111 protein-coding genes, 4 tRNA genes and 3 pseudogenes (2 of these 118 cut by a window edge) are annotated in these 113,506 nt (G+C 71.4%); 77 read left to right on the forward strand and 41 right to left on the reverse strand.

Annotated elements, in window-relative coordinates:
• The 5 genes from AC07D6_RS06335 to AC07D6_RS06355 form a co-directional block, all read right to left on the reverse strand.
• Positions 1-474: the 5' portion of an SDR family oxidoreductase gene (locus AC07D6_RS06335; RefSeq protein WP_479042511.1), read on the reverse strand. The gene continues 390 nt to the left of window position 1, outside the view; only the first 474 of its 864 coding nucleotides appear in the window; it begins with the start codon at positions 472-474; its stop codon lies beyond the left edge, outside the window.
• Positions 475-817: 343 nt separating this feature from the next.
• A complete protein-coding gene (locus AC07D6_RS06340) occupies positions 818-1,870 on the reverse strand; it encodes a 2-oxoacid:ferredoxin oxidoreductase subunit beta (RefSeq protein WP_479042514.1) in 1,053 nt (350 codons plus the stop codon).
• Positions 1,860-3,851 carry a 2-oxoacid:acceptor oxidoreductase subunit alpha gene (locus tag AC07D6_RS06345; RefSeq protein WP_391652944.1) on the reverse strand — a complete coding sequence of 664 codons (1,992 nt, stop codon included), beginning with the start codon at positions 3,849-3,851 and terminating at the stop codon, positions 1,860-1,862. The genes AC07D6_RS06340 and AC07D6_RS06345 overlap by 11 nt, the downstream gene beginning before the upstream one ends.
• A gap of 298 nt (positions 3,852-4,149) precedes the next feature.
• The gene (locus AC07D6_RS06350) at positions 4,150-4,809 is read right to left on the reverse strand and encodes a LuxR C-terminal-related transcriptional regulator (RefSeq protein ID WP_315876879.1); all 660 of its coding nucleotides are present in this window, start codon (positions 4,807-4,809) and stop codon (positions 4,150-4,152) included.
• A 118-nt stretch (positions 4,810-4,927) separates the two neighbouring features.
• Entirely contained in the window at positions 4,928-6,019 is a 1,092-nt protein-coding gene (locus AC07D6_RS06355; RefSeq protein WP_479042962.1) for a sensor histidine kinase, read from the reverse strand.
• 261 nt (positions 6,020-6,280) lie between these two features.
• Here AC07D6_RS06355 and AC07D6_RS06360 point away from each other — a divergent pair, with 261 nt between their 5' ends.
• The 12 genes from AC07D6_RS06360 (at position 6,281) to AC07D6_RS06415 (ending at position 17,948) form a co-directional block, all read left to right on the forward strand.
• Entirely contained in the window at positions 6,281-6,697 is a 417-nt protein-coding gene (locus AC07D6_RS06360) for an NADH-quinone oxidoreductase subunit A (protein ID WP_479042518.1), read from the forward strand.
• Positions 6,688-7,317: an NADH-quinone oxidoreductase subunit B gene (locus tag AC07D6_RS06365; protein WP_315876755.1), complete on the forward strand. Its 630-nt coding sequence runs from the start codon at positions 6,688-6,690 to the stop codon at positions 7,315-7,317. The genes AC07D6_RS06360 and AC07D6_RS06365 overlap by 10 nt, the downstream gene beginning before the upstream one ends.
• A complete protein-coding gene (locus tag AC07D6_RS06370) occupies positions 7,314-8,891 on the forward strand; it encodes an NADH-quinone oxidoreductase subunit C (protein WP_479042521.1) in 1,578 nt (525 codons plus the stop codon). The genes AC07D6_RS06365 and AC07D6_RS06370 overlap by 4 nt, the downstream gene beginning before the upstream one ends.
• Positions 8,888-9,856: a complex I subunit 1/NuoH family protein gene (locus AC07D6_RS06375; RefSeq protein ID WP_479042524.1), complete on the forward strand. Its 969-nt coding sequence runs from the start codon at positions 8,888-8,890 to the stop codon at positions 9,854-9,856. The genes AC07D6_RS06370 and AC07D6_RS06375 overlap by 4 nt, the downstream gene beginning before the upstream one ends.
• Positions 9,856-10,494 (forward strand): NuoI/complex I 23 kDa subunit family protein, encoded by a 639-nt coding sequence (locus tag AC07D6_RS06380; RefSeq protein WP_315876758.1) that lies wholly within the window; start codon positions 9,856-9,858, stop codon positions 10,492-10,494. Before AC07D6_RS06375 ends, AC07D6_RS06380 begins: the two co-directional genes overlap by 1 nt.
• Positions 10,491-11,054 (forward strand): NADH-quinone oxidoreductase subunit J family protein, encoded by a 564-nt coding sequence (locus AC07D6_RS06385; RefSeq protein ID WP_479042526.1) that lies wholly within the window; start codon positions 10,491-10,493, stop codon positions 11,052-11,054. The genes AC07D6_RS06380 and AC07D6_RS06385 overlap by 4 nt, the downstream gene beginning before the upstream one ends.
• Positions 11,054-11,419, forward strand: coding sequence for an NADH-quinone oxidoreductase subunit NuoK (nuoK, locus tag AC07D6_RS06390; protein ID WP_479042528.1), 366 nt, complete (start codon positions 11,054-11,056; stop codon positions 11,417-11,419). The genes AC07D6_RS06385 and nuoK overlap by 1 nt, the downstream gene beginning before the upstream one ends.
• Positions 11,416-13,407: an NADH-quinone oxidoreductase subunit 5 family protein gene (locus AC07D6_RS06395; RefSeq protein WP_479042531.1), complete on the forward strand. Its 1,992-nt coding sequence runs from the start codon at positions 11,416-11,418 to the stop codon at positions 13,405-13,407. Before nuoK ends, AC07D6_RS06395 begins: the two co-directional genes overlap by 4 nt.
• Before the next feature lie 27 nt (positions 13,408-13,434).
• Positions 13,435-14,988, forward strand: a complete 1,554-nt coding sequence (locus tag AC07D6_RS06400) for an NADH-quinone oxidoreductase subunit M (protein WP_479042963.1) — start codon at positions 13,435-13,437, stop codon at positions 14,986-14,988.
• On the forward strand, positions 14,985-16,535 hold the full coding sequence (locus AC07D6_RS06405; RefSeq protein ID WP_479042533.1) for an NADH-quinone oxidoreductase subunit N: 1,551 nt from the start codon (positions 14,985-14,987) through the stop codon (positions 16,533-16,535). Before AC07D6_RS06400 ends, AC07D6_RS06405 begins: the two co-directional genes overlap by 4 nt.
• A gap of 157 nt (positions 16,536-16,692) precedes the next feature.
• Complete coding sequence (gene htpX / locus AC07D6_RS06410) at positions 16,693-17,556, forward strand: zinc metalloprotease HtpX (RefSeq protein ID WP_479042535.1); 864 nt, start codon at positions 16,693-16,695, stop codon at positions 17,554-17,556.
• On the forward strand, positions 17,553-17,948 hold the full coding sequence (locus AC07D6_RS06415; protein ID WP_479042537.1) for a YccF domain-containing protein: 396 nt from the start codon (positions 17,553-17,555) through the stop codon (positions 17,946-17,948). The genes htpX and AC07D6_RS06415 overlap by 4 nt, the downstream gene beginning before the upstream one ends.
• Before the next feature lie 216 nt (positions 17,949-18,164).
• On the opposite strand, the gene AC07D6_RS06420 is transcribed toward AC07D6_RS06415, so the two are convergent.
• From AC07D6_RS06420 to AC07D6_RS06445, 6 genes and pseudogenes are all read right to left on the reverse strand, one after another.
• Positions 18,165-19,424, reverse strand: a complete 1,260-nt coding sequence (locus tag AC07D6_RS06420) for an APC family permease (protein WP_479042538.1) — start codon at positions 19,422-19,424, stop codon at positions 18,165-18,167.
• 95 nt (positions 19,425-19,519) lie between these two features.
• On the reverse strand, positions 19,520-20,185 hold the full coding sequence (locus AC07D6_RS06425) for an alpha-ketoglutarate-dependent dioxygenase AlkB family protein (protein WP_315876766.1): 666 nt from the start codon (positions 20,183-20,185) through the stop codon (positions 19,520-19,522).
• Positions 20,182-20,685, reverse strand: coding sequence for a methylated-DNA--[protein]-cysteine S-methyltransferase (locus tag AC07D6_RS06430; protein WP_479042541.1), 504 nt, complete (start codon positions 20,683-20,685; stop codon positions 20,182-20,184). The genes AC07D6_RS06425 and AC07D6_RS06430 overlap by 4 nt, the downstream gene beginning before the upstream one ends.
• A gap of 623 nt (positions 20,686-21,308) precedes the next feature.
• On the reverse strand, positions 21,309-22,064 hold the full coding sequence (locus AC07D6_RS06435; protein WP_479042544.1) for an HNH endonuclease: 756 nt from the start codon (positions 22,062-22,064) through the stop codon (positions 21,309-21,311).
• A 146-nt stretch (positions 22,065-22,210) separates the two neighbouring features.
• A pseudogene (locus AC07D6_RS06440) lies at positions 22,211-23,024 on the reverse strand (IS5 family transposase).
• 113 nt (positions 23,025-23,137) lie between these two features.
• Positions 23,138-23,626 (reverse strand): YajQ family cyclic di-GMP-binding protein, encoded by a 489-nt coding sequence (locus AC07D6_RS06445; protein ID WP_315876769.1) that lies wholly within the window; start codon positions 23,624-23,626, stop codon positions 23,138-23,140.
• A gap of 191 nt (positions 23,627-23,817) precedes the next feature.
• Between AC07D6_RS06445 and AC07D6_RS06450 the strand changes: the two genes are divergently transcribed.
• A tRNA-Tyr gene (locus AC07D6_RS06450) sits at positions 23,818-23,899 on the forward strand.
• Positions 23,900-24,080: 181 nt separating this feature from the next.
• On the opposite strand, the gene AC07D6_RS06455 is transcribed toward AC07D6_RS06450, so the two are convergent.
• The 4 genes from AC07D6_RS06455 to AC07D6_RS06470 all read right to left on the reverse strand — a co-directional run bounded on the left by AC07D6_RS06455 (position 24,081) and on the right by AC07D6_RS06470 (position 28,315).
• Positions 24,081-24,206 carry a hypothetical protein gene (locus tag AC07D6_RS06455; RefSeq protein ID WP_479042546.1) on the reverse strand — a complete coding sequence of 42 codons (126 nt, stop codon included), beginning with the start codon at positions 24,204-24,206 and terminating at the stop codon, positions 24,081-24,083.
• A 754-nt stretch (positions 24,207-24,960) separates the two neighbouring features.
• Positions 24,961-25,911: a phosphotransferase gene (locus tag AC07D6_RS06460; RefSeq protein ID WP_479042548.1), complete on the reverse strand. Its 951-nt coding sequence runs from the start codon at positions 25,909-25,911 to the stop codon at positions 24,961-24,963.
• Between the two features lie 355 nt (positions 25,912-26,266).
• Positions 26,267-26,923, reverse strand: coding sequence for an SDR family oxidoreductase (locus AC07D6_RS06465; protein WP_479042551.1), 657 nt, complete (start codon positions 26,921-26,923; stop codon positions 26,267-26,269).
• A gap of 162 nt (positions 26,924-27,085) precedes the next feature.
• Complete coding sequence (locus tag AC07D6_RS06470) at positions 27,086-28,315, reverse strand: amidohydrolase family protein (RefSeq protein WP_315876776.1); 1,230 nt, start codon at positions 28,313-28,315, stop codon at positions 27,086-27,088.
• 293 nt (positions 28,316-28,608) lie between these two features.
• On the opposite strand from AC07D6_RS06470, the gene AC07D6_RS06475 reads away from it, so the two are divergent.
• From AC07D6_RS06475 to AC07D6_RS06510, 8 genes are all read left to right on the forward strand, one after another.
• Positions 28,609-28,681 (forward strand) — tRNA-Thr (locus AC07D6_RS06475).
• 48 nt (positions 28,682-28,729) lie between these two features.
• Positions 28,730-28,802 (forward strand) — tRNA-Met (locus AC07D6_RS06480).
• An 89-nt stretch (positions 28,803-28,891) separates the two neighbouring features.
• Positions 28,892-29,056, forward strand: coding sequence for a 50S ribosomal protein L33 (gene rpmG / locus AC07D6_RS06485; RefSeq protein ID WP_003948671.1), 165 nt, complete (start codon positions 28,892-28,894; stop codon positions 29,054-29,056).
• A gap of 100 nt (positions 29,057-29,156) precedes the next feature.
• A complete protein-coding gene (locus AC07D6_RS06490; RefSeq protein WP_479042554.1) occupies positions 29,157-29,609 on the forward strand; it encodes an FAS1-like dehydratase domain-containing protein in 453 nt (150 codons plus the stop codon).
• Positions 29,610-29,617: 8 nt separating this feature from the next.
• On the forward strand, positions 29,618-30,046 hold the full coding sequence (locus AC07D6_RS06495; RefSeq protein ID WP_315876783.1) for a MaoC family dehydratase: 429 nt from the start codon (positions 29,618-29,620) through the stop codon (positions 30,044-30,046).
• Positions 30,047-30,133: 87 nt separating this feature from the next.
• Positions 30,134-31,189, forward strand: coding sequence for a UDP-N-acetylmuramate dehydrogenase (locus tag AC07D6_RS06500; protein WP_479042557.1), 1,056 nt, complete (start codon positions 30,134-30,136; stop codon positions 31,187-31,189).
• A gap of 112 nt (positions 31,190-31,301) precedes the next feature.
• Complete coding sequence (locus AC07D6_RS06505) at positions 31,302-31,835, forward strand: SigE family RNA polymerase sigma factor (RefSeq protein ID WP_479042559.1); 534 nt, start codon at positions 31,302-31,304, stop codon at positions 31,833-31,835.
• On the forward strand, positions 31,832-32,836 hold the full coding sequence (locus tag AC07D6_RS06510) for a hypothetical protein (protein WP_479042561.1): 1,005 nt from the start codon (positions 31,832-31,834) through the stop codon (positions 32,834-32,836). The genes AC07D6_RS06505 and AC07D6_RS06510 overlap by 4 nt, the downstream gene beginning before the upstream one ends.
• Before the next feature lie 45 nt (positions 32,837-32,881).
• Here AC07D6_RS06510 and AC07D6_RS06515 read toward each other — a convergent pair.
• From AC07D6_RS06515 to AC07D6_RS06525, 3 genes and pseudogenes are all read right to left on the reverse strand, one after another.
• Positions 32,882-33,067, reverse strand: a pseudogene (locus tag AC07D6_RS06515) (NAD(P)H-binding protein); the annotation flags it as partial.
• A 40-nt stretch (positions 33,068-33,107) separates the two neighbouring features.
• Positions 33,108-34,130 (reverse strand): adenosine deaminase, encoded by a 1,023-nt coding sequence (locus AC07D6_RS06520; RefSeq protein ID WP_479042563.1) that lies wholly within the window; start codon positions 34,128-34,130, stop codon positions 33,108-33,110.
• A gap of 128 nt (positions 34,131-34,258) precedes the next feature.
• The gene (locus AC07D6_RS06525) at positions 34,259-35,485 is read right to left on the reverse strand and encodes a pyridoxal phosphate-dependent aminotransferase (RefSeq protein WP_479042566.1); all 1,227 of its coding nucleotides are present in this window, start codon (positions 35,483-35,485) and stop codon (positions 34,259-34,261) included.
• 262 nt (positions 35,486-35,747) lie between these two features.
• Between AC07D6_RS06525 and AC07D6_RS06530 the strand changes: the two genes are divergently transcribed.
• From AC07D6_RS06530 to AC07D6_RS06575, 10 genes are all read left to right on the forward strand, one after another.
• A tRNA-Trp gene (locus tag AC07D6_RS06530) sits at positions 35,748-35,820 on the forward strand.
• A gap of 102 nt (positions 35,821-35,922) precedes the next feature.
• The gene (gene secE, locus AC07D6_RS06535; protein ID WP_315876790.1) at positions 35,923-36,210 is read left to right on the forward strand and encodes a preprotein translocase subunit SecE; all 288 of its coding nucleotides are present in this window, start codon (positions 35,923-35,925) and stop codon (positions 36,208-36,210) included.
• 77 nt (positions 36,211-36,287) lie between these two features.
• Entirely contained in the window at positions 36,288-37,175 is an 888-nt protein-coding gene (gene nusG, locus AC07D6_RS06540; RefSeq protein ID WP_391652957.1) for a transcription termination/antitermination protein NusG, read from the forward strand.
• Positions 37,176-37,355: 180 nt separating this feature from the next.
• Positions 37,356-37,790 carry a 50S ribosomal protein L11 gene (gene rplK, locus AC07D6_RS06545; RefSeq protein ID WP_315876792.1) on the forward strand — a complete coding sequence of 145 codons (435 nt, stop codon included), beginning with the start codon at positions 37,356-37,358 and terminating at the stop codon, positions 37,788-37,790.
• 79 nt (positions 37,791-37,869) lie between these two features.
• Positions 37,870-38,592, forward strand: a complete 723-nt coding sequence (rplA, locus tag AC07D6_RS06550; protein WP_315876793.1) for a 50S ribosomal protein L1 — start codon at positions 37,870-37,872, stop codon at positions 38,590-38,592.
• Positions 38,593-38,733: 141 nt separating this feature from the next.
• Positions 38,734-39,696, forward strand: coding sequence for an SCO4651 family lipoprotein (locus tag AC07D6_RS06555; RefSeq protein ID WP_479042964.1), 963 nt, complete (start codon positions 38,734-38,736; stop codon positions 39,694-39,696).
• Between the two features lie 273 nt (positions 39,697-39,969).
• Positions 39,970-40,500 (forward strand): 50S ribosomal protein L10, encoded by a 531-nt coding sequence (rplJ, locus tag AC07D6_RS06560; RefSeq protein WP_315876794.1) that lies wholly within the window; start codon positions 39,970-39,972, stop codon positions 40,498-40,500.
• Between the two features lie 112 nt (positions 40,501-40,612).
• The gene (gene rplL / locus AC07D6_RS06565) at positions 40,613-40,996 is read left to right on the forward strand and encodes a 50S ribosomal protein L7/L12 (RefSeq protein WP_315876795.1); all 384 of its coding nucleotides are present in this window, start codon (positions 40,613-40,615) and stop codon (positions 40,994-40,996) included.
• A gap of 511 nt (positions 40,997-41,507) precedes the next feature.
• Positions 41,508-44,993 carry a DNA-directed RNA polymerase subunit beta gene (rpoB, locus tag AC07D6_RS06570; protein ID WP_315876796.1) on the forward strand — a complete coding sequence of 1,162 codons (3,486 nt, stop codon included), beginning with the start codon at positions 41,508-41,510 and terminating at the stop codon, positions 44,991-44,993.
• A 95-nt stretch (positions 44,994-45,088) separates the two neighbouring features.
• Positions 45,089-48,988 carry a DNA-directed RNA polymerase subunit beta' gene (locus tag AC07D6_RS06575; RefSeq protein WP_315876797.1) on the forward strand — a complete coding sequence of 1,300 codons (3,900 nt, stop codon included), beginning with the start codon at positions 45,089-45,091 and terminating at the stop codon, positions 48,986-48,988.
• A 69-nt stretch (positions 48,989-49,057) separates the two neighbouring features.
• On the opposite strand, the gene AC07D6_RS06580 is transcribed toward AC07D6_RS06575, so the two are convergent.
• The 9 genes and pseudogenes from AC07D6_RS06580 to AC07D6_RS06620 all read right to left on the reverse strand — a co-directional run bounded on the left by AC07D6_RS06580 (position 49,058) and on the right by AC07D6_RS06620 (position 56,864).
• Positions 49,058-49,324 carry a hypothetical protein gene (locus tag AC07D6_RS06580; RefSeq protein ID WP_315876798.1) on the reverse strand — a complete coding sequence of 89 codons (267 nt, stop codon included), beginning with the start codon at positions 49,322-49,324 and terminating at the stop codon, positions 49,058-49,060.
• Positions 49,311-49,544 (reverse strand): hypothetical protein, encoded by a 234-nt coding sequence (locus tag AC07D6_RS06585; RefSeq protein ID WP_479042571.1) that lies wholly within the window; start codon positions 49,542-49,544, stop codon positions 49,311-49,313. The genes AC07D6_RS06580 and AC07D6_RS06585 overlap by 14 nt, the downstream gene beginning before the upstream one ends.
• Positions 49,545-49,555: 11 nt before the next feature.
• Positions 49,556-50,467 (reverse strand): annotated as a pseudogene (locus AC07D6_RS06590) (peptidoglycan-binding protein).
• A 117-nt stretch (positions 50,468-50,584) separates the two neighbouring features.
• Positions 50,585-51,235 carry a hypothetical protein gene (locus AC07D6_RS06595; protein WP_479042573.1) on the reverse strand — a complete coding sequence of 217 codons (651 nt, stop codon included), beginning with the start codon at positions 51,233-51,235 and terminating at the stop codon, positions 50,585-50,587.
• Positions 51,232-51,444: a hypothetical protein gene (locus AC07D6_RS06600; RefSeq protein ID WP_315876802.1), complete on the reverse strand. Its 213-nt coding sequence runs from the start codon at positions 51,442-51,444 to the stop codon at positions 51,232-51,234. The genes AC07D6_RS06595 and AC07D6_RS06600 overlap by 4 nt, the downstream gene beginning before the upstream one ends.
• Positions 51,441-53,816, reverse strand: a complete 2,376-nt coding sequence (locus AC07D6_RS06605; protein ID WP_479042575.1) for a hypothetical protein — start codon at positions 53,814-53,816, stop codon at positions 51,441-51,443. The genes AC07D6_RS06600 and AC07D6_RS06605 overlap by 4 nt, the downstream gene beginning before the upstream one ends.
• Positions 53,803-55,062 carry a hypothetical protein gene (locus AC07D6_RS06610; RefSeq protein WP_315876804.1) on the reverse strand — a complete coding sequence of 420 codons (1,260 nt, stop codon included), beginning with the start codon at positions 55,060-55,062 and terminating at the stop codon, positions 53,803-53,805. The genes AC07D6_RS06605 and AC07D6_RS06610 overlap by 14 nt, the downstream gene beginning before the upstream one ends.
• Positions 55,063-55,087: 25 nt before the next feature.
• Positions 55,088-56,158: a hypothetical protein gene (locus AC07D6_RS06615; RefSeq protein ID WP_479042578.1), complete on the reverse strand. Its 1,071-nt coding sequence runs from the start codon at positions 56,156-56,158 to the stop codon at positions 55,088-55,090.
• Positions 56,159-56,177: 19 nt separating this feature from the next.
• A complete protein-coding gene (locus tag AC07D6_RS06620; protein WP_479042580.1) occupies positions 56,178-56,864 on the reverse strand; it encodes a hypothetical protein in 687 nt (228 codons plus the stop codon).
• Positions 56,865-56,922: 58 nt separating this feature from the next.
• Between AC07D6_RS06620 and AC07D6_RS06625 the strand changes: the two genes are divergently transcribed.
• Positions 56,923-57,348 (forward strand): hypothetical protein, encoded by a 426-nt coding sequence (locus tag AC07D6_RS06625; RefSeq protein ID WP_479042581.1) that lies wholly within the window; start codon positions 56,923-56,925, stop codon positions 57,346-57,348.
• Positions 57,349-57,388: 40 nt separating this feature from the next.
• On the opposite strand, the gene AC07D6_RS06630 is transcribed toward AC07D6_RS06625, so the two are convergent.
• The 4 genes from AC07D6_RS06630 to AC07D6_RS06645 all read right to left on the reverse strand — a co-directional run bounded on the left by AC07D6_RS06630 (position 57,389) and on the right by AC07D6_RS06645 (position 59,342).
• On the reverse strand, positions 57,389-57,727 hold the full coding sequence (locus tag AC07D6_RS06630; RefSeq protein ID WP_479042965.1) for a hypothetical protein: 339 nt from the start codon (positions 57,725-57,727) through the stop codon (positions 57,389-57,391).
• Between the two features lie 65 nt (positions 57,728-57,792).
• Positions 57,793-58,083: a hypothetical protein gene (locus AC07D6_RS06635; RefSeq protein WP_315876808.1), complete on the reverse strand. Its 291-nt coding sequence runs from the start codon at positions 58,081-58,083 to the stop codon at positions 57,793-57,795.
• A gap of 145 nt (positions 58,084-58,228) precedes the next feature.
• Positions 58,229-58,813: a phage tail tube protein gene (locus AC07D6_RS06640; RefSeq protein ID WP_315876809.1), complete on the reverse strand. Its 585-nt coding sequence runs from the start codon at positions 58,811-58,813 to the stop codon at positions 58,229-58,231.
• A 127-nt stretch (positions 58,814-58,940) separates the two neighbouring features.
• Positions 58,941-59,342: a hypothetical protein gene (locus AC07D6_RS06645; RefSeq protein WP_315876810.1), complete on the reverse strand. Its 402-nt coding sequence runs from the start codon at positions 59,340-59,342 to the stop codon at positions 58,941-58,943.
• A gap of 332 nt (positions 59,343-59,674) precedes the next feature.
• Here AC07D6_RS06645 and AC07D6_RS06650 point away from each other — a divergent pair, with 332 nt between their 5' ends.
• Entirely contained in the window at positions 59,675-59,956 is a 282-nt protein-coding gene (locus AC07D6_RS06650) for a hypothetical protein (protein WP_315876811.1), read from the forward strand.
• 336 nt (positions 59,957-60,292) lie between these two features.
• On the opposite strand, the gene AC07D6_RS06655 is transcribed toward AC07D6_RS06650, so the two are convergent.
• From AC07D6_RS06655 to AC07D6_RS06665, 3 genes are read right to left on the reverse strand one after another with little or no spacing between them, the layout of a single operon-like run.
• Entirely contained in the window at positions 60,293-60,493 is a 201-nt protein-coding gene (locus AC07D6_RS06655) for a MerR family transcriptional regulator (RefSeq protein ID WP_315876812.1), read from the reverse strand.
• Positions 60,490-61,314 carry a hypothetical protein gene (locus AC07D6_RS06660; RefSeq protein WP_479042585.1) on the reverse strand — a complete coding sequence of 275 codons (825 nt, stop codon included), beginning with the start codon at positions 61,312-61,314 and terminating at the stop codon, positions 60,490-60,492. The genes AC07D6_RS06655 and AC07D6_RS06660 overlap by 4 nt, the downstream gene beginning before the upstream one ends.
• A 35-nt stretch (positions 61,315-61,349) precedes the next feature.
• The gene (locus AC07D6_RS06665; protein WP_315876813.1) at positions 61,350-61,667 is read right to left on the reverse strand and encodes a WhiB family transcriptional regulator; all 318 of its coding nucleotides are present in this window, start codon (positions 61,665-61,667) and stop codon (positions 61,350-61,352) included.
• A 212-nt stretch (positions 61,668-61,879) separates the two neighbouring features.
• Here AC07D6_RS06665 and AC07D6_RS06670 point away from each other — a divergent pair, with 212 nt between their 5' ends.
• The 6 genes from AC07D6_RS06670 to tuf all read left to right on the forward strand — a co-directional run bounded on the left by AC07D6_RS06670 (position 61,880) and on the right by tuf (position 68,152).
• Complete coding sequence (locus AC07D6_RS06670) at positions 61,880-62,356, forward strand: helix-turn-helix transcriptional regulator (RefSeq protein ID WP_479042589.1); 477 nt, start codon at positions 61,880-61,882, stop codon at positions 62,354-62,356.
• Between the two features lie 115 nt (positions 62,357-62,471).
• Positions 62,472-63,488: a hypothetical protein gene (locus AC07D6_RS06675; RefSeq protein ID WP_479042594.1), complete on the forward strand. Its 1,017-nt coding sequence runs from the start codon at positions 62,472-62,474 to the stop codon at positions 63,486-63,488.
• 299 nt (positions 63,489-63,787) lie between these two features.
• On the forward strand, positions 63,788-64,159 hold the full coding sequence (gene rpsL, locus AC07D6_RS06680; protein ID WP_003948652.1) for a 30S ribosomal protein S12: 372 nt from the start codon (positions 63,788-63,790) through the stop codon (positions 64,157-64,159).
• A gap of 2 nt (positions 64,160-64,161) precedes the next feature.
• Positions 64,162-64,632, forward strand: a complete 471-nt coding sequence (rpsG, locus tag AC07D6_RS06685) for a 30S ribosomal protein S7 (protein ID WP_023587042.1) — start codon at positions 64,162-64,164, stop codon at positions 64,630-64,632.
• Positions 64,633-64,670: 38 nt separating this feature from the next.
• Positions 64,671-66,797, forward strand: a complete 2,127-nt coding sequence (gene fusA / locus AC07D6_RS06690; RefSeq protein WP_315876816.1) for an elongation factor G — start codon at positions 64,671-64,673, stop codon at positions 66,795-66,797.
• Positions 66,798-66,958: 161 nt separating this feature from the next.
• Complete coding sequence (gene tuf, locus AC07D6_RS06695) at positions 66,959-68,152, forward strand: elongation factor Tu (protein WP_010474158.1); 1,194 nt, start codon at positions 66,959-66,961, stop codon at positions 68,150-68,152.
• Positions 68,153-68,374: 222 nt separating this feature from the next.
• On the opposite strand, the gene AC07D6_RS06700 is transcribed toward tuf, so the two are convergent.
• Entirely contained in the window at positions 68,375-70,522 is a 2,148-nt protein-coding gene (locus AC07D6_RS06700) for a PIG-L family deacetylase (RefSeq protein ID WP_479042597.1), read from the reverse strand.
• A 182-nt stretch (positions 70,523-70,704) separates the two neighbouring features.
• Between AC07D6_RS06700 and AC07D6_RS06705 the strand changes: the two genes are divergently transcribed.
• A complete protein-coding gene (locus AC07D6_RS06705) occupies positions 70,705-71,193 on the forward strand; it encodes a MarR family transcriptional regulator (RefSeq protein WP_315876818.1) in 489 nt (162 codons plus the stop codon).
• 3 nt (positions 71,194-71,196) lie between these two features.
• Here AC07D6_RS06705 and AC07D6_RS06710 read toward each other — a convergent pair whose 3' ends face one another.
• The 3 genes from AC07D6_RS06710 to AC07D6_RS06720 all read right to left on the reverse strand — a co-directional run bounded on the left by AC07D6_RS06710 (position 71,197) and on the right by AC07D6_RS06720 (position 77,419).
• Entirely contained in the window at positions 71,197-74,340 is a 3,144-nt protein-coding gene (locus AC07D6_RS06710; RefSeq protein WP_479042600.1) for a poly(A) polymerase, read from the reverse strand.
• A complete protein-coding gene (locus AC07D6_RS06715) occupies positions 74,341-76,011 on the reverse strand; it encodes an RNA ligase family protein (RefSeq protein WP_479042601.1) in 1,671 nt (556 codons plus the stop codon).
• A gap of 490 nt (positions 76,012-76,501) precedes the next feature.
• Positions 76,502-77,419 carry a YncE family protein gene (locus AC07D6_RS06720; RefSeq protein ID WP_479042603.1) on the reverse strand — a complete coding sequence of 306 codons (918 nt, stop codon included), beginning with the start codon at positions 77,417-77,419 and terminating at the stop codon, positions 76,502-76,504.
• A 513-nt stretch (positions 77,420-77,932) separates the two neighbouring features.
• Between AC07D6_RS06720 and AC07D6_RS06725 the strand changes: the two genes are divergently transcribed.
• The 32 genes from AC07D6_RS06725 (at position 77,933) to truA (ending at position 96,088) form a co-directional block, all read left to right on the forward strand.
• A complete protein-coding gene (locus AC07D6_RS06725) occupies positions 77,933-78,088 on the forward strand; it encodes a hypothetical protein (protein WP_479042604.1) in 156 nt (51 codons plus the stop codon).
• Positions 78,089-78,630: 542 nt separating this feature from the next.
• Positions 78,631-78,939: a 30S ribosomal protein S10 gene (rpsJ, locus tag AC07D6_RS06730; RefSeq protein ID WP_003948644.1), complete on the forward strand. Its 309-nt coding sequence runs from the start codon at positions 78,631-78,633 to the stop codon at positions 78,937-78,939.
• A gap of 13 nt (positions 78,940-78,952) precedes the next feature.
• Entirely contained in the window at positions 78,953-79,597 is a 645-nt protein-coding gene (gene rplC, locus AC07D6_RS06735) for a 50S ribosomal protein L3 (protein ID WP_315876824.1), read from the forward strand.
• 8 nt (positions 79,598-79,605) lie between these two features.
• Positions 79,606-80,256: a 50S ribosomal protein L4 gene (gene rplD / locus AC07D6_RS06740; protein ID WP_351963320.1), complete on the forward strand. Its 651-nt coding sequence runs from the start codon at positions 79,606-79,608 to the stop codon at positions 80,254-80,256.
• The gene (rplW, locus tag AC07D6_RS06745) at positions 80,256-80,579 is read left to right on the forward strand and encodes a 50S ribosomal protein L23 (RefSeq protein WP_023587028.1); all 324 of its coding nucleotides are present in this window, start codon (positions 80,256-80,258) and stop codon (positions 80,577-80,579) included. The genes rplD and rplW overlap by 1 nt, the downstream gene beginning before the upstream one ends.
• A gap of 41 nt (positions 80,580-80,620) precedes the next feature.
• A complete protein-coding gene (gene rplB, locus AC07D6_RS06750; protein WP_010473951.1) occupies positions 80,621-81,457 on the forward strand; it encodes a 50S ribosomal protein L2 in 837 nt (278 codons plus the stop codon).
• A 12-nt stretch (positions 81,458-81,469) separates the two neighbouring features.
• Complete coding sequence (rpsS, locus tag AC07D6_RS06755; RefSeq protein WP_004984529.1) at positions 81,470-81,751, forward strand: 30S ribosomal protein S19; 282 nt, start codon at positions 81,470-81,472, stop codon at positions 81,749-81,751.
• Between the two features lie 51 nt (positions 81,752-81,802).
• Positions 81,803-82,150 (forward strand): 50S ribosomal protein L22, encoded by a 348-nt coding sequence (gene rplV, locus AC07D6_RS06760; protein WP_028963907.1) that lies wholly within the window; start codon positions 81,803-81,805, stop codon positions 82,148-82,150.
• Entirely contained in the window at positions 82,150-82,977 is an 828-nt protein-coding gene (rpsC, locus tag AC07D6_RS06765) for a 30S ribosomal protein S3 (RefSeq protein WP_023587025.1), read from the forward strand. Before rplV ends, rpsC begins: the two co-directional genes overlap by 1 nt.
• A 5-nt stretch (positions 82,978-82,982) precedes the next feature.
• Positions 82,983-83,402 carry a 50S ribosomal protein L16 gene (gene rplP / locus AC07D6_RS06770; protein ID WP_017949658.1) on the forward strand — a complete coding sequence of 140 codons (420 nt, stop codon included), beginning with the start codon at positions 82,983-82,985 and terminating at the stop codon, positions 83,400-83,402.
• Positions 83,402-83,626: a 50S ribosomal protein L29 gene (rpmC, locus tag AC07D6_RS06775; RefSeq protein ID WP_010473947.1), complete on the forward strand. Its 225-nt coding sequence runs from the start codon at positions 83,402-83,404 to the stop codon at positions 83,624-83,626. Before rplP ends, rpmC begins: the two co-directional genes overlap by 1 nt.
• Positions 83,626-83,910: a 30S ribosomal protein S17 gene (gene rpsQ, locus AC07D6_RS06780; RefSeq protein WP_031129706.1), complete on the forward strand. Its 285-nt coding sequence runs from the start codon at positions 83,626-83,628 to the stop codon at positions 83,908-83,910. Before rpmC ends, rpsQ begins: the two co-directional genes overlap by 1 nt.
• Positions 83,911-84,010: 100 nt before the next feature.
• Positions 84,011-84,379 carry a 50S ribosomal protein L14 gene (gene rplN / locus AC07D6_RS06785; RefSeq protein WP_003956455.1) on the forward strand — a complete coding sequence of 123 codons (369 nt, stop codon included), beginning with the start codon at positions 84,011-84,013 and terminating at the stop codon, positions 84,377-84,379.
• A 2-nt stretch (positions 84,380-84,381) separates the two neighbouring features.
• Positions 84,382-84,705, forward strand: coding sequence for a 50S ribosomal protein L24 (gene rplX / locus AC07D6_RS06790; protein WP_023587023.1), 324 nt, complete (start codon positions 84,382-84,384; stop codon positions 84,703-84,705).
• Positions 84,705-85,262 (forward strand): 50S ribosomal protein L5, encoded by a 558-nt coding sequence (gene rplE / locus AC07D6_RS06795; RefSeq protein WP_010473944.1) that lies wholly within the window; start codon positions 84,705-84,707, stop codon positions 85,260-85,262. The genes rplX and rplE overlap by 1 nt, the downstream gene beginning before the upstream one ends.
• 2 nt (positions 85,263-85,264) lie before the next feature.
• Entirely contained in the window at positions 85,265-85,450 is a 186-nt protein-coding gene (locus AC07D6_RS06800) for a type Z 30S ribosomal protein S14 (RefSeq protein ID WP_003956452.1), read from the forward strand.
• 209 nt (positions 85,451-85,659) lie between these two features.
• On the forward strand, positions 85,660-86,058 hold the full coding sequence (gene rpsH, locus AC07D6_RS06805; RefSeq protein WP_010473942.1) for a 30S ribosomal protein S8: 399 nt from the start codon (positions 85,660-85,662) through the stop codon (positions 86,056-86,058).
• Between the two features lie 21 nt (positions 86,059-86,079).
• Positions 86,080-86,619, forward strand: a complete 540-nt coding sequence (gene rplF, locus AC07D6_RS06810) for a 50S ribosomal protein L6 (protein WP_315876829.1) — start codon at positions 86,080-86,082, stop codon at positions 86,617-86,619.
• A 3-nt stretch (positions 86,620-86,622) separates the two neighbouring features.
• Positions 86,623-87,006, forward strand: a complete 384-nt coding sequence (gene rplR / locus AC07D6_RS06815) for a 50S ribosomal protein L18 (protein WP_010473938.1) — start codon at positions 86,623-86,625, stop codon at positions 87,004-87,006.
• A 43-nt stretch (positions 87,007-87,049) separates the two neighbouring features.
• Positions 87,050-87,655 (forward strand): 30S ribosomal protein S5, encoded by a 606-nt coding sequence (gene rpsE / locus AC07D6_RS06820; protein ID WP_023587021.1) that lies wholly within the window; start codon positions 87,050-87,052, stop codon positions 87,653-87,655.
• Entirely contained in the window at positions 87,655-87,837 is a 183-nt protein-coding gene (rpmD, locus tag AC07D6_RS06825) for a 50S ribosomal protein L30 (RefSeq protein WP_010473936.1), read from the forward strand. The genes rpsE and rpmD overlap by 1 nt, the downstream gene beginning before the upstream one ends.
• 2 nt (positions 87,838-87,839) lie before the next feature.
• Positions 87,840-88,295, forward strand: a complete 456-nt coding sequence (gene rplO, locus AC07D6_RS06830) for a 50S ribosomal protein L15 (RefSeq protein ID WP_315876830.1) — start codon at positions 87,840-87,842, stop codon at positions 88,293-88,295.
• 456 nt (positions 88,296-88,751) lie between these two features.
• A complete protein-coding gene (gene secY, locus AC07D6_RS06835; protein WP_315876831.1) occupies positions 88,752-90,071 on the forward strand; it encodes a preprotein translocase subunit SecY in 1,320 nt (439 codons plus the stop codon).
• Complete coding sequence (locus tag AC07D6_RS06840; protein WP_315876832.1) at positions 90,071-90,730, forward strand: adenylate kinase; 660 nt, start codon at positions 90,071-90,073, stop codon at positions 90,728-90,730. Before secY ends, AC07D6_RS06840 begins: the two co-directional genes overlap by 1 nt.
• Positions 90,731-90,923: 193 nt before the next feature.
• Entirely contained in the window at positions 90,924-91,760 is an 837-nt protein-coding gene (gene map / locus AC07D6_RS06845) for a type I methionyl aminopeptidase (RefSeq protein WP_315876833.1), read from the forward strand.
• Positions 91,761-91,969: 209 nt separating this feature from the next.
• Entirely contained in the window at positions 91,970-92,191 is a 222-nt protein-coding gene (gene infA, locus AC07D6_RS06850) for a translation initiation factor IF-1 (RefSeq protein ID WP_003956442.1), read from the forward strand.
• A 58-nt stretch (positions 92,192-92,249) separates the two neighbouring features.
• A complete protein-coding gene (gene rpmJ / locus AC07D6_RS06855) occupies positions 92,250-92,363 on the forward strand; it encodes a 50S ribosomal protein L36 (protein ID WP_003956441.1) in 114 nt (37 codons plus the stop codon).
• Positions 92,364-92,553: 190 nt separating this feature from the next.
• Complete coding sequence (gene rpsM / locus AC07D6_RS06860; protein WP_315876834.1) at positions 92,554-92,934, forward strand: 30S ribosomal protein S13; 381 nt, start codon at positions 92,554-92,556, stop codon at positions 92,932-92,934.
• 65 nt (positions 92,935-92,999) lie between these two features.
• Positions 93,000-93,404 carry a 30S ribosomal protein S11 gene (gene rpsK, locus AC07D6_RS06865; protein ID WP_003956432.1) on the forward strand — a complete coding sequence of 135 codons (405 nt, stop codon included), beginning with the start codon at positions 93,000-93,002 and terminating at the stop codon, positions 93,402-93,404.
• 131 nt (positions 93,405-93,535) lie between these two features.
• Positions 93,536-94,558: a DNA-directed RNA polymerase subunit alpha gene (locus AC07D6_RS06870; RefSeq protein WP_003956430.1), complete on the forward strand. Its 1,023-nt coding sequence runs from the start codon at positions 93,536-93,538 to the stop codon at positions 94,556-94,558.
• An 80-nt stretch (positions 94,559-94,638) separates the two neighbouring features.
• Positions 94,639-95,133, forward strand: coding sequence for a 50S ribosomal protein L17 (gene rplQ / locus AC07D6_RS06875; RefSeq protein WP_315876836.1), 495 nt, complete (start codon positions 94,639-94,641; stop codon positions 95,131-95,133).
• A 91-nt stretch (positions 95,134-95,224) separates the two neighbouring features.
• Positions 95,225-96,088, forward strand: coding sequence for a tRNA pseudouridine(38-40) synthase TruA (gene truA / locus AC07D6_RS06880; RefSeq protein WP_315876837.1), 864 nt, complete (start codon positions 95,225-95,227; stop codon positions 96,086-96,088).
• Here truA and AC07D6_RS06885 read toward each other — a convergent pair.
• Positions 96,053-97,090 (reverse strand): proline-rich domain-containing protein, encoded by a 1,038-nt coding sequence (locus AC07D6_RS06885; protein WP_315876838.1) that lies wholly within the window; start codon positions 97,088-97,090, stop codon positions 96,053-96,055. The two genes, truA and AC07D6_RS06885, sit on opposite strands and share 36 nt — an antisense overlap.
• Before the next feature lie 56 nt (positions 97,091-97,146).
• On the opposite strand from AC07D6_RS06885, the gene AC07D6_RS06890 reads away from it, so the two are divergent.
• From AC07D6_RS06890 to glmM, 4 genes are all read left to right on the forward strand, one after another.
• Positions 97,147-98,769, forward strand: a complete 1,623-nt coding sequence (locus AC07D6_RS06890) for an ABC-F family ATP-binding cassette domain-containing protein (protein WP_315876839.1) — start codon at positions 97,147-97,149, stop codon at positions 98,767-98,769.
• 266 nt (positions 98,770-99,035) lie between these two features.
• Complete coding sequence (rplM, locus tag AC07D6_RS06895) at positions 99,036-99,479, forward strand: 50S ribosomal protein L13 (RefSeq protein WP_315876841.1); 444 nt, start codon at positions 99,036-99,038, stop codon at positions 99,477-99,479.
• Positions 99,480-99,520: 41 nt separating this feature from the next.
• Entirely contained in the window at positions 99,521-100,039 is a 519-nt protein-coding gene (gene rpsI / locus AC07D6_RS06900) for a 30S ribosomal protein S9 (protein WP_175407566.1), read from the forward strand.
• Positions 100,040-100,146: 107 nt separating this feature from the next.
• A complete protein-coding gene (glmM, locus tag AC07D6_RS06905; RefSeq protein WP_479042618.1) occupies positions 100,147-101,505 on the forward strand; it encodes a phosphoglucosamine mutase in 1,359 nt (452 codons plus the stop codon).
• A 67-nt stretch (positions 101,506-101,572) separates the two neighbouring features.
• Here glmM and coaA read toward each other — a convergent pair whose 3' ends face one another.
• On the reverse strand, positions 101,573-102,580 hold the full coding sequence (gene coaA, locus AC07D6_RS06910; RefSeq protein WP_391652971.1) for a type I pantothenate kinase: 1,008 nt from the start codon (positions 102,578-102,580) through the stop codon (positions 101,573-101,575).
• Between the two features lie 169 nt (positions 102,581-102,749).
• Positions 102,750-105,773 (reverse strand): FG-GAP repeat domain-containing protein, encoded by a 3,024-nt coding sequence (locus AC07D6_RS06915; RefSeq protein ID WP_479042620.1) that lies wholly within the window; start codon positions 105,771-105,773, stop codon positions 102,750-102,752.
• Between the two features lie 909 nt (positions 105,774-106,682).
• Here AC07D6_RS06915 and AC07D6_RS06920 point away from each other — a divergent pair.
• Positions 106,683-113,506 carry the 5' portion of a ricin-type beta-trefoil lectin domain protein gene (locus tag AC07D6_RS06920; RefSeq protein ID WP_479042622.1) on the forward strand. It continues 868 nt past the right edge of the window, so the window shows 6,824 of its 7,692 coding nt (coding positions 1-6,824); the start codon lies at positions 106,683-106,685; its stop codon lies beyond the right edge, outside the window.

A 113,506-nucleotide genomic window follows, 5' to 3' on the forward strand; every position in this document is an offset into this window, starting at 1 on the left:
GGCGCCGTGCGCGAGGACCGGGGCGAGGTTCTCCGTGTAGTTCTCGGTGTACCAGCCGTTGCGCAGGAGCGTGTACGGCAGTCCCGAGTCGAGGATCAGCCGCTCGGTGGCCCCGTGCTCGGCCGCCAGGTCGAAGTCGGCCTCCGGCCCGCCGAGGACGCCGGTGTACGCGAGCTGGGCGACACGAGCGGCCTTCGCCGCCGCGATCACGGCGGTGTGCTGCGGTACGCGCCGCCCGACCGCGTCGCCGGAGACCAGCAGCACCCGGTCGCCCGCCGCGAACGCGCCGGCGAGGGTCTCGGGCCGGTCGTAGTCGGCGACGCGCACTTCCACGCCGCGCTCCGCCAGGTCGGCGGCCTTCGTCTTGTCGCGGACGGCCGCGGCGATGGACGCGGCCGGTGTGCCGCGCTCCAGCAGGGCATCGATGACGAGACGGCCCAGGCGGCCGGTGGCTCCGGTGATGACGACGCTCATGGTGCTTCTCCGTTTCGAGGGGATCGAGCACCCACGTTATACGCAGCGCTTTCTTTTTGAAAGCGCCTCCCTCGGGGGAGCGTACGGGCAGGTGGGTGGGCGCTGAGCGGCGTGCGGACTCCGGTCCGCCGGACACGCGGTCCCACCGCCCCCTGGTCCCACGGCCTCGCAGTCCCGCGGTCCCACCGCCCCGCGGCCCGTCGAAGTCACCGGGGTCGCGCCGGGGTCGCCGGGGTCGCCGGGGCCTCCGAGGCCGTCGAGCCGGCCCGCCGGGCAGACGACGAGGCCCGGTCCGGGATCCGCGCGGGATCCGGGACCGGGCCTGCGACCGGCCGGGGCGGCGTCAGCCGACGACCGTCCACGTGTCGTTGCCGGCGAGCAGGGCGGACAGGTCGCCCTTGCCGCGCTGCTCGACGGCGGCGTCGAGCTGGTCGGCCATCAGCGCGTCGTAGACGGGCCGCCGGACGCTGCGGAAGACGCCGATCGGCGTGTGGTGCAGGGTGTCCGGGTCGGCCAGCCGCGACAGCGCGAAGGCCGTGGTCGGGGACGCGGCGTGCGCGTCGTGGACCAGCACCCGCGCCTCGTTCTCCGGCGTGACGGCGACGACCTCCAGATCGCCCGTCGCCGGGTCGCGGACGACCCCCTTCGACCCGTCCGGGCCGAAGCGGATCGGCCGGCCGTGCTCCAGGCGGATCACCGCCTCCTCCGCCCGCTCCTTGTCCTTGAGCGCGTCGAAGGCGCCGTCGTTGAAGATGTTGCAGTTCTGGTAGATCTCCACCAGGGCCGTGCCGGGGTGGTCGGCGGCCTGCCGCAGGACCTCGGTGAGGTGCTTGCGGTCGGAGTCGACCGTCCGGGCGACGAAGCTCGCCTCCGCGCCCAGCGCCAGCGACACCGGGTTGAACGGCGCGTCCAGCGAACCCATCGGGGTCGACTTGGTGATCTTGCCGACCTCGGAGGTGGGCGAGTACTGGCCCTTGGTGAGGCCGTAGATCCGGTTGTTGAACAGCAGGATCTTGAGGTTGACGTTCCGCCGCAGCGCGTGGATCAGGTGGTTGCCGCCGATGGACAGCGCGTCGCCGTCACCGGTGACGACCCACACGGACAGGTCGCGGCGCGAGGCGGACAGGCCCGTGGCGATGGCGGGGGCGCGGCCGTGGATGGAGTGCATCCCGTACGTGTTCATGTAGTACGGGAAGCGGGAGGAGCAGCCGATGCCGGAGACGAAGACGATGTTCTCCTTCGCCAGCCCCAGCTCGGGCATGAAGCCCTGCACGGCGGCGAGGATCGCGTAGTCGCCGCACCCCGGGCACCAGCGGACCTCCTGGTCCGACTTGAAGTCCTTCATGGACTGCTTGCCCTCGGCCTTGGGCACCAGGGTCAGGGCTTCACTGGGCATCGATGGCCTCCTTGAGGGCCGCGGCGAGCTGTTCGGCCTTGAACGGCATGCCGTTGACCTGCGTGTGGCTGCGCGCGTCGACCAGGTACTTCGCGCGGACGAGCGTGGCGAGCTGCCCGAGGTTCATCTCGGGGACGACGACGGTCTCGTACCGCTTCAGGACCTCGCCGAGGTTCGCCGGGAAGGGGTTGAGGTGGCGCAGGTGGGCCTGCGCGATCGTTTCGCCGGCCGTGCGCAGCCGGCGTACGGCGGCGGTGATCGGCCCGTACGTCGAGCCCCAGCCGAGGACGAGGGTGCGCGCGGCGCCGCTCGGGTCGTCGACCTCCAGCTCCGGGACCGCGATCCCGTCGACCTTGGCCTGGCGGGTGCGGACCATGAAGTCGTGGTTGGCCGGGTCGTACGAGATGTTGCCCGTGCCGTCCTGCTTCTCGATGCCGCCGATCCGGTGCTCCAGACCGGGCGTGCCGGGCAGCGCCCAGGGCCGCGCCAGGGTCTGCGGGTCGCGCTTGTACGGCCAGAAGACCTCGGTGCCGTCCTCCAGCGTGTGGTTCGGGCCCGTCGCGAAGGTCACGCCCAGGTCCGGGAGGTCCTCCGGGTCCGGGATGCGCCACGGCTCGGAGCCGTTCGCCAGGTACCCGTCCGACAGGAGGAACACCGGCGTCCGGTACGCGAGCGCGATCCGCGCGGCCTCCAGGGCGGCGTCGAAGCAGTCCGCCGGCGTCCTCGGCGCCACCACCGGCACCGGGGCCTCGCCGTTCCGCCCGTACATCGCCTGGAGCAGGTCCGCCTGCTCGGTCTTGGTCGGCAGGCCCGTGGAGGGGCCGCCGCGCTGGATGTCGACGATCAGCAGCGGCAGCTCCAGCGACACCGCCAGGCCGATCGTCTCGGACTTCAGCGCCACACCGGGCCCGGACGTGGTCGTCACCGCCAGCGCGCCGCCGAACGCCGCGCCCAGCGCCGCGCCGATGCCGGCGATCTCGTCCTCCGCCTGGAAGGTCCGCACGCCGAAGTTCTTGTGCTTGCTCAGCTCGTGCAGGATGTCCGAGGCCGGCGTGATCGGGTACGACCCGAGGAACAGCGGCAGGTCCGCCTGGTGCGCGGCCGCGATCAGCCCGTACGACAGGGCCAGGTTCCCGGAGATGTTCCGGTACGTGCCCGCCGGGAACGCCGACGTGGCGGGGGCGACCTCGTACGAGACGGCGAAGTCCTCCGTCGTCTCGCCGAAGTTCCAGCCCGCGCGGAACGCGGCGACGTTCGCCTCCGCGATCTCCGGCTTCTTCGCGAACTTCTTCCGCAGGAACTGCTCGGTGCCCTCCGTCGGCCGGTGGTACATCCACGACAGCAGGCCCAGCGCGAACATGTTCTTCGACCGCTCCGCCTCCTTGCGGGACAGGCCGAAGTCCTTCAGCGCCTCGACCGTGAGGGTCGTCAGCGGCACGGGGTGGACGCGGTAGCCGTCCAGCGACCCGTCCTCCAGCGGCGAGGTCGCGTAGCCGACCTTCGCCATCGCCCGCTTCGCGAACTCGTCCGTGTTGACGATGATCTCGCTGCCGCGCGGCACGTCCCCGATGTTCGCCTTCAGCGCGGCCGGGTTCATCGCGACCAGCACGTTCGGCGCGTCGCCCGGCGTGAGGATGTCGTGGTCCGCGAAGTGAAGCTGGAACGACGACACGCCCGGCAGCGTCCCGGCGGGCGCCCGGATCTCGGCGGGGAAGTTCGGCAGCGTCGACAGGTCGTTGCCGAACGACGCCGTCTCCGACGTGAACCGGTCCCCCGTGAGCTGCATGCCGTCACCCGAGTCGCCCGCGAAGCGGATGATCACCCGGTCCAGACGGCGGATCTCCTTCGCGGGGACGCGCTGCACCGGGGTGCCGCGCTGTTCCCCGGCGCGCTGTTCCCCGGCGGCCGCCTCGTCGGCCGCTCGCGTCTCGCGCGCCGCCTCGCCTGTCTGCTCGGCCGGGCTACTGACCTGGCTGGTCACTGAACTGGACCTCCCTCGAGACAAGGGGTCTCCCCGCCGTCGGCGGGAGAACGCTCGGAAGACGGCCGGACGACCGGCCGTCCCGAGGCCCACCCTACGTCGGTAAGGGTTCCCTTCCCTGGACAGCTCGAATAGTGGACGTTCTGATAAGACGCCTGTTTGTCCTGGAACATCATGCTTCGTATCCCCCTGTGTTCCACCGGAACGGCGCTCCCGGCCCGGTCTTTGGTCCTAGGCCCTCCGGGGGGCCGGGGCCGGATCAGGAGTCGCCGGCGGTTCAGGAGCGGTCACCGGCGGTTCAGGAGTTCAGATAGGTCAGCACCGCGAGCACCCGGCGGTGATCCCCTTCGCTCGGGGAGAGCCCCAGCTTCAGGAAGATGTTGCCGACGTGCTTCTCGACCGCCCCGTCGCTCACCACCAGCTGCCGCGCGATCGCCGAGTTCGTCCGGCCCTCGGCCATCAGACCGAGGACCTCCCGCTCGCGCGGCGTCAGCCCCGCCAGCACGTCCTGCCGGCGGCTCCGCCCCAGTAGCTGCGCCACGACCTCCGGGTCGAGCGCCGTGCCGCCCCGGGCGACCCGCGCCACCGCGTCCACGAACTCGCGGACCTCGGCGACCCGGTCCTTCAGCAGGTAGCCCACCCCCCGGCTGCTGCCGGCCAGCAGCTCCGTCGCGTACCGCTCCTCGACGTACTGCGACAGCACCAGCACCCCGACCCGCGGGTGGTCCCGGCGGAGCCGCACGGCGGCCCTGACCCCCTCGTCGGTGTGGGTCGGCGGCATCCGCACGTCCACGACGACCACGTCGGGCGCCGCCCCGCCGGCGGCCAGCGCGTCCACCGTCCCGATCAGGGCGTCCGCGTCCCCGACCCCCGCGACGACCTCGTGCCCGCGGTCGGTCAGCAGCCGGGTCAGGCCCTCCCTGAGCAGTACGGAATCCTCCGCGATGACCACCCGCACCCTGTCGTCCACGGCCGTGCAGCCCCCCACTCCCGATCGGCTCCGGACGGCGATGTCCACCGTCACCACCAGCATCGCAGCAACTTCGGCCATGTGGGCGAACAGTGTTCAACTGCGTTCAACCGCGCCAGGGCAGCTCGGCGGTGACGGCCGTCGGACCGCCCCGGGGGGAGTGGACGACGAGGACCCCGTCGACGGCGTCGAGGCGTTCGGCGAGGCCGGCGAGGCCGGTGCCGCGGGAGGGGTCGGCGCCGCCGTGCCCGTCGTCGGCGACCTGGAGGAGGAGGCGGTCGCCGGTGCGCCGGACGTCGACGGTGGCGTGGCGGGCGCCGGCGTGCTTGGAGACGTTCTGGAGGAGCTCCGAGACCGTGAAGTACGCGATGCCCTCGACAGCGGCGGCGGGCCGCTCCGGCAGGTCCACGGCGACCGCGACGGGTACGGCGCAGCGTGAGGCGATGGCGGAGAGGGCGGCGTCCAGGCCGCGGTCGGTGAGGATCGCGGGGTGGATGCCGCGGGCGAGGTCGCGCAGTTCCTGGAGGGCGAGCTTCACCTCGCCGTGGGCCTCCTCGACCATCCGGGCGGCGGCCGCGGGGTCCTCGGCGGCCTTCTCCTTCGCCAGCCCCAGGTCCATGGCGAGGGCGACGAGGCGGGCCTGCGCGCCGTCGTGCAGGTCGCGCTCGATGCGGCGCAGGTCCGCCGCCGCCGCGTCCACCACGACCCCCCGGCCCGACTCCAGCTCCGCGACCCGCCGCTCCAGCTCGTCCGACGGCCCCAGCAGCCCCCGCACCATCGCCCGGTCGGCGTTGGCCATCACCCGCGCCAGGTACGGCAGCGCAGGCCACAGCGCCACCAGCGCCACCAGGGTCACCGCGCACGTCAGCACGCCCCACGGCAGCCGCACGAACCCGTACAGCACCGTCCGCCACGCCACCGCGTCCTGCAGCGCCGCCCAGGCCGCGTCCGCCACGCCCCCGCCCGGACGGCGCGGCGGACGGCTCGGCTCCTCGATCCGCACGCCGAGCAGCCCCCGGGCCCGGGCCCGCTCCACCCGCCCGACCAACCGCGCCCCGGCCAGCCCGGCCGCCAGCAGCGGCAGCCCGACGACCGTCACGGACAGCGCCGCCCCCACCGCCACCGTCATCGTCACGTAGACGAACGCGACGAGGGATACTGGGAAGTTCGACAGGAGGTGGGCGATCTCCTTCCACATGGCCGTCCCGAGACCGGCGCGTCCCGCGCGGGAGGGGAGAGCCGGGGCCGGGTGGTCGCTGCGCGTGGTCATGGCGTCCAGCCTGCCGGGCCGCAACCCGGCGGCGCCATGGGGTACATGGGCGGGGTCCGGTGGGGATAACCCCACCCCGGGTGCGGCACGGCTGACCCCCGGACTTCGCCAGGGCCTAGACTCCCGTGCGTACAGATCGCCGGATCGCCGGATCGGCGCCCGCGGGGGCAGGAAGAGGGAGGGACGGACGTGCCGGACCAGACCGGACTCGACGTGCCGGACCAGACCGGACTCGCGGCCGACTACTTCCAGAGCTACTCGGCCGTCGGACTCCTCGCCGTCATCGGAGTCCTCTTCGTGGCCGTCGCGTTCGCGGCCGGGCGGCTGCTCCGCCCCGTCGTGCCGACACCGGAGAAGCTCCTGACGTACGAGTGCGGCGTCGACCCCGTGGGGGAGGGCTGGGCCCACACCCAGGTCCGCTACTACGTCTACGCCTTCCTCTACGTGATCTTCGCGGTCGACTCGATCTTCCTCTTCCCGTGGGCGACCGTCTTCGCCGAGGCGGGGTACGGCGCCACCACGCTCGTCGAGATGTTCATCTTCCTCGGCTTCCTGGCCGTGGGACTGCTCTACGCGTACAAGAAGGGCGTCCTGACATGGACGTGACTCCCGGCGCCACCGGCGCCACCCGCGTGCCGTCCGAGCCGGTGCCGCTGCCCGAGCCGCAGAGGCTGGGCGTGCTGTCGCGGCTGGCGCCCGAGCCGATGAAGGTGGTCCTGAACTGGGGCCGCCGCTACAGCCTGTGGGTCTTCAACTTCGGGCTGGCCTGTTGCGCCATCGAGTTCATCGCGGCGTCGATGGCCCGCCACGACTTCATCCGGCTCGGTGTGATCCCCTTCGCGCCCGGCCCGCGCCAGGCCGACCTGATGGTCGTGTCCGGCACGGTCACCGACAAGATGGCGCCCGCCGTGAGGCGCCTGTACGAGCAGATGCCCGAGCCGAAGTACGTGATCTCCTTCGGCGCCTGCGCCAACTGCGGCGGCCCCTACTGGGACTCGTACTCCGTCACCAAGGGCGTCGACCAGATCATCCCGGTCGACGTGTACGTACCGGGCTGTCCGCCGCGTCCCGAGGCGCTCCTCCAGGGCATCCTGAAGCTCCAGGAGAAGATCGCCCGCGAGTCCCTCCACGAGCGGTACGGCCGGGGGGCGTCCCGCCCCTCCACCGCCGCCCTGCGCAGCGGCCTCGTCACCCCGCCGCCCGCGCCGGGAGGCGGGACGCGGTGAACGCGTACGACACGCTGCCCGACGCCGTCACCGACGTCTTCGGCGCGGAGGCCACCGCCGAGCGGGCGTACGACCTGCTGACGGTCGACGTGCCAGCCGGCGCGTGGATCGCCGCGCTGGAGACCGCCCGCGACAAGCTGGGCTGCACCTACTTCGACTGGCTGAGCGCCGTCGACGAGCCCGGCACGGGCTTCCGCGTCTGCGCCCACGTCGTCGCGCTGGAGGGCGGCCGGGTGCGCCGCCTGCTCCTGCGGACGACGGTCCCGCACGGCGCCCCCGCCCTGCCCACGGCCGTGGACGTGTACGCGGGCGCCGCCTGGCACGAGCGCGAGACGCACGAGATGTTCGGCGTGGTCTTCGAGGGCCACCCGAACCCGGCGCACCTCCTGCTCCCCGACAACTTCGAGGGCCACCCCCTCCGCAAGGACTTCGTCCTGGCCGCCCGCGTCGCCAAGGCGTGGCCGGGCGCCAAGGAGCCGGGCGAGTCCGAGCACGGCGGCCCCAAGCGGCGCCAGATGCTGCCGCCCGGCGTCCCCGACCCCAACGAGTGGGGCCCGCTGAAGGGCCAGCTCCCGCCGGCCCCGGCCCGTCCGGCCCGCGCCCCGCGCGCGGGCGCGGGCGCGGCCGACCGCCCGCCGCGCCGCACCCGTACGGCGGGCGAGGGCTCGGCCAGCCAGACGGCCGGGGCGCCGGCCGCGGGCCCGGGGCCGGAGGCCGCCACTCCAGGCTCTGCCCCGGAGGTCACCGCCCCGGGCTCCGCCCCGGAGGCGGCTGCCCCCCGACCCCGCCGTACCCGCTCGGCGGGCGAGGGCTCGGCCACGCAGCGCCGCAGCCGCTCGGCCACCGAGGGATCGGCGAGCCAGCGCGGGAGCACCACCCCCCAGCCCGAGAGTGCCGCGCCGCAGGGCAAGAGCGCCGTGTCGCAGGGCGGGGACGCCGTGCCCGGGAGCGGGGACGCCGCGCCGGAGCGCGACGGCTCGGCGCCCGAGCGCCCCACGCCCGCCCCGGCGGCGCCCCCGCGCACCCGCAGCGCGGACGCCCCGTGGAACAACCCGCGCCCCGCGTTCGACGACCCGGTGTCCGACCCGGACCGCGCCCCGGCCCCCGCGCCATCCGCCCCGGCCCCGGACCCGTCCGATCCGGAGCCTCGCCCCGTGTCTGACCCGGCCCCGGGCCCGTCCGGGCGGCCTGGGTCGCAGGCGACCCCGGAGTCCCGCCCCGGCACCGGCCCGGATCCGGCTCACGGCTCCGCGTCCGACCCGGAGCCCCGTCCCGACGCCGCTCCTGCGTCCGACCCGGAGCCTCGCCCTGGTGCCGCCTCCGCGTCCGACCCGGAACCCCGTCCCGCGGCCGACCCGGCCCCGGGCCCGTCCGGGCGGCCTGGGCCGCAGGCGACCCCGGAGCCCCGCCCCGGCACCGGCCCGGAGCCCCGCCCCGGCACCGGCCCGGAGTCCCGCCCCGGCACCGGCCCGGAGTCCGACCCGGCCCCCGCTCCGGGCTCCGGCGCCGAGCCCGACTCCGCCCCCGCTCCCGAGCCCGCCCCCGACCGACGACGTTCCGAAGGAGACGCGTGAACGACGTACTCGACGTCGCCCTCCGCCTGGTCGTCGTCTTCGCCGTGTTCCTCGTCCTGCCCCTCGTCGTGGGGCAGACCGAGCACAAGGTGATGGCGCACATGCAGGGCCGCCTCGGCCCCATGTACGCGGGCGGCTTCCACGGTTGGGCACAGCTCGTCGCGGACGGCGTGAAGTTCGCGCAGAAGGAGGACGTGGTCCCGGCCGACGCCGACCGCCGCGTCTTCCAGCTCGCCCCCGCCGTCGCGCTCCTCCCGTACCTCCTCGTCCTCGTCGCCATCCCGATCGGCCCCGGCGAGGGTGCGGTCGGCGTGGCCGTCGACGCGGGCGTCTTCTTCGTCCTCGCCGTCATGGGCGTGGGCGTGCTCGGCTCGCTCATGGCGGGCTGGGCGTCCGCCAACAAGTTCTCCCTCCTCGGCGGCCTCCGCACCGCCGCGCAGCTCCTCGCGTACGAACTGCCGATGCTGCTCGCCGCCGCGTCGGTAGCCATGGCGGCCGGCACGGTGTCGCTGCCGGGCATCCTCGACGCGTTCGAGTGGTGGTGGCTGCCCTGGCAGATCGTCGGCGCCCTGGTCTTCTTCGTCGCCGGCCTCGCCGAACTCCAACGCCCGCCGTTCGACATGCCGGTGGCCGACTCGGAGATCATCTTCGGCGCGTACACCGAGTACACCGGCCTCCGCTTCGCCCTGTTCCTGCTCGCCGAGTACGCGGGCATCGTCGTCCTGTGCGGTCTGACCACCGTCCTCTTCCTCGGCGGCTGGCACGGCCCGTTCGGCGCCGACGGCCTGGGCTGGGTGTGGACGCTCCTGAAGACGGCCGTGCTCGCCTTCGTCGTGATCTGGCTGCGCGTGAGCTACCCGAGGCTGCGCGAGGACCAGTTGCAGAAGCTCGCCTGGACCACGCTCGTGCCGCTCGCCCTCGCCCAGATCGCCCTCACCGGCATCGTCAAGGTGGTGATCCAGTAATGGCTCCGTTCCCCGGATCCGGTCTCGCCAAGGGCCTGGCCGTCACCCTCCGGACGATGACGAGGAAGAGCCACACCGCGCAGTACCCCGACGTCCAGCCCGAACTGCCGCCGCGCTCCCGCGGCGTCATCGGTCTGTTCGAGGAGAACTGCACGGTCTGCATGCTCTGCGCCCGCGAGTGCCCCGACTGGTGCATCTACATCGACTCCCACAAGGAGACGGTGCCGCCCGCCGCGCCCGGTGGACGCGAGCGCAGCCGCAACGTCCTCGACCGCTTCGCGATCGACTTCTCGCTCTGCATGTACTGCGGCATCTGTGTCGAAGTGTGTCCTTTCGACGCGCTGTTCTGGTCGCCGGAGTTCGAGTACGCGGAGGAGGACATCCGCGACCTCACCCACGAGCGGGACAAGCTCCGCGAGTGGATGTGGACGGTCCCGGAGCCGCCCGCCCTGGACCCGGGCGCGGAGGAGCCGAAGGAGCTGGCCGCCGCGCGCAGGACGGCCGACAAGCTCGCCGCCCAGCAGGCCGCCGAGCGGGAAGCCGCCGCCCAGGACGCCTCCCGGGCCCCCGGCGAGGCACCCGGCCGGAACGGCACCGGCGACACCCCCGGCACCACCGCCGAGGGAGGCACCGCGTGACCCCCGCCCTGCCCCTCGCCGCCCCCGGCTTCCTCTCGCCCACCGGCACGGAGATCGCGTTCCTCCTCGTCGGCGTCGTCACCCTCGCCGCCGCGGTCGTCGCGGTCACCACCCGCCAGCTGGTGCACGCCGCCCTGTGGCTGGTCGTCGCCCTCGGCGGGGTCGCCGTCGAGTACCTGCTCCTCACCGCCGAGTTCATCGCCTGGGTCCAGGTCCTCATCTACGTCGGTTCCGTCGTCGTCCTCCTCCTCTTCGGACTCATGCTCACCAAGGCACCCATCGGCCGCTCCCCGGACGCCGACTCGGGCAACCGACCCGCCGCCCTCGTCGTGGCCGCCGCCGCGGCGACCGCCCTCGTCTGGGTCGTCGTCGACGCCTTCCGCACCACCTGGATCGACCTCGACGGCCCCGCCCAGGGCACCACCCGCGTCTCCGGCGAGATGCTGTTCCGGAACTGGGTCCTCCCCTTCGAGGCGCTGTCCGTCCTGCTGCTCGCCGCGCTCGTCGGCGCGATCGTCCTCTCCCGCAAGGGCGACAAGGACACGGAGGGGAAGCGCTGATGCACCTCGCCTACCCGGCCGTCCTCGCCGTGCTCCTCTTCTGCACCGGCCTGTACGGCGTCCTCGCCCGCCGCAACGCGATCCTCGTCCTGATGTCCGTCGAGCTGATGCTCAACGCCGTCAACCTCAACCTCGTCGCCTTCGACGTCTGGCTCCGCGACGCCCTCCACGCCGGTCAGACGCTGACCCTGTTCACCATCGCCATCGCCGCCGCCGAGATCGGCATCGGCCTCGCGATCGTGCTGATGGTCTACCGCAACCGCGGCACCGCCGACATCGACCGGCTCCGCGACAACACCGAGCCCCCGGGCGGCGCCGAGGCCGACCACGAGCAGACCGGCAAGAAGGCCGAGGCCACCGCGTGACCACCACGACCCTCGCCGTCCTCGTCCCCCTCCTCCCGTTCCTGGGCGCCGCCGCCGGCCTCCTCCTGGGCCGCGCCGCGCCCGGCTTCGTGCGCCCCCTGGCCGTCCTGCCGACCGTCGCCGCGCTCGTCCTCGCCGTCCTCGTCGCCGTACGGCAGGGCGGCGGCCGGGCCGTCGACGCGGCCACCCAGCTCACCCCGACCGGCTCCGTCCCGATCGAGCTGGCCCTCCACCTCGACGGGTTCGCCGCCCTCACGGCCGTCCTCGTCGGCGTCGTCGCGTCCTGCGTGCAGATCTACTCCACCGGCTACCTGCGCGACGACCCCCGCTACCCCTCGTACGCGGCGCTCGTCTCCCTCTTCACCTCCGCGATGCTGCTCGTCGTCTACTCCGGCGACCTGATGGTGCTGCTGGTCGGTTGGGAGATCATGGGCATCTGCTCGTACTTCCTCGTCGGCCACTACTGGGAGACCCCCGAGGCGCGGGCCGCCTCCCTCAAGGCGTTCCTCGTCACCAAGCTCGGCGACGTCCCGTTCCTCATCGGCCTGCTCGCCCTGGCCGCCGACGCCGGCACGTTCCGGATCACCGGCGTCCTCGGCTCCGTCACCACGGGCGGCATCGACCACCCCACCCTCGTGGCGCTGCTGCTCCTCGCCGGTGTCGCGGGCAAGTCCGCCCAGTTCCCGCTGCACACCTGGCTCCCCGACGCGATGGCCGGCCCCACACCGGTCTCCGCGCTCATCCACGCCGCGACAATGGTCGCCGCCGGTGTCTACTTCGTCGCGCGCCTCCTCCCCGTCTTCGCGGCCTCCGCCGCGGCCATGACCGTCCTCGCCGTGATGGCCGCGCTCACCATGGTCGGCTCGGCCCTCGCCGCGCTCGCCCAGGACGACATCAAGCGCGTCCTCGCCTACTCCACCATCGGCCAGCTCGGCTACATGTCGGGCGCCCTGGCCGTCGGCGACCGCGGCGCCGCCGTCTTCCACCTCCTGTCGCACGGCGCGTTCAAGGCGCTGCTGTTCCTGGCCGCCGGTGTGGTCATCCACGCGGCGGGCACCAACTCGCTCGCCGCCATGTCCCGCATGAGCGGCCTCGCCCGGCGCGTCCCCGACGCGTACTGGACGATGACGGTCGCCCTCCTGGCGCTCGCCGCCATCCCCCCGTTCGCGGGTTTCTTCTCCAAGGAGGCCGTCCTCGTCGCCGCCGAGCACACCGCCCTCGGCGACCGGAACGTCGCCCCGGCCGGCGCCGGCTGGACCGTCTTCGCCGCCGGACTGCTCACCGCCCTCCTCACCGCCGCCTACGCGGCCCGCCTGTGGCTGCTCGCCTTCCGCGGAAGGGGCACCGAGGCCCCCGACCACGGCCGGCAGCCCATCGCCATGAGCACCGTCCTGTGGGTGCTCGCGGTCCCCTCCCTCGCCTTCGGACTGGCCGTCACCTCCCTCGACGACTGGTTCGACGGCAACGCCCTCACCCCGACCACCACCACCGCGGTCCTGGGCACGGGCCTCGCCCTCGTCGGCGGCCTGGTCACCTACGCCGCCTGGCGCCGCGCCACCGCCCGCGCCGCGCACGTACCGATCGGCGCGGTGGCCGCCCACCCCGAAGCCGACCCCGCCGTCTCCGAGGCCGAGGCCATCGCGACCCACGCCCCGGCCTACGGGTCGATCGCCTCCGCCCCCGACCCGGCCGACCCCGGACGCCTCCTCCTCGGCCCGCTCCACCGGCACGCCGCCACCGGCTTCCACCTCGACGCCGTGTACACCGCCCTGTTCGTACGCCCCGTCCGCGCGGCGGCCTCCCTGGTCCGCTTCCTCGACCGCGAGGTCGTCGACACCTACGTACGCGGAGCGGGCGCCACGACCGGCCTGCTCGGGGCGGCCGTACGCCGCGCCCAGACCGGCAACGTGCAGACCTACCTCAGCGTCCTGCTCGCCGGTTCCGTCGTCCTGGCGGTCGCCGCCGTCCTCGTCGCCGCCGGAGCGTGAGCCGTGATCGATATCAGCGAATCCGTGATGCAGTTCCTCCTCGCGTTTCTCGTCGCCGGCCCGCTCGTCGGCGCCGTCGCGGCCCTCCTGCCCGCCCCGCCCGGACTGAGGGGGAAGTCACCGGACCAGGCCGTGCTCCGCCACGGCGTGACCGTCACCGGCACGATCCTCGCCGCCGCCCTCGTCCTCACGCTCGGCTTCGACCACGACCAGCCCTCGAAGATGCAGGCCACGACGGACATCAGCTGGATCCCCGCGCTCGACGTGCGGATCCACCTCGGTGTCGACGGCATCTCGCTCCCCCTCCTGGTCCTGACCGCGCTGCTGACCTTCCTCTGCGCGCTGTACGGCTACTTCAAGCAGCCCGCCGGCCCCTCCCCGAAGGCGTTCGTCGCGCTGCTCCTGCTCCTCGAGTCCGGCACGCTCGCGACCTTCGCCGTCCTCGACCTGTTGCTGTTCTTCCTCGCCTTCGAGATGGTGCTCATCCCGATGTACTTCCTCATCGCCCGCTGGGGCGGCGAGGGGCGGCAGCCCGCCGCCTGGAAGTTCATCCTCTTCACCCTCCTCGGCTCGGTCGTCATGCTGCTCGGCCTGCTCCTCATCGGGCTGAAGGCCGGCACCTTCGACATGGTGGCACTCGCCACTGACAACGGCCGTGACCTCAGCACGTCGCTGCAGGTCATCGCCGTCCTGGCGATCGGGATCGGGCTCGCGGTGAAGACCCCGATGTGGCCGCTGCACAGTTGGCTCCCCGACGCGCACACCGCCGCGCCCACCGTCGGCTCCGTCCTCCTCGCCGGCGTCCTCCTCAAGATGGGTACGTACGGGTTCGTCCGGATCGTCCTTCCGATCGCCCCCGAGGGCATGCACGTCTTCGCCCCGTACCTCGCCGCCTTCGCCGTCGCCGGGATCATCTACGGGTCGCTGGCCTGCCTCGCCCTCGCCCGGACCGGCGCCCGGGGCGACCTGAAGCGGCTCATCGCCTACTCCTCCGTGGGCCACATGGGCTTCGTCCTCCTCGGCATCGCCACCATGACCCCCACCGGCGTCAACGGCGCGCTGTTCGCCAACATCGCCCACGGCCTGATCACCGGCCTCCTCTTCTTCCTCGTCGGCGCGATCAAGGACCGCTGCGGCACGGCGGACCTCGACACCCTCGCCGGTGCGACCGGCGCCGCCCTGTACGGCCGCGCGCCCCGCCTCGGCGGGCTGCTCGCCTTCGCCGCCGCCGCCTCCCTCGGTCTGCCCGGACTCGCCGGGTTCTGGGGCGAGATGCTCGCCATGTTCGGAGCGTTCCGGCCCGCCGAGGGCCTCAGCCGGCCCGCGTTCCTCACCTACATGGCCGTCGCCGGCTTCGGCACGCTGCTCACCGCCGCGTACCTCCTCGTCGTCGTACGCCGCGTCTGCATGGGCGCCGGACCCGCCGCCGACCGGCCGCCGCTCGCCGACGTCCAGCCGTACGAGTTCGCCGCCTGGACCCCGCTGGCGGCCCTCACCGTCCTCGCCGGACTCTGGCCCGCGGTCCTCCTCGGCCTCACCGACCCGGCCGTGCAGCAGCTTCTCGCAGGAGGCAAGTCGTGACCGCCGCAGCCGTGACCGCCGCCCCCGCCACCCTGGCCGCGGCGCCCGCGAGCGGCGACCTCGTGCAGACCGTCGACTGGGCCGCCATCGCCCCGCCGACCATCGCCGCGGTCGTCGCCCTGGCCGTCCTCGTCGCCGACCTGTTCCTCCCGCAGGCCCGCAAGCAGCTCCTCGCCCAGGTGGCCACGGCCGGCCTCGCCGCCGCGCTCCTCGCGCTCGTACCGCTCCGCTCCGGCGACCGCTCGACGTTCTGCCTGACCGGGAACCCCGGCGCGTGCAGCTACACCGCCGACCACTTCACCCTCGCCATCCAGCTCCTCGTCCTCGGTGGGGCCCTCCTCACCGCCCTGCTGTCCGTCACGAACACCAGGGAGGAGCTCCCCGCCGGCGAGTTCTGGTTCCTGCTGCTGTCCTCCGCGGCCGGCGCCGCCCTGCTGCCCGCCTCCCGCGACCTCGCCACCCTCGTGGTCGCCCTGGAGGTCGCCTCCCTCCCCGCCTTCGCGCTCGTGGGCCTCAAGCGCGGCGACCGCATGTCCGGCGAGGCGGCGCTGAAGTTCTTCCTCTCCTCCGTCACCGCGACCGCCGTCACCCTCCTCGGCGTCAGCTTGGTGTACGCCTCGACGGGCACCCTCCACCTCACGGAGATCGCTCGGCAGCTCGACGACGTCCCCGCGCAGCTCGGCACCCTCGCCGAGGCGGGCGTCGCCCTCACCCTGGTCGGTTTCGCCTTCAAGACGGCCGCCGCGCCCTTCCACTTCTGGGTGCCCGACACGTACGTCGGCGCGCCGCTGCCCGTCGCCGCGTACCTGTCCGTCGTCGGCAAGGCCGTCGGCTTCACCGGCCTCGTCCTCGTGACCGTCGTCGCCTTCCCGTCGTACGCGGACGTGTGGGGTCCGGCCCTCGCCGTGCTCGCCGCGCTCACCATGACCGTGGGCAACGTCGCCGCGCTGCGGCAGGTCCCCACGCGCGCGCGGAGCGCGGTCCGCCTCCTCGCCTGGTCGTCCGTGGGCCAGGCCGGCTACCTCCTGGTGCCGATCGCCGCCGCCGCGTACTCCAGCGACGACCGGATCGGCGCCACCGTCGCGTACGCCCTGATGTACGCCGTCGTGAACCTGGGCGCCTTCGCGGTCGCCGCCCTCGTCGCCCGTACGCACCCGGCGAACCGGATCGCCGACTACCGGGGCCTGTACGCCACCCGGCCGGTCACCGCCCTCGCCATGGGCTTCTTCCTGCTGTGCCTGGCCGGGCTGCCGCCCGGCGTCATCGGCCTGTTCGCCAAGGTCGTCGTCTTCTCCGCCGCCGTCGACGCGGGGCTCGGCTGGCTGGCCGTGGTCATGGGCGTGAACGTGGTGGCCGCCCTGTACTACTACCTGCGCTGGACGGCCGTCCTGTTCCGCGCCCCGGAGGGCGCCGCCGGCGAGGCCCCCGTACGGCACCGCGCGCCCGCCCCCCTGGCCGCGGCGATCGCACTGACCGCCGTCGCCGGCGTGCTGCTGTCCGGCTACCCCCAGGGGGTCCTCCGCTTCGCGGCGACCACCCTCTTCTGACGGCACGCCCGCATCACCCGAACGGCCCAGCGCCCGCCCGGCGCGCGGCAGGGAACCCACCACTCCCGCCTGGCGTTGACCAGTACGGGAGCGTCCACTGGAGAGTGGAGAGACATCAGCGAAGGGTTCCCCTGCCGCACCACTTGGAGGGCGTACCGTGCACCGCCGGCACAACGGGCTCAGGACCGCCGTACTCCTCGGAGGACTGTCCGCGCTGATCATCCTGATCGGCAGTTTCTTCGGGCGCACGGGCCTGGTCGTCGCCGTCCTCGTCGCCCTCGGGACGAACGCCTACGCGTACTGGAACAGCGACAAGCTGGCCCTGCGCGCGATGCGGGCCCGCCCGGTCAGCGAGTTCGAAGCACCGCAGCTCTACCGGATGGTCCGCGAGCTGTCCACGCAGGCCCGACAGCCGATGCCCCGGCTGTACATCTCGCCGACGCAGGCCCCCAACGCCTTCGCGACCGGCCGCAACCCGCGCAACGCCGCGGTGTGCTGCACGGAGGGCATCCTGCGGCTCCTCGACGAGCGTGAGCTGCGCGGCGTCATCGGGCACGAGCTCAGCCACGTCTACAACCGGGACATCCTGATCTCGTCGGTCGCCGGCGCCCTCGCCTCCGTGATCGTGTTCCTGGTGAACTTCGCGTGGCTCATCCCGATCGGCCGCTCCGACGACGACGAGGGCCCCGGCCTCCTCGGCATGCTCCTGATCATGATTCTCGGCCCGGTCGCAGCCTCGGTCATCCAGTTGGCGATCAGCCGCTCCCGGGAGTACGAGGCGGACGACTCCGGAGCCCGGCTCACCGGCGACCCGCTGGCCCTCGCGAGCGCCCTGCGCAAGCTGGAAGCGGGGACGCAGCGGTTGCCGCTGCCGCCCGAGCCGCGCATCGAGACCGCGAGCCACATGATGATCGCCAACCCGTTCCGGCCCGGCCAGGGCATGGCCCGGATGTTCTCCACCCACCCGCCGATGGCGGAACGCATCGCCCGGCTCGAACGGATGGCGGGGCACCGCCCATGAAGACGATCCTCAACATCATCTGGCTGCTCCTCGCCGGCCTGTGGCTGTTCCTCGGCTACGTGCTCGCCGGACTCCTGCTGTGCGTCACCGTCATCGGCATCCCGTTCGGCGTGGCCGCCTTCCGCATCGGCGGGTACGCGCTCTGGCCGTTCGGCCGCACGGTCGTCGACCGCCGGGGCTCGGGAGCCCCGTCCTTCGTCGGCAACGTGCTGTGGCTGCTCCTCGCCGGCTGGTGGCTCGCCCTCGGCCACGTCGTCACGGGCATCGCCCAGTGCGTCACGATCATCGGCATCCCGCTCGGCATCGCCAACTTCAAGCTGATCCCCGTGTCCCTGCTGCCCCTGGGCAAGGAGATCGTCCCCAGCGACCGGCCCTTCACGAGCCGCTGGTAGCCGGTTGTCCACAGGCTGAGCCGAATGTCGGTGGCGTGAGTCACCATGGACGCATGAACGACTACGAAGAGTTACTTTCCTGGGGTGTGGCCGTCGCGGCCGACGACGTGCTCTCCCGGGCCGGCAGGCCCCGGCGCCCACCGGCCCGGCCATCCCCGGCTCCGCCCCTGGTGTCGAGGCCGCCGGCGCCACCCCCGGCCGCCCGCCGCCCGCCCGCTAACGTCCGCGCACCCGTCCCCGCCCCCGCCCCGACCGGGCGCGCACGGCGTAGAGGGCCGCTCCCGCCGCCAGCACCCCCGCGCCCGCCAGGACCGACGACGGCGGCAGGGAGAAGGCCAGCACCAGACACCCGGCCAGGCCGCAGCCCGCCAGGAGCCGGACCGGCGACAGGCGGGTGCCGAGCGTCCACGCGGAGGCGTTGGCGACCGCGTAGTAGACCAGCACGCCGAACGACGAGAACCCGATCGCGCCCCGCAGGTCCGCGGTCGCCGCCACCACCGCGACGACCAGGCCCACCACCGGCTCGGCATGGTGCGGCACCCCGAACCGCGGGTGGACGGCGGCGAGCGTACGGGGCAGGTGGCCGTCCCGCGCCATCGCCAGCGTCGTCCGGGACACCCCGAGGATCAGCGCCAGCAGCGAGCCGAGCGCCGCCACCGCGGCGCCCACCCGCACCACCGGAACCATCCAGTCGACGCCCGCCGCCCGCACCGCGTCCGCGACCGGCGCCGTCGACCCACCCAGCCGGTCCGCGCCCAGCACCGACAGGACGGAGAGCGCCACGCACGCGTACACCACCAGCGCGATACCCAGCGCCAGCGGGATCGCCCGCGGGATCGTCCGCTCCGGGTCCCTGACCTCCTCCCCGAGCGTCGCGATCCGCGCGTACCCGGCGAACGCGAGGAACAGCAGCCCCGCCGCCTGCAGCACGCCGCCCGGCGAGGCGCCGCCGCCCAGTTCCAGCCGTCCCGCGTCCGCCACGCCCGACCCGAGGGAGGAGACCACCACGGCCGCCAGCACCGTCAGGACGACCACCACGATCGACCGCGTCACCAGCGCCGACTTCCGCACACCCCCGTAGTTCACGGCCGTCAGCGCCACCACGGCGGCCACCGCCACCGCGTGCGCCTGCCCCGGCCAGACGTACGCCCCCACCGTCAGCGCCATCGCCGCACACGACACCGTCTTGCCGACGACGAACGCCCAGCCCGCCAGGTACCCCCAGAAAGGACCCAGCCGCTCACGCCCGTACACATACGTGCCGCCCGACGCCGGGTAGCGCGCGGCCAACCGCGCCGACGCCATCGCGTTGCAGTACGCGACGGCCCCCGCCAGCGCCAGACCGACGAGGAGCCACGTCCCGGCGGACGCGGCGGCAGGCCCGAGCGCCGCGAAGACGCCGGCGCCCACCATCGACCCCAATCCGATGACAACCGCGTCGAACACCCCGAGCGACCGCCGCAATGCCTCAGCCATGAGCGGCACCCTACTGAGGCCCGCCCCCCGCCCCACCGGCGGCGGCCGGCCGCACGGCACCGGAAGGGAGGACGGACGCCGGCACCCGAAGGGACCTACCCGCCACCGGCGAGCCCGGTCTCCCGCAGGGTGATGTTCAACCGTCCGGTACGCGGGCCCACCGCGGGGTCGCCCGTGCCCGGATACACCTTCGGCACGCCGTGGTACGCGAACCGCGACGGCCCGCCGAAGACGAACAGGTCCCCCGACTCCAGCCGCACATCGGTGTACGGCCGCCCCCGCCCCTCCGCGTTGCCGAACCGGAAGAGGCAGCCGTCGCCGATGCTCAGTGACACGACGGGAGCCGCCGACCGCTCCTCGCGGTCCTGGTGCATGCCCATGCGCGCGTCCCCGTCATAGAAGTTGATCAGCGCCGCGTCGGGCCGGTACCCGTCGTCCTCCCCGTACGCCGCGGCGACGGCCTCCCGCCCGAGGTCCCCGAGCCAGCCGGGGAAGGCCGCGACGGGCGCCCCGTTCACGTCGTCGGCGGTCCGCGAGTACCGGTACGGCAGCCAGTGCCAGCCCAGGCACACGGTCCGCACCGACATCACCCCGCCGCCCGGCAGCACGGTGTGCCGGATCGGCACCGGCCCGCGCGCCCACGCCCGGCACGCCTCGACCAGTTCCCGCTGCCGCTGCGGGGACAGCCACCCCGGCACGTGCACCGCGCCGGGCGCGACCTCCACCCGCCCGCGCCCCAGCGGGAACAGCGCGCCCGTCACCGTACGAGCGCACCCTCCAGGCCGAGCAGCCGCTCCTTGCGCTCCGGCCCCGCCGCGTACCCCCGCAGCGAACCGTCCGCCCCGATCACCCGGTGACAGGGCCGTACGACCAGCAGCGGATTGCGCCCGATGGCCGTCCCCACGGCCCGCACCCCGGCACCGGAGACGCCCACGCGCGCCGCGATCTCCCCGTACGTGGTGGTCATGCCGTACGGGATGTCGTCCAGCACCCGCCAGACCCGCCGCTGGAACGGCGTCCCCGCACCCTCCGGGGCCAACGGGAGGTCGAACGCCTTGATCCTCCCCGCGAAGTACTCCTCCAACTGCTCGGCGACGCGTGTGAACGCCTCCGGTGCGTGCCGCCACCCCTCCCGCACGGTGACGGCGCCCTTCTGCTCCGGCAGGGACAACGACGCCAGCGCCACGGCCCCGTCCGGGGTCTCCTCGCCCGTCAACAACATGCTGCCCAGAGGCCCGTCGACCCGCGCGTACACAGTCATGTCCCCAGTCTGACCCGGCCGCCCACCCGCCGCTGGCGGAATTCCGACACGAGGTCCCACGAGTCGGGGGCGGACCGGCCACCGGGACGCGTCCGCTCCCGCCCCGCCCACCGACAGGGTCAGCGGTGGTGTACGTACCGCCCGCACTCGTTTCTGGCCCGCACTGAACCCGGAAAGGGAAGGTGACGTGCGGGTACCACGATCAGTGATTGCCGCCGTCTGACGGCGTTGCTCGTGGTCGTGCGCCCGCGTGTACGCCCTCTCGCGTCCGCTCCTCGGAAGTGGTCCACGGCCTGTGACGCGAGCGGCGCCGCCCGGCGAAGTACTCACCGTGTCGCCCGGCGATCTCGGTGAAGGCCCCGGGCGCCAAGGCCCCCCGTCCTCGACCTCGACGGCACCCTCCTGCTCGGCAGGGACAGTGAGCACCGCCCGGCACGGCCCCCTTCGGCGAGCCGCCCGACAAGCAGCGTCTCGCCCGGGGCCGTCGACGTACACCCGGGGCCGTCGACGTACGCGTTCGCGGCGATGTCGTCCATGACTCCAGTGCGTGACCCCCGCCGCCCACCGACCGGAGACTTTCGGACACGGCCCTGAAGGCCCCGGGAGCGACACGCCGCGCGCGGTCACTCATCCGTCTCCCACAAGCCGCGGGTGCCGAGGGAGACCTGGGGGAGCTCCTGGCCGTCTCTCTCGGCCTCGAAGAAGTCCAGCTCCGTGGGGTCCAGGTCCAGAGCCGCGCAGACCTCCTCGTGGAGCACGACGAAGGCCATGAACCTCTCCTGCTTCCACTCCTCGTAGTCGTCCCCGCTCTTGCTGAAGGCGGAAGGCTTGAGGTCGAACACGTCGTCCGCCCAGTGTCGGAACCAGTCGAAGACGCGGTTCGCCGCCTCGGCGACGCCCTCATCCCCCAGCTCGCCCAGCTTGTCGGTGGCCGCGCGGGCGACGGACGCCGCACTGCGGCACCTCCTCAGGTTTTCGATCGGAAAGCCGGTGGAGGAGAGCACCACCGCCGCGACCAGATCGGAGATGGACTGGTGCCACCTGGTCATCTCGTTCTGGAACAACCGGTACGCCCGGATGAGACCCGCTCTCGGGGAAGGATCTTCGGGTGCCACACGATTGGGGTCCGAGAGCCGCAGCAGCTCCTTGTAGCGGAACATGGCCTGGCGGTCGATGTCTCCGCGATCGAAGCGGGTGTGGCAGTTCGGGCACAGGACGATCATGTTGTGGAAATCGTGCCTCTGGACGCGGTGCCAGGGCACGATGTGTGCGATCTCCAGAGGGGTCGCGCGGCACGTCGGTATCGCGCACCGGTGGCCGGCTTCGACCAAGAGCTGTCGGGCTAACGGGCGAGGCACCTTGGTGCGGTTCGTGGCCATGCGGAAAGCGTAGGAGGCACCACCGACAGGGCAGTCGGGCGCGGCGGGATCACCCCTCCGGTCGAAGGGGAGGGATGGTTCGCGGCTCACGCGCACGCGGCTCGGGTGTGCCCGGTGGCGCTCTCCCAGGAGCGGCCGTCAAAGTGTCAGGCCCACATCAGGAGCGATGCGAGGGTGGCGGCTGCCTGGCAGGAGTGGGGCGGTCCTGTCGTACCGGGTGGCGGTGCCGCGCCACTGCTTGGGGCGGTCGAAGCACCGTTCCACGACGTTGCGGTGTTTGTGGACGTCACGGTCGAAGGCCGCCCGCCGAGGCTGCTCTCTCGGACCCGGTTGCGGACCTGGTCCGCCCGCTCGCGGATCGTGTGGGCGATGCCCCGCCGGGCGGGGCCAGGTGCGGATCGCCTTCGAGCCGCAGCCCCTTGTCGCCGATGACGTGATCGGGTCGTCTCCAGGGCCGTCCCGGCCCGGTACGGGGCACGCGGATGGCGCCCATCAGGGTGGTGAACTGGGGGCAGTCGCCTGTGTTCCCGCCGGTCAGGGCGAACGCGAGCGGGCGTCCGAACCCGTCGCAGACCAGATGAATCGTGCAGGTCGGGCCGCCCCTGGACCGGCCGGGCGCCGGGGCGTGGAGCCCCCCTTTTCGGCCCTGGCGGCGTGCTGGTGGGCGCGGACGAAGGTGGAGTCGATCGACACCGGCCAGTCGATGTCGCCCGCGGCGTATGCCGTCGCCTGCGCGGCCCGCAGCATCCGTTCGAACGTGCGGTCCGCCGCCCACCTGCGGAAACGGGTGTGGAGCGTGGTCCACGACCCGTACCGTTCGGGCGCGTCCCGCCGGGCGACCCCGGTGCGGACCTTCCACGGAACCCCGATGCGTACCTTCCACGGGATCCCGTTGAGGACCATCCGGTCGTCCAGCCGTGGCCGCCCCAGCGCGGGCCGGGGCAGCAACGGTCGTATCAGACCTCAACTCTGCGCCGGACGGTTCACGGCGGCGTGTCACCCCGCCACGATCCACACCCCACAAACCCTTCAACGACAGGGTCCAGCAGGGTTTCAGCAGGGCAGAGGCTTGCTCAGCGGTAGTTCACGAACTGCAACGCGAAGTCGAAGTCCTTGCCCTTCAGCAGCGCGATCACGGCCTGCAGGTCGTCCCGGCTCTTGGAGCTGACCCGCAGCTCGTCGCCCTGCACCTGGGCCTTGACGCCCTTGGGCCCCTCATCGCGGATGATCTTGGCGACCTTCTTGGCGTTCTCCTGGGAGATGCCCTCCTGGATCGTCGCGAAGATCTTGTACTCCTTGCCGGACAGCTGCGGCTCGCCGGCCTCCAGCGACTTCAGCGAGATCCCCCGCTTCACCAGCTTGGTCTCGAACACGTCGAGGATCGCCTTGACCCGGTCCTCGGAGTTCGCCTGCATCAGGATCTTGTCGCCGGACCAGGAGATCGACGCCCCGACGTTCTTGAAGTCGTAGCGCTGGGAGATCTCCTTCGCCGCCTGGTTGAGGGCGTTGTCGACCTCCTGCCGCTCGACCTTCGAGACGATGTCGAAACTGGAGTCGGCCATGTCCTGTGGCTCCTTGCATCGGGTGGTGGGAGAGCGGCGGCCCAGCGCCGACCGCCACCCCAAGCCTAGTCACCCCACCCACCCCGGGCGCTGATCAAATCCGGTGGCGGACCACCCCTGGGGATCGGGTATTGTTTACGTCGTTGCCAGGGAGCACCCCCGCGAGGAGGAGCTTCAAGGCGGCATCCCATGGCGGTGTGCCCGAGTGGCCAATGGGAGCGGACTGTAAATCCGTCGGCTTAGCCTACCCAGGTTCGAATCCTGGCGCCGCCACTGGAAGTGATCGGCCCTCGACCAGCAGAAACGTTGGTCGGGGGCCGATCTTTTTGGTTGGGGCGGCCGGTTGGGCGTCCCGGACTGTCTCGCTGCATCCCGCCTCGTACCGGCGTGTCTGGACGGGGTGTGGACGGGTTCAGCCGCCGCCTGCTTTCGGCCTACGGACAGGCCGCCTCGGCTACGCCGTGCCGCCTTCGCGGTGCGGGTTGAGCCGGACGGAGACCTTGGCGTTGGCTGCCTCGTCGCCGCCCTTCAGGAACCCCGCGCACACCCGGAAGGGACGGCCGTGCTGTGGCCGGCGCACTGGGCGACGAGCCGGGGCTCCACGCCGGAGCTGAGCCACGTGGACACGGCGGCGTGACGAAGATCATATGACTGCTCGGTCGGCTTGGTTTTCCGCTCGGACAAGAGGGAGGGCGTCTTCCCGGGCGCGGGCCCGGACCGCCCCGTATCCGCTCTCCTGGACCATGCCGCCGCGCGCCGCGCGTCGTGCGGAAGAGGCGGCCGTCGCCGGCGGGGCCGTACAGGGTGACGTGCCGGCGGAGCAGGGCCACCGGTTCCGGCGGCATCGGAACGTGGCGGACCGTCCTGCGGGCGCGGTCGGTGCTTGAGGCCCGGCGGTCGTGGGACTCGCCGGTGTCCGCCCAGGAACTCCCGGAGCGCGCCCGGCTCTCCCGTAGCCGGATCACGCCCCACCCGCGGCGGGGGAGCTCGCAGCCCTGGAGCCGGAGCCCCGCAGTTCGCCGGGGTGCGCGGCCGAGTAGGAGACGCAGCCGAAGAACGCCTCCGGGCGCCTGCCGCGATCGCCCTGCTTCCGTACGGCGGCGAGGGGCGCGGCGGCCTGGACGGGTTCCGGTACGACCTGCGGGTCCTCCTACGTGCCCCCTCCGTGCCTTCCAGCGCACGGACGGGGAGCGGGTTCTCCACGAGCAGCTCGGCGTCCACGGCGAAGCCGAGGGCCTGGTGGAAGACGGCCCGCTCCCGGGCGGTGACCGAACCGGAGGGGGCCGTGCCGCCCAGCCGCCGGGACGGGGCGGCCGGCGGCTGCCGCGTACTGGTCAGCCGGCCACGCCGCCGGCGAACGGCATCGTCCGCCATCGGTCGATCGACGGCTTCACGTACTCCGCCAACGGGGGAAGCTGCGGCGCGAGCGCGAGGCAGGCGATGACCCGCAACATCCCCACGGCGTTCACGAAGCCGAGAACGTCCTCGTCCAGCGGCCTCATGCCGTTGCGCCGCGCACCGCGGTTGTAGGCCGATTCGGAGTCGGGTCCGAGGGCGGCCAGGTCCCACTCGACGGGACCCAACGTGACCAGCTCGAAGTCGGAGTAGAGGTCCCCGTCCACTCCGGAGAAGATGTTCACGGGCGGACAGTCGCCGTGGACGGGCTGGAGGTCGATCCCCGGGAACGCTTCCTCGAACACGGCGCGTGAGCGCACCAGGGGCTCCAGGACCTGCCACTCGCGACGTGCACGGTCCAGATCGCCCGGGCCGATGAGATCGGGGCGCTCTGCGAGCAGAGCGAGGCTTTCCTCGACGAACCGCGGCTCGGCCGCGGACAGGAACGCCAGCCGGCCCGGGTACGCGCGCATCGCGGCGTGCAGATCGGCGACGCTCTCGGAGTTCGCCGCGTAGTCGGGCTCCTTGTTCCGGTCCTCCTCGACGAACTGCCAGAACGTCATCGAGAATCCGTCGCGCTGAACGGGTTCCCGTGGCACGAGGGGACTGGGCGGGATCACGGGGGTCCCCCGGTCCGCGAGCCACCGTGTCACGTCCAGTTCCGTCTGCTGGCGGCGCGTCAGGGAATTGAGATCCGTGCAGGGCGGCAGGACGGTGGGAACCCGGGCCACGACCGGGGAGGGCGCAAGGTGGACCACGACGGAGAACAGGTCGTGGAGCACCGTGGCATCGGTCACGGTGAGACCGAGTCCGCGCCCCGCTCCGACAGCCGCGTCGACCGCAGCCGAGGTGCGTCGGGTGAGCTGCTGGGATGTCAGGAAGTCGGCCATGGCCCGATCCTTCCACGTCGCGCAGCGGGTGGGGCGACGGTTCACAGCCGGTGCCGTTCGCCGAATTCCCTGCTCCGGAAGTCACGGTGGGTCGGCTTTCACCCCCACGCGTTCCGGAGCCCCACGCGTTCCGGACCCGCCCGGGAGCCGGACCCGCCGGGAGACGGCTGAAGAACAGGCTGGTTCTGGAGGGACGGCTCCCTGAAAACCGCTGCTGCCCAGGGCTCTTGGCGCGTACGTCAACAGTGGCCGGACGTGCGGCGCACACCCGGGGCGGACGAAGGCCCCCGACCCGGAACCGGCGTCGCCGCCCGGCGCTCGGGGCGGTGAGCGCCGGGGGACGAGGGCGGTGGGGTCAGTTGCCGGTCACGGCTCTCACCGCCACCGGGATCGGGGTCCGGCCCGAGACGAGTTCCAGGGTCAGGCCCGCCGTCGCCGGGGTCTCCAGCAGTTCGGCCAGGACCGCCGCCACGTCGTCGCGGGGGACCGGGCCGCGGCCCGTCGTCGCCTCCAGGCGGACCAGGCCCGTGCCCGCGTCGTCCGTCAGCGCGCCCGGGCGCAGGATCGTCCAGTCCAGGGCGTCCTTGGCGCGTACGTGCGCGTCCGCCGCGCCCTTCGCGCGCAGGTACGCGTCGAACACCTCGTCGCCCTCGTGCGCCGGGTCCGCGCCCATCGACGACACCACCACGTGCCGCCGCACCCCCGCCCGCTCCGCCGCGTCGGCGAACAGGATCGCCGCGTCCCGGTCCACCGTCTCCTTGCGGGCCGCTCCGCTGCCCGGCCCCGCGCCCGCCGCGAAGACCGCCGCGTCCGCCCCCTGCAGGACCGCCGCGACCATTTCCAGGGACGCCGACTCCATGTCCAGGAGCACCGGTTCGGCGCCCGCCTCGCGCAGGGCGTCCGTCTGCTCCGGCTTCCGGATGATGCCCGCGACCTCGTGCCCGGCCGCCGCCAGCAGGCGCTCCAGGCGCCGCGCGATCTGGCCGTGTCCTCCAGCGATGACAATGCGCATGCTCACGACCGTACGGCCCACGCGCGCGTAGCGCTCACCATCGGGGGGCCAGGGGTGCCGCAGAGGGACAGATACGGCCCACGCGCGTAGCGCTCATCCAGCAGGATCTCTCCGGCCGGAGCAAGCCGTGGTACGGCCCAACGGCCCACGCGCGCGTAGCGCTCACGGACGCACGTCCGGCCGGGCCTGCCGGGGCAGCTCCGGCGCCGCCGAGTCGCAGTACTCCCGCACCGCGCTCGTGCGCGCCACCACCCGCCCCCGGTGCACCACGATCCGGCTGTACGCCAGCGACAGTACCCCGGCCAGCCGCTCCCCGCGCACCGCCAGCAGCTCCGCCGGGAACCCCGCCTCCACCCGCACGGGCGGCAGCCCCATCGCCTCCCGCGCGGCCTCGCTCACCGCCCCGTACGCCTCCGTCGGCCGCAGCCCGCACTGCGACACCAGCAGGTACGCCGCCTCCAGCGGATCACCGCGCCCCACCGGGTTCGCCAGGTCCCGCAGCGCACCGCTGCCCGCCGCGATCCGCACGCCCGCCGAACGCAGCAGCCGCACCGGCGCCACGCCCCGCACCTCCGTACCCGCGCATCCGCCCTGCGGCAGGCACGTCACCGTCACCCCGGCCGCCGCCAGCCGGTCCGCCACCCGCGTCCGCGCGTCCACCGGCAGCCGCGCCAGCGCCCCGCACGGGCCGATCACCACCCCCGGCCGCAGCCCGCCCGCCATCGCCGCCAGCCGCGCCAGCCGCGCCGGGTCGTCACCGTCCGTGTGCAGGTCCACCGGGCAGCCGTGCTCCGCCGCCACCTCCAGCACCGCCTCCGCGTACCCCGCCGGGTCCGGGTCGAGGTCCGGGCAGCCGCCCACCACCGACGCGCCCATCCTCACCGCGTCCCGCAGCATCGCCAGCCCGTCCGCCCCCGCCACGCCCGTCAGCAGCCGGGGCACCGCCACCGTCGCCAGGTCGGCCAGCCCGCGCAGCGAACGACGCGCCTGCAGCACGGCCTCCAGCGGCGCCAGCCCCTGCACGTCCCCGATCCGCACGTGCGCGCGCAGCGCCGTCGCCCCGTGGCCCAGCTGGAGCAGCGCCGCCTCCGTGGCGCGCCGCTGGACGTCCTCGGCGGCGTACGAGACGGGGCCGGCCGCGTCACCGCCGAGCGCCGTGTCGGCGTGGGCGTGCGGCTCGGCGGGGGCAGGCAGCAGGAGGTACCCGGCGAGGTCGACGCGGGCGCCGTGGGAGCCGAGGCTGCCGGGCGTGCCGACGGCCTCGATCCGCCCGCCGCTGAGTCGTACGTCGACGGTCCGCCCGTCGGTGAGGCGGGCGCCGCACAGCAGCAGCGTGGTCGTGTCGGTGGTGGCGCCCTCGGGCGGCCACGGCTGCTGGCTGTCAGAGGACATCGGGCTCCTGGGGAGGTCACGGGGGGTGCCGGGCGTCTGCGGGGCAAGATCGCGCGGCGTGAGCCGAGCCTAGGGCGCCGCCGTCCGGGCTTCGAGGAGGAGCGCAATAGTCGTACCGGGCGTGGGCCGCGGGCACCGTGCGGGGCGCCGGCCCCGGTGTCGTCCGGGGCGTCCCCGCCGCCCTCCGGGTGCCGTTCGCGGGGTCTCCGGGGCGCCGGCAACGGCGCGGCCGGCGAGCCCGGCCAAACGGATTTGGGTGAACGGCCGCGGACCGTGTAATGTCTTCATCGCTCGCCCCAATAGCTCAGTCGGCAGAGCGTCTCCATGGTAAGGAGAAGGTCTACGGTTCGATTCCGTATTGGGGCTCTGGTGTGGGGAGATCCTCACCTTCGGGTGAGGTGATCCATACATCAAAGCGGTGTAGCTCAGTCGGTAGAGCAAGCGGCTCATAATCGCTGTGTCACCGGTTCAAGTCCGGTCACCGCTACTCCCAGTAGCCGATTGTGGGGTCGGTCCTTCGATCGGCTACTCTTTTCTGCGTTCCATCCGTCCATCCGTCCGTCAAGGAGCACTCACGTGGCTGCCACCGACGTCCGCCCGAAGATCACGCTGGCCTGCGTGGAGTGCAAGGAGCGGAACTACATCACCAAGAAGAACCGGCGTAACAACCCGGACCGTCTTGAGATGAAGAAGCACTGCCCGCGCTGCAACGCGCACACTGCGCACCGCGAAACGCGCTAAAAACAGGCTCGTACACGAGGCCGTCCCCATCGGGGGCGGCCTCGTGTCGTTTCCCCAGCAAGCCCACCACAGAGCAAGGACACCAGGAGGTACCGGGCACATGGCGCTCGACCAGTCCTTCGTCGGGCGGAGCTATCCGCCCACCGCGCCGTACGAGGTCGGCCGGGAAAAGATCCGCGAGTTCGCCGAGGCCATCGGGGACGCGAACCCGGTCTTCACCGACACGGAGGCCGCGAAAGCGCTCGGGTATCCCGATGTGATCGCCCCGCCGACTTTCGTGTTCGCCATCACCTTCAAGGCGGCGGGCCAGGTGATCTCCGACCCGCAGCTCGGGCTCGACTACAGCCGGGTCGTGCACGGCGACCAGAAATTCGCGTACAGCCGGCCCGTACGGGCGGGGGACCGGTTGACGGTCACCTCCACCATCGAGGCGATCAAGTCGCTCGCCGGCAACGACATCCTCGACATCCGGGGCGAGGTCCGCGACGAGACGGGCGAACACGTCGTGACGGCGTGGACGAAGCTCGTGGCGCGCGCGGCAGAGGAGGCGTGAGGAACACCATGACCGCGAAGGTCTCTTTCGACGAGGTCGAGGTCGGCACGGAACTGCCGCCGCGGGAATTCCCCGTGACGCGCGCCACGCTGGTGCGGTACGCGGGCGCGTCCGGCGACTTCAACCCCATCCACTGGAACGAGAGGTTCGCCCGCGAGGTCGGCCTGCCGGACGTCATCGCGCACGGCATGTTCACGATGGCCGAGGCCGCGCGCGTCGTCACGGACTGGGCGGGCGACCCGGGCGCGGTCGTCGAGTACGGCGTCCGCTTCACGAAGCCCGTCGTCGTCCCGGACGACGACCGGGGCGCGGTGATCCAGGTCACCGCCAAGGTCGCGGCCAAGCTCGACGACCGCCGCGTCCGCGTCGACCTGACGGCCACGAGCGAGGGCCAGAAGGTCCTGGGCATGTCCCGCGCGGTGGTCCGGCTCGCCTGAGCCCCCGCCGCCGGCCGGTGCGGGCCCGGCGCGCACCGCCGCCGCGGTGGTCCCGGGCCCGTGCCGGGCGCACCGTAGGCTGGGCGGGTGCAGGTTACCCATGACGCTCCGCTCGCCCCGCTGACCACGTTCCGGCTCGGGGGGCCCGCCAGGCGGCTGATCACCGCCCGTACCGACGACGAGGTCGTCGCCGCCGTGCGCGAGGCCGACCGGGCCGGCACGCCGCTGCTCGTCATCGGCGGCGGGTCCAACCTGGTCATCGGCGACAAGGGCTTCGACGGCACCGCCCTGCGCATCGCCACCCGCGGCTTCGCCCTCGACGGCACGCGGCTGGAGCTGGCCGCCGGCGAGGTGTGGTCCGACGCCGTCACCCGCACCGTCGAGGCCGGGCTCGCCGGCATCGAGTGCCTGGCCGGCATCCCCGGCTCGGCCGGCGCCACCCCGATCCAGAACGTCGGCGCGTACGGCCAGGAGGTCGCCGCCACGCTCACCGAGGTCGTGGCGTACGACCGCCGCGCCGAGGAGGTCGTCACCCTCTCCGGCGCCGACTGCGCCTTCTCCTACCGGCACAGCCGCTTCAAGGCGGACCCCGACCGGTTCGTCGTCCTGCGCGTCCGGTTCGGGCTGGAGGACGCCGGGGGGATGAGCGCCCCCGTCCGGTACGCGGAGACCGCCCGCGCCCTCGGCGTCGAGCCCGGCGACCGCGTCCCCGTGGCCGCCGCCCGCGAGGCCGTCCTCGCCCTGCGCGCCGGCAAGGGCATGGTCCTCGACCCCGACGACCACGACACCTGGTCCGCCGGGTCGTTCTTCACCAACCCGATCCTGAGCGACGCCGAGTACGCCGCGTTCCTCGACCGCGTGCGCGACCGCCTCGGCCCCGACACGACCCCGCCCGCCTACCCCGCGGGCGACGGCCGGACCAAGACGTCGGCGGCCTGGCTGATCGACAAGGCCGGGTTCACCAAGGGGTACGGCGCCGGGCCCGCCCGCATCTCCACCAAGCACACCCTCGCCCTCACCAACCGCGGCGACGCCACCACCGAGGACCTCCTCGCCCTCGCGCGCGAAGTCGTCGCCGGTGTGCGGGACGCGTTCGGCGTCACGCTGGTCAACGAGCCGGTGACGGTCGGCGTCAGCCTCTGACCCGGCCCGGAAACGGGAGGGAACCCGCCGGGTCCCCCAGGTTGTCGAGTGGGTGACAGGGTCCCTCGGAGCACGAACCGGGACCGCCATCCGCTGATCGAGGGGATCATCGGTGAGGACGGGTTCGCCCACGGCGCACGATCAGGACTTCACGCGGTTCACCGAGGCGTCGTACGCGTCGCTGCTGCGCACCGCCCGTCTCCTGACGGGCGACCGGCACGCCGCCGAGGACCTCGTGCAGGCCGCGCTGGTGAAGGTGTACCTGCACTGGGGGAGGTGCGGGAGCTGGGCGTCCCCGCAGGCGTACGCGCGCAAGGTCGTCGTCAACCTGTACGCGACCTGGCGCCGTCGCCGCTGGCACACCGAGACCGCCCACCCCGACGGCGAGGGTGCCGCCGTGACGGACGGCCGGGACATGGCGGGCGGCGCCGAGACGCGGCTGGAACTGGCCCGCGCCCTCGGCGCCCTGCCCCGCGCCCAGCGCGCCGTGGTGGTGCTCCGCTTCTACGAGGACCTGTCGGTGGAGGAGACGGCCGAACTGCTCGGCTGTTCGCCCGGGACGGTCAAGAGCCGGACCAACAGGGCCTTGGAGCGGCTGCGCGCCGCGGGCGCGCTCGCCGGTTACGCGGGAAGGGGCACGCGATGACCCACATCGACGAGGACGAGCTGCGGCGGGGGCTGAGGGAGCTCGCCGACACGGACGGAACGGCCGGCGCGGTGCCGCCGGCCGGCGCGGTGGTGGCCCTCGGCCGCCGCACCCGCCACCGGCGGCGCGCGCTGGCCGCCGGGGCGGCCACGGCGCTGGTGGCGGCGGGGTCGGTGCTGGGGGTGCGCTGGACGGGCGGCCCCGCCCCCTCCCCGGACTCCGTGGCGGCCGTCACGGGGTCCGGTGACACAGCGGCCTCCTCCCGGGGCGGCGATCCGTCCCGTCCACGTCCGGTCGGCAGGGGGGTCTACCCGCCGCAGCCGCGGTCCGAGGAGGGCGAACCCCTGGACACCGGACCGCGCTCTCCCGTCGAGAACGTCCGATACCGCTACGACCTGTCGCCGATCTGCGGCCTGCGGTACGCCGTCTTCGGCGGGCGCGTGTGGGAGGCGGAGAAGGTCCCCTCCTTCTCCTCGTGGGTCTCGGACCGCGCCCACGGGTTCATGCGCCTGGTGGACGACCCGGGGGTCAAGACGCCCGTCGCCGTCTTCGAGTTCGACGCCCCGAACCCGCGGACGATCGTCTTCCGGCCCCTGGCCGACGAGACGCGGGCCGACTGCCTCGCCGAGGAGCCCCCGCGCGGGTACTCCGACGCGCCCGCCGCCACGGTCGGCCCGGCGAAGCCCGTGGACAACGCCCAGTACCCGTACGACTGGCCCACGGGCTGCGACAAGCGGTACCTCGTGTTCGGCGGACGGCTGTGGGAGGCCGAGGGGTTCCCGCCGGGGACGCTCGAGGACCTGGTCCACGACCTGCCGACGGCCGCCCAGGCCCGCCTCATGGGCGGGCGGGTCCTGATGACGGTCGAGAGTCCGCTGATCGAGGCCACGCCCATGACCTGGACGTACCTCCCCGCGGACCGGATCGACGACGAGGACCGCGCCCGGTGCCCGGACGTGCTCGACCAGCTCCAGCGCATCGCCCGGGAGACGGCCTCCTAGTACGCCACCCCCACCCGCCCGTCGCACCGCCGCCGGGTCGGTCGTCAGCGCCGGCGTCGCGTGGGCCACGTCGGCCCGCGCGATCCTGGCGCCGCCGCGCGGGTTGGCGTCGACCGCCGTGCGGTACCGCCCCGTCAGCGGGGTGTCCACGAGCCGCGGCGGCCGGAGCGACGTCCAGTCCGCAGCACTGTCCCGCAGGGCGGCCTCCACGGCCCGCAGGTCGGCGTTTGCCGGCCTGGCCTGAGCGGGCGGACGGGCACCCGGCGCGGCCTCACCCGTCCGCCAGCCACGCGTCGATCCCCGACAGCAGCTTCGCGCGCGTGTCCACCGGGGCCACCGACGCCCGCACCGACTGCCGCGCCAGTTCCGCCAGCTCGGCGTCCGTGAAGCCGTGGTGGTGCCGGGCGATCTCGTACTGGTCCGCCAGCCGCGCCCCGAACAGCAGCGGGTCGTCCGCGCCCAGCGCCATCGGCACACCCGCCTCGAAGAGCGCCCGCAGCGGTACGTGCTCGGGCTTCTCGTACACCCCCAGCGCCACGTTCGACGCCGGGCACACCTCGCACGTCACGCCCTTCTCGGCCAGCCGCCGCAGCAGCCGCGGGTCCTCCACGGCCCGTACGCCGTGGCCGATGCGCGACGCCCGCAGGTCGTCCAGGCAGTCCCGGACCGACGCGGGTCCCGTCAGCTCGCCGCCGTGCGGCACCGCCAGCAGCCCGCCCTCCCGCGCGATCGCGAACGCCCGGTCGAAGTCCCGCGCCATCCCGCGCCGCTCGTCGTTCGACAGCCCGAACCCGACGACGCCCCGGTCCGCGTACCGCACCGCCAGCCGGGCCAGCGTGCGCGCGTCCAGCGGGTGCTTCATCCGGTTCGCCGCCACCACGACGCGGATCTCCAGACCCGTGTCCCGCGAGGCCGCCGCCACCGCGTCCAGGATGACCTCCAGCGCCGGGATCAGGCCCCCCAGCCGTGGCGCGTACGACGTGGGGTCCACCTGGATCTCCAGCCAGCCCGACCCGTCCTGCACGTCCTCCTCGGCGGCCTCCAGCACCAGCCGCCGGATGTCCTCCGGCTCCCGCAGGCACGACCGGGCGATGTCGTACAGCCGCTGGAACCGGAACCAGCCGCGCTCGTCGGTGGCCCGTAGTCTCGGCGGCTCCCCGCCGGTCAGCGCCTCGGGCAGGTGGACGCCGTACTTGTCGGCCAGCTCCAGCAGGGTGGAGGGCCGCATCGAGCCCGTGAAGTGCAGGTGCAGATGGGCCTTCGGCAGCAGTTTCAGATCGCGGACGTGCTCCATCAGGGGATCCTGCCGCAGACCCGCGCCCCGAAACAGCCCCTTTCTCCGAACGGGTACCCGCGGGAACGGAAAAACGGGCCCCGGCCGGGAAGCCCGGCCGGGGCCCGTCCACCGGAACCGGCGTGCGCCTAGTCGCGCGCCTCCGCCAGCAGCTTCTGGATCCGCGACACGCCCTCGGCCAGGTCCTCGTCACCCAGCGCGTACGACAGGCGCAGGTAGCCCGGCGTGCCGAAGGCCTCGCCCGGGACCACGGCGACCTCGACCTCGTCCAGGATCAGCGCCGCCAGCTCGATGGACGACTGCGGGCGCTTCCCCCGGATCTCCTTGCCCAGGAGCCCCTTCACCGACGGGTACGCGTAGAAGGCGCCCTCCGGCGTCGGGCAGACCACGCCGTCGATCTCGTTCAGCATCCGCACGATCGTCTGGCGGCGCCGGTCGAACGCCGTGCGCATCTCCGCGACCGCGGAGAGGTCGCCGGAGACGGCGGCGAGCGCGGCCACCTGGGCGACGTTCGAGACGTTCGACGTGGCGTGCGACTGGAGGTTCGTCGCGGCCTTCACGACGTCCTTCGGGCCGACGATCCACCCGACGCGCCAGCCCGTCATGGCGTACGTCTTGGCCACGCCGTTGACCACGAGGCACTTCTCGCGCAGCTCGGGGACGAGCGCCGGCAGCGAGGTGAAGGTCGCGTCGCCGTACACGAGGTGCTCGTAGATCTCGTCCGTCAGGACCCACAGGCCGTGCTCGACGGCCCAGCGGCCGATCGCCTCGGCGTCCTCGCGCGCGTAGACGGCGCCGGTCGGGTTGGACGGGGACACGAACAGGACGACCTTGGTCCGCTCGGTGCGGGCCGCCTCCAGCTGCTCGACGGAGACGCGGTAGCCGGTCGTCTCGTCGGCGACGACCTCCACGGGGACGCCGCCGGCCAGCCGGATCGACTCCGGGTACGTCGTCCAGTACGGGGCGGGGACGATGACCTCGTCGCCCGGGTCCAGGATCGCGGCGAACGCCTCGTAGATCGCCTGCTTGCCGCCGTTGGTGACCAGGATCTGGGAGGGGTCCACCTCGTACCCGGAGTCCCGCAGCGTCTTGGCGGCGATCGCGGCCTTCAGCTCGGGGAGGCCGCCGGCCGGCGTGTAGCGGTGGTACTTCGGGTTGCGGCAGGCTTCCACGGCCGCCTCGACGATGTAGTCGGGGGTCGGGAAGTCGGGCTCGCCCGCGCCGAAGCCGATCACCGGGCGCCCGGCGGCCTTGAGGGCCTTGGCCTTGGCGTCGACGGCGAGGGTCGCGGACTCGGAGATCGCGCCGATGCGGGCGGAGACCCGGCGTTCGGTCGGAGGAGTTGCAGCGCTCATACGGCCCATCGTCCCAGACCCCGCCGGGGCCGGGCACACAGGTTTCGCCCAGCGGACGACGGCGTCGACCACCTGTTCGCGCGGGGCCCGGAAGGCCCCCGCGGAGGGCGGGGAGCGGCGGGTGCGGGAGGGCGGCACGAAGTCCGCCGGGGCTATCTGTTCGACGCGGGGGCGCCGAGCACGTACACTCTCTGCTCGTTGGCCCCCGCCGACCACACCGTGAGCACCGCTCGGGATGCGGTAGGTTGGGGGAGAACGACAAAGGGTCGTAGCTCAATTGGTAGAGCACTGGTCTCCAAAACCAGCGGTTGGGGGTTCAAGTCCCTCCGGCCCTGCTACACACACCGCCAGGTTGTGTGCGCAGGTATGTACTTCATTGCACCGCCGTGCGGCTCCACCCGGGCGCGGCACGGCCGACCCGGAATCAGGTGAGATACGTGACGGACGCCGTAGGCTCCATCGACATGCCTGATGCTGAGGACGAAGCGCCGGAGTCCAAGAAGAAGAACCGCAAGGGTGGCAAGCGAGCCAAGAAGGGCCCGCTGGGCCGTCTCGCGTTGTTCTACCGTCAGATCGTCGCCGAGCTGCGCAAGGTCGTCTGGCCCACTCGTAACCAGCTGACCACGTACACGACGGTCGTGATCATCTTCGTCGTCATCATGATCGGCATGGTGACCGGCATCGACTTCGGCTTCCAGGAAGCAGTCAAGTACGTCTTCGGCTGATTCCCGCGGAGGGCGCCCACCCCGGCGCCCCTTTTCGCATGTTCCACCCCATCTGTATCCAGGAAGAAGCAGCCACCGTGTCTGACCCGAACCTGAACGAGTCCGCCCAGGACGAGCTCGACGTCGTCGAGGCGGCCGACGAGGACCAGGCGGAAGCTGCGGACGCCGCTGTCGGCGAGGCCGCCGAGGACGTCGAGACCGTCCAGGACGAGGACGACGAGACCGCCGAGGACGCGGACACCGAGGGCGACGTCCAGGACGCCGAGGTCGAGGTCGAGGGCGACGAGACCGCCGAGGTCGAGGACGAGACCGAGGGTGACGAGGAGGAGGCCGAGCCGGCCGCTCCCGTCGACCCGGTCGCCGCGCTCCGCGAGGAGCTGCGCGGCCTCCCCGGCGAGTGGTACGTGATCCACACCTACGCGGGCTACGAGAAGCGCGTGAAGGCCAACCTGGAGCAGCGCGCCGTCTCGCTGAACGTCGAGGACTTCATCTACCAGGCCGAGGTCCCCGAGGAAGAGATCGTCCAGATCAAGAACGGCGAGCGCAAGAACGTCCGGCAGAACAAGCTGCCCGGCTACGTGCTCGTCCGCATGGACCTGACGAACGAGTCCTGGGGCGTCGTGCGCAACACGCCCGGTGTCACCGGCTTCGTGGGCAACGCCTACGACCCGTACCCGCTGACGCTGGACGAGATCGTCAAGATGCTCGCCCCGGAGGCCGAGGAGAAGGCCGCCCGCGAGGCCGCCGAGGCCGAGGGCAGGCCCGCGCCCGCCCGCAAGGTCGAGGTGCAGGTCCTGGACTTTGAAGTCGGCGACTCCGTCACCGTCACCGACGGCCCGTTCGCGACGCTGCAGGCCACGATCAACGAGATCAACGCCGACTCGAAGAAGGTCAAGGGCCTCGTCGAGATCTTCGGCCGCGAGACCCCGGTCGAGCTCAGCTTCGACCAGATCCAGAAGAACTGACCCCGGTCGGTTCCCCGTCAGTCATCGAGCAGGTCAGAGTGGCGTCTCCCGCCCTCTGACCTGCTCGGTTTTTGGACGCACCGCTATACCCGTTATCGTTGTGCGGTATGCCTCCATCCGGATGGTGTCGTACGACACCGGATGGTGGCCGAACACTCTCACTAGGACCCGGAGAGAGCTATGCCTCCCAAGAAGAAGAAGGTCACGGGGCTTATCAAGCTCCAGATCCAGGCCGGTGCCGCCAACCCGGCCCCGCCGGTCGGCCCCGCGCTGGGTCAGCACGGCGTCAACATCATGGAGTTCTGCAAGGCCTACAACGCCGCGACCGAGTCGCAGCGCGGTTGGGTCATCCCGGTGGAGATCACGGTCTACGAGGACCGTTCCTTCACCTTCATCACCAAGACCCCGCCGGCGTCGAGGATGATCCTCAAGGCCGCGGGTGTGGAGAAGGGCTCCGGCGAGCCGCACAAGACCAAGGTCGCCAAGCTGACGAGCGCCCAGGTCCGCGAGATCGCCACGACCAAGCTGCCCGACCTCAACGCGAACGACCTGGACGCCGCCGAGAAGATCATCGCCGGCACCGCCCGTTCCATGGGCATCACGATCGAGGGCTGAACAGCCCCCGTCTGAACCTCTGTGGAAGGGCCACGCGCTGGCCCGGACCACGACTCCATACCTGAAAGCAGGAGAAGAAGTGAAGCGCAGCAAGGCTCTCCGCGGCGCGGACGCCAAGGTCGACCAGGAGCGCATCTACGCCCCCCTCGAGGCCGTCCGTCTCGCCAAGGACACCGCCACCACCAAGTTCGACGGCACCGTCGAGGTCGCCTTCCGCCTGGGTGTCGACCCGCGCAAGGCCGACCAGATGGTCCGTGGCACCGTGAACCTTCCGCACGGCACCGGTAAGACCGCCCGGGTCCTGGTCTTCGCGACCGGTGACCGTGCTGCGGCCGCGGAGGCCGCGGGCGCCGACATCGTCGGCTCCGACGAACTGATCGACGAGGTCGCGAAGGGCCGTCTGGACTTCGACGCCGTCGTCGCCACCCCGGACCTCATGGGCAAGGTCGGCCGCCTCGGCCGCTTCCTCGGCCCCCGTGGTCTGATGCCGAACCCGAAGACCGGCACGGTCACGATGGACGTCGCCAAGGCCGTGACGGACATCAAGGGCGGCAAGATCGAGTTCCGTGTCGACAAGCACGCGAACCTGCACTTCATCATCGGCAAGGTGTCGTTCGACGAGACCAAGCTGGTCGAGAACTACGCCGCGGCGCTGGAGGAGATCCTCCGTCTGAAGCCGTCCGCCGCGAAGGGCCGCTACATCAAGAAGGCGACCCTGTCCACCACCATGGGCCCCGGCATCCCGCTGGACGCCAACCGCACCCGGAACCTCCTCGCCGAGGAGGACCCGGCCGCGGTCTGAGCCTGACGGCTCGCACGGTCGACGCGAACCGGTCCCCGCGCCTCTCCGGAGGGGCGGGGGCCGGTTTTTCGTACGCGTTTGTCAGTGGCGTGCGTTAGCGTTTCGAAGAGATTGAAGATCGCACATCTGTGGGGGTGGGGCATGAAGGTCTCCGTACGCAAGCGCCTGGGGGTTCCCGCGGTGGCCGTGGCGGTGCTCGCCGGCGCGGCCGGCTGCCAGGGCGGTGACGGGAAGAAGGCCGCGGACGCGCCGGCCGGCCAGCCGCAGTGGTCCTCGGCGGCGCAGGTCATCCAGACGGCGTACGAGAAGACCGCCGCCGCGAAGTCCGCCAAGGTGCGGATGACGATGACCCTGCCCGAAGGCATGGGGGGCGCCGCGGCGGGTGCCGGCGAGATGGAGATGACCGGTGTCCTGGGCTGGGACCCCGGCACGATGGACATCGCCGTCACCGGCGGCGGCCCGTTGGGCGGCGGCGAGGGGGCGGCCGACTCGGGCGACTTCCGCATGGTCATGGTCGACGACGTCATGTACATGGACATGGGGGACAAGGCCCCCGCCGAGCTGGGCGGCAAGCGCTGGATGAAGCTCGACTTCAAGGCGCTCGGCGAGAAGACCGGTGACGCGGCCCTCCAGAAGCAGCTCACCGGCAGCCTGGAGAGCATGAACCAGGACCCGGCCGCGCAGCTCGCCCTGCTGCTCGACTCGCCGAACCTGAAGCACGTCGGCCCGGAGAAGGTCGACGGCGTCGACACGCAGCACTACAAGGGCACGCTCACGGTCGACGAGATGGTCGCCTCCAACAAGTCGCTGTCCGTGCTCTCCGAGAAGGAGCGCGAGGAACTGGTCGCCAAGATGAAGGAGGGCGGCCTGAAGGCGTACGACACGGAGGTCTGGGTCAACGGGGACGGCTACCCCGTCAGGATGGACGTCGGCATGGAGACCCCCGACGGCCAGGTCGAGGTGTCCGCGACCTACTCGGACTACGGCACCAAGGCCGCCGTCCAGGCCCCGCCGGCCGGGCAGACCTTCGACTTCATGGAGATGATGGAGAAGCTCGCCGGCGCGCTGGAGGGCGCCGACGGCCCCGGGGGCGCGACCGCCTGATCCGGACTTCCCGGCCGATTTGCTTGACGGCCGCCCGGTCCCGTACTCTTCCACAGAAGCCAAAGACCGCTGGTCGTAGCTGTGCCCGTAGGGGTGCAGCCGCCGAAGGATCCGCTAGCTACGGACGGCCTGCGCAGGTGACAGTGGATGTACTCCCGGGCATGTCGTCCGGTCGAGTCACGCCCCGTGCGCCTGCGCCGGGGCGTTTCGTTTTGCCCAGTCTCCTTCCTTCAGCCATCGCGGTCCGAATCACCCGGAAGGAGGCCGAGGCTCATGGCGAGGCCCGACAAGTCTGCTGCGGTTGCCGAGCTGACGGACAAGTTCCGCAGCTCGAACGCCGCCGTGCTGACCGAGTACCGCGGTCTCACCGTGGCACAGCTCAAGCAGCTGCGCCGTTCGCTCGGTGAGAACGCCCAGTACGCCGTGGTGAAGAACACGCTGACCAAGATTGCGGCCAACGAGGCCGGGATCACGTCGCTGGACGACCAGTTCACTGGTCCGACGGCGGTCGCCTTCATCACCGGTGACCCGGTGGAGTCGGCGAAGGGTCTTCGTGACTTCGCCAAGGACAACCCGAACCTGATCATCAAGGGCGGTGTCCTTGACGGCAAGGCGCTGTCCGCCGATGAGATCAAGAAGCTTGCGGACCTCGAGTCCCGCGAGGTTCTGCTCGCCAAGCTGGCGGGTGCCATGAAGGGCAAGCAGTCCCAGACTGCCGCGCTCTTCCAGGCGCTCCCGTCGAAGCTCGTCCGCACCGTGGACGCGCTGCGCGCCAAGCAGGCCGAGCAGGGCGGTGCCGAGTAATTCGGCTCGCACATTGACCGCCGCCTGACGGGCGACGGTCACCGCGGGCCCAACGTACGCCCGCCACACATGTACATCCGGCACCAGCCGAATTAGTGGAAGGACCGCCATCATGGCGAAGCTGTCTCAGGAAGACCTGCTCGCGCAGTTCGAGGAGATGACCCTCATCGAGCTCGCCGAGTTCGTGAAGGCGTTCGAGGAGAAGTTCGACGTCACCGCCGCCGCTCCGGTCGCCGTCGCCGCCGGTGTCCCGGGTGCCCCGGCCGCCGAGGCCGTCGAGGAGAAGGACGAGTTCGACGTCATCCTCACCGGCGCCGGTGACAAGAAGATCCAGGTCATCAAGGTCGTCCGTGAGCTGACCTCCCTGGGCCTGAAGGAGGCCAAGGACCTCGTCGACGGCACCCCGAAGCCGGTCCTCGAGAAGGTCAACAAGGAGACCGCCGACAAGGCTGCCGAGGCCCTCAAGGGCGCCGGCGCGGCCGTCGAGGTCAAGTGACCTCCTTGCGGGTCTCCTGACTCGCGCTGACGCCCTCTGAGGGCGTTTCCAAGGGCGATCACCCAACCGGGTGGTCGCCCTTCGGCGTTCCCGCGGCGCCTGTCGTACGCCCGGACGCGGACGGAGTAAGGTGATCTTCGCCGTGCGCCCGCGGGGCCGGGGGCCTTGACGAACCGCACGCCGCGCGCAATTCTCAGGACGCGTCGTCACAACGATCCGGAACCGAGGCATGGATCGACGACCGAACGGGCAGTATCGATGTGCGTCGAGGCGCGGGGTACCGCGGAGATGAGAAGAACGAGGGTTGCGAATTACTCGCCCTGGACATCAGTGGGCCAAGTGGCTACACTGACCCTTTGCGCTGCCTGTTAACTGCTCCCTGCCCGTCACCAGGGGCATCCCCTCGCGAGAGCACCGTTGACCGAATGCCCTGACCTGGGATTTCGAGTCTCCTGCTCGGCTTGGGACCGGTACGCGCGTAGTGAGTCCGAGCCCTCGGAAGGACCCCCTCTTGGCCGCCTCGCGCAACGCCTCGACCGCGAATACGAACAACGGCGCAAGCACCGCCCCGCTGCGCATCTCCTTTGCAAAGATCAAGGAGCCCCTCGAGGTTCCGAACCTCCTCGCGCTGCAGACCGAGAGCTTTGACTGGCTGCTCGGCAACGCCGCGTGGAAGGCTCGTGTCGAGGCGGCTCTCGAGAACGGACAGGACGTCCCCACCAAGTCCGGTCTGGAAGAGATCTTCGAGGAGATCTCGCCGATCGAGGACTTCTCCGGGTCGATGTCGCTGACCTTCCGCGACCACCGCTTCGAGCCCCCGAAGAACTCCATCGACGAGTGCAAGGAGCGCGACTTCACCTACGCCGCGCCGCTCTTCGTCACGGCCGAGTTCACCAACAACGAGACCGGCGAGATCAAGTCCCAGACCGTCTTCATGGGCGACTTCCCGCTCATGACGAACAAGGGCACCTTCGTCATCAACGGCACCGAGCGTGTCGTGGTGTCGCAGCTCGTCCGCTCGCCGGGTGTGTACTTCGACTCCTCCATCGACAAGACGTCCGACAAGGACATCTTCTCCGCCAAGATCATCCCCTCCCGGGGCGCCTGGCTGGAGATGGAGATCGACAAGCGCGACATGGTCGGTGTCCGCATCGACCGCAAGCGCAAGCAGTCCGTGACCGTCCTCCTCAAGGCGCTCGGCTGGACCACCGAGCAGATCCTGCAGGAGTTCGGCGAGTACGAGTCCATGCGCGCCACCCTGGAGAAGGACCACACCCAGGGCCAGGACGACGCGCTGCTCGACATCTACCGCAAGCTCCGTCCGGGCGAGCCCCCGACGCGTGAGGCCGCCCAGACGCTGCTGGAGAACCTCTACTTCAACCCGAAGCGCTACGACCTGGCCAAGGTCGGCCGCTACAAGGTCAACAAGAAGCTCGGCGCCGACGAGCCGCTCGACGCCGGGGTCCTGACCGTCGACGACATCATCGCGACGATCAAGTACCTGGTGAAGCTCCACGCGGGCGAGACCGAGACCGTCGGTGAGAACGGCTCGACGATCGTCGTCGAGACCGACGACATCGACCACTTCGGCAACCGCCGCCTGCGCAACGTCGGCGAGCTCATCCAGAACCAGGTCCGCACGGGTCTGGCCCGGATGGAGCGCGTCGTGCGCGAGCGCATGACCACCCAGGACGTCGAGGCGATCACGCCGCAGACCCTGATCAACATCCGGCCGGTCGTCGCCTCCATCAAGGAGTTCTTCGGCACCAGCCAGCTCTCGCAGTTCATGGACCAGAACAACCCGCTGTCCGGGCTGACGCACAAGCGTCGTCTGTCCGCGCTCGGCCCGGGTGGTCTCTCCCGTGAGCGGGCCGGCTTCGAGGTCCGAGACGTGCACCCGTCCCACTACGGACGCATGTGCCCGATCGAGACGCCCGAAGGCCCGAACATCGGTCTGATCGGCTCGCTCGCCTCGTACGGCCGCGTCAACGCGTTCGGCTTCGTCGAGACGCCGTACCGCAAGGTCGTCGACGGCCAGGTCACCGACGAGGTGGACTACCTGACCGCCGACGAGGAGGACCGCTTCGTCATCGCCCAGGCCAACGCGCCGCTGACCGAGGAGCTCCGGTTCGCCGAGAACCGCGTCCTGGTCCGCCGCCGCGGCGGCGAGGTCGACTACGTCGGTCCGGACGACGTGGACTACATGGACGTCTCGCCGCGCCAGATGGTGTCGGTCGCGACCGCCATGATCCCGTTCCTCGAGCACGACGACGCCAACCGCGCCCTCATGGGCGCGAACATGATGCGCCAGGCCGTGCCGCTGATCAAGTCGGAGTCCCCGCTCGTCGGCACCGGCATGGAGTACCGCTCCGCCGTCGACGCCGGCGACGTGGTCAAGGCCGAGAAGGACGGTGTGGTCCAGGAGCTCTCCGCGGACTACATCACCGTGGCCAACGACGACGGCACGTACATCACGTACCGCCTGGCCAAGTTCGCCCGCTCCAACCAGGGCACCTCGGTCAACCAGAAGGTCATCGTCGCCGAGGGCGACCGCGTCATCGAGGGCCAGGTCCTGGCCGACGGCCCGGCCACCCAGAACGGCGAGATGGCGCTCGGCAAGAACCTCCTCGTGGCGTTCATGCCGTGGGAGGGCCACAACTACGAGGACGCGATCATCCTGTCGCAGCGCCTCGTCCAGGACGACGTCCTCTCCTCGATCCACATCGAGGAGCACGAGGTCGACGCCCGTGACACCAAGCTGGGTCCCGAGGAGATCACCCGGGACATCCCGAACGTCTCCGAGGAGGTCCTCGCCGACCTCGACGACCGCGGCATCATCCGCATCGGTGCCGAGGTCGTCGCCGGCGACATCCTGGTCGGCAAGGTCACCCCGAAGGGCGAGACCGAGCTGACCCCGGAGGAGCGCCTGCTCCGCGCGATCTTCGGCGAGAAGGCCCGTGAGGTCCGCGACACCTCGCTGAAGGTGCCGCACGGCGAGACCGGCAAGGTCATCGGCGTGCGCGTCTTCGACCGCGAGGAGGGCGACGAGCTGCCGCCGGGCGTGAACCAGCTGGTCCGCGTCTACGTGGCGCAGAAGCGCAAGATCACCGACGGTGACAAGCTCGCCGGCCGCCACGGCAACAAGGGTGTCATCTCCAAGATCCTCCCGATCGAGGACATGCCGTTCCTTGAGGACGGCACCCCGGTCGACATCATCCTCAACCCGCTCGGCGTGCCGTCCCGAATGAACCCGGGACAGGTCCTGGAGATCCACCTCGGCTGGCTCGCCAGCCAGGGCTGGGACGTCTCCGGACTCGCCGACGACTGGGCCAAGCGGCTCCAGACCATCGGCGCCGACCAGGTCGAGCCCCGCACCAACGTCGCGACCCCGGTCTTCGACGGTGCCCGCGAGGACGAGCTGGCCGGTCTGCTGGAGCACACCCTCCCCAACCGCGACGGCGACCGCCTGATGCTGCCGTCCGGCAAGGCGCGCCTGTTCGACGGCCGCTCCGGCGAGCCGTTCCCGGACCCGATCTCGGTCGGGTACATGTACATCCTCAAGCTCCACCACCTGGTCGACGACAAGCTGCACGCCCGTTCGACCGGTCCGTACTCGATGATCACCCAGCAGCCGCTGGGTGGTAAGGCTCAGTTCGGTGGCCAGCGCTTCGGTGAGATGGAGGTGTGGGCGCTGGAGGCTTATGGCGCCGCGTACGCCCTCCAGGAGCTGCTGACCATCAAGTCCGACGATGTCACCGGCCGCGTGAAGGTCTACGAGGCCATCGTCAAGGGCGAGAACATCCCCGAGCCCGGCATCCCGGAGTCCTTCAAGGTGCTCATCAAGGAGATGCAGTCCCTGTGCCTCAACGTGGAGGTGCTGTCCTCGGACGGCATGTCCATCGAGATGCGCGACACCGACGAGGACGTCTTCCGCGCGGCGGAGGAGCTCGGCATCGACCTGTCCCGGCGCGAGCCGAGCAGCGTCGAAGAGGTCTGACGGGTCGGCCGGCCGGATGCCCCATCCGGCCGGCCCCGCCCAGCGACCCGTACAGACCATTGATTGACACGAACCCTGAGAGGGATTGACGCATAGTGCTCGACGTCAACTTCTTCGACGAGCTGCGGATCGGCCTGGCCACCGCGGACGACATCCGGCAGTGGTCCCACGGCGAGGTCAAGAAGCCGGAGACCATCAACTACCGCACCCTGAAGCCCGAGAAGGACGGCCTCTTCTGCGAGAAGATCTTCGGCCCGACCCGGGACTGGGAGTGCTACTGCGGCAAGTACAAGCGCGTCCGCTTCAAGGGCATCATCTGTGAGCGGTGTGGCGTCGAGGTCACCCGCGCCAAGGTGCGCCGCGAGCGGATGGGCCACATCGAGCTCGCCGCCCCCGTCACCCACATCTGGTACTTCAAGGGCGTCCCGTCCCGGCTGGGCTACCTGCTGGACCTCGCCCCGAAGGACCTGGAGAAGGTCATCTACTTCGCGGCGTACATGATCACGTACGTCGACGAGGAGCGCCGCCAGCGCGACCTGCCGTCGCTGGAGGCCCACGTCTCCGTCGAGCGCCAGCAGATCGAGCAGCGCCGCGACGCCGACCTGGAGGCCCGCGCCAAGAAGCTCGAGACCGACCTGGCCGAGCTGGAGTCCGAGGGCGCCAAGGCCGACGTGCGCCGCAAGGTGCGCGAGGGCGCCGAGCGCGAGATGAAGCAGCTCCGCGACCGCGCCCAGCGCGAGATCGACCGCCTCGACGAGGTGTGGAACCGCTTCAAGAACCTCAAGGTCCAGGACCTGGAGGGCGACGAGCTGCTCTACCGCGAGCTGCGCGACCGCTTCGGCACCTACTTCGACGGCTCGATGGGCGCCGCCGCGCTGCAGAAGCGCCTGGAGTCCTTCGACCTGGAGGAGGAGGCCGAGAAGCTCCGCGAGATCATCCGCACCGGCAAGGGCCAGAAGAAGACCCGCGCGCTCAAGCGCCTCAAGGTCGTCTCCGCCTTCCTGCAGACCAGCAACAGCCCCAAGGGCATGGTGCTGGACTGCGTCCCGGTGATCCCGCCGGACCTGCGCCCGATGGTGCAGCTGGACGGTGGCCGCTTCGCGACCTCCGACCTGAACGACCTGTACCGCCGCGTCATCAACCGCAACAACCGCCTGAAGCGGCTTCTCGACCTCGGCGCGCCCGAGATCATCGTGAACAACGAGAAGCGCATGCTCCAGGAGGCCGTCGACGCGCTCTTCGACAACGGCCGCCGCGGCCGCCCGGTCACGGGCCCCGGCAACCGTCCGCTGAAGTCGCTGTCCGACATGCTCAAGGGCAAGCAGGGCCGGTTCCGCCAGAACCTGCTCGGCAAGCGAGTCGACTACTCGGCGCGTTCCGTCATCGTCGTCGGCCCGCAGCTCAAGCTGCACCAGTGCGGTCTGCCCAAGGCCATGGCGCTGGAGCTCTTCAAGCCGTTCGTGATGAAGCGCCTGGTCGACCTGAACCACGCGCAGAACATCAAGTCGGCCAAGCGCATGGTCGAGCGCGGCCGCACGGTCGTGTACGACGTGCTCGAAGAGGTCATCGCCGAGCACCCGGTGCTGCTGAACCGTGCGCCCACGCTGCACCGCCTCGGCATCCAGGCCTTCGAACCGCAGCTGGTCGAGGGCAAGGCCATCCAGATCCACCCGCTCGTCTGCACCGCGTTCAACGCGGACTTCGACGGTGACCAGATGGCCGTCCACCTGCCGCTCTCCGCGGAGGCGCAGGCCGAGGCGCGCATCCTGATGCTGTCCTCGAACAACATCCTCAAGCCGGCCGACGGCCGTCCGGTCACCATGCCGACCCAGGACATGGTGCTGGGCCTCTTCTTCCTCACCACGGACGAGGAGGAGCGCGAGGTCAGGGGCGAGGGCCGCGCCTTCAACTCCACCGCCGAGGCGATCATGGCCTTCGACGCCCGGGAGCTGTCGCTCCAGGCGAAGGTCGACATCCGCTTCCCGATCGGTTCCGTCCCGCCCCGCGGCTGGACGCCCCCGGTCAACGAGGACGGCGAGACGGAGTGGCAGCAGGGCGACAGCTTCCGCCTGCGCACCACCCTGGGCCGCGCGCTCTTCAACGAGCTGCTGCCCGAGGACTACCCGTTCGTCGACTACACGGTCGGCAAGAAGCAGCTCTCCGAGATCGTCAACGACCTCGCCGAGCGCTACCCGAAGGTCATCGTGGCGGCGACGCTCGACAACCTGAAGGCGGCGGGCTTCTACTGGGCCACCCGCTCCGGCGTCACCGTCGCCATCTCGGACGTCGTCGTCCCGGAGGCGAAGAAGGAGATCGTCCGCGGCTACGAGGCGCAGGACGAGAAGGTCCAGAAGCAGTACGAGCGCGGTCTGATCACCAAGGACGAGCGCACGCAGGAACTCATCGCGATTTGGACCAAGGCGACCAACGAGGTCGCCGAGGCCATGAACGAGAACTTCCCGAAGACGAACCCGATCTTCATGATGGTGAACTCGGGTGCGCGAGGAAACATGATGCAGATGCGCCAGATCGCGGGTATGCGCGGTCTGGTGTCGAACGCCAAGAACGAGACGATCCCGCGTCCGATCAAGGCGTCCTTCCGCGAGGGCCTGTCCGTGCTGGAGTACTTCATCTCCACGCACGGTGCCCGTAAGGGTCTCGCCGACACGGCCCTGCGCACCGCCGACTCGGGTTACCTGACCCGTCGTCTGGTGGACGTCTCGCAGGACGTGATCATCCGCGAGGAGGACTGCGGCACCGACCGCGGTCTGAAGCTGCGGATCGGCGTGCGCGGCGAGGACGGCGTCCTGCGCAAGGCGGACGACGTCGAGACGTCCGTGTACGCGCGGATGCTCGCCGAGGACGTCGTCGTGGACGGCAAGGTCATCGCGCCGGCCAACGTCGACCTGGGCGACGTGCTCATCGACCAGCTCATCGCGGCGGGTGTCGAGCAGGTCAAGACCCGCTCGGTCCTCACCTGCGAGTCCGCGGTCGGCACGTGCGCGTACTGCTACGGCCGTTCGCTCGCGACCGGCAAGCTGGTCGACATCGGCGAGGCGGTCGGCATCATCGCCGCCCAGTCCATCGGTGAGCCCGGTACCCAGCTCACGATGCGTACCTTCCACACCGGTGGTGTGGCCGGTGACGACATCACGCAGGGTCTGCCGCGTGTCGTCGAGCTCTTCGAGGCCCGTTCCCCCAAGGGCATGGCGCCGATCGCCGAGGCCTCTGGCCGCGTGCGGATCGAGGAGACCGAGAAGACCAAGAAGATCGTCATCACGCCGGACGACGGCAGCGACGAGACGGCGTACCCGATCTCGAAGCGCGCCCGTGTCCTGGTCGGCGAGGGCGACCACGTCGAGGTGGGCCAGAAGCTCACCGTGGGTACCGAGAACCCGCACGACGTGCTGCGCATCCTCGGCCAGCGGGCCGTTCAGGTCCACCTGGTCGGCGAGGTGCAGAAGGTCTACAACTCGCAGGGCGTGTCGATCCACGACAAGCACATCGAGATCATCATCCGGCAGATGCTGCGCCGTGTGACGATCATCGAGTCCGGCGACGCGGAGCTGCTGCCGGGCGAGCTCGTGGAGCGCTCGCGCTTCGAGCAGGAGAACCGTCGCGTGGTCCAGGAAGGCGGCCACCCGGCCTCCGGCCGTCCGCAGCTGATGGGTATCACCAAGGCGTCGCTGGCGACGGAGTCGTGGCTGTCCGCGGCTTCCTTCCAGGAGACGACCAGGGTCCTGACGGACGCGGCGATCAACGCCAAGTCCGACTCCCTGATCGGCCTCAAGGAGAACGTCATCATCGGTAAGCTCATCCCGGCCGGTACGGGCCTGTCCCGCTACCGCAACATCCGGGTCGAGCCGACCGAGGAGGCGAAGGCCGCGATGTACTCGGCCGTCGGCTACGACGACATCGACTACTCGCCGTTCGGCACGGGCTCCGGCCAGGCCGTTCCGCTGGAGGACTACGACTACGGTCCGTACAACCAGTAAGCGAGTCGCCTGACCGAAGGGCGGTCACCCCGCGAGGGGTGGCCGCCCTTCGGCGTGCGGCGGCTCCGGTCAGCGTCCGGCCAGCTCCCACAGGGCGAGTACGAGGCCGGCGCTCGCCGTCAGCGCGGCGATGCTGGCCAGCGGCCAGCGGGCGCGTTCGAGGGCGTCGAGCCGGGTCTCCATGTCGGCGAGCTGCTTGTCGGTCTGGTCGCTGCGCTGGACGAGCAGCGCGAGCGAGCCGTCGACGCGGGCGAACCCGGCCTCCAGCGTGCCCCGCAGCCGTTCCAGCTCGACGGCGACGGTCACGGGGTCGCTCGTCTGGTCAGACTCGGGCATCGGCGCCCCCCGGGGTGGTGCGCAGCCAGGCCGGTAGCAGGCGCTGGACCGCGTCGAGGGCCATGATCCGGGTGAGCGCGCCCGCGACCGCCAGTGCCCCGGCGACCCAGGGCAGGGTCGCCGGGACGCCGGAGGCGTCGACGATCGCGGGAAGCACGACGGCGATGCCGACGGCGGACTGGAGGACGGTGCGGGCCGTGCGCTTGGCGGCATCGGACACGGGGTGCTCCTTTACGGGGTGTACGGGACCTTCAGCACGTTCCAGGAGGCGGCGCCCGGCCAGCCGTCGGCGTCGGAGCCGCGGAAGCCGAGCTTGCGCTGCCAGGCGGCGTACGACCGGCGGTCGGCTTCCGACCAGCGGGGGCCGGGGCCGACGCGGTAGTGGCCGCAGCCTTCGGCGACGAGCCGGCGGCCCATCGCGGTGACGATGGGCGAGCTGGGGTTCGACCGGAAGAACGAGGTGCCGGGGAAGGGTTGGTAGCGGGGGGCGGCGGGCTTGGGCGCGGTCGGCTCCTGGGCCGAGGGGGCCGCTTCGAGCCGCTGGTGGATCCGCTCGCGCATCCCGGCCATGGCGAAGCCGCGCGGGTCGACCTTCTGGTCGGACCACTCCAGGTGGCCGATGACGGACTTGGCGCCCCAGCCGTGCGCCCGGCACAGCGCGGCGCCCACCCGCTCGACGGCGTCGAGCTGGGCGGCCGGCCACGGGTCGGCGCCGTTGCCGAGGTTGACGCACTCGAAGCCGTAGAAGCGGGCGTTGCCGTCGACGGCGTTCGCGCTGCCCTGGTGGGCGCGGGGGGCGGGCGGCCGGTCCCGGTACGTCTCGGTGATCACGGCCTGGAGGACCGACGGGTCGCCGCCGCCGGCGTGGTTGGCGCGGCCGTTGCCGACGAGGTGGACGGTGCCGTCCTTGGCGATGACGCCGTGGCACAGCGGGCCCGGCAGGCCGGCGTGGCCCCGGGCGCACAGCTCGACGGAGGAGGCGGTGCCGCTGGTGACGGTGTGGTGGATCATCACACCGGCGACGGGGCCTCAGGCTCCGGTGTGGTTGCGGTTGCGGGTGCGCCAGCCGGGGTGCTCGACGACGGTGACGCCCTCGGCGCGCAGGGCGGCGAGGAGCCGGTCGGGGGAGAGGGGGGCTGCCATCGGTGGGCCTCCTCGTCAAGGGTACGGAAACGCCCGGCCCGCCGCGCGACGGCGGGTCGCGGGCGGGCCGGGCGTACGGGACGGGTCACCCCGCGGGGGCGGGGCGGGGGGACCGGGTCACATCACGGGGTCGATGCGGATGAACCGGGTGTCGAAGTGGCCGGCGCTGGTGGTGGCGGCGGTGCGGTAGGCGGGGGTGGCGGTGTGGGTGGTGCCCACGGCGAGGCCGCCGACCAGGAACTGCGTCGACACGGAGGACCGGTTCGGGGTGTTGACCAGCGCGGCCCGGTCGTCGGAGGCGGCGAGGACGACGGCCCCGGCGGAGTTGCGGACGTTCGCCGACATGTACGAGCCGACGTTCGCGGCGGAGGAGTGCATGTAGCAGCCGACGGTGATGATGACCTGGCCGGAGGCGGGCACGGTGAACACGGCGTTCATCGGGTCCCCCACCGCGTCGGTCAGGGTCTCCGCCCACGCGGTGCTGGTGGTGCTGCCGCCGTCGAGGTTGACCCGGAAGACCGGCACGGGTCCGACCGGGGCCCAGGCCGAGCCGGTGTAGTACATCAGGCGCCCCGGCGAGGCGATCCACGCGAGCATGCCGGCCACCGGCGTGGGGATCTTGGTGTCGCGGTCCGAGGCGGTGCCGAAGCGCAGTACGGTCCGCCCGTCCAGGGTCTGGGCCAGGGACTGGAGGTGCGCCGGCAGGTCGGCCGGGTCGCTCGGCTGCGGGTAGGGCAGGCCGCTGAGGGGGGTGTACTGGATGGTCATGCGATCTCCTCCTGTTCGCCGCCGGAGACGGGTACGACGGGGGCGGTGTCGGGGGTCTGGGTGCCGGGAACGGGCGGTTCGGGGACGGGGGCCGGCGGGACGGGCGCGGCGGGGTGCTCCTCCAGGAGCACCTCGACCGGGTACGCGGGGGCTCCCGGCGGCTCGGTGGTGACCTCCACCGGGTCCGGTGCGGACGGGGTGTCGCTCACAGGCCGCTCTCCTTGATCTGCCGCCAGGTCAGACCGCTGCCCGAGAGGCTCCCGAGGGTGGGGTGGGCGGCGGCGACGGCCGCGTAGGTGGTGCCGACCGGCAGCGGGGCGCGGTCGGAGGGGGTGTCGGGGGTCAGGTCGCTGTCGGCGGGGAACCCGTTGGTCCGGGTGCCGCGCAGCGTCAGGGTCTGCTGGACGGTGCCGGGGGACGTCGACGCGGTCTTGATGCCGACGACCCAGGCGAGGGTGTCCAGCGCGGCGCCGCTGGAGTCCACGACCCGGACGACGTCCCCGAGCTGGATGCGCGGGTCGTACAGCACCTCCACCTCGCCGAGGACGGGCACGGGGTACTGGCCCGCCGCCCGCATGGCGTGGGCGAGGTCCTGGGCCGCCCGGTAGTCCTGCACCCAGTCGCCGGCCTCGGCGCAGTACTCCTGGCGGCCGTAGTACTTCTCGCTCGTGCTGCCGGGGGCCCAGGAGGTCGCCTGCCGTTCGACCGGCTCGGTGGACGGCTTCAGGGTCTGGATGTGCACCGAGGGCTTGCCGTCCTCCGTGACCGTGTAGAGCCGCCGGGAGGTGCGGTTGGTGAACCGCAGGACCAGGTGGCCCTCCTCCCGCCGGGCGAAGATGTCCACGGCGCCCTTGACGGCGTCCGCGCCGGCCGCGTTGGCGGCCGCGAAGCGCACCGAGAAGCCGGGCGCGACGCTCTGGTCGTCGTCGACGTTGGGCGGGCCGATGTCGAACTCCTCGTCGGCGAGGACGTACTTGAGCGTCACCGACGAGTCGCCGGGTATCTCGCGCACCACGGTGTCGTTGTAGGAGGTGCCGTTGGCGACCTTCACCGACGACCAGTCCTTGTACGGCTGCACGCAGTAGTTGCGGCAGGCGTCGATCTCCTCGGTGACGGTGAGCGCGGCGATGTCGCGCAGGGACGTCAGGGTCAGGTCGGCGGCCGTGGGCTGCTTCGCGAAGCGCGTGTAGTTGCGCCAGTGGAAGACGCCCCGCTCGTCGAACTCGGCGGTGGACATGCTCGCCTTGGCGATCTGGGTGATCACCTCCCACTGCGAGCCGGACACGCGCGGGATCGTGTGGAGCGGCAGGATCGCCTCGTCGAGTTCCACCTCCTTCGTCCAGGTGCCCGTCTGGGCGAACTCGGCGTTCGTGGGGAAGGCGGTCAGCCCGCTGGAGAGCTGCACGGCCTCGGTGGCGAGCTGGGTCACCAGTCGTAGCTGGTAGAGCTCGGCGGCGGGCTGCGCCGCGGAGGGGTTGGTGAAGGTGGCCGCACCGAAGGCGTAGTGCCTCCCGTCCGGCCCGGTGAGGACGGGCTGGACGGTCGGCAGGACGGAGCCGCCGGCCGGCGTCGTGTCGAACAGGCCGCCGATGTGCCAGACGCCCCGCTGCTCCTTGAGCGCCGAGAGGTTCCAGTAGAAGTACGTGCCGCCGCCCTCGCGGGTGCCGGAGTGCATGAAGATCTGGCCGAGCGAGAAGTCGACCGCCAGGCGCAGCCGCCCGGTCTGGGTGCCGGTGCGGTTGAGGTCCACTTCCAGGGCGACGGTGGAGCCGAAGCCGACCGCGCTGTTCACCCACGCCTCGGCGAACAGCCGGCTGCCCGGCACGGTGACCCGGCTGCGCGGGAACCACGTGGCCGTCATCGCGTGCGTGTCGGGTGCCGCGGCGTGCGGTACCAGGGCCATCTCGTGCGGGGCGCCCTCCCGGCTCCAGCCGTAGTGCCGGGCGTCGGGGACGATCTCGGGCTGCCCGTAGGTGGCGGCGAACCCGCCGTGCAGGGAGGCGTACACGAGGGTGAGCGGCGCGCCGGCGCTGAACTCCGGGTAGCGCGGCGGCGGGGAGGAGTGCAGCCCCGCCTGGCGCAGCAGCTCGTCGACGCACCAGGTGGCGGTGGCCACCGGTCGCCGCCAGTAGAACCCGGCGTACGGCTTGGGCAGCTCCGCCGGCCCGTGCAGCCGCTCGGCCCCGTCCAGGGCGGTGAGCTGCACGGTGTCGGTGCCGGAGGCGGCGGAGCGGTTGCGTACGGTGCCGCGGAAAGCGGGCAGGGTGCCGGCGTCGGTGCCGTACGTGTGGACCACGGACTGGCCGGGGCGGGCGATGTCGCCGGTGGCGCGCGGCGCCCACGGCGAGTACAGGGCAGGTGCCGAGGCGCCCGCGGTGCCGGAGACCTGGAGCTGGAGCTGGGCCGCGGAGCTGCCGGAGAACGCGCGCATGGCGTCCGGCAGGTCGGTGCTGTAGCTGCGTTCGAGCTGCCAGGACTGGACCTGCTCGGTCACGTCCCGGCCGCCGAGGCGGGTGGTGTGGGCGGTGGTGCGCGACCCGGACTCCAGCGTCCGGGTCAGCTCCTCGTCAGAGGCTCGCACTGGTCACCTCCACCAGGTCGATCGAGATGTTCCGGTACGGCAGGGGCCGGGCCGGGGAGTCGGTGTAGCCGGTCACGGCCATGACCGGGCACCCGTCACCGGGCAGTTCGGTCACCGTGGGGTCCACGTGCAGCAGCTTCGCCGGGCCGATCCGCGACTGGAACGCGCTGGTGGCGGAGGCGAAGGTCACGGTGGCGGACACGTGGGTGGCGCCGGCCGGCACGGTGGCCGGGGCCCAGCCGGTCGTCGCGGCGAGCTGTGCGCCGGCGGCGTCGTGGAACGCGAGCACGCAGTTCTCCGCCCTCGTCCGCACGGCGGCGGGCAGCACCAGGCCGACCAGGCCGGAGCCGGGCGGCAGCGCGTGGCCCTTCTGGGCGCCGTTCACGAAGGTCAGCGTTCCGGTCGTGGACGCGGCCAGGGACGCCACCGCGTAGCCGGACGCGTCGGTGGACAGGGTGACGCCGGTCGCCGACCACTGGGTGAGCGCCCCCCTGCCCGCGGCCTGCTCGGCGGGGAGCAGGTTCGCCGGGGCGGTGGGCACGTGGTCGTCGTCGATGGTCAGGACGGCGCCGTCGAGCCCGTACGTCCCGATCTCACCGGTGACGCCCGACGGGGTGACCAGTGCGGCGCCCTCGGGGACGGTCGCGACGAGGGTGTGCCCGGTGTCGGCGGCGGACGTCAGGTAGGTGCCGTTCGCGTCCCGCCAGTGCAGCCGGGTCGCGCACGGCCCCGCCCGCCAGGACGTGGGCAGGGTGAAGCGCACCCGCATGCCCGGGACGACGGGGAAGCCGGCGCGGGGCCTGCGGTGCCAGCTGAGCTGGGCGGTCGTCGTCAGCGCCTTCCAGACGTACGTCTGGGGCTGCGCGCCCGGGGCGGTCGACACCTCCAGCTTGCCGCTGCCGCTGACGGAGGTGTACCAGGAGTTGTACGGGCTGCCGGCCGCGACGCGTCCCTGCGCCTGCAGCGGGTCGAGCAGGTTGCGGGCCACCGGGTCGAGGACCTCGACGGGACCGGGCCCGTCGACGCGCCGGGCCAGCCGGTCGAGGTGCGCGGCGTCGTCCTGGCCGAGCCGGTCGAAGGTGAGCTTGATCCTGCGGGGGGCGCGCCGGGGCGCGATCGTGGTGACCTGGCCGCCCAGTGAGGTGAACTGGGAGACGCCGAGTTCCGCACCGCGTTCGAAGCCGGTGGCGGCCTGGCTGATCTCGCGGAGCTGTCCGGGCAGGCCGACCCAGAGGTTTCGTGCCATGGGGAGCCTCCTTCCTTGGTGCTGGCTATCGGCGGGCGAGCTGCCGGTGCCCGGCGATCACGGCGCGGGCGATGGTCTGGCCGTCGACCTGGACGTGCACGGGCCGGTCGGCGAGGCGCTCGACCGCTTCGGCGAGCCGGGCGATCTGGGCGCGGCCGCCGCCCTGGCCGATCATGCGTTCCAGCTTGCTGAGCGGGATGACGGCCTCGTGCTCGCCGGCCTCGCCGATGAGGGCGAGGGTGCCGCCGTTGCGGGGCTGGACGATGCCGCCCTTGGCGAGGTGGGGGATGGGGATCTTCGGCAGGTTGATGGAGAAGCTCTTGCCGCCGAAGACCGGGACCCAGCCGGGGATCGAGACCTTGAAGCCGTTGAGGGCGCCGATGATGGTGTTGACGGCGGTGGCGAAGGCCCGGAACGGGGCCAGCATCACGTTGCCGATGCCCTTGAGGATCGGGGTGATGACCCTGGTCGCCGTCGACACGGCGTTCTGGATCGCCTTCATGCCCGACTTGAAGCCCCTGGTCACCACGGACACGATCTTGTCGACGTTGACGAACTTGGCGATGAGCGGCGCCAGCAGCGTCATGATCAGGCCGAACGGGCTGGCCGCCATGGCCAGGTTGAGGCCCTTCTGCGCGAGGCTCGCCCCCTTGAGGCCCTTGGACAGCCCGCCGCCCATGGTCCTGCCGGTCTTGTCGGCGCCCTTGCCGGCCTTCCCGACCGACTTCTCGACGGCGTCCGCCTGGCGCTTCACGTCGCGCAGGGCGTTCTTGGCCTTGTCGGCGGAGCCCTTGAGCTTGTCGAGCGAGGTCTTGAACTTGTCGGTGCCGCCCTTGGCCTTGCCGAACGAGGTGTTGGCGTTGTTGAGGCCGGTCCGCAGCCGGCCCAGGGCGCTGTTGCCGTTGGTGGCGGAGGTGCGCAGCTTGCCGACGGCGGAGCCGGCCTTGTCGGCGCCGCCGCGCAGTTTCGCCACGGCGGCGGTGCCCTGGTCGGCGGCCGTCTTCATGCCGGAGACGGCGCGGCCGCTCTGCCCGAGGACCTGCGACAACCGCTGGGTCGCCGAAGCCGCGCTCCGGAGCTTGGTCGTCAATGACACGGGGGTGCCACCTTTCGTATCAGAGGGCGTTGGAGAAGCTGCGCAGGCCGCTTTGCACCGAGCGCATCTCGCGCAGGAGCGCGTTCATCTCCGCCCGGGTCTTCCGGGCATCTTCAGCCACCTTCTTGCGGGACTTTTCCGCCTCCTTTTCGCTCTCCTTGATCCTGTCCAGCTTGACCTGCAAGGAATTCGACCTGCTGAGCTTGGAAACCTTTTCGCGGATGCGCTTCTCGATGCGCTCCGCGTCTCTCATCAGCTTGCCCAGCTCGGCTCGGGTCTCGTAGACGAAGGTCTTGTCCTTCGAGTTCTTCGCCGCTTGGCTCTTCTCGGCGACGAGTTTCTTGACCCTCTCCAGTTCCTTGACGTCGTCGGCCAGTTTCTTGCGGTCCTTCTCCCCCTTCCTCTCCGCGCGTTCGATGCGGTTCTCCAGGTGCTTCTTCTGGTCGGCCCACCGGAAGGTCGCGATCTGCTTGCCGCGGAGGGTCACCCCCTTCTCGTCCACCTTGAGGAGGGTGAAATCCGCCTTCACCAGGGTGAGGCCGAGGGCGATGGCCGTGATGTCGAACTTGAGCCCGGTCAGGCTGGTGGCGATGGCGTTGACGCTGTGGCTGAGGTCGCGGTACATCTCCTTGTAGCGCAGCGCCTCTTTTGGATCGATCCACGGCGGGGCGCCGATCAAGGGTTCATTCGCTGCTGTTTGCGACATTTTTCCTCTACTTCCATTGCAGGGTGCCAAGCCCGGCCCGCTACTTCCCGGAGGGACCGTGTCCGTCGGACCGTGGATCGCGTGGTTTCTGCTGCTCTCGCCTGCTCTGGTCGTGAGCCCCGTGGCCGCGGCCTCGCTCCACGTGCATCTGCGCCTGCGCCGCACGGGGGTGCCCGTGGAGGCCGTCTGCGACCACGCCTATCGGAAGAACGGGCGATGGGTGTGCGCCTATCGATATGTCGACAGTGCGGGCGAATCGCACTACGACTTCTCCCAGAAGCCCTATCCGCTGCCGATCCGCGAGCCGGGCCAGCCGGTGTCCGTGGTCTACGACCCCAGGCGCCCGGAGCGGTCGCGCACCCGGTACGAGCTGAGGCGCCCGGTCCCCTGGGCGGGGGTGAACATCGGCACCTACCTCTTCGTGCAACTGGTGCTCGGCATCCTCGGAGGCGCCTATCTGGCCGTCGGGATGTTCGAGCGGTGACCCGCGGAGGGCGCCGGGCCGCGGTGGGCTTCCGGCCGGTTCACGCGAAGAAGCGGCCGAGCTCCTCGGGGCCGGGACCGTCGCTCCCGCTCTCGTCCGCGTCGGCGTCGGCGTCGCTCCCGGTGGGCTCCGACGGCCGCGGTACGGGGGTCGGGTACTCCAGCGGCTCGGCGTCCTCGTCCTGGTTGACGGTGGCGAACATCCAGTTGGCCTCGGCCAGGTGGTCCACCGCGGCGGCCAGGAGGTGGTCCGTCACCGCCCACTCCGCCGCCTCGCCGTGCACCGCGCGGGCGAGCGCGCTGTCGCGGGGCATGTGCCGGACCAGCACCGCGAGCCGGCGGGAGGAGAGCCGGCCGCGGTGCCAGTCGAGCAGGTCCACGCCGTAGTGGCGCAGCAGGTCGGCCTCCAGGGCCTCGGCGTGCTCCTCGACGAGCACGCCGAGGCTCAGCCTTCCCCCAGGCCGAGCCCCGTCTCCTTGCCGTACGCCTCCAGGATCGCCGCGACGTCCTGCATCGTGACCTCCAGGTGGTCGAAGCGCGCGTACTGCTGCTCGCCCAGGAGGAGCCGCAGCAGCCCGTCGACGTCGTTGTCGTCGAGGTCGCGCAGCTTGCGGGCGGTGGCCCGGGACAGCTCGGTCGGGAGCTGGAAGGTCTGGTCGTCGAGCTCGAACGACCAGGCCCGGCCGAGCGCTTCCAGGCGCTGGGCGCGGGCCGCGTTGACGTTGAAGGAGGACATGCGCGGGCTCCTTTGCGCGGGAGGGAACAGGGGGAACGGGAGGGAACAGGGGGAGACGAAGACGCCGGTGCCCGGCGCGCGACCACGAGGGGCCGCGCGCCGGACACCGGCGGGGGAGGGGCGGGGCGCCGGGGGCGCCGAGCCCTTACGCGTACGACTTGTCCTTCATGATCCAGGTCGCCAGCGTGGAGCTGCCCTCGCCGGCCAGCGCGGTGAACGTGACGCCGAGCTTCAGCGCACCCGTGCGGGTCAGCGAGATCTCCTCGGTCTCGGTCACCTGGCCGCGCGGGATGATGAAGCGGTACGTGACGTCCGCGCCGTCCTTGAACTCGATGCCCAGCTGGCGCTCGTCCTTCTGCGGCTCGGCGCCCATCGCGTACGTGTACGTGTCGACCGCGCCGGTGGCGGTCACCGCGCCGACCGTGCCGCCGCCCATGAAGAACGGCAGCGTGTCCTTGTTGAACTGCAGGAGCTGGAACTTCACGGTCAGGTCGCGGTCGGAGTAGATGAACCGCGCCGGGCTCACCGACTGCCAGGTGTCGACCGGGTCGATCTTGTCCTTCTTGTTGAACTTGATGCCGTCCGTGCTGGTGTAGCCGAGCTCGGTCCAGCCGGTCGGCCACTCGTCGGCGGTGTGCTTCGGGGCGGCCGGGCCGGTGGCGCCGGCGGTGGCGACGAGGATGCGGCCGGTGCCGGCGACGCGGATCTGGTTGCCGTTGTTGGCGGGCATGGGGACTCCTTCGGAGAGTGGTGAGGGTGTTGCGGGGTGCCGCGGACGCGGCGAAGGCCCCGTCGCGGGTGCGGCGGGGCCTGTTCGGGGGCGCGGGTGAACCGCGCGTGAGGGGTGCGGAGGGGATCTACGCGGGCCGGATCGACAACCGGACCGTGGAGAGGTAGCGGTTGCCGGCGGGCCGGTTGTAGTCGGGCAGCCAGCGCGGTCCGTCCGCCTCGACCACCTCGGTGACGGCGGCGCCGCCGTACACCGTGCCGGCGGCTTCGAGCAGTGCGGCGCGGGCGGCCAGGGCGACCGTGTGGGCGGCCGTCTTGTCCGGCCCGTAGACCTCCAGGTCGAGCAGCGGCCGGTCGAGGTGGAGGTCGTCCACCCAGGCGCCGCCGACGCGGGAGACGAGGACCGCCTTCTGGGTGCCGTCGAAGCCGGCGGGCGGCCGGTTGTCGACCACGACCCCGGTCAGTTCCGGCCGGTTCCTGAGGTGGTCGACCACGAGTCGTTCCACGTCGGGGAAGGCGAGAGGGCTCACATGGACGCTCCCTTCGAGAGGCGTTCGGCTGACGTGCGGAAAACACGAAGCGGCAGGACCGCCGCCCTGGTCGAGGGCGCAGCTCTGCCGCTGCTCCAAGTGTGATCGGGGCGCCCGCCGCCCGCAACCAACTTCGGTGCGCCCCGGCGTCGTCGTACCCGTCCTCGATCGCCCGTCTGCGCTACGCTCCCTAATCCGAACATCTATTCGAATCATCGGGGCGGGTCTTCGAGGCGCGGCGCGGAAGGCACGGACACACCCAACGGGGCGAAGGAGTGGTGGGGCGTGGAGACGAGCACGAGGAGCGGGCGGACCGCGGGCGGTGAGGGCCGATGACGATCAGTCCGCAGGAGCGACTGGCCGATGTCGCGGCCGCCGCGGTCGAGGTGGCGGCGGAGAGCGCCGAGGCCGGGACGTACACCGGAGGGGTGGGGCGCGCGCTCAGCGCCGTCATCGCCAAGGTCGGTGCCCGCCTCACCGTCGACGCCGAGTCGCGCGGCTTCTCCATCGGCTGGCAGGAGGCCGTGGCCGCGCTGACCGGGGAGCACCCCGCTCCGGCCCCCGCCCCCGTCCGCCACCTGCCCGTCCGGCCCGACCCGGCGGAGCGCGCCTGACGGACGCACCGACGCGCCGGGACGGCCACCCCTCGTACGGGAGTGGCCGCCCCGGCGCGTGCGTGCGTCGTGCTGTCGACTTGTCCGGCGGAGCGGTCCGGCCGGGTCGTCCAGTGGAGCCGTCCGGTCGGGTCGCCTGGTCGGGTCGCCGGGCCGGGTCGTCCGGCGGAGTCGCCTGGTCGGGTCGCCCGGCCGGGTCGTCCGGTGGAGCCGTCCGGCCGAGCCGTCCGGCCGGGCCGTTCGGCGGAGTCGCCTGGTCGGGTCGCCTGGCGGAGTCGCCTGGCCGGGCCGTTCGGCGGAGCCGTCCTTCGTGGTGGGGCGGCCCGCCTCGCGGCGTCAGCCCCCGCGGCGCGCCGAGCGTTCCGCCGCGAACACGTCCTCCAGCCGGAAGAGCTGGGCGCGGCCCTGCCGCCCCGCCGGTGCCAGCCGTCCGAGCTGCACCCACTTGCGGATGGTGGCGGGCAGGACACCGGCCTCCTGCGCGGCCAGCCGCCCGGTGACGAGCGCCGGGCCCACGGGGACGCGCGCGGGGGTCATCGGGCCCCCTCCTCGTCCTGCCGGACGGACGCGCCCGCCGGCGCCCGCTCCTCCATCCGGACGGCGATCTCCGCCTGCCCCACGCCGACGGACTGTGCCAGCTCCTGCCAGGCGTCCTCCGCCCACAGGTGCCGGAAGGCCGGGTCGGTCGCGCAGTCGCAGCCCGGCACCCCGCAGCGGCACCCCGGGTTGACGCACACGACGGTCCGGCTCGCCGGGAAGGCCCGCAGCGACACCGAGTCGCAGCACGGGCAGCGCCCGGGCAGCCGCACCATCGTCTCCACTTCGCCCAGCGCCCGTGCGCACCGCCGCGCCATGCGCCGCACCTCGTCCCGTACGTGCCGGGCCAGGGTCGCGTCGGCGGCCACGCGGTCGAGCAGCCCGGTGAGGCGGACCAGCCGCCGGGGCACGTCGGCCCGGCGCGGCCGGCCGAGGCCGAGGCGGTCGTACACCGCCTCCTCCAGCTCGCTCACGCCGTCGGTGATGTCCCGGATCGCGTCGGACACGTGCAGGCGGATGGGGGCGGCGGTGTGACCGGGGACGGACAGGCCGTGCCGCTGTTCGTTGAGCAGCGCCTCCTCGCGCTCGGCGCGCAGGCGGGCCGCGCGCTCGGCGCGCTCCGCCGGGCCCGGGGCGGGGGAGGTCCGGTCGGCGGACCGGGAGGCGGCGCCGGCGGCCGGGGCGAGCTCGGTGAGCAGTTCGGGGAACTGGCGGATCAGCATGGCGGTCCACAGCGCGGCGTCGCGCACGGCCCCGAGGGCGTCGGGGGCGGCGGAGGCGTCGGGGGTGTGGGAGGTGCCGGGGGACTGGGTGGCGGACATGGGGTGCTCCCCTCCGGTGCGGTGTGCGGGACGGTTCAGGCGGCCGGGCGGGACGGGGCTCCGGCCAGGCCCTCGCGGGCCCCGCGGTTCCCGGCGCGGCGCCGCCGGCCCCGGTCGAGGTCGACCGGCCGGCCGTTGCGCCACAGCCGCCCGGCGCTGACGCCGTCGAACCAGGTGTGCGCCGGGTCCACGACCTCCTCGCACCGGCGGATCACGGGGCACCGGGCGCAGGCCCGCAGGGCCGGTGCCGCGTCGGCGGCCCGCCGGGCGAACACGACGTGGGGCGGCAGCCCGGCGCAGGCGGGGGTTCCGGTCGTGGCGGCGGAAGCGGTGTCGGCGGACGGTGCGGTCATGGTGGGCCCCCTGGTACGTGTGCGAACGAATGAGCGACACGAGTGTTGCGAGCTCGCACACTTACATGTTGCGAGTGTGCACGCAACTAGGATCGGGGCTGCCTGTGAGCGTTCTGTGGGGCAATCTTCACTGTTTGGGGCCAGGGGAACGGGTAATTCCGTGCGTGCGAGCGCGATAGCCTGGTGCCCGCCTCGGAGGGAGAGTGCTGCCGATGTCCGCCAGTGAGTTGGAACAGTTCACCGCCTGGATCGAGGGGGTGATCCGGCGGCAGGGATACGACATCGACAGCCCCCGCGGCGGGGGGAAGTCCCGGCTCGCCGACGAGGCCGGCGTCCACCGGGCGGCCATCACCCGGCTCCTCCAGGGCCAGAGCACGCCGGACCTGGAGACCATGCGCCGGCTCGCCCACGTGCTCCGCGTCCCGGTGCGGGACATGCTGATCAAGTCCGGCCGGCTGACCGAGGACGACCTGCCGCTGCCCGGCCTGCCGGACGACGTCCCGGCCGCCGATGAGGCGCCCGCACCCCGGCTCACGCTGGAGGAGGCCGCGGCCGGCCTCGGCATCCCGTCCGACCAGCGGGACATGTTCATCCGCGTCGCCGGGCAGTTCCTCCCCGGGGGACCGCCGGCGCGCGCCGGCCGCGAGGGCGCGGCGGAGACCGAGGCGAAGAGTGCCCGCCGGGGCTGAACTGCTCTTTCTCGTAAGCTGTTGTGGCCTGTTGCCCCCACGCAGGCCGAACGCCCCGCCGATCGTGGTGTCACCGGCGGAAACGACAGCGTCTGGTTGGGAAAGAGAGCGGGTCATGGGAGAGGGCGAGGAGTGCTCCCGGCCGCCACGCGCCCCGCGCGACGACGCGCGGCCACCCCGGGCGCGGGGCCCCGTCCCCGGGCTCCCCGAGCCGGCGGACGGCCTCCCGGACCTCCTCTCCACCCTCGGGCGCTACCTGGAGACCCACCTGCCCGGGGACGTCGTGGTCGTGCTGCGCGAGGAGATGGCGCGCCGCGAGTTCCAGGCGTACGCCAACGGCTGGCGCGACGCCGCCGACCAGTACGAACCCGTGCTGGAGGAGGCCCGCCGCATAGCCCAGACCCGGCGGCTGCGCCTGGTCGGCCGCACGCCGGGCCAGGCCGCGGTCATCCCGTTCCCCCGCGACGACGCCCGCGGCCCGGGCGGCCCCGACGCCGAAGGGGCGGCCACCCGCGACCGTACGCGCCGCCCCGCCCCCCGGCGCCCCCCGGCGGACCGGCCGGCCCCCGCGCGCCGGGTCGAGCCGGGCGGCGCCGACCGCGCCCCCGCCGACCGGGGCCGTGCCGGCGGGGATCCCACCGGCCAGAGCGCTGACGACCGGGGTCCCGCAGACCGGGGCCCGGCCGACCGGGACCCCGTGGGTCAGGACCCCGCAGGCCAGGACCCGGCCGACCAGGGCCGCGACGGCCGTACGCGCCGGCAGGGCCGTACCCCGCGGACCGGCGGGGCGGACCGGCACGACCGCGCCGACCCGCGGGACCCCGCCGACCCGCGGGACCCCGCCGCCCCGGAGGGCCGCGCCGACCCGCCCCCGCCCGCCGACCGGCCCGCCCCCGCCGTCCCGGAGGGCGGCGACGGGCACCGCGGCGCGAACGGCGACGGCGCCGGCGCCGGCGCCGGAACGGGGAGCGGGGGTGCGCCGCCCGGACTGGTCGCGAAGTCCCGCGGCTCCAGGGTCCCGACCATCCCGCGCCTGACCACCCGCCGCCGGGACCCCGCCGACCGGCCGGCCGACCGATCGGCCGACCGGCCGTCGGAGCCCCCCGGGGACCACCCCGGGGACCGTGGTTGAGGGGGCCGCCGTTCCCGCGCCGCCCGCCCGTCCGGGGACCGGTGCGCCGGCCCGTCCGGGGCGAGGGCATTTGTTTTGACCCAGGTCCGTACGGTAGGTACGCTCAGACCTTGTGCCTGGGGTGTGCCTGGGCTCCTGTGCGTGTCCTCAACCGCACGGCGAGTCGTCGACGGCCACCGCAATCTGCGCCCGTTTCCGCCCCCCGGTGGAAGCGCGCAGTATTCGACACACCCGACCGCGTGGGTCGGGCGGTGTTCCAGGTTAGCTTCACTACACGGCACACAGAAACCGGAGAAGTAGTGCCTACGATCCAGCAGCTGGTCCGGAAGGGCCGGCAGGACAAGGTCGAGAAGAACAAGACGCCCGCACTCGAGGGTTCCCCTCAGCGCCGCGGCGTCTGCACGCGTGTGTTCACGACCACCCCGAAGAAGCCGAACTCGGCCCTCCGCAAGGTCGCGCGTGTGCGTCTGACCTCCGGGATCGAGGTCACGGCTTACATTCCGGGTGAGGGACACAACCTGCAGGAGCACTCCATCGTGCTCGTGCGTGGTGGCCGTGTGAAGGACCTGCCGGGTGTTCGCTACAAGATCATCCGCGGCTCGCTCGACACCCAGGGTGTCAAGAACCGCAAGCAGGCCCGCAGCCGCTACGGCGCCAAGAAGGAGAAGTAAGAATGCCTCGTAAGGGCCCCGCCCCGAAGCGCCCGGTCATCATCGACCCGGTTTACGGTTCTCCTCTGGTGACCTCGCTCATCAACAAGATTCTGCTCAACGGCAAGCGTTCCACCGCCGAGCGCATCGTCTACGGCGCGATGGAGGGTCTTCGCGAGAAGACCGGCCAGGACCCGGTCATCACGCTGAAGCGCGCCCTCGAGAACGTCAAGCCGGCCCTCGAGGTGAAGTCCCGCCGCGTCGGTGGTGCCACCTACCAGGTGCCGATCGAGGTCAAGCCCGGTCGCGCCTCCACCCTCGCTCTCCGCTGGCTCGTGGGCTACTCGCGCGCCCGTCGTGAGAAGACCATGACCGAGCGCCTGATGAACGAGCTGCTGGACGCCTCGAACGGCCTCGGCGCCTCGGTCAAGAAGCGCGAGGACACGCACAAGATGGCCGAGTCCAACAAGGCCTTCGCGCACTACCGCTGGTAGTCGCACCCACATCGAGACCGAGAGAAGACTGAAGCCTTATGGCTACCACTTCGCTTGACCTGGCCAAGGTCCGCAACATCGGGATCATGGCCCACATCGACGCGGGCAAGACGACCACCACCGAGCGCATCCTCTTCTACACCGGTGTTTCGTACAAGATCGGTGAGGTCCACGACGGCGCTGCCACGATGGACTGGATGGAGCAGGAGCAGGAGCGCGGCATCACGATCACGTCCGCCGCGACGACCTGTCACTGGTCGCTCGAGGACGTCGATCACACCATCAACATCATCGACACCCCCGGTCACGTCGACTTCACCGTCGAGGTGGAGCGTTCGCTCCGCGTCCTCGACGGCGCCGTGACCGTGTTCGACGGTGTGGCCGGTGTGGAGCCGCAGTCCGAGACCGTGTGGCGTCAGGCGGACCGCTACGGCGTTCCGCGTATCTGCTTCGTGAACAAGCTCGACCGTACGGGCGCCGAGTTCCACCGCTGCGTGGACATGATCTCGGACCGCCTGGGCGCGCAGCCGCTCGTCATGCAGCTGCCGATCGGTGCCGAGGCGGACTTCAAGGGCGTCGTCGACCTGGTCCGCATGAAGGCCCTGGTCTGGTCCGCCGAGGCGGCCAAGGGCGAGATGTACGACATCGTCGACATCCCGGACACCCACGCCGAGGCCGCCGAGGAGTACCGCAACAAGCTCGTCGAGGCCGTCGCGGAGAACGACGAAGAGATCATGGAGCTGTACCTGGAGGGCCAGGAGCCCACCGAGGAGCAGCTGTACGCCGCGATCCGTCGTATCACCATCGCCTCCGGCAAGGGCACGGGCACCACGGTCACCCCGGTGTTCTGCGGTACCGCGTTCAAGAACAAGGGCGTCCAGCCCCTGCTCGACGCCGTCGTGCGCTACCTGCCGTCGCCGGTCGACATCGAGGCGATCGAGGGCCAGGACCCCAAGGACGCCGAGGCCGTCGTCAAGCGCAAGCCGTCCGACAACGAGCCGCTGTCGGCGCTGGCGTTCAAGATCATGAGCGACCCGCACCTGGGCAAGCTCACCTTCGTCCGGATCTACTCCGGTCGCCTGGAGTCCGGCACCTCGGTGCTGAACTCCGTCAAGGGCAAGAAGGAGCGCATCGGCAAGATCTACCGCATGCACGCGAACAAGCGTGAGGAGATCGAGTCGGTGGGCGCCGGCGACATCATCGCCGTCATGGGTCTGAAGCAGACCACGACCGGTGAGACGCTGTGCGACGAGAAGGCCCCGGTGATCCTGGAGTCCATGGACTTCCCGGCGCCGGTCATCGAGGTCGCCATCGAGCCCAAGTCCAAGGGTGACCAGGAGAAGCTGGGTGTCGCCATCCAGCGTCTCGCGGAGGAGGACCCCTCCTTCCAGGTGCACACCAACGAGGAGACCGGCCAGACCGTCATCGGCGGTATGGGCGAGCTTCACCTCGAGGTGCTCGTCGACCGCATGAAGCGCGAGTTCAAGGTCGAGGCCAACGTCGGCAAGCCGCAGGTCGCGTACCGTGAGACGATCCGCAAGGCCGTCGAGCGCGTGGACTACACCCACAAGAAGCAGACCGGTGGTACCGGTCAGTTCGCCAAGGTGCAGATCGCGATCGAGCCGATCGAGGGCGGCGACGCCTCGTACGAGTTCGTCAACAAGGTCACCGGTGGCCGCATCCCGAAGGAATACATTCCTTCCGTGGACGCCGGCTGCCAGGAGGCCATGCAGTTCGGCATCCTCGCGGGCTACGAGATGACGGGCGTGCGCATCACCCTGCTCGACGGTGCCTACCACGAGGTCGACTCCTCCGAGCTCGCCTTCAAGATCGCCGGCTCGCAGGCCTTCAAGGAGGCCGCGCGCAAGGCGTCCCCCGTGCTCCTCGAGCCGATGATGGCCGTTGAGGTCACCACGCCCGAGGACTACATGGGCGATGTCATCGGTGACATCAACTCCCGCCGTGGCCAGATCCAGGCCATGGAGGAGCGCGCCGGTGCCCGCGTCGTCAAGGGCCTGGTGCCGCTGTCGGAGATGTTCGGCTACGTCGGCGACCTCCGCAGCAAGACCTCGGGTCGCGCAAGCTACTCGATGCAGTTCGACTCCTACGCCGAGGTTCCGCGGAACGTCGCCGAGGAGATCATCGCGAAGGCCAAGGGCGAGTAACTCAACCGAGTTCACGCTTTAGGCTTGTCACCGGATACACGGGGCGTTTCGGCGCAGACCGCGCGAGCGGAGGCACGGAACGCCCCGGGGCCGGCATCCCAGCAAAGATCACCTGGCGCCGATGAGTAAGGCGTACAGAACCACTCCACAGGAGGACCCCAGTGGCGAAGGCGAAGTTCGAGCGGACTAAGCCGCACGTCAACATCGGCACCATCGGTCACATCGACCACGGTAAGACGACCCTCACGGCCGCCATTACCAAGGTGCTGCACGACAAGTACCCGGACCTGAACGAGGCTTCGGCCTTCGACCAGATCGACAAGGCTCCTGAGGAGCGTCAGCGCGGTATCACCATCTCCATCGCGCACGTCGAGTACCAGACGGAGTCGCGTCACTACGCGCACGTCGACTGCCCGGGTCACGCGGACTACATCAAGAACATGATCACGGGTGCGGCGCAGATGGACGGCGCCATCCTCGTGGTCGCCGCCACCGACGGCCCGATGCCGCAGACCAAGGAGCACGTGCTCCTGGCCCGCCAGGTCGGCGTTCCGTACATCGTCGTCGCCCTGAACAAGGCCGACATGGTGGACGACGAGGAGATCCTGGAGCTCGTCGAGCTCGAGGTCCGTGAGCTCCTCTCCGAGTACGAGTTCCCGGGCGACGACGTTCCGGTCGTCAAGGTCTCCGCTCTGAAGGCGCTCGAGGGCGACCCGGAGTGGGCCGAGTCGGTCATGAACCTCATGAACGCCGTCGACGAGGCCATCCCGCAGCCGGAGCGCGACGTCGACAAGCCGTTCCTGATGCCGATCGAGGACGTCTTCACGATCACCGGTCGTGGCACGGTCGTCACCGGTCGTATCGAGCGCGGTGTCCTGAAGGTCAACGAGACCGTCGACATCATCGGCATCAAGACCGAGAAGACCACCACCACGGTCACCGGCATCGAGATGTTCCGCAAGCTGCTCGACGAGGGCCAGGCCGGTGAGAACGTCGGTCTGCTGCTCCGCGGCATCAAGCGCGAGGACGTCGAGCGCGGCCAGGTCATCATCAAGCCGGGCTCGGTCACCCCGCACACCGAGTTCGAGGCGCAGGCCTACATCCTCTCCAAGGACGAGGGTGGCCGCCACACGCCGTTCTTCAACAACTACCGCCCGCAGTTCTACTTCCGTACCACGGACGTGACCGGCGTCGTGACCCTCCCCGAGGGCACCGAGATGGTCATGCCGGGCGACAACACCACCATGTCCGTCCAGCTGATCCAGCCGGTCGCCATGGAGGAGGGCCTGAAGTTCGCCATCCGTGAGGGTGGCCGGACCGTCGGCGCCGGCCAGGTCACCAAGATCGTCAAGTAAGTTCCGCTTCTTGACGGCCTGAACGGCTGACCTGGTTGCTCTCAGGAGCACCTGGAGCAACAGAGGGGCCCCGCACCGAGAGGTGCGGGGCCCTTCGTCGTGTGCGCCCTCCGCGCGGGCGCCTTCGTCGTGCGCGCCGCGCGGGGCCGTCCGCCCGGCGGCCGCGGGGAGGTCCGCCGCCCAGGGCGGTGCGCGCCCCGCGCGGGGACGTCCGCAGGGGCGTCAGGCCGCGTCCGTGTGGGACGCCCACGACCACGGGCACGCGTCCGCGCCGATGCCCACCGCCAGCGCGCCCTGCGGCCCCAGGTGCGGGGTCGCGGGGCCCAGCGCGACCGCGCCCCGGGCGCGCACCGCGCGGCGCCCGCCGACGTGGAGCTGGACGCGCCCGCGCAGGTCGCGGCCGAGGAGGACCGGGCCCCTGGGCGTACCGGCCGCGCTGACCGCGCCGTACCCGTCGAAGGCGGGCGCCGGGAGCCGGGTGCCGTCGATCCGTACCGCCGTCAGCTCCTTCGCGGTCGGCCGTCGGTAGTACAGGGCCAGGCCGCCGTCCGGGGTGGCCGCCACGCCGACGGGCCCGCCGGGCGCCGGCAGCGCGCCGCCCGCGCGGAAGGCGACCGGACCGCCCGGCGCGTCCTGCGCCCAGTGGTGCACGCGCTCCCGCCCCGCGGCGAACAGGTGGACGCGCCCGCGCCCGTCGACCGCCGCCGACAGCCCGTCCTGCACCTCGGCGCCGCCCAGGTCCCGCCAGGGCCCCCAGGTGCCGTCGGCCTCCCGGACGCGCGAGCTGACGCCCTTGTCGGCGTTGCGCGTGAACAGGTGGACGCGGCCGTCCGGGGCGGCCACCGCCACGGGCACGCCGATCCGCCGCCCCCGGTCCTCGTCCCGCTCCGGGTTCCCGAGGCCCGCCCAGGCCAGGAACGGGCCGCCGGGGGAGCGCTGCTCCAGCACCACGATCTCGCGCTCGTTGGCGCCGCCGTGCCCGCCGAGCGCCGCGAACCGCAGCCCGAACAGGAGCTGCCGCCCGTCGAGCAGCGCCGCCGCGCCCAGGCCGGGGGCGAGGGGGCCGCCGCCGAGGTCGTCCGGTTCGGCCCACTGGCCGCTGCCCGCCTCGGTCTCCCGCCAGCGCACCGCGCGCAGGCCCAGCACCCCGTACGCGCAGAGCCGCCCGTCGGGGCCGGTCGTGACGACCGGGCCGGGGCCGGGGTAGCGGTGGTGGGTGGCGCGGACCCAGCCCTTCTTGTTGGTCAGGGGGCGGGTGCCGCCGACCATGTAGTCGCCGCAGCCGGCGCTGTTGCCGCACTGCCAGGACGGGTCGCCGCCGTACGGGACGAGGTGGGCGGCCTTCTCCCGCAGGACCGGCTCGGGGAGGTTCTTGGGCCAGTGGCGGTTGTAGTAGCCGCGGAACGAGGTGGTGACGAAGCCCGGTATCGCACCGCCGTCCGCGGTGGCCTCGGCGACCCAGCGGACCATCGCCGCCCAGCTGAAGGAGGCGACGGCGGTGTGGTCGCCGTGGTCCGAGTAGCCGGGCTGCTCGGAGTCCTTCCTGCGGGTCGCCTCGTCGCTGTGCTGGATGTCCGGGTCGGGGTCGAGGGTGTGGACGACGGTGGGCCGGTAGCGCTCCATCAGCCCCACGAGGACGTCGACCAGCCCGTCGTAGTCGTAGTCCGAGGCGCGGCGGACGGGGGAGCCGGTCGCGACGACGGTCCGCAGGCCGAGCCCGCGGTCCTCCCACAGGCTGGGGAGCGCCGTCCAGCGGCGGGGCGCGTGCATCGCGAGGTTGAGGAAGACCAGCTCGACGCGGCGGTTGCCGTTCGCGAGCGTGTTGATCTCGGCCTGGCGGTCGCCGCGGAGGGTGGCGACGCCCTTCTGCCAGGGGGTGAACTCGTCCAGGCCGATCATCCGCGCGTACGCCTGGCGCAGGCCCTGGTGGCGGGCGGAGGAGTACGCGGCCTTGTCGGTGATCGTCTCGCCGGTCCGGCCCGGGACGTGGTTCTTGCCGGTGTGCTCGCCGGCGGTGACGTACACGCAGACCAGGGGGACACCGGCGTCCACCATGCGCTGGCAGTCCGGGTTCATGAAGTACAGGTCGTCGTCCGGGTGCGCCATGATCTGCATCAACTGCGCGCGGCGCGAGCTGGTGATCGGCATGCCCGGCGCCGGGTCGGCGGTGGGGCCGCCGCGGCGCGGGGCGGGGACGGAGCAGCCGGTGAGACCGGTGAGGCCGGTGGTCCCGGCGAGGGCGAGGGCGGCGGCGAGGGTGCGGCGACGGGTGGGGCGCGGGGCGCCGTGGACGCCGGGGGCCGGGTCCCCGTCGCGTGCTCCGGTGCGGAGAACGGCAGCGCGAGGCCGGCCCCCCGGTATGTCGTTCACTTGTGCCCCCGTACTGGTGCTGCTGCGAGTGGTCCTGCTGACGGCGGCGGAAGCGCTGGTCGGCGCGGTTCCCGCGGTCATCTAGACGGATTATCGACACCTCGGGTTGCCCGGGACGCGGCGGGGTGTTCAAGGACGGACGGCCTTGACCTCAATTCGACTTTAGGTTTTAGCGTCGTGTCATGACGCCACCCCCGCTCGCCCCCGCCCCCGCCGACCCGAACGCCGCCGACGAGGACCTCGCCGCACAGCCCATCGGCTACTGGAGCGGCCTCGTCCACAGGGCCGCCCTCCGGCACCTCCGCGACGCCATGGCGACCGCCGACCTCACCCAGCCCCTGTGGTGGACCCTCAACCGCCTGGTCACCGCCGGGCCGGACGGCGCGACCCGCGAGGCCCTCGCCGTCGCTCTGGCCCCGCTGGCCGACGACGCCGACGAGATCCCGCGCGTACCGGACCGGATGCTGTACCGCGGCTGGGCCGTCGAGGACGGCGCCGGTGTCCTGCGCGTGACCGACGCCGGCCTGGCCGCCCACGCCCGGGTGAGGCACCTGCTCACCGAGGTGCGGACGCGGCTGCACGAGGGCGTGCCGGACGAGGAGTACGCGGCGGCGCTGCGCGTGCTGCGACGGATCGCGCGGAACGCCGACGCGGCGGCGACCGCGCGCTGACGCTCACCGCAGCGTCGGTACGTCCCCGCCGTCCGCCCAGGTCAGCGTCGTGCCCGGCAGGCCGCGCAGCCAGGGGCCGGCCACGGCCGCGAGGGCGGCGCGGTCCGGTGGCGCGGCGCCGAGGCCGACGGCGTACGACAGCGTGTCCGGCGCCGTCCAGAACGGGCGCGGCCAGGCGTGGGCGTCCGGCGCGCCGGCCTCCGCGAGGGCGGTGAGCAGGGCGCGCATACGGCCCCGGACGCGCCCCTCCGCCGGGCCCCGGGGGACGGTCACGACCGCCCACGCGGCGTGCCGCCGGTGCAGCGGCGGCGGGTCGAGGAGCCGTCCGCCCGCATCCGGGCCCGCCTCCAGGAGCTCCCACGCCCGGTACAGCTCCTGGACCAGCAGGTCCCGGCCGCCCGGGGTGACCTGGCCGGTGCAGGGGCGCCGCGGGTACGTGGGGGTGGTCACCGTCACCGGGAGGGTGCCGGGCGTGTCCGGGTCGGCCGTGCCCGCGCCGGGGGTGTCCGGGTCGGCCGTGTCCGCGCCGGGGGTGTCCGGGTCGGCCGTGTCCGCGCCGGGGGTGTCCGGGTCGGCCGTGTCCGCGTCCACCGGGATCCGCCAGTCCCAGGCGGCCCAGGTCGCGAAGAACCGCACCAGGAGCTGCCGGGGGCGTGCGTCGCCGGTCCCGCGCGCCTCGCGTACGGTACGGGCGGCCAGCAGCGCCCACGCCAGGCCCGGAAGCCCGCCGAGCGGCGCCGCGTCCAGGCCGCGCGCCCGCGCCCACGCCTTCACGCCCCGCGCGAGCCGGGCGAACTCGGCCCGGCGGTCGCCGACGAGAGCCAGTACGGCGTCCGCGTCGGTGACCGCGCTGAGCGCGACGGCGGCCGCCTCGCCCAGTTCGGCACGGCGGGCCACGGCGTCGCCGGGCGGCACCGCGCCGGTCGGGACGACGACCAGGTCGACGCCGAGCCCGTACGCCTCGAACCGCAGGCCCGGCACGCGCGCCCCGGTGACCTCCCGCACCCGCGCCGCCCCGGGCAGCGCGGCGACGACACGGGCCCGTACGTCCGCGAGGTCCGCGTCGCCGGGGACGGCCGCCACGAGGTCCAGGTCGGCGCCGGGCAGCGCGCATCCCATGCGCCTCGACCCGACGACGTGCACCTCGGCGCCGGGGAGCGCCCGGGCAACCTGCCGGACGACGCGTCCGACGGCGACCGCGTCGTCCGGGGCGGCCGGGTCCGGAGCGACCGGATCCCCAGCGATCGGGTCCGCAGCGGCCGGGTCCACAGTGATCGGGTCCGGGGCGGCCGGGTCCCCAGCGATCGGGTCCGCAGCGACCGGGGCCTGGGCGGTCGGGTCCGCAGTGGCCGGATCCCCAGCGATCGGGTCCGGAGCGGCCGGGACCTCGGCGGGCGGCGGGCCCTGCGGACCGTCGTACCAGCGGACCTCGCCCGTGCCGAGGTCCACCGTCGCCCGTACGCGCATCGGTTCGCCGCCGCGACGGGACAGGAGCGCCACCTCGGACACCCGGGCCGTGAGCGGGCCGCCCAGCCGGGCCTCCGCCTCGCGGGCCACGGCCCGCGGGTCCGTCGTCCGCCCGAGGCTCAGGTGCGGGGTGAAGCCTCCGTGGCGGCCCCGGCAGCGGGGGAAGCGCCGCTCCAGGGCGCGCCGCAGCTCCCGCCACGGCGCTTCGCCGCCCGCCGCCGGGTCCAGCCACACCGTCGCGTCGTCGCGGTGGCCGAAGTCGTGGACGCCCTGGAGCCGGGCCTCGAACGGGGCGACGCCGCGCACGGCCGCCGCGACCAGTTCCGCGGCCCGCTCGAAACGCGCCTCCGGTACGAACCCGAACAGCAGGTTCACGTGCGGCGGCCACCGGCCGACCTGCGGGTCGTGGTCCCGGCGGACGTCCTGGAGCGGCGGCCACAGCCCGGCGGGCGGCAGCCACGCCACCGCCGTCCTGGCCGTCGGCCGCACGTCGAGCGCGCCCGGTACGCCCGCCCCGTCGAGGCCCAGGTCCACCAGCACGCCGTAGTGGTCGGAGACGTACAGCCCGTCCGGCGCCGGCTCGCGGCCGGTCAGCTCCGCCGCGTCCACCCGTACCCGCTCGGCGCGCAGCAGCACCCGGTCGAGCCGTGCCGCCCGCCCGGACAGGGACGACACCGCCGCCAGCGGGTTCGCGCCCGGGTCGAAGGTCGGCGTCCGGTCGGCCGGCCCGTGCGCCTCCGTCCAGGCGTCGCGCATGCCCAGGGTGGTCTCCGGCAGGTCGCCGCCGTCGTTGAAGTCGCCGGTCAGCACCACGTCGCCGTCGATCCCGGCGAACCCCTCGGCGAGCCGGGCCAGTTCGGCGCCGCGCCGCCCGGCGCCGTCCCGCGAGTGGTCGCTGCTGAGGTGCGTCGCCGCGACGACCAGGGGCCGCCCCGTCCCGGTCTCCACGGCCACCGCCGCCACCGCCTTGTGCGGCCCCAGCGCGTGCACCGCCGCCTCGCGCACCGGCACCCGGCTGAGCAGCAGCAGCCCGTACTCGGCGACGTCCGGCCCGTCCGGGTCGGTACCGAGCGCGTACGCGTCGCGCACCCAGCGCTCCGCCAGCAGCGTGCGCAGCAGCTCCGGCTCGGCCTCCTGGAGGGCGATCACGTCCGCGTCGGCGTCGCGCAGGGCGTCCAGCAGCAGCGGACGGCGGCGGACCGTGTCGATGCGGTCGCCGTCGTACCGGTCCCACAGCGTGTTCCACGTCAGGACGCGCAGCCCGGCGACCGGAGCCCCGCCGCCCCCGGCCCCGCCGCCCCCGGCCCCGCCGTCCCGGTCCCCGCCGCCCCCGGCCCCGCCGTCCGGCACCCCGCCCGGTGCCCACCGCCCCGCCGCCGCGTCCCACGCGTACGGCCGCCGCGCCGTGAAGAACGGCGCCCGCAGCAGCCTGGGGTCCCGCACCCGCCCGGCGCCGGTCGCGTCGATCCGGTCGACGCCGGACGCCCGGTCCCAGACCACCTCGCCGTCCGCCTCGAAGAACAGCACCCGGTGCCACGGGATGTCCCCGCCCGGCACGAACGCGGGCAGCGGCACCCGCTTCGGCTCCGCCCCGCGCTGCATGACCCCGACCACGAAGCGCGCCGGGTCGAACCGGGAGTCCCACCGGACCCGGTGGTAGATCTCGTCGCTCGTACGCACCTACGCCTCCTCCTCCACGGTGCCACCCGCGCCGATGTACCAGGTGCGGTGCGCCTGGCCCGGGTACGGCGGCACGAACCGGCGCAACTGCGCGCCGAGCACGTCCGCCGGTACGGGGTGTTCGCGCACGGCGTTGCGCCGTACCAGCTCGGCGTCGTCGACCAGCACCACCGCGTGCGTGACCAGCGCGTCACGGCGCCGGGCGACGGCGTGCACGAGGGACCGCTGGTGCGGGTTGAGGGACGTGGCGTCCCAGACGACCGTGCCGCCCGCCGCGAGCGCCGCGTCGAGCCGCTCCAGGCCGGAGCGCAGGACGTCGCCGCCCGCCCGCTGGTCGGCGCGGTCGCCGCGCTCCTCGCGCACGGCGTCCAGGGACACGTACGCGCCGACACCGGGCAGGGCGCGCGCGAAGGTGCTCTTGCCGCTGCCGGAGGGCCCCACCATGTGCACCAGCCGGGGGAAACCGCCGTCGCGCAGCCGCCAGGTGGCGGCGACGGCCTCCTCGGCGGTGGTGATCCGCCCCAGCGCGTACAGCTCGCGGGCCTCGGCGCGGCACCGGGCGGCGGCGTCCGCGCCGAGCCCGCCGAACGCCCCGTCGATCGGGCCCGCGCCCCCCGCGCCCTCGGCGTGCAGGGCGGACCACTCCACCTGCTCGCGCGCCTCCGCGTCCGGCGCGGTGGCGGCGGCGACCGCGTGCAGGACGTCCAGGTCGACGGCGTACGACATCCGTACGAGCCCGGTCCTGCGCTCCTCGTCCGGGTACGGGCGGTGCAGCCCGGCGTGCAGCCCCACCAGGTCCGCGACGCGCCGCGCGAGGGGCAGCCCCAGGGCGGGCGCGAGCCGCCCGGCCAGCACGCCGCGGCGCTCCCGGCGCAGCAGCGCGGCCAGCACCCCGGCGAGCCTCCCGTCCCCGAGGCCCCCCAGCCGCCCGGCGACGTCGCGGGCAGCCGCGTGGTCACCGGCGGCCACGCCCACCGCGGCCAGCAGCGCCACCGGGTCGGGCGCCGCCCCGGACCGCACGTCCCAGAGCGCGGCGGCCGGCCCCCGCCCGTTCGGGACGACGGCGGCGTGCATCCAGTGCGTGCCGGTCCGCACGTGCCCGGGGCGCACCCACTTCGCGACGCGCCGCCCGAACTCCCCGGCCGGGAAGCCCTCGGCGGTCCGCACGACGTACCCCTCCTGGCGCCCCGCGTCGACCCGCAGCCGGCGCAGCGCCCGCTCGTCGAACACCCCGCGCCACAGGACGCGCGGGGTGGGGATCCCCAGGTCGCGCAGGAAGGCGACGGTCCGGTCCCAGTCCTGGCACCGTCCGCGTCCGTCCCACACGGAGAAGCCGTAGAAGTAGCCCTCCAGCGCGTCGTACGGGAGGGAGTGCCGGGCGTAGACGTTCTCGCCGCACACCCGCCACCCCTCCGGTACGGCGTGCGCGATCCGGCCCTGCAGCGCCTTGACCCAGGCCCGCGACGGGTGGTGCGCCGAGTCCGGCGACCGGGCGTGCAGCCCGTCCGCGTACAGGGTCGTGTTCTCGCCGTCGAGCTTCTCGGTGACGACGACCTCCCGCCCGGCGAACCCGCCGAGGTCCACCGCCCGCACGTCGTCCCGCCCGACCCCCGGCGACCAGGGCAGGTGCGGGGTGCGCGGATAGTGGGTCCGCGGCTGGTCCGTGCGCATGGTGGATCGGCCCCCCGGTCGAGCGGTGACGTGCCCGGTCACTGTAGGAGCCGGGGGAGGGCCGTTCGACCGATTAACCGGCCGGCCGGCGCGGACCGTCGAGCGGCAGGGCGACCTCGGCCCGCGCCGCGGACCCCTCCGCCGGGCCGCCGGGTTCTCGGCCGCCCGGGTTTCCGGCCGCCCGGGCCTGGTCGGCCCGGCGAACGGCCGCGCGGGCCCCGCACGCGGCGGAGGCGACCGCGTGGCCCCCGCCCGCCATCCGCCGGGGACGTGTGCCCCGGCCGGGGCGAGGCCGGTCCCGCGCCCGCACCCGCGCCCGCGCACGCACCCGGACGCGGGGCGCGGGACCCCGCGTCGCCCCGGCGGCGCGACCCGGCCCCGCGACCAGCGGCCCACGCGGCTCCGCTCCATCGCGTCGCAGAACCGAGCGGGGAACCGGACGAGCGGGCCATCGGGCGGGCCGCCGGACGGGACGGCTCCCCACCGCCGGTCAACCGCCGGTCGGGTCGATCGCCGATACGGTGCCGTCGCCGCTGTTGGCGACGTAGACGCGACCGCTGTGGGGCTCGAAGGCCAGGCCCTCCGGCCGGGAGCCCACCGGGACGGCGGCGCTGACGCCGTGGGACGCGGCACCGATCACCGCCACCGTGCCGTCGGACCGGCTGACGTAGGCGTCACCCCGGGAGTCGACCGCCACGTCGACGGGGCCCGCGGCGACATCGGTGTCGGTGACGCCACCGGTGGCGGTGTCGATCACGGACACCGCGGTGGAGCCCGAGTCGGCGACGTGGACCCGGTGCCTCGGGGCGTCGACCGCGATCCCGGTGGGCCGCGGCCCCACCGGGACGGTCGCGACGACCCTGTCGGTCGCGGGGTCGACCACCGACACCGTGTTGAAGCCGGGTTGCGTGACGTAGAGGCGGTGACTCGTCGGATCGACCGCCACGTCGAGGGGGTCGGGGACTTCGACGAACTCGTGGGCGAAGGGGGGCAGCGCACCGCCGATGCGGATGATCCACACCCGGTGGCTGCCGCGGTTGGCCACGTAGGCGCGACTCAGGAAGTGGTCGACCGCAACCCCCTTCATGTTGGGGGAGGGGGTGAACGGGACATCGATGCGGACGGTGGCGACGAGGACGTTGGACTTGTTGACCATCGACACGGTGTTGGCGCCGCTGTTGGCCACGCAGACGCCGAATTGAGGATCGGTCGCCACGCCCTCCGGGTGCGGTCCGACCGTGAGGGTGGTGCTCACCGTGTTGGTCCTGGAATCGATCACCGACACGGTGCCGGCACCGCTGTTGGTGACGAAGACGCGGTCGTGGACGTCCACCGCCACACCGACCGGCCTCGCCCCCACCGGGATGGTGGCTACGACACGCGGCTGCTTGGTGTTGGACACGTTCATCACTGCACGACCTCCGTGATCGAGCGGCGTGCGGAGAAGTCGTCGCGGCCGGCTCGTCTGCGGGGGCGCCGCTCCGAAGGCCCCGGGGTGGCGCTCGACGGTGCTGCCACCGGCCGGCCGCGGGCCGGGTCCGGCCGGGCCCCGGCCGGCGGTGCCGGGAGGAGCGGTGCGCCACGGGGTACGCCGGTCCCTCGGACCCGGACGGTGCCGCGGCGCGTTCCGCGAAGGGGCGCTAGGTGCCCGGGGAGGATCCGCCCGCGTCGGTGTCGGCGCCTGCCGGGGTCTCCAAGACCCCGGGACCCCGCCGCGGGCGCGCTCGCCGTGCGTGACAGTGGCTGCGGCATCGCTGGACCTGGCCTTCGGAAGCCCCGTTTCTCCGGCGGACTTCGAGGCCCCCGTGTCGCCGCCGACGCCTGCCGCGCGGCCCGCTTCCGCCGCGCCGCCCCGCCACCACGGGCGCGGGGCCCGACCACCCCTGCTGCCGGTGGCCGGCGTCGGACTCCGGTTCCCAGTATGGGCGCGGGCCCCGCGCCCCGCCAACGGGCCCGGCGCACGCCCGGCGGCCCGCCCCTGGCCACGGGCCTCGACCCGCACCCCCTCTTCGACCCGGGCCCCACCGCCCTCCTGGACGGCCCGGCCCTGGCGGAAGGCACGGCGGTACGCGCCTGACCGGCCGCGCGTCCCGTCGTACGTACCGCCGTACGTCCCGCGCCGGGCACGGGTCCCGCGCCCCGCCAACGGGCCCGGCGCACGCCCGCCGGCCCGCCCCGGCCGGGCGCACCGGCGGCGGCACCGGGCCCCGCGGGCGCCCGTCCGCGAGCCCCGGTTTGATCGATACGGCCTCCGGGGTATTCTCTTCGGCTCGATTGGCGCGCGCCCCGCCGCGTGTGGCAGACTGTCCGGGTTGCTCGGTTGAGTGCCGATGCTGCGCGCCTCCCGCCGGGAGGACCGGAAGCGAGTCCCACAGTACTCGTCGTCCCTGCGTGGGGCGGAAGTACGGGAATCTTCCGGGAAGCGTCAGCGGGGCGCCGACCAGGCACCCGGTGGGTGTCTTCCCCCGGACCGCGGTCCCAGGCCCGCACCCCCTTGGTTGGGAAATCCTTCGGGAGATCTTCGTAGAGGGAGTGCGACACGCCCGACCGCGTGGGTCGGAGAAGACGTGAGCCCACCAGGTTCCAGAGCGTTACGAGAGACAGGACTACTGAGTAGCCATGGCGGGACAGAAGATCCGCATCCGGCTCAAGGCCTACGACCACGAGGTCATCGACTCCTCGGCGAAGAAGATCGTCGAGACGGTGACCCGCACGGGTGCGTCGGTCGCGGGCCCGGTGCCGCTGCCCACTGAGAAGAACGTGTACTGCGTCATCAAGTCGCCGCACAAGTACAAGGACTCGCGCGAGCACTTCGAGATGCGGACGCACAAGCGCCTCATCGACATCCTCGACCCCACGCCGAAGACGGTTGACTCGCTCATGCGCCTCGACCTGCCGGCCGGCGTCGACATCGAGATCAAGCTCTGAGGTGACGCGCGAGATGGCTAAGAACATTAAGGGCGTCCTGGGCGAGAAGCTCGGCATGACCCAGGTCTGGGACGAGAACAACCGGGTCGTCCCGGTGACCGTCGTCAAGGCCGGTCCCTGCGTCGTCACCCAGGTCCGCACCAACGACACCGACGGCTACGAGTCGGTCCAGATCGCCTTCGGCGAGATCGACCCGCGCAAGGTGAACAAGCCCCTCAAGGGCCACTTCGCCAAGGCCGACGTCACCCCGCGCCGCCACCTGGTGGAGATCCGCACCGCTGACGCCTCCGAGTACACCCTCGGCCAGGAGATCACCGCTGAGGTCTTCGAGGCGGGCGTCAAGGTCGACGTCACCGGCAAGAGCAAGGGCAAGGGCTTCGCCGGTGTCATGAAGCGCCACAACTTCCGTGGTCTGGGCGCCGGTCACGGTACCCAGCGCAAGCACCGCTCGCCCGGTTCCATCGGTGGCTGCGCCACCCCGGGCCGCGTGTTCAAGGGCCTCCGCATGGCGGGCCGCATGGGCAACGAGCGGGTCACCACCCAGAACCTGACCGTCCACGCCGTTGACGCGGAGAAGGGCCTGCTGCTCATCAAGGGCGCGGTTCCTGGTCCGAACGGCGGCCTCGTCCTGGTCCGTACCGCGGCCAAGGGGGCCTGAGGTAACCGATGAGCACCATTGACATCCTTTCGCCGGCAGGCGACAAGGCCGGGACCGTCGAGCTCCCCTCGGAGATCTTCGACGCGAAGACCAGCGTTCCGCTGATCCACCAGGTCGTCGTCGCGCAGCTGGCCGCTGCCCGCCAGGGCACGCACAAGACCAAGACCCGCGGTGAAGTCCGCGGCGGTGGCAAGAAGCCGTACCGCCAGAAGGGCACCGGCCGCGCCCGTCAGGGTTCGACCCGCGCCCCGCAGTTCGCCGGTGGTGGCGTCGTCCACGGCCCCGTGCCGCGTGACTACTCCCAGCGGACCCCGAAGAAGATGAAGGCCGCCGCCCTGCGCGGTGCCCTCTCCGACCGGGCCCGCCACTCCCGCATCCACGTCGTCACCGGCGTGGTCGAGGGTGAGATCTCCACCAAGGCCGCCAAGACGCTGTTCGGCAAGATCTCGGAGCGCAAGAACCTGCTCCTGGTCGCCGAGCGCTCCGACGAGGCCGCGTGGCTCTCCGCCCGCAACCTGCCCCAGGTGCACATCCTGGAGCCGGGCCAGCTGAACACGTACGACGTGCTCGTCTCCGACGACGTGGTCTTCACCAAGGCCGCCTTCGAGTCCTTCGTGTCTGGCCCCAAGGCCGTTGAGACCGAAGGGAGCGACGCCTGATGACTGAGGCCGTCGTCACCAGCAAGACCTTCACGGACCCGCGCGACATTCTCGTCAAGCCGGTTGTCTCCGAGAAGAGCTACGCGCTGCTGGACGAGAACAAGTACACGTTCGTCGTCGACCCGCGCGCCAACAAGACCCAGATCAAGCAGGCCGTCGAGGCGGTCTTCTCGGTCAAGGTCACCGGGGTCAACACGATCAACCGGCAGGGCAAGCGCAAGCGCACCCGCACCGGTTACGGCAAGCGCGCCAACACGAAGCGCGCCATCGTGACCCTTGCCGAGGGCAACCGTATCGACATCTTCGGCGGTCCGACCGCCTAAGGGCGGTCTGGATCGTCCGAATATCGGACGAGGACTGAGAAATGGGTATCCGCAAGTACAAGCCGACGACTCCGGGCCGTCGTGGCTCCAGCGTCGCCGACTTTGTCGAGATCACGCGGTCCACGCCGGAGAAGTCGCTGGTCCGCCCCCTGCACAGCAAGGGCGGCCGTAACAACACCGGTCGTGTGACCGTCCGCCACCAGGGCGGTGGCCACAAGCGCGCCTACCGAGTGATCGACTTCCGTCGTCACGACAAGGACGGCGTGCCGGCGAAGGTCGCTCACATCGAGTACGACCCGAACCGCACCGCGCGCATCGCGCTCCTGCACTACGCGGACGGCGAGAAGCGCTACATCATCGCCCCCCGTGGCCTGAGCCAGGGCGACCGGATCGAGAACGGTCCCGGCGCCGACATCAAGCCCGGCAACAACCTGGCGCTGCGCAACATCCCGGTCGGTACCACGATCCACGCGATCGAGCTCCGTCCGGGCGGCGGCGCCAAGTTCGCCCGTTCCGCCGGTGCCTCCGTGCAGCTGCTCGCGAAGGAGGGCTCGATGGCCCACCTCCGCATGCCGTCCGGTGAGATCCGCCTGGTCGACGTCCGCTGCCGCGCCACCATCGGCGAGGTCGGCAACGCCGAGCAGTCGAACATCAACTGGGGCAAGGCCGGCCGCAAGCGCTGGCTGGGCGTCCGCCCGACCGTCCGCGGTGTGGCGATGAACCCGGTTGACCACCCGCACGGTGGTGGTGAGGGCAAGACCTCCGGTGGTCGCCACCCGGTCTCCCCGTGGGGTCAGAAGGAAGGTCGTACTCGTTCTCCCAAGAAGGCGAGCAACAAGTACATCGTCCGCCGCCGCAAGACGAACAAGAAGCGCTAGGAGCGGGTTTAGATGCCGCGCAGTCTCAAGAAGGGGCCCTTCGTCGACGACCACCTGATCAAGAAGGTGGACGCCCAGAACGAAGCCGGCACCAAGAACGTCATCAAGACCTGGTCCCGTCGCTCGATGATCGTCCCGGCCATGCTCGGCCACACGATCGCGGTGCACAACGGCAAGACCCACATCCCGGTGTTCGTCACCGAGTCGATGGTCGGCCACAAGCTCGGCGAGTTCTCGCCGACGCGCACCTTCCGGGGTCACGTCAAGGAAGACCGGAAGTCGAAGCGCCGCTAATCAGCGGGGTGAAAGACCATGACGAACGTGTCAGACACTGAAGGGACAACCATGGAAGCCAGGGCCCAGGCGCGGTACATCCGCGTCACGCCCATGAAGGCCCGCCGCGTGGTGGACCTCATCCGTGGCATGGACGCCACGGAGGCTCAGGCGGTCCTGCGTTTCGCCCCGCAGGCCGCGAGCGTGCCGGTCAAGAAGGTGCTGGACAGCGCCATCGCGAACGCCGCGCACAACTACGACCACACGGACGCCTCGTCGCTGTTCATCAGCGAGGCGTACGTGGACGAGGGCCCGACCCTGAAGCGGTTCCGGCCGCGCGCCCAGGGCCGCGCCTACCGGATCCGTAAGCGGACCAGCCACATCACCGTGGTCGTCAGCAGCAAGGAAGGAACCCGGTAATGGGCCAGAAGGTAAACCCGCACGGGTTCCGGCTCGGCATCACCACCGACTTCAAGTCGCGTTGGTACGCCGACAAGCTGTACAAGGACTACGTCAAGGAAGACGTCGCCATCCGTCGGATGATGACGTCCGGCATGGAGCGCGCCGGCATCTCCAAGGTCGAGATCGAGCGCACCCGTGACCGCGTCCGCGTGGACATCCACACCGCGCGCCCGGGCATCGTCATCGGCCGCCGCGGCGCCGAGGCCGACCGCATCCGCGGCGACCTGGAGAAGCTCACCGGCAAGCAGGTCCAGCTGAACATCCTCGAGGTCAAGAACCCCGAGGTCGACGCTCAGCTCGTGGCCCAGGCCGTTGCCGAGCAGCTGTCCTCCCGCGTCTCCTTCCGCCGCGCCATGCGCAAGAGCATGCAGTCGGCGATGAAGGCGGGCGCCAAGGGCATCAAGATCCAGTGTGGTGGCCGTCTCGGCGGCGCCGAGATGTCCCGCTCGGAGTTCTACCGCGAGGGCCGTGTGCCGCTGCACACGCTCCGCGCGAACGTCGAGTACGGCTTCTTCGAGGCCAAGACCACCTTCGGCCGCATCGGCGTGAAGGTCTGGATCTACAAGGGCGACGTCAAGAACATCGCCGAGGTTCGCGCCGAGAACGCCGCTGCCCGCGCCGGCAACCGCCCGGCCCGTGGCGGTGCCGACCGCCCGGCCCGCGGTGGCCGTGGTGGCGAGCGTGGCGGTCGCGGCCGCAAGCCGCAGCAGAACGCCGCTGCCGAGGCCCCCAAGGCCGAGGCCGCTGCCGCTGCTCCGGCTGAGAGCACCGGAACGGAGGCCTGACCGAAATGCTGATCCCCCGTAGGGTCAAGCACCGCAAGCAGCACCACCCGAAGCGCAGCGGTATGTCCAAGGGTGGTACGCAGGTTGCGTTCGGCGAGTACGGCATCCAGGCCCTGACTCCGGCGTACGTGACCAACCGCCAGATCGAGGCGGCTCGTATCGCGATGACCCGCCACATCAAGCGTGGCGGCAAGGTCTGGATCAACATCTACCCGGACCGCCCGCTGACCAAGAAGCCCGCCGAGACCCGCATGGGTTCCGGTAAGGGTTCCCCGGAGTGGTGGGTCGCGAACGTCAAGCCCGGTCGGGTGATGTTCGAGCTGTCCTACCCGAACGAGAAGATTGCGCGTGAGGCGCTTACCCGCGCTGCTCACAAGCTTCCGATGAAGTGCCGGATCGTTCGGCGCGAGGCAGGTGAGGCGTGATGTCGGCCGGTACCAAGGCGTCCGAGCTGCGCGAGCTGAGCAACGAGGAGCTTGTCGGCAAGCTCCGCGAGGCCAAGGAAGAGCTGTTCAACCTCCGCTTCCAGGCGGCGACCGGGCAGCTCGAGAACCACGGCCGGCTGAAGGCCGTCCGCAAGGACATCGCCCGGATCTACACCCTCATGCGTGAGCGTGAGCTCGGCATCGAGACGGTGGAGAGCGCCTGATGAGCGAGAACAACGTGACTGAGAAGACTGAAGCGCGCGGCTTCCGCAAGACCCGCGAGGGTTACGTCGTCAGCGACAAGATGGACAAGACCGTCGTCGTCGCCGTCGAGGACCGCGTCAAGCACGCCCTGTACGGCAAGGTCATCCGCCGTACGAACAAGCTCAAGGCGCACGACGAGCAGAACGCCGCGGGTGTCGGCGACCGCGTCCTCCTCATGGAGACCCGGCCGCTGTCCGCGACGAAGCGCTGGCGCGTCGTCGAGATCCTCGAGAAGGCCAAGTAATCACTTGAAGGGGTAACCCTTCAGGTTCGTTCCGCCAGGCTCGGCGTCCCGTGGGTTCGCCCACGGGCGCCGGGAACCGGCAGACAATCAGGAGATAGACGTGATCCAGCAGGAGTCGCGACTGCGTGTCGCCGACAACACTGGTGCGAAGGAGATCCTTTGCATCCGTGTGCTCGGTGGCTCCGGTCGCCGCTACGCGGGCATCGGTGACGTCATCGTCGCCACCGTCAAGGACGCGATCCCCGGTGGCAACGTGAAGAAGGGTGACGTCGTCAAGGCGGTCATCGTTCGCACCGTCAAGGAGCGCCGCCGCCAGGACGGCTCGTACATCCGCTTCGACGAGAACGCCGCCGTCATTCTGAAGAACGACGGCGACCCTCGCGGCACCCGTATCTTCGGCCCGGTCGGCCGTGAGCTGCGCGAGAAGAAGTTCATGAAGATCATCTCGCTCGCGCCGGAGGTGCTGTAAGCATGAAGATCAAGAAGGGTGACCTGGTCCAGGTCATCACCGGCAAGGACAAGGGCAAGCAGGGCAAGGTCATCGCGGCCTTCCCCCGTGAGGACCGCGTCCTGGTCGAGGGTGTCAACCGGGTCAAGAAGCACACCAAGGCGAACCAGCCGGGCCGCGCCTCGCAGGCCGGCGGCATCGTCACGGTCGAAGCCCCCATCCACGTGAGCAACGTTCAGCTCGTCGTGGAGAAGGACGGCAAGAAGGTCGTGACCCGCGTCGGTTACCGCTTCGACGAGAACGGCAACAAGATCCGCGTTGCCAAGCGGACGGGTGAGGACATCTGATGGCTACCACCACGACCCCGCGTCTCAAGACGAAGTACCGCGAGGAGATCGTCGGCAAGCTGCGTGACGAGTTCAAGTACGAGAACGTCATGCAGGTTCCGGGCCTCGTCAAGATCGTGGTCAACATGGGTGTGGGCGACGCCGCCCGCGACTCCAAGCTGATCGAGGGCGCCATCCGCGACCTCACCACGATCACCGGCCAGAAGCCGGCCGTCACCAAGGCCCGCAAGTCCATCGCGCAGTTCAAGCTGCGCGAGGGCCAGCCGATCGGTGCCCACGTCACGCTCCGTGGCGACCGCATGTGGGAGTTCCTGGACCGCACCCTGTCGCTCGCGCTGCCGCGCATCCGCGACTTCCGCGGTCTGTCCCCGAAGCAGTTCGACGGCCGTGGCAACTACACCTTCGGTCTCACGGAGCAGGTCATGTTCCACGAGATCGACCAGGACAAGATCGACCGGGTCCGGGGCATGGACATCACCGTGGTCACCACGGCGACCAACGACGACGAGGGTCGTGCCCTCCTCCGTCACCTCGGCTTCCCGTTCAAGGAGAACTGACCGTGGCGAAGAAGGCTCTGATCGCTAAGGCCGCCCGCAAGCCGAAGTTCGGTGTGCGCGCGTACACCCGCTGCCAGCGCTGCGGCCGGCCCCACTCCGTCTACCGCAAGTTCGGCCTGTGCCGCGTGTGCCTCCGTGAGATGGCTCACCGTGGCGAGCTGCCGGGCGTGACCAAGAGCTCCTGGTAATCAACCCAGTTGGGTTGATGCCAGGCTCTCGGTAAGCACCTGGTCGGCAGGGGCCCTTCTCCACATGTCGTAGGCTTGTGGGGTTGGGCGCCTGCCGCCCGTACGACTTACTACGCCGTAGGTCCCCGCACCGCACCCGTCCCGCCCATGAGCGGGGAGAGGGATGGCGCATACAGGAAACCCCGGCGAGAGAGGCCGAAGGCCAATTCATGACCATGACTGATCCGATCGCAGACATGCTTACGCGTCTGCGGAACGCGAACTCGGCGTACCACGACACCGTGACGATGCCGCACAGCAAGATCAAGTCTCACATCGCGGAGATCCTCAAGCAGGAGGGCTTCATCACGGGCTGGAAGGTCGAGGACGCCGAGGTCGGCAAGAACCTCGTCCTCGAGCTGAAGTTCGGCCCGAACCGTGAGCGCTCCATCGCGGGCATCAAGCGGATCTCGAAGCCCGGTCTCCGGGTCTACGCGAAGTCCACCAATCTGCCGAAGGTCCTCGGTGGTCTCGGCGTGGCGATCATCTCCACGTCGCACGGCCTCCTGACCGGCCAGCAGGCGCAGAAGAAGGGCGTGGGTGGGGAAGTCCTCGCCTACGTCTGGTAGTCGGGAACGGAGGAAAAGCCAATGTCGCGTATCGGCAAGCTCCCCATCACGGTTCCCGCCGGCGTGGACGTCACCATCGATGGCCGTACGGTCCAGGTGAAGGGCCCCAAGGGCACCCTGACCCACACCGTCGCCGCGCCGATCGAGATCGTCAAGGGTGAGGACGGCGTTCTGAACGTCACCCGCCCCAACGATGAGCGTCAGAACAAGGCCCTGCACGGCCTGTCCCGCACGCTGGTGGCCAACATGATCACCGGTGTGACCCAGGGGTACACGAAGGCGCTCGAGATCAGCGGTGTCGGTTACCGCGTTGCCGCGAAGGGCTCCGACCTGGAGTTCCAGCTCGGCTACAGCCACCCGATCCTCGTCGAGGCGCCCGAGGGCATCTCGTTCAAGGTCGAGTCGCCGACCAAGTTCTCGGTCGAGGGCATCGACAAGCAGAAGGTCGGCGAGGTCGCCGCGAACATCCGCAAGCTGCGCAAGCCCGACCCGTACAAGGCCAAGGGCGTGAAGTACGCGGGCGAGGTCATCCGCCGCAAGGTCGGAAAGGCTGGTAAGTAAGCCATGGCATACGGCGTGAAGATTGCCAAGGGCAAGGCCTACAAGGGCGCTGCTCTGAAGCGTCGCCACATCCGCATCCGCAAGAAGGTCTCGGGTACCGCTGAGCGTCCGCGCCTGGTCGTGACCCGGTCCAACCGTGGGATCACCGCCCAGGTCATCGACGACATCGCGGGTCACACCGTGGCGTCGGCGTCGACCCTGGACGCGTCCATCCGCGGCGGCGAAGGCGACAAGTCGGCCAAGGCCCAGCAGGTCGGCAAGCTCGTCGCCGAGCGCGCCAAGGCCGCCGGTGTCGAGGCTGTCGTGTTCGACCGTGGCGGCAACAGGTACGCCGGGCGCATCGCCGCCCTGGCGGACGCCGCCCGCGAAGCCGGCCTGAAGTTCTGAGCCGGTTCCGTAGCTCAGCGGAAAACGAAGAGAGGTAATTCCAATGGCTGGACCCCAGCGCCGCGGAAGCGGTGCCGGTGGCGGCGAGCGGCGGGACCGGAAGGGCCGTGACGGCGGCGCTGCTGCCGCCGAGAAGACCGCGTACGTTGAGCGCGTCGTCGCGATCAACCGCGTCGCCAAGGTTGTGAAGGGTGGTCGTCGCTTCAGCTTCACCGCGCTGGTCGTGGTGGGCGACGGTGACGGCACCGTGGGTGTCGGTTACGGCAAGGCCAAGGAGGTGCCGGCCGCCATCGCCAAGGGTGTGGAGGAGGCCAAGAAGCACTTCTTCAAGGTCCCCCGCATCCAGGGCACCATCCCGCACCCGATCCAGGGTGAGAAGGCCGCGGGCGTCGTCCTGCTCAAGCCGGCTTCCCCCGGTACCGGCGTCATCGCCGGTGGCCCGGTGCGTGCCGTGCTCGAGTGCGCCGGCGTTCACGACATCCTGTCGAAGTCGCTCGGCTCCGACAACGCGATCAACATCGTGCACGCGACCGTGGAGGCCCTGAAGGGCCTGCAGCGTCCCGAGGAGATCGCGGCCCGCCGCGGTCTGCCGCTCGAGGACGTCGCCCCCGCGGCCCTGCTGCGTGCGCGTGCCGGGGTGGGTGCGTAATGGCTCGCCTCAAGATCACGCAGACGAAGTCGTACATCGGCAGCAAGCAGAACCACCGCGACACCCTGCGTTCCCTTGGCCTCAAGGGCATCAACACGCAGGTCGTCAAGGAGGACCGCCCCGAGTTCCGCGGCATGGTGCACACCGTCCGCCACCTCGTGACGGTCGAGGAGGTCGACTGATCATGGCGGAGCAGAACCCGCTGAAGATCCACAACCTCCGTCCCGCCCCGGGCGCCAAGACCGCCAAGACCCGTGTGGGTCGTGGTGAGGCGTCGAAGGGTAAGACGGCCGGTCGTGGTACCAAGGGCACGAAGGCCCGCTACCAGGTTCCGGAGCGCTTCGAGGGCGGCCAGATGCCGCTCCACATGCGCCTCCCGAAGCTGCGGGGCTTCAAGAACCCGTTCAAGACCGAGTACCAGGTCGTGAACCTGGACAAGCTCGCCGCCCTCTACCCCGAGGGTGGCGAGGTGACGGTCGCCGACCTGGTCGCCAAGGGCGCGGTTCGCAAGAACCAGCTCGTCAAGGTGCTGGGTCAGGGCGAGGTCTCCGTGGCGCTGCAGGTGACGGTCGACGCCGTCTCCGGCTCCGCCAAGGAGAAGATCACCGCCGCTGGCGGGACGGTCACCGAGCTCGTCTGAGCCTCGGACTGACGTCATGGCCTGGTGAGGCGCCGCAGGGCGCTTCACCAGGCCATTCCCATGTTCCGGGCCCGGAGCCCGAGTTGGGGCCCCAGAAGCCCCGTACGGCCCGGTACGGGGGCTTCCGCACCCATACCGGCCCCCGTGCGCCGACCAGGGGCGCGCACGGGGCCGGGAGGCCGTCCGCGGGGCCCGCCGCGGCCGGTTCCGGCCGTCGCGCCGGGGCGGGGGAGCCGTCCCGCTTGCGGGTGAACGTGGGGGCGGGGGCGGAGGGCTGGCCGCCGGGTTCGGGCCGCGGGAGGTCACAGATGTTTCCCGTGTGCCGCATGGCCGGGTAGGGTGGCGCCATTAATCTTCGGGCGGCCTGTGCCAGCACAGTGCCGCCCTGCCAAGTAACCGCTGATTCTTCAAACCCGTCGCCTCTGACGCGCTAGCTCGGGGGTCGCAGGAGGCACCGTGCTCACCGCGTTCGCCCGGGCGTTCAAGACGCCCGACCTGCGTAAGAAGCTGCTCTTCACGTTCGGCATCATCGTGCTCTACCGGCTCGGTGCGCACATCCCCGTTCCCGGTGTGGACTACGAGAACGTCCAGCAATGTGTCAAGCAGGCCCAGCAGGGGAACAACAACCTGCTCGGCCTGATGGACATGTTCAGCGGTGGTGCCCTGCTGCAGATCACCATCTTCGCGCTCGGCATCATGCCGTACATCACGGCGAGCATCATCCTTCAGCTGCTGACCGTGGTCATCCCGCGGCTTGAGGCCCTGAAGAAGGAGGGTCAGTCCGGGCAGACGAAGATCACGCAGTACACGCGTTACCTGACCGTCGCCCTGGCCATCCTGCAGGGCACCGGCCTGGTGGCCACCGCCAAGAGTGGTGCGCTGTTCAGCGGCTGCAGCGTCGCCAGCCAGATCGTCCCCAACCAGTCGATCTTCACCATCGTCGTCATGGTGATCACCATGACCGCCGGCACGGCCCTCGTCATGTGGCTCGGTGAGCTGATCACCGACCGCGGCGTCGGCAACGGCATGTCGATCCTGATGTTCATCTCGATCGCCGCCGGCTTCCCCGGCTCCCTGTGGGCCATCAAGGAGAGCGGCAAGCTCGCCAAGGGCTGGATCGAGTTCGGCACGGTCATCCTGATCGGCTTCGTGATGGTCGCCCTGGTGGTCTTCGTCGAGCAGGCCCAGCGCCGGATCCCGGTCCAGTACGCGAAGCGCATGATCGGTCGCCGCTCGTACGGCGGCACCTCGACGTACATCCCTCTCAAGGTGAACCAGGCGGGTGTGATTCCCGTCATCTTCGCCTCGTCGCTGCTCTACATCCCGATCCTGATCGTCCAGTTCGCCGGCAACAGCACGTCGGGATGGTCTGCGTGGATTCAGCAGCATTTGGTGGACGGCAAGCCCATCCACACGGTGATCTACTTCTTCCTCATCGTGTTCTTCGCCTTCTTCTATGTGGCCATCTCCTTCAACCCCGAGGAAGTGGCCGACAACATGAAGAAGTATGGTGGCTTCATCCCGGGCATCCGGGCTGGTCGACCTACTGCTGAGTACTTGAGCTACGTGCTCAACCGGATCACTTGGCCCGGCTCGCTGTACCTGGGTCTGATCGCTCTTGTGCCGACGATGGCGTTGGCGGGCTTCGGCGGTGCGAACGCCAACTTCCCGTTCGGCGGGACGAGCATCCTCATCATCGTGGGTGTGGGGCTGGAGACCGTGAAGCAGATCGAGAGCCAGCTCCAGCAGCGCAATTACGAAGGGTTCCTCCGCTGATGCGAATCGTCCTCGTCGGACCACCCGGAGCCGGCAAGGGTACGCAGGCCGCGTTCCTTGCCAGGAATCTCTCGATTCCGCACATCTCCACGGGTGACCTGTTCCGGGCAAACATCAGTCAGGGCACGGAGCTGGGCAAGCAGGCCAAGGCGTACATGGACGCCGGCAACCTGGTGCCCGACGAGGTCACGATCGGGATGGCCAAGGACCGCATGGAGCAGCCGGACGCCGAGAGCGGCTTCCTGCTCGACGGCTTCCCGCGCAACGTCGCCCAGGCCAAGGCGCTCGACGCGACGCTCGAGGCCGCGGACATGAAGCTGGACGCCGTCCTGGACCTGGAGGTCCCCGAGGACGAGGTCGTGAAGCGGATCGCCGGCCGTCGCATCTGCCGCAACGACAGCGCGCACGTCTTCCACGTGACGTACTCCCCGCCGAAGCAGGAGGGCGTCTGCGACGTCTGCGGCGGCGAGCTGTACCAGCGCGACGACGACTCGGAGGAGACGGTCCGCACGCGGCTGGAGGTCTACCACACGCAGACCGAGCCGATCATCGACCACTACCGGGCCCAGGGCCTGGTGGTCACGATCTCCGCGCTCGGCAAGGTCGACGAGGTGACCGACCGGGCCATGGCGGCGCTGCGCGGCGAGCACGCCGCGTAGGCCCCGCCGGCCTGCGGTACGTCCCCGAGGTTCCGGCTCCGCCCGGACGGGGGCACCCGCGCACGTTCCGCGCTTCGGCCGCGGTGCCCTTCCCGGGTGCCGCGGCCGAAGCCGTTGGCGCGGGCCCGCCCGTATCGTGGTACCGAGAGCTTCCGCTCGACCGTCGAGAAGTCCGAGAAAGGCGTTTGCCGTCATGGTGCAGATCAAGACCCCGGAGCAGATCGCGAAGATGCGCGAGGCGGGGCTGGTCGTCGCGGCCATCCACGCGGCGACGCGCGAGGTGGCCGTGCCCGGCGCCACCACCAGGGACCTGGACGAGGCGGCGCGGAAGGTCCTCGCCGAGCACGGGGCGAAGTCGAACTTCCTGGGGTACGGCGGGTTCCCGGCGACGATCTGCACCTCGGTGAACGAGGTCGTGGTCCACGGCATCCCGAGCGAGGACGTCGTCCTGAAGGACGGCGACATCATCTCGATCGACGCGGGCGCCATCGTCGACGGCTGGCACGGCGACGCGGCGTACACGGCGTTCGTCGGGTCCGGACACGCGCCGGAGCTGCTGGAGCTGTCGCGGGTGACCGAGGCGTCGATGTGGGCCGGCATCGCCGCGATGAAGAACGGCAACCGGCTGGTGGACATCTCCCGCGCCATCGAGACGTACATCCGCCGGCAGCCGAGGCCGGGCGGCGGCAAGTACGGGATCATCGAGGACTACGGCGGCCACGGCATCGGCAGCGAGATGCACATGGACCCGCACCTGCTGAACTACGTGTCGCGCAAGCGCGGCAAGGGCCCGAAGCTGGTGCCCGGCTTCTGCCTGGCGATCGAGCCGATGGTGTCCCTCGGCACGCCGCGCACGGAGGTCCTGGAGGACGACTGGACCGTCATCACGACGGACGGCACGTGGTCCTCCCACTGGGAGCACTCGGTGGCCCTGACGGAGGACGGCCCCCTGGTGCTCACGGCCCCGGACGGCGGCAGGGCGAAGCTCGCGGAGCTGGGCGTCACGGCCGCCCCGGACCCCCTGGCCTGACGGCCTCCGGCCCGCCCGGTCCGACCCCGACCGAGCCGTCCCGGGACCGCCCGGGCGGGGTCGGGCTTAGCGATCTCGGAAGCTGGGGAGGCTGGGGGATTCGTCTTTTCGTAGGGGCTCGCGTAGACTGATGCGTCGGCTCTCGTATACCAGCGTGCCCGCACGCGGCAGCGAAAGTCGATCAAGGTAGCCGATTCGAAGGGCGAAGCGTGGCCAAGAAGCAAGGTGCCATCGAGATTGAGGGCACCGTGATCGAGTCCCTGCCGAACGCCATGTTCAAGGTGGAGCTCCAGAACGGTCACAAGGTCCTCGCGCACATCAGCGGCAAGATGCGGATGCACTACATCCGTATCCTCCCGGATGACCGGGTCGTCGTGGAGCTGTCTCCGTACGACCTGACGCGTGGCCGGATCGTCTACCGCTACAAGTAGATCTTGTCCGCGCCCCTCCCACGGGGTGCTGGCACTGACCCGGAGAACCTCACATCCCATGAAGGTCAAGCCGAGCGTCAAGAAGATCTGCGACAAGTGCAAGGTGATCCGCCGCCACGGCCGGGTCATGGTCATCTGCGACAACCTGCGCCACAAGCAGCGCCAGGGCTGACGCACGCCGACCTACACCTACCTGCACCTCGCAGCTCACGCGCGACGCAAGTAACCCGTACATACGCAGTGCCCGCCGGGCCATTCCGGCTGGCGACACCTCCGGCGGGGGCCGGGGACCTGGTCCGTACCTCGTACGGCGGCCAGAGAACGGCATTGCGGAAGACCCCCGAACACACAGGAGCCAGTGAATGGCACGCGTTTCCGGTGTTGACATCCCGCGCGACAAGCGCGTGGAGGTCGCACTCACCTACGTCTTCGGCATCGGCCGCACCCTGGCGAAGGAGACCCTCGCCGCCACCGGTGTGAACCCGAACACCCGCGTTCGTGACCTGTCCGAGGAGGACCTGGTCAAGATCCGCGAGTACGTGGACAACAACATCAAGACCGAGGGTGACCTCCGTCGCGAGGTCCAGGCCGACATCCGCCGCAAGGTCGAGATCGGCACGTACCAGGGTCTGCGCCACCGCCGTGGTCTGCCGGTCCGCGGTCAGCGCACCAGCACGAACGCCCGTACCCGCAAGGGCCCGCGTCGCGCCATCGCCGGCAAGAAGAAGCCGGGCAAGAAGTAGTCCGCAGCGGACGACTGTCCACGGTCTTCGCTGTAGGACCGACCACCTCCCGTAGGAGTTAAGAGATGCCCCCCAAGGGACGTCAGGGCGCTGCCAAGAAGGTGCGCCGCAAGGAAAAGAAGAACGTCGCTCACGGCCACGCGCACATCAAGAGCACGTTCAACAACACGATCGTTTCGATCACGGACCCGTCCGGCAACGTGATCTCCTGGGCCTCCGCCGGCCACGTCGGCTTCAAGGGCTCCCGCAAGTCGACTCCGTTCGCCGCGCAGATGGCCGCCGAGTCGGCCGCCCGCCGCGCGCAGGAGCACGGCATGCGCAAGGTCGACGTCTTCGTCAAGGGCCCGGGCTCCGGTCGTGAGACCGCGATCCGCTCCCTGCAGGCGACCGGCCTGGAGGTCGGCTCCATCCAGGACGTCACGCCGACCCCGCACAACGGCTGCCGCCCCCCGAAGCGGAGGCGCGTCTGACCCCAGGTGCGTCACGCACCTGCGGCTGATGTGAGGTTCGGGCGGAAAGACCCTTCCGGGACTTTCCGCCCGTACCCTTGCTGTATCCGAGGACGTCAAATAGCGGGCGTCCACGACTGAAGGAAAAGACCATGCTGATCGCTCAGCGTCCCTCGCTGACCGAAGAGGTTGTCGACGAGTACCGCTCGCGGTTCGTCATCGAGCCGCTGGAGCCGGGCTTCGGCTACACGCTCGGCAACAGCCTCCGCCGTACGCTCCTCTCCTCGATCCCGGGTGCGGCCGTCACGTCCATCCGCATCGACGGCGTCCTGCACGAGTTCACCACCGTGCCGGGTGTCAAGGAGGACGTCACCGACCTCATCCTCAACATCAAGCAGCTGGTCGTGTCCAGCGAGCACGACGAGCCCGTCGTCATGTACCTGCGCAAGCAGGGCCCGGGCCTCGTGACCGCCGCCGACATCGCCCCGCCGGCCGGTGTCGAGGTCCACAACCCCGACCTGGTGCTCGCCACGCTCAACGGCAAGGGCAAGCTGGAGATGGAGCTGACCGTCGAGCGCGGTCGCGGCTACGTCTCCGCCGTGCAGAACAAGCAGGTCGGCCAGGAGATCGGCCGCATCCCGGTCGACTCCATCTACTCGCCGGTCCTCAAGGTCACCTACAAGGTCGAGGCGACCCGAGTCGAGCAGCGCACCGACTTCGACAAGCTCATCGTCGACGTCGAGACCAAGCAGGCCATGCGCCCGCGCGACGCCATGGCGTCCGCCGGCAAGACCCTGGTCGAGCTGTTCGGTCTCGCCCGCGAGCTGAACATCGACGCCGAGGGCATCGACATGGGCCCGTCCCCGACGGACGCCGCCCTCGCCGCCGACCTCGCGCTGCCGATCGAGGAGCTGGAGCTCACGGTCCGCTCCTACAACTGCCTCAAGCGCGAGGGCATCCACTCCGTGGGTGAGCTCGTCGCCCGCTCCGAGGCCGACCTGCTCGACATCCGCAACTTCGGTGCGAAGTCGATCGACGAGGTCAAGGCGAAGCTGGCCGGCATGGGCCTGGCCCTGAAGGACAGCCCGCCCGGATTCGACCCGACCGCCGCCGCCGACGCCTTCGGCGCCGACGACGACGCGGACGCGGGCTTCGTCGAGACCGAGCAGTACTGATACCTGCCCGTGGGCGTCCGCCCGCGGGGCCCTGACACCGGTACCTGATACGGCCGGTGCAGATCACAAGGAGAAACACCATGCCGAAGCCCGCCAAGGGTGCCCGTCTGGGCGGCAGCGCCGCGCACGAGAAGCTGCTCCTCGCGAACCTCGCGAAGTCGCTCTTCGAGCACGGCCGCATCACCACGACCGAGGCCAAGGCCCGCCGCCTGCGTCCGGTCGCCGAGCGCCTGATCACCAAGGCGAAGAAGGGCGACATCCACAACCGTCGCCTGGTGCTGCAGACGATCACGGACAAGGGCATCGTCCACACGCTCTTCACCGAGATCGCCCCGCGCTACGCCGAGCGCCCGGGTGGCTACACCCGTATCACCAAGATCGGCAACCGTCGTGGCGACAACGCCCCGATGGCGGTCATCGAGCTGGTCGAGGGCGAGATCGCCAAGAAGGCGACCGTCGCCGAGGCCGAGGCCGCGACCAAGCGCGCGGTGAAGGAGGCCGAGGAGACCAAGGTCGAGGAGACCAAGGCCGACGACGCCGCCGAGGCCCCGGCCGAGGAGTCGAAGGACGCCTGAGCGTTCTGACGGCCACGGCTGACGGACGGGTCCGTCCCCTTGCGGGGGCGGGCCCGTCCCGTGTTGTTCCAGGTTTGAGAGGATCCTTCGCGTGAGCGATGAGGTGGAGCCCGGGTTCGTACGGGTGCGGCTGGACCTGTCGTACGACGGCAAGGACTTCCACGGGTGGGCCAAGCAGGCCGGCGGGCGGCGCACCGTGCAGGGCGAGATCGAGGACGCCCTGCGCACCGTCACGCGGTCCACGCGCACGTACGAGCTGACCGTCGCCGGCCGCACCGACGCCGGGGTGCACGCCCGCGGCCAGGTCGCCCACGTCGACCTGCCCGGGGAGGTGTGGGCCGAGCACCGGGACAAGCTGCTGCGGCGGCTGGCCGGGCGGCTCGCGCACGACGTGCGGATCTGGCGCGTCGAGGAGGCGCCGCCCGGTTTCAACGCGCGGTTCTCCGCGATCTGGCGCCGCTACGCGTACCGCGTCACCGACAACCCCGGCGGAGTCGACCCGCTGCTGCGCGGACACGTCCTGTGGCACGACTGGCCGCTGGACCTGGACGCCATGAACGCGGCCGCCGAGCGGCTGCTGGGCGAGCACGACTTCGCCGCGTACTGCAAGAAGCGCGACGGGGCCACCACCATCCGCACCCTCCAGGAGCTGCGCTGGGAGCGGCTGCCCGGCGGCGTGCTGGAGGCGACCGTGCGGGCCGACGCGTTCTGCCACAACATGGTGCGCTCGCTCGTCGGCGCGATGCTGTTCGTCGGCGACGGGCACCGGCCCGTGGACTGGCCGGCGAAGGTGCTGGCCGCCGGGGTGCGGGACTCGGCCGTGCACGTCGTACGGCCCCACGGGCTCACCCTGGAGGAGGTCGGCTACCCGGCGGACGAGCTGCTGGCCGCCCGCAACCGGGAGGCCCGCAACAGGCGGTCACTGCCCCCCGGCGGGCGCGGTGGCTGCTGCTGACGCCTGGGCACGACCGCGGGCGTAGATCTGGTTGAAGGTGAAACGGGCCAGGTCGTCGCTGGTCTTGAAGACGGCCGTGTCGGACGTGGTGACCTTCCGGCCGCTGGTGAAGCCGGCCTGGGTGAAGTACGCGTAGCGGCCCAGCGCGTTCGAGCGGCGCAGGCAGACCGTGGCGCGGCAGAAGTCCCCGACGCCGCCGCCGGCGAGCGGGGTGACGCCGCCGCGGGCGTCCTGCTTCGCCCCGAGGGCCTGGGACCGGTCGGCGAAGAGGGCGACGCCGACGGTGACGGCGACGCCGTCCCTCGTGTACGTGGCGCGGATGACGCGGGTGCAGCCGTGCCGCTGGAGGACCGCGCCGAGGCCGTCCTTGCCGGCGGACGCGCAGTTCGTCGTGGAGCTGGTGGCGCCCTTGGCGTAGACGCGGTCGCCGAAGGTGAGCTTCTTGCCGGGGAACAGGCTCTCCGCGCTGAGCGGGGCCCGGTCCTTGCCGGCCGAGGAGATGAAGTCCATCGGGTCCGGCGGGGGCGGCGGGGCGACGGAGGAGAACGACGGCTGCGGGCCGGCCCCGCCGGTCGGCAGTTCGGCGCCGCCGGGGAGCGTGGTGGCGGTGCCGCCGGTCCGGACGTCCGGGGCGTCGCCGTCGGTGGTGACGACCGCGACGGCGACGACGGTGGCGACGGCGGCCGTGGCGAGGACGCCGCCGCCCGCGACGAGCCAGCGCTTACGGCGCTGCCGTGCCTCGGACGCCTCGGCCAGGGCGCCCCAGTCCGGGGTGCCGTCGTTCCGGGCGCCGAACGGGGAGGCGGGCTGCTGCTGCCCGTACGGGGGCCGGCCCTGCCCGTAGGACGCCTGGTTCTGGCCGTACGGGGGCTGGCCCTGGCCGTACGGCGCCTGGTCCTGGCCGTAGGGCGGGTTCTGCGGCCCGCCCCCGTACGGGACGTGGCCGGAGCCGCCGTCCGGCTGGTGCGGCTCCTGCGGCCACTGCGGTCCCCCAAAGCTCATGCCGCGCATCCTAATCGGGTTGGGCGCGGGCCCGGTCGGCGGTCAGAATGCGGCCCATGGGACATCTGGAGGTCGCGCACCTGGAGTACTACCTGCCGGACGGGCGGGCGCTGCTCGGTGATGTGTCGTTCCGGGTCGGGGAGGGCGCCGTGGTCGCCCTCGTCGGTCCGAACGGCGCGGGCAAGACGACGCTGCTGAGGCTGGTCGCGGGGGAGGCGCAGCCGCACGGCGGGACGGTCGCGGTGAGCGGCGGTCTCGGGGTGATGCCGCAGTTCGTGGGGTCCGTGCGGGACGACCGCACGGTGCGCGACCTGCTCGTGTCGGTGGCGCCGCCGCGGATCAGGCAGGCGGCGGCGGCGGTCGACGAGGCCGAGCACCTGATCATGACGGTCGACGACGAGGCCGCGCAGATGCGGTACGCGCAGGCGCTCAGCGACTGGGCGGAGGCGCGCGGCTACGAGGCGGAGACGCTGTGGGACGTGTGCACCACGGCGGCGCTGGGCGTCCCGTACGAGCGGGCCCAGTTCCGCGAGGTGCGCACGCTCAGCGGCGGCGAGCAGAAGCGGCTGGTGCTGGAGGCGCTGCTGCGCGGCTCCGACGAGGTGCTGCTGCTCGACGAGCCGGACAACTACCTCGACGTCCCGGGCAAGCGGTGGCTGGAGGAGCGGCTCGGCGAGACGCGCAAGACCGTGCTGTTCGTGTCGCACGACCGGGAGCTGCTGGCGCGGGCCGCGCAGAAGATCGTCGCGGTGGAGCCGGGCCCGGCCGGGTCGGACGTGTGGGTGCACGGCGGCGGCTTCGCGACGTTCCACGAGGCGCGGCGGGAGCGGTTCGCGCGGTTCGAGGAGCTGCAGCGGCGCTGGGCGGAGAAGCACGCGCAGCTCAAGCAGCTGGTCCACACGTTGAAGAACAAGGCGGCGTACAACGACGGGCTGGCCTCCCGCTACCAGGCCGCGCAGACGCGGCTGCGGAAGTTCGAGGAGGCGGGGCCGCCGCCGGAGCCGCCGCGCGAGCAGGACATCCGGATGCGGCTGCGGGGCGGCCGGACCGGGGTGCGGGCGGTGGAGTGCCGGGGGCTGGAGCTCACCGGGCTGATGAAGCCGTTCGACCTGGAGGTCTTCTACGGGGAGCGGGTCGCCGTCCTGGGGTCGAACGGGTCGGGGAAGTCGCACTTCCTGCGGCTCCTGGCGGGCGACCCGTCGGTGGCGCACACCGGTGCGTGGAAGCTGGGCGCGCGGGTCGTGCCCGGCCACTTCGCGCAGACCCACGCCCATCCCGAGCTGGAGGGCCGGACGCTCGTCGACATCCTGTGGACCGAGCACTCCAAGGACCGGGGCGGCGCGATGTCGGCGCTGCGGCGGTACGAGCTGGAGCGGCAGGGCGACCAGCCGTTCGGGCGGCTGTCGGGCGGGCAGCAGGCGCGGTTCCAGATCCTGCTCCTGGAGCTGTCGGGGGCCACGGCGCTGCTGCTGGACGAACCGACGGACAACCTGGACCTGGAGTCGGCGGAGGCCCTCCAGGCGGGGCTGGAGGCGTACGAGGGGACGGTGCTGGCCGTGACGCACGACCGGTGGTTCGCGCGCTCCTTCGACCGGTACCTGGTCTTCGGGTCGGACGGCGTCGTGCGGGAGACGGCGGAGCCGGTGTGGGACGAGCGGCGGGTGGAGCGGAAGCGGTAGGCGGGGCGTGGGGCGGTGGTACGGGCCGGTCCGGGGCAGGTCCGGGGGCGTCGTTTTGACCCGCGTGGGGGACGCCGCGTATCCTTCTGGTTCGTTATGCGTATTGGCTTGCTCGATCTCACGTGAGAGGCCGTTACGCCGGTCCACCGGGCCGATGACCAGCGACCTGCACTCGGTTTGCGTCACCGACGTGTGGTCATGGCTGTCGTGATCGTCCGTGGTGGCCTTGACAGGACCCACTCACTGAAGAAGCGAAGGCTACGACCGTGCGTACGTACAGCCCCAAGCCCGGCGATGTCACTCGCCAGTGGCACGTCATTGACGCCCAGGACGTCGTCCTGGGTCGCCTGGCCTCCACCGCCGCCACCCTTCTCCGGGGCAAGCACAAGCCGATCTACGCGCCGCACGTCGACGCTGGTGACTTCGTCATCATCATCAACGCCGACAAGGTGCACCTGTCCGGCAACAAGCGGACCCAGAAGATGGCGTACCGCCACTCCGGCTACCCGGGTGGTCTGCGTTCCGTCCGCTACGACGAGCTCCTCGCCAAGAACCCCGAGAAGGCCATCGAGAAGGCCGTCAAGGGGATGCTCCCGAAGAACTCCCTGGGCCGTCAGATGCTCTCGAAGCTGAAGGTCTACGCGGGTGAGAACCACCCCCACGCTGCTCAGCAGCCGGTCCCGTTCGAGATCACCCAGGTCGCGCAGTAAGTCCGGCCACCCCCTAAGACGAAGAGAATCTGAGGAGCATCGTGGCCGAGACCACTGTTGAGAACCCCATCGAGGGCGAGGAGACCTACGCCGAGGTCACCACCTTCGAGTCCGAGGCCCCCGTCGAGGGCGAGTACACCTCGGAGTCCCTGGCCTCCCGCTTCGGCGAGCCGCAGCCGGCCGCCGGCCTGGGCCGCCGCAAGAACGCCATCGCCCGCGTCCGGATCGTCCCGGGCACCGGCAAGTGGAAGATCAACGGTCGCACCCTTGAGGACTACTTCCCGAACAAGGTGCACCAGCAGGAAGTCAACGAGCCCTTCAAGGTGCTCGAGCTCGAGGGCCGCTACGACGTCATCGCCCGCATCGCGGGTGGCGGCGTCTCCGGCCAGGCCGGCGCCCTGCGCCTCGGCGTGGCCCGTGCCCTGAACGAGGCGGACGTGGACAACAACCGCGGCCCGCTGAAGAAGGCCGGCTTCCTGAGCCGCGACGACCGCGCGGTCGAGCGGAAGAAGGCCGGTCTGAAGAAGGCCCGCAAGGCGCCGCAGTACAGCAAGCGCTAATCACCGCGCCTGCTCGGTCTGCTCGTACGTACGCCCCGGCGGCACTCCCGTGCCGCCGGGGCGTACGTTTCTCCTTGGTCCATCAGTAAGTCTTTCGGAGGACGGTTGTGGGACGACTCTTCGGCACGGACGGCGTGCGCGGTGTCGCCAATGCGGATCTGACGGCGGAGCTCGCGCTCGGCCTGTCCGTGGCGGCGGCCCACGTACTCGCCGAAGCGGGGACCTTCGAGGGGCACCGGCCCATCGCGGTGGTCGGGCGGGATCCGCGCGCGTCGGGAGAGTTCCTGGAGGCCGCGGTCGTGGCGGGCCTCGCCAGCGCCGGCGTCGACGTGCTCCGCGTGGGCGTCCTGCCGACACCGGCCGTCGCGTACCTGACCGGGTCCCTCGGCGCCGACCTCGGCGTGATGCTGTCCGCCTCCCACAACGCCATGCCGGACAACGGCGTCAAGTTCTTCGCGCGCGGCGGCCACAAGCTCGCCGACGAGCTGGAGGACCGCATCGAGGCGGTGTACCAGCAGCACCGCACCGGCGAGCCGTGGGACCGGCCGACCGGCGCCGGCGTGGGCCGCGTCAAGGACTACGGACGGGGCGCCGACGACTACGTCGCCCACCTGCTGTCCGTCCTCCCCAACCGGCTCGACGGCCTGAAGGTCGTCCTCGACGAGGCGCACGGCGCCGCGTCCCGCGTGTCGCCCGACGCGTTCGCGCGGGCCGGGGCCGAGGTCGTCACCATCGGCGCCGCCCCGGACGGCCTCAACATCAACGACGGCTGCGGCTCCACGCACCTCGACATGCTGAAGGCCGCCGTCGTCGAGCACGGCGCCGACCTGGGCATCGCCCACGACGGCGACGCCGACCGCTGCCTGGCCGTGGACCACACCGGCACCGAGGTCGACGGCGACCAGATCCTCGCCGTCCTCGCCCTCGCCATGCGCGAGGCGGGCACGCTGCGCGGCGACACGGTCGTCGCGACGGTCATGTCCAACCTGGGCTTCAAGCTCGCCATGGAGCGCGAGGGCCTGCGCCTCGTCCAGACCGCGGTCGGCGACCGCTACGTGCTGGAGGAGATGAAGGAGCGGGGCTACGCGCTGGGCGGCGAGCAGTCCGGGCACGTCATCGTCCTGGACCACGCCACGACCGGCGACGGCACCCTGACGGGGCTGCTGCTGGCGGCGCGCGTCGCGGCGACCGGTCGGCGGCTGGCCGAGCTGGCCGGCGTCATGGAGCGGCTCCCGCAGGTCCTCATCAACGTCAAGAACGTCGACAAGAGCCGCGTGAAGACCTCCGCGGAGCTGGGCATCGCCGTCGCGGACGCCGAGCGGGCGCTGGGCTCCACCGGCCGCGTCCTGCTGCGCCCGTCCGGTACGGAGCCCCTCGTACGGGTGATGGTGGAGGCCGCGGACATCGAGCAGGCCCGGTCCGTGGCGGGCCAGCTGGCGGACGCGGTGAAGGCGACGCTGGGCTGAACGGGTGAAGGGAGGCGCCCCGCACGGTTCCGGCCGCGCGGGGCGCCTCTCCGCGTCCGTACCGGACTCAGAGCTTGCGCAGGGAGAGCCGCTGGACCTTGTGGTCGGGGCCCTTGCGCACGACGAGGTTGGCGCGGCCACGGGTGGGGGCGACGTTCTCCAGGAGGTTCACCTTGTTGATCGTGCGCCACATGGTGCGGGCGTAGTCCAGCGCCTCCTCCTCGCTGACCTGCGTGTACTTGCGGAAGTACGAGGACGGGTCCTGGAAGGCGGTCTCGCGCAGCCTGCGGAAGCGGTTCAGGTACCAGCGCTCGATGTCCTCGGGCCGGGCGTCCACGTACACGGAGAAGTCGAAGTAGTCGGCGAGGCCCACGCGGGTGCGGCCGTCCTTGCCGGGCAGGGCCGGCTGGAGGACGTTGAGGCCCTCGACGATGAGGATGTCCGGGCGGCGCACCGTGAGGCGCCGGCCGGGCACGATGTCGTAGATCAGGTGGGAGTAGACGGGCGCGGTGACCTCGTCCTTGCCGGCCTTGATGTCCGCGACGAACCGGGTGAGCGCGCGCCGGTCGTACGACTCGGGGAAGCCCTTGCGGGACATCAGGCCGCGCGCCTGGAGCTCCTTCATCGGCAGCAGGAACCCGTCCGTCGTGACCAGCTCGACGCGCGGGTGCTCGGGCCAGCGGGCCAGGAGCGCCTGGAGGAGGCGGGCGACGGTCGACTTGCCGACGGCGACGGACCCGGCGACGCCTATGACGAACGGGGTGCCGCGCTGGGCGCCCTTCTCGCCGAGGAACGTGTTGAGCGCCCCGCGCAGGTTCGCGGTGGCGCCCACGTAGAGGTTGAGGAGCCGGGAGAGCGGCAGGTAGATGTCGCGGACCTCGTCCAGGTCGATGACGTCGCCGAGACCGCGGAGCCGTTCCACCTCGTCGGCGGTGAGCGGCAGCGGCGTCTTGTCCCGCAGCGCGCTCCACTGCTCCCGGGTCAGGTCGACGTACGGCGTCGACTCGGCACGCCGGGACACGCCCGGAGGGGTGCCGGGCGGGGGTGTGCTGCTTCGTGGCGGCGAAGTGATCACACGGCCATTGTCGGTCGTGCGGGGCGGCCGTGGGGGGTGTGCTCGGTCACGTGGGTGGTACCGGCCACCGGGACGGCGCGGTGCCCTTGCGGCGGCACCCTTGCGGCGGGGGCCGCCGCAAGGGCACCGGACGGATGGTGCTGCCCCGGTCCCGGGTCGGAGACGGGTGTCAGCCGAAGGCCTTGTGCGCCAGCCAGCCGTTGACGAGTACGGTCCTTGAGCTGCCCGCGCTCGAATCCGTCGCCGTGTAGAAACGGAGCGATCCGTCCGACGGCACGGCCCAGATGTCCGGAATGCCATCCCCCGTGACGTCGGGCGTGCCCATCATCAGGGGGAAGATACCGGCGCTCCAGCCGGTGCTGTACAGCGCGTCCGTCCCGTTCAACGACGCGCCGGCCGAGCCGAGCGAGGCCAGGCTGGTCCCCCCGTCGTCGTCCCGCTTGCCGTGCCGCAGGTAGAGGCGGCCACTGGAGAAGGCCCGGTACAGCAGGTCCGCGTTGCCGTCGGCGTTGTAGTCACCGACGGTCACGAGGTCGTTGGTGAGCCACTCGCTGCTCAAGAGGTCCGCGAAGGCGAACGTGCCACCGGTGTACCCGGTGAACGCCCACAGCTCCGCCCCGGAGGTCGCCAGCAGGTCGGGGCGCTTGTCTCCGGTGATGTCCCCCACGGCCAGGATCTGGGTGAGGCTGGAAGCGCTGGGCGCGTTCTTGGGGAGCCGTACCTCAAGGCGCTGATCGATGTCGACACTGCCGTAGCCGTCACCGCGGTAGACGTACAGCTTGCCGTCACTCATACGGGCGACCAGGTCCTGGATGCCGTCACCCGGTACGAAGTCGCCGTTGTGCGTGATCAGAGAAGGGTTGCCGGCAGAGTCCTTCCAGTAACCGCCCTGGTCCGGCTTACCGTCCTCGTCGACATCCGCGTCGAGCAGCGTTCCGTCCCGGTGGGCGGCCTGCATGAAGATGCGCACCGAACCCGTCCGGTCGGAGGGGTAGGTGCGGAGGCTGCCCGACTCGGTGATGACGAACAGGTCCGCCGTGCCGTCCCCGGTGACGTCTCCGGGCCCGTCGGCGGTGGGGCGCGGCGTGACGTAGTGCAGGTACTTGTACGGGCTCGAGACGTTGCCGGAGCTGTCCACGGCCCTCACGTACAGGACGTTGGGCCCGGCGACCGGCGGCGCGAGGGTCACCACGGTGGCGGTCGTACCCGTGCCCGTGCGGTTGACCGACTTGTCGTAGGCGAGGGAGTTGAAGGAGTAGGCGAACCGGACCGTGTCCGCGTTGGACGTCGTGAAGGAGAAGGCGCCGGCGGTGCCGAACGGGACGGTGCTCCATCTGGTGCCGTCGCCGTCGTCCTCCGGGAACTTGGTGGAGGTCACGCCGGGGGAACTGGGTGCCGAAGAGTCGTACACGAATGCGCACGGAGTGCCGGCGGGAGTGTAACCGGAGGTCGCCCCTGTGGCGTCGACGGAACGCACACGCCAGAGGTATGTCTTCCCGTTGACGAACGACGCGCTGGTGAGGGACACACTGGCGCGACCGGCGCTGTCGGTCGGCCGGTTGCCGTCGAAGACCTTGCTGGTGCTTCCCTTCGCCCAGATCTCGAAGTCCAGGTACTTCAGGTCGCTGTCCGGGTCGGAGCCGGTGGCGGAGAAGGTGAAGTCGGCCTGGCCGACGGAGACCGGGTCGTCGGTGACGTCACAGCTGGAACCGGGTGACATGGTCAGGTTCCTGGGGCCGTGGGGCGGGCGGTAGTAGCTGATGATGATCTTCGGGGCGGATTCGCCCTCGGCCTTGAACTTCTTCCACGCCGAGCTGCTGCTTTCGTTGGTGGCGTAGAGACCGATGGTGAGGCTGGTCCAGCCGCCGCTGGCCGCGCTCTGCGCGATGGGCTTGGCGTCGTAGGAGACGTAGTCGTCGGGGCAGTTGGAGTTGTAGCCGTGGGAGAAGGACTTGCGCCCGATCTCGGTCTTCTTGGCCGGCTGGTTCCGCCAGGTGGTCCTGGGCGAGATGGTGCTCGTCTGCCAGATCTGCATTTCCTGGGCAGTGCACGACCAGGCGTATGACTCGAGGAGGCGGATGTTGGCGTCCCTGATGATCGCTCCCCTGAAACCGGTGTTCCAGCCCAGGGTGAAGAAGGAGCGTGAGAGACCGCGTGTGTCCGACTCGTAACCCACCCGGGCCTCTGTGGTGCCCGAGCTGTAATTGGCTCCGTCGTAGAAGCTGGAGTCCGGGTACTTCGCGTACGTGGTGGTCCAGTTGTGGGTCTTTCCGGTGATGGAAGGGTCGACGAAGACCGGCCAGACCGTGTCCCCGCCCGACAGCAGGGACTTGTCCGGGAGGACGGAGAGTACGGCGACGCCGGCGCCCTGCCCCGCCAGCTCGGCGCCGCCGACGGCCGTGTGGGCGTCGTTGAGCGGGCCGGCCAGTGCGGGGAGGGCCAGTACGTCGGCCCCGGTCGCGGCCGGTGTGCCGTCGTGGCGGGGGGCTCCCTCGGCAGCATCGGGCCGACCCGCTGAATCCCACATGTACGGGGTCGGTGAGACGGCGATCTCCGCCCCCTGCGCGCTCTTGGCCGCCACGACGTTCGTCACGGGGTCGAGGTGGAACGTGAGGTCCGGTGAGGAGAGCCGGTAGGAGAGCTTCTGGAGGGCGGGGTTGGCCGCGGCTTCCGCGTTGTGGACCACCAGGACATGGCTGAAACCGCTGTCCCGAGCCGTGAGGACGAGGTCCACGCCGGGCAGCACGCCGTGGTACAGCGCGCGTGACCCCTTGATCACGGGCTCCGGAAGCGCTCCGGGCCAGCCCATGACGATCTTGTGCCCATCGGATTCGAACGTCACCAGTGGACTGTAGGGATCGTCCGTCTGGCCGGCCTCGGACAGGCCGACCGAGGGGGCCGATCCGGCCGTCACCGACGTGCGGGCGGAGGCGGTCGACCGTGAGGCCCGGCGGTCGCGGTGGGCCTCGTCGCTCCGGGGCGCCGCCGACCGGCCGTTGCCGCCCCGGTGGAAGGTCACGGGAGCGACGGTCGCCTTCGAGGTCCAGCCATCGGCCGTACGTTCCAGAGAGGTGTCGATGGCCTTCCAGCCGCCGCCCACCTTCGCCCGTACGGGCGCGGCGTGCGCCGTCAGCTCGAAGGTTCCGTCGGGCAGCGCGTGCGTGGTGGAAGTCGCCCCGCGCAGAGCGGTCACTTCGACCCGCTTCCCCGTGCTGCGGGCCTGCCGTTGGGCGGCTTCCTCGTCCAGTGGCGCTGTCGCGCCCTGTCGTGGGGGCTTGGCCCTCGGCGCGTCTTCACCCCCGTCCCCTTGGGGGACCAGCAGGGTCACGCACAGTGTGCCGGCCACGACGGCCGCCAAACCCGCCGTGATGCGCCGGGGCACAGCACGGATGAGACGACGATTCACGGTTCCGGGTCCCCTCCCTTACGGCCCCGCCGGTGGAACTGGCGGCAGTGCCGTCGACAAGCGTGTCCATCCCCGTTCCGTCGACAGTTCCGGAGGCCTCCCGCCGCGTCGGGGGCGGGTGAGGCGGAGATCGGGGCGAGTGAATCATGACGCATCGCACACGCCACATCCATGGCGTATCCCGAATGTGAGGTTCCCGTGTGGGCCCGGCGGTTACGGCAACCGCGGGTGGCTTTCCCGCGTTTCCATTTACATGGCACACCCGGCGGCCCGCACAAACGTCACCAAAGGGCGCATGAAGGGCAAATTGAGTGCCATTTCCGGATGATTTCACCGAGCATGCTTATGAATGTCTGCCTGCTCCGGATAGTTCAGCGGCAGGCAAGGTGGTCAGTTTTTATCTCGCATCACCCGGAGTGTGCGGACCATCCCGAAATACGGGGTGAGTAAAAGCACAAAGCAGAAAACTGATTTGACGCGGCAACAATCGATGGCCAAGCATTCGCCCCATCAAAATCGCCTCGGGTGTGCGTGCAGCCGGACCCAGTCCGCATGCGCCTTCTTGGCCTTAGTCGACTGTGGGGGGCCGCGGCCGTCGTGTGGGGATCTCTTTCATGGAGCGGCCGGGGAAGTCTGCCCGGCACGAGAACCGAGCGCCGTAGACGCCTTCGTCTGCGCACGGCCGTCATCGCCCCGGTGGCGCTGGCGCTGACGATGGGGGCGTTGCCGGCCGCGTTCGCCGTGCCGCCGAAGGACGACCGGACGAGTGTCGACCTCGTCGATCTCCCTGCCGTACAGGCCGCCGAAGGCCAGGACGGTGGACCGCTCGCCGACATGACGACGGCCGAGGCGCCCCTGACTCTCGACTACGAGCCGAAGAAGACCGCGGTCCCCGCCGCCGAAACGGAGACCGAGCCGATCTCGGGGCTCACCGCAGGCGTGACCAAACCCGTCGGAACCCTGCCCGTGGAGGTGGGTGCCCCCGACACGGCGACGGCCGAGCAGGCGGCAGCGCTCGAGGGCTCCTGGCAGGCCAGAGTCATCGGTCAGGCGGAGCTCGCCGCTGCAGGCGTCGAGGGTGTCGCCTTCTCCGTGATTCCCCCGGCGACCGCGACGGGCACGGCCGTCGTCGCCCTGAACTACACGAAGTTCGCCGAACTGTACGGCGCCAACTGGGCCGACCGACTGAAGCTCGTGAGGTTCCCCGCGTGCTTCCTCGACACGCCCGACGTGGAAGGGTGCTCGGAACCCGTCGAGGTCGCCACCCGCAACACGGTGGAGCCACAGGCCGGTGACCGGGTGAGCGACGGCCAGCTGGACGGCACGCGCCGAATCGAGGCCACCATCGACGTGGCCTCGCTCACCGACGCGTCCGCGGACCCCGTCGGCCCCGCCGCGCCGGCGTCCGCCTCGAAGGCCGCAAGCGCGACCAGCGCCGCCGTCTTCCGGGCGCCGAAGGGCGGAAACCCCAAGGCGGCCGGCCCGGCTCTGTGGACCGGCGCCATGTCCGGCGGCGGCCCGTCGGTCATGGTCGCCGTCCCCAAGGCGAGCGGTGCCAAGGGGGACTTCTCGGCGACGCCCTTGCCGAGTGCCGGCTCGTGGTCGGCGGGTACCGGCGCGGGCGGATTCTCGTACACGTACGCGATGCAGGCGCCTGTCGTGCCCGGCGGGCCGGCTCCGGAGCTGTCCCTTTCCTACAACTCCCAGGCGGCGGACGGACGTACCTCCGCCACCAACAACCAGGTGTCGTGGATCGGTGAAGGCTGGGAGTACAACCCCGGCTCGATCACCCGCACCTACCGGGCCTGCCGTGACGACCGCACGAACGGCAACAACGCCGATCGCAAGACCGGCGATCTGTGCTGGGGGTCCCACAACGCGACACTCACCCTCGGCGGCATGACGACCGAGCTCGTGCGCGACGACTCCGACGGAACCTGGCACACCGCGAACGGCGACGGTTCGCGCATCGAACTGCGCAAGGACGTCGGTCTCGCCAACGGTGACGCGGACGGCGAATACTGGGTGGTCACCACGCGTGACGGGACGCAGTACCACTTCGGGCGCCACAAGCTCCCCGGTTGGAGCGACAACGGCGCGGAGGCGGACGACCCGCTGACCAACTCGGTCTTCACCGTCCCCGTCTCCAGCAACCAGTCCGACGAGCCCTGCTACGACTCCTCCTTCGCCGCTTCGTTCTGCGACGAGGGATGGCGGTGGAACCTCGACTACGTCGTGGACCCCCACGGCAACGCGATGTCCCTCTGGTGGGCCAAGGAGTACAACTACTTCGCCAAGAACCTGAAGTACTCCGCCCCGACGAAGTACGTGCGCGGCGGGTACCTGAAGCGCATCGACTACGGGCAGAGGTCCGGCACGCTGTTCAGCTCCGAACCGACGGCGCGTGTCGCGTTCACGGTGGCCGAACGCTGCTTCAGCGAGGGCAACCTCACGTGTGACCCCGACAACTTCACATCCGGCGACTTCGCCAAGAACCGGATCTGGTTCGACACCCCCGCCGACCTGCACTGCTCGAACGGCCAGGGCAAGAAGTGCTTCGTTCCCGTCCCCACCTTCTGGTCCCGGATCCGGCTGGCCGAGGTGAGGACGTCCGCACAGCGCACTCAGGGCTCCACCACGTTGTCGCCCGTCGACACGTGGACGCTCGAGCAGACCCTGCCGTCCGACCTGACCGACGAGGGCACCGCCCTCTGGCTCGGTTCGATCACCCGAACGGGCCACGACCCTCAGGGCGAGACCGTCCGCCTGCGTCCCGTGGAGTTCGTCTCCAACTCCGAACCCATGTACAACCGGGTGAAGAAGGGCGCGAAGGACCCCGACCCGACCTTCGACCGCCTGCGCATCCAGCGCGTGATCAACGAGTACGGCGGCGAAACCCTGGTCGAGTACAGCTCCCCCACGGGGCCGTGCGCGACGGGCACCGGATTCCCGAAGCCGGAGGCCAACACCGGCCTCTGCTTCCCGGCGTACTGGCATCCGGACCCCGACAAGGCCGACGAGACGATCGACTGGTTCAACAAGTACGTCGTCAGGAAGGTCACGGACCACCCGGCGGTCAACGGCGTGAAGGAAGTCACCACTTCCTACGAATACGGCGAGACCGGCGCCACGGCCACGGCACTGGAACGGGGCGGCGCCTGGGCACTGAACCAGGCCGAGTTCTCCAAGAAGAAGACCCGTACGTACGACCAGTGGCGCGGCTACTCCATGGTCCGCACGGTGGCGGGCGCCGAGTCGACGGTCGAGCACCGGGGCACCACGCGCTCGATGGGCGAGGTCCGCTATTTCCGCGGCATGCACGGCGACCCGCTGCCGGCCCCCGGCGGCACCCGGTCGGTACCGGTGAAGGACGCGAGCGGCGCGAAGATCGCCGACGACCTGCCGCCCTTCCAGGGCCGCGTCGCCGAGACCCTCACGTACGACGGTTACGGCGGTCACCTCATCAGCCGCTCGGTGGACCACCCGACGGCGGTCGAGCTCGCCTCTCGAAGCCGTGACGACGGCCTGGACGCCCTCAAGGCCCATCGGGTCCAGACCGACGCGACCGTCACCGTCACACGGTCCTCCGGCACGCGCGAGGGCGACACGCGCGACTGGAGGACCACCAAGGCGACGACGACGTACGAACCCATCTACGGGCTTCCCGTCAAGGTGGAGGTGCTCGGCGACACCGAGCGGTCGAACGACGAGTCCTGCTCGGTGATGTCGTACGTCCACAACGTCTCCGATCACGTCATCGGCCTGTCGAAGGAAACCCTCACCACGGCGGGCACCTGTGCCGAGGCGTCCACCGCGACCGGCGGCGACTGGATCTCCGGCGGCCGCGTCGCGTACGACGGCGGTGCGTTCGGCGCCGCGCCCACGACCGGCCTGGCCACCACCACGTGGGACGTCAGCGGCAAGGGCGGCGGTTGGATCCAGAACGGCACGGTCGCCTACGACGCGTACGGGCGTCCGACGACCACGACCGACGCGGCCGGCAACGCGGCGACCACGTCCTACGAACCCGCCGTCGGCCAGGTGTACTCGGTCACGACGAAGAACGCGCTGGGCCACACGTCCGTCTCGCACCTGGAGCCCGGCCGCGGAACGGCCGTCCGGGAAGTCGACGCCAACGGCCGCAGCACGTCGTACGCCTATGACGCACTCGGCCGGACCGTCGCCGGCTGGGCCCCCGGCCAGGCGGTCACCGATTTGCCGTCGGTCAAGATGACCTACAACAGCGAGCCCGGCGAACCGGTGTCCGTCGTGACCGCGACGCTCAACGAGAGGGACGACTACGACCGGACCGTCGTGATCCTGGACGGGCTCGGCCGCGAGCGCCAACGGCAGATGCCCGCGGTCGGCGGCAAGGGCCGGTTGATCACGGACACCTTCTACAACCACAGCGGAACCGTCGAGCGCACCAACAACGCCTACTACGTCGAGGGTGCTCCACAGCCCGTGCTGTGGAGCGTCCTGGACCACTCCGTCCCGAACGCGACGCTCTACTCGTACGACGGACTCGGCCGCGTCCTCACCGAGACGCCCTTCGAGAAGGGCGCAGCCAAGCCCGAGAAGACCACGCGGAACGAATACGGATTCGACTACTCGGTCGCGATTCCCCCGGTGGGCGCTCCAGCCCAACGCAGCTACAGCGACGCGCTGGGGCGCACCGTGCGCGTCGACACGTTCACGAACGCGACGCGGACCGCGGCCCGCTCGACCGAGTACGAGTTCGACCCGCGCGGCAACCGCAGCAAGGCCACCGACCACAAGGGCAACGTCTGGTCCTGGACGTACGACGCGCGAGGCCGCCTCACCTCCTCGACGGATCCCGACACCGGTACGTCCACGACGACGTACGACGTGCTGAACCGTCCGGTGAACACCACCGACGGGCGTGGCGTGTCGGTGTGGAACGGCTACGACAAGCTGTCCCGCCCCACCGAACAACGCCTCACCTCGTCCGCGGGCACACTGCTGACCTCCCAGACCTACGACAGCCTGCCGGGAGGACTGGGCCTGCCCGTGGCGTCCACCCGCTACACGGACGGGCTCCCCTACACACAGTCGGTGCTCGGCTACACGGACGACTACCAGCCGACCGGCATGCGGCTGACCCTGCCGGCGTCCATCGCCCAGGCGTACGGCTTCGAGCAGAGTTACTCGTACGCCTACGACTACACGAAGATGGGCCTGCCGAAGTCGGTGGCGCTGCCGGCGGCCGGAGCGCTGGGCGCGGAGAAGGTCGTCACCCGGTACAACGACGAGGGGCTGCCGATCTCGACGTCCGGCCTGGACTGGTACACGGCCGACGTCTCGTACAGCGTGTACGGCGAGGTGCTGCGGGCGGTCACCGGTGAACACCCGAACCGGGTGTGGACCAGCAACCTCATCGACGAGCGCTCGGGCGCCCTCGAGCAGACGTTCGTCGACCGCGAGTCGAGTGAGGCGCCCGGCGGAAGCGGCGGCAGGGTCAACGCCCGTTCGTACGCGTACGACCACGCGGGCAACGTCACCAAGATCGAGGACAGGGCGAACGGCACCACCGACAGGCAGTGCTTCCGCTACGACTACCTCGGCCAGCTGACCCGCGCGTGGACCAGTGACGAAGCCGAGTGCGCGGTGAACGACGACCCGGAGCGCACCCCCGTCTCCGTGACCGCGGGACCGGCGGGCGACGGGTACCACAAGTCGTACACCTACGACGAGATGGGCAACCGGACGGAGCTCCTGGACCGGTACGTCGCGAAGGCGGGCACCCAGACGGTGCTGGACCCGTCGAAGGACGCCCGGACGACGTACACCTACGGGGCCGCCGACGGAACGCAGCCGCACACCCTGACCGGGATGAGTTCCACGTACCGCACGGACGCGGGCGCCATGGTGAAGGCGGACCTGTCCCGCGCCTACGACAAGGCCGGCAACACCGTCTCGCGGGTGGAGAGCGGCGACGAGCAGACGCTCTCCTGGACGTGGGACGGGAAGGTCGAGAAGATCTCGGGCTTCGGTGAGAAGGGCGCGGGCGCGTGGACCGGTCTCGCCGGCAAGTGCCTCGACCTCTCCGGAGGCTCCAAGGCGGCCGGGACGCCGCTCCAGCTGTACGTGTGCAACGGCTCCCGACCGCAGCAGTTCCGGATCCAACCCATGTCGCCCGCGCCGGGAGACGCGGGCAAGGGCGCGCTGAAGGTCCTGGACCAGTGCGCGACGCCCAAGGACGGGGCGACGGCCGCCGGCACGCCCGTCGTGATCGCCACGTGCAACGGCGCGCCCGAGCAGGTGTGGACGGCCGTCGAAGCGGGCGGCAAGCTCAAGCACGTCGCTTCCGGCAAGTGCATGGCCGTTCCCGGCGGCGACTCCGCCGACGGCACCGATCTGCAGCTCGCGACCTGTGACACGGGCGGCGCGGCGCAGTCGTGGATCCCGGCGGACGAGACCACCTACGTCTACGGGCCGAGCGGTGAACGCCTGCTGGCACTGACGTCCGGCGCACGGACCCTGTACCTGGGCGACACCACGGTCACCATGGCGGCCAACGGGGCCCATTCGCACACCGAGCGGTACTACGCCCACCCCGGCGCGCCGACGGTGATGCGTTCCGTCATGGGGTCGTCGGCCTCGAGCCTCTCGGCACAGGTGGCCGATCAGACCGGCAGCTCGTACGTCAGCGTGCGGCTCGCCCCCGGCAACGAAGTCCAGTTCAACAAGCTCGACGCCTTCGGTGTGAAGCGGAACGAGCACGGGGGCTGGCGGTCGCACCGGGGCTTCATCGACGGGGCCGACGACCGCTCCACGGGCCTGGTACACCTCGGAGCCCGGGAGTACGAACCGACGACCGGCCGCTTCATCTCCGCGGACCCGGTTCTGGACCTGGACGACCCGATCCAGAAGAACGGCTACCTCTACTGCGAGAACAACCCGGTCACGTTCGCCGACCCCACCGGCCTGATATCCGCCGCGCCGGGGGGCGGTGGCGGCGGCGGTGGCGACTACGGCGCCCCGTCGTCCGGTGAGCTGGCGTGGGCCAACGGCCAGCTGAAGATGACCATGATGGACATCATCCAGCGGAACCTCTGGGACCTGCTGAAGAACGCCTTCATCGACTGGGGTGCCCTGCAGGGCTGCTTCTCCAGGGGTGACATCTGGGCCTGCGGCAGCTTGATCATGGACGCCATCCCGTTCACGAAGCTCCTCAAGCTGGGTGGCAAGGTCATGAGCACGGCGTGGAGGACGTACAACGCCATCAGCGCCTGGAAGAAGAGCCTCGACAGGGCGCGGCAGATCATCGCCCAGGCACAGGCGGCGAAGAGAGCCGCGGAAAAAGCCCTCGCAGCGAAGAAGGCCGCGGCGCTGAAGGCCGCTCAAGCAGCGAAGGAGAAGGCCCAGAAGTCCCTCACCCAGCAGGTCAAGAAGGGTGCGGAGAAGGTAGGCAACGCCGTCCAGAAGGCCGAGAAGGCCATGGCGAAGGCCAAGAAGTCGGTTGCCGCCGGTTACGAGAAAGTCAGAGCGAAAGTAAC

The organism is Streptomyces sp. NPDC045287, from assembly GCF_056432325.1.

Bases quoted from the DNA above. Each gene is read 5' to 3' on its own strand.
- AC07D6_RS06340 (WP_479042514.1), bottom strand. From the start codon at position 1,870: ATGCCCAGTGAAGCCCTGACCCTGGTGCCCAAGGCCGAGGGCAAGCAG.
- AC07D6_RS06355 (WP_479042962.1), bottom strand. From the start codon at position 6,019: ATGTGGAAGGAGATCGCCCACCTCCTGTCGAACTTCCCAGTATCCCTC.
- AC07D6_RS06365 (WP_315876755.1), top strand. From the start codon at position 6,688: ATGGACGTGACTCCCGGCGCCACCGGCGCCACCCGCGTGCCGTCCGAG.
- AC07D6_RS06380 (WP_315876758.1), top strand. From the start codon at position 9,856: ATGGCTCCGTTCCCCGGATCCGGTCTCGCCAAGGGCCTGGCCGTCACC.
- nuoK (WP_479042528.1), top strand. From the start codon at position 11,054: ATGCACCTCGCCTACCCGGCCGTCCTCGCCGTGCTCCTCTTCTGCACC.
- AC07D6_RS06400 (WP_479042963.1), top strand. From the start codon at position 13,435: ATGCAGTTCCTCCTCGCGTTTCTCGTCGCCGGCCCGCTCGTCGGCGCC.
- AC07D6_RS06415 (WP_479042537.1), top strand. From the start codon at position 17,553: ATGAAGACGATCCTCAACATCATCTGGCTGCTCCTCGCCGGCCTGTGG.
- AC07D6_RS06420 (WP_479042538.1), bottom strand. From the start codon at position 19,424: ATGGCTGAGGCATTGCGGCGGTCGCTCGGGGTGTTCGACGCGGTTGTC.
- AC07D6_RS06430 (WP_479042541.1), bottom strand. From the start codon at position 20,685: ATGACTGTGTACGCGCGGGTCGACGGGCCTCTGGGCAGCATGTTGTTG.
- AC07D6_RS06435 (WP_479042544.1), bottom strand. From the start codon at position 22,064: ATGGCCACGAACCGCACCAAGGTGCCTCGCCCGTTAGCCCGACAGCTC.
- AC07D6_RS06445 (WP_315876769.1), bottom strand. From the start codon at position 23,626: ATGGCCGACTCCAGTTTCGACATCGTCTCGAAGGTCGAGCGGCAGGAG.
- AC07D6_RS06460 (WP_479042548.1), bottom strand. From the start codon at position 25,911: ATGGCCGACTTCCTGACATCCCAGCAGCTCACCCGACGCACCTCGGCT.
- AC07D6_RS06465 (WP_479042551.1), bottom strand. From the start codon at position 26,923: ATGCGCATTGTCATCGCTGGAGGACACGGCCAGATCGCGCGGCGCCTG.
- AC07D6_RS06470 (WP_315876776.1), bottom strand. From the start codon at position 28,315: ATGTCCTCTGACAGCCAGCAGCCGTGGCCGCCCGAGGGCGCCACCACC.
- AC07D6_RS06490 (WP_479042554.1), top strand. From the start codon at position 29,157: ATGGCGCTCGACCAGTCCTTCGTCGGGCGGAGCTATCCGCCCACCGCG.
- AC07D6_RS06495 (WP_315876783.1), top strand. From the start codon at position 29,618: ATGACCGCGAAGGTCTCTTTCGACGAGGTCGAGGTCGGCACGGAACTG.
- AC07D6_RS06510 (WP_479042561.1), top strand. From the start codon at position 31,832: ATGACCCACATCGACGAGGACGAGCTGCGGCGGGGGCTGAGGGAGCTC.
- AC07D6_RS06520 (WP_479042563.1), bottom strand. From the start codon at position 34,130: ATGGAGCACGTCCGCGATCTGAAACTGCTGCCGAAGGCCCATCTGCAC.
- AC07D6_RS06525 (WP_479042566.1), bottom strand. From the start codon at position 35,485: ATGAGCGCTGCAACTCCTCCGACCGAACGCCGGGTCTCCGCCCGCATC.
- rplK (WP_315876792.1), top strand. From the start codon at position 37,356: ATGCCTCCCAAGAAGAAGAAGGTCACGGGGCTTATCAAGCTCCAGATC.
- AC07D6_RS06555 (WP_479042964.1), top strand. From the start codon at position 38,734: ATGAAGGTCTCCGTACGCAAGCGCCTGGGGGTTCCCGCGGTGGCCGTG.
- rplJ (WP_315876794.1), top strand. From the start codon at position 39,970: ATGGCGAGGCCCGACAAGTCTGCTGCGGTTGCCGAGCTGACGGACAAG.
- rplL (WP_315876795.1), top strand. From the start codon at position 40,613: ATGGCGAAGCTGTCTCAGGAAGACCTGCTCGCGCAGTTCGAGGAGATG.
- AC07D6_RS06580 (WP_315876798.1), bottom strand. From the start codon at position 49,324: ATGCCCGAGTCTGACCAGACGAGCGACCCCGTGACCGTCGCCGTCGAG.
- AC07D6_RS06595 (WP_479042573.1), bottom strand. From the start codon at position 51,235: ATGACCATCCAGTACACCCCCCTCAGCGGCCTGCCCTACCCGCAGCCG.
- AC07D6_RS06610 (WP_315876804.1), bottom strand. From the start codon at position 55,062: ATGGCACGAAACCTCTGGGTCGGCCTGCCCGGACAGCTCCGCGAGATC.
- AC07D6_RS06620 (WP_479042580.1), bottom strand. From the start codon at position 56,864: ATGTCGCAAACAGCAGCGAATGAACCCTTGATCGGCGCCCCGCCGTGG.
- AC07D6_RS06635 (WP_315876808.1), bottom strand. From the start codon at position 58,083: ATGTCCTCCTTCAACGTCAACGCGGCCCGCGCCCAGCGCCTGGAAGCG.
- AC07D6_RS06640 (WP_315876809.1), bottom strand. From the start codon at position 58,813: ATGCCCGCCAACAACGGCAACCAGATCCGCGTCGCCGGCACCGGCCGC.
- AC07D6_RS06650 (WP_315876811.1), top strand. From the start codon at position 59,675: ATGACGATCAGTCCGCAGGAGCGACTGGCCGATGTCGCGGCCGCCGCG.
- AC07D6_RS06655 (WP_315876812.1), bottom strand. From the start codon at position 60,493: ATGACCCCCGCGCGCGTCCCCGTGGGCCCGGCGCTCGTCACCGGGCGG.
- AC07D6_RS06660 (WP_479042585.1), bottom strand. From the start codon at position 61,314: ATGTCCGCCACCCAGTCCCCCGGCACCTCCCACACCCCCGACGCCTCC.
- AC07D6_RS06665 (WP_315876813.1), bottom strand. From the start codon at position 61,667: ATGACCGCACCGTCCGCCGACACCGCTTCCGCCGCCACGACCGGAACC.
- AC07D6_RS06670 (WP_479042589.1), top strand. From the start codon at position 61,880: ATGTCCGCCAGTGAGTTGGAACAGTTCACCGCCTGGATCGAGGGGGTG.
- AC07D6_RS06675 (WP_479042594.1), top strand. From the start codon at position 62,472: ATGGGAGAGGGCGAGGAGTGCTCCCGGCCGCCACGCGCCCCGCGCGAC.
- rpsG (WP_023587042.1), top strand. From the start codon at position 64,162: ATGCCTCGTAAGGGCCCCGCCCCGAAGCGCCCGGTCATCATCGACCCG.
- fusA (WP_315876816.1), top strand. From the start codon at position 64,671: ATGGCTACCACTTCGCTTGACCTGGCCAAGGTCCGCAACATCGGGATC.
- AC07D6_RS06705 (WP_315876818.1), top strand. From the start codon at position 70,705: ATGACGCCACCCCCGCTCGCCCCCGCCCCCGCCGACCCGAACGCCGCC.
- AC07D6_RS06715 (WP_479042601.1), bottom strand. From the start codon at position 76,011: ATGCGCACGGACCAGCCGCGGACCCACTATCCGCGCACCCCGCACCTG.
- AC07D6_RS06720 (WP_479042603.1), bottom strand. From the start codon at position 77,419: ATGAACGTGTCCAACACCAAGCAGCCGCGTGTCGTAGCCACCATCCCG.
- AC07D6_RS06725 (WP_479042604.1), top strand. From the start codon at position 77,933: ATGGGCGCGGGCCCCGCGCCCCGCCAACGGGCCCGGCGCACGCCCGGC.
- rpsJ (WP_003948644.1), top strand. From the start codon at position 78,631: ATGGCGGGACAGAAGATCCGCATCCGGCTCAAGGCCTACGACCACGAG.
- rplC (WP_315876824.1), top strand. From the start codon at position 78,953: ATGGCTAAGAACATTAAGGGCGTCCTGGGCGAGAAGCTCGGCATGACC.
- rplD (WP_351963320.1), top strand. From the start codon at position 79,606: ATGAGCACCATTGACATCCTTTCGCCGGCAGGCGACAAGGCCGGGACC.
- rplW (WP_023587028.1), top strand. From the start codon at position 80,256: ATGACTGAGGCCGTCGTCACCAGCAAGACCTTCACGGACCCGCGCGAC.
- rplB (WP_010473951.1), top strand. From the start codon at position 80,621: ATGGGTATCCGCAAGTACAAGCCGACGACTCCGGGCCGTCGTGGCTCC.
- rpsS (WP_004984529.1), top strand. From the start codon at position 81,470: ATGCCGCGCAGTCTCAAGAAGGGGCCCTTCGTCGACGACCACCTGATC.
- rplV (WP_028963907.1), top strand. From the start codon at position 81,803: ATGGAAGCCAGGGCCCAGGCGCGGTACATCCGCGTCACGCCCATGAAG.
- rpsC (WP_023587025.1), top strand. From the start codon at position 82,150: ATGGGCCAGAAGGTAAACCCGCACGGGTTCCGGCTCGGCATCACCACC.
- rplP (WP_017949658.1), top strand. From the start codon at position 82,983: ATGCTGATCCCCCGTAGGGTCAAGCACCGCAAGCAGCACCACCCGAAG.
- rpmC (WP_010473947.1), top strand. From the start codon at position 83,402: ATGTCGGCCGGTACCAAGGCGTCCGAGCTGCGCGAGCTGAGCAACGAG.
- rpsQ (WP_031129706.1), top strand. From the start codon at position 83,626: ATGAGCGAGAACAACGTGACTGAGAAGACTGAAGCGCGCGGCTTCCGC.
- rplX (WP_023587023.1), top strand. From the start codon at position 84,382: ATGAAGATCAAGAAGGGTGACCTGGTCCAGGTCATCACCGGCAAGGAC.
- rplE (WP_010473944.1), top strand. From the start codon at position 84,705: ATGGCTACCACCACGACCCCGCGTCTCAAGACGAAGTACCGCGAGGAG.
- rpsH (WP_010473942.1), top strand. From the start codon at position 85,660: ATGACCATGACTGATCCGATCGCAGACATGCTTACGCGTCTGCGGAAC.
- rplF (WP_315876829.1), top strand. From the start codon at position 86,080: ATGTCGCGTATCGGCAAGCTCCCCATCACGGTTCCCGCCGGCGTGGAC.
- rplR (WP_010473938.1), top strand. From the start codon at position 86,623: ATGGCATACGGCGTGAAGATTGCCAAGGGCAAGGCCTACAAGGGCGCT.
- rpsE (WP_023587021.1), top strand. From the start codon at position 87,050: ATGGCTGGACCCCAGCGCCGCGGAAGCGGTGCCGGTGGCGGCGAGCGG.
- rpmD (WP_010473936.1), top strand. From the start codon at position 87,655: ATGGCTCGCCTCAAGATCACGCAGACGAAGTCGTACATCGGCAGCAAG.
- rplO (WP_315876830.1), top strand. From the start codon at position 87,840: ATGGCGGAGCAGAACCCGCTGAAGATCCACAACCTCCGTCCCGCCCCG.
- AC07D6_RS06840 (WP_315876832.1), top strand. From the start codon at position 90,071: ATGCGAATCGTCCTCGTCGGACCACCCGGAGCCGGCAAGGGTACGCAG.
- map (WP_315876833.1), top strand. From the start codon at position 90,924: ATGGTGCAGATCAAGACCCCGGAGCAGATCGCGAAGATGCGCGAGGCG.
- rpmJ (WP_003956441.1), top strand. From the start codon at position 92,250: ATGAAGGTCAAGCCGAGCGTCAAGAAGATCTGCGACAAGTGCAAGGTG.
- rpsM (WP_315876834.1), top strand. From the start codon at position 92,554: ATGGCACGCGTTTCCGGTGTTGACATCCCGCGCGACAAGCGCGTGGAG.
- rpsK (WP_003956432.1), top strand. From the start codon at position 93,000: ATGCCCCCCAAGGGACGTCAGGGCGCTGCCAAGAAGGTGCGCCGCAAG.
- AC07D6_RS06870 (WP_003956430.1), top strand. From the start codon at position 93,536: ATGCTGATCGCTCAGCGTCCCTCGCTGACCGAAGAGGTTGTCGACGAG.
- rplQ (WP_315876836.1), top strand. From the start codon at position 94,639: ATGCCGAAGCCCGCCAAGGGTGCCCGTCTGGGCGGCAGCGCCGCGCAC.
- AC07D6_RS06885 (WP_315876838.1), bottom strand. From the start codon at position 97,090: ATGAGCTTTGGGGGACCGCAGTGGCCGCAGGAGCCGCACCAGCCGGAC.
- AC07D6_RS06890 (WP_315876839.1), top strand. From the start codon at position 97,147: ATGGGACATCTGGAGGTCGCGCACCTGGAGTACTACCTGCCGGACGGG.